Source organism: Bacillus sp. Y3 (assembly GCF_008123875.1).
Taxonomy (GTDB): Bacteria; Bacillota; Bacilli; order Bacillales; family Bacillaceae; genus Bacillus; species Bacillus altitudinis.
Genome location: NZ_VSSC01000003.1, coordinates 344912 through 460254, shown reverse-complemented (window position 1 = coordinate 460254; position 115343 = coordinate 344912). Strand labels below are relative to the sequence as shown.

Genomic DNA, 115343 nt, shown 5'->3' with positions numbered 1-115343 from the left:
TAGGGAAAGATGGTATCACAGTGAATTGTGTGACACCAGGCCTTGTGAATACGGATATTTGGAAGTCACTTCCTATCGATGAAGCCGAAAAAGTAATTGATAATATACCACTTGGCCGACCAGGTGAAACGAAAGAAATCGCAGCCGCCATTACATTTTTGGCTACTAAAGAAGCATCCTACATTACAGGAGAAGAAATCGATATCAATGGTGGTTCACATATGGACTAGTAGAAAGAAATGGAGCAGGCACATGAACATGCCTGACTCTATTTTAAATAAAAAGGAAGTAGAGTCACAGTCAAAATGATTGATGAAATGATATTTTGTAAGCGCTTAATAAAAATGTGTCATGCCATTTAGACATCTTCACGCAGTTGGACAAAGCAACTTGAAGGGGGAATCATGTTGAATCAACAAGCATTAGAAAAGTCGACGACTCGTAAAGTTACACTTCGCCTTATCCCATTTTTATCATTATGTTTTGTTATCGCTATTTTAGATCGTGTGAATATTGGATTTGCTGCTCTTCAAATGAATGAAGATTTGGGATTTTCAAATGCTGTATTTGGACTTGGGGCTGGAATATTCTTTTTAGGGTATTTTTTATTAGAAGTTCCGGGAAGTGCCATTATGGCAAAGATCGGTGCGAGTAAATGGATCAGCCGAATTATGGTGACATGGGCAATTATTGCGATTTTAATGGCTTTTGTTCAAGAACCATGGCAGTTTTATACAGCACGTTTCTTATTGGGTGCGGCAGAAGCTAGCTTTTATCCATGTATGGTGTTTTATTTGAGCGGTTTTTATCAAACCAAACATCATGCCAAAGCCATTGCTGGATTTATGCTGGCGATTCCGGGAGCGAATGCCCTAGGTGCACCACTTTCTACATTTCTATTAGGTGTTGATTGGCTGGATATGTCTGGATGGCAGTGGCTGTTTATTTTAGAAGCGATTCCAGCACTCATTCTTGGAGTAATTGCATTCTTTTATTTGGATGACAAACTTGAAGATGTAAAATGGCTGAATCAAGATGAAAAAGAGTGGCTGATTCATGTCACAACAAAAGAAAAGCTTGAGAAAGAACAGGTCAAGCGATATACATTCACTCAAGCTTTAAAAGATCGAGATGTACTCATTTTATCGGCAGGCTATTTCTGCTGGATGGTTGGGTTTTACGGCATCAATATGTTTTTGCCGACAATCTCTAAAGGATTATCTGACACCATTTCCTTAAGTACGCAGGGAATGGGCTGGCTGTTAGGTTTCATGTATACCGTCGCTATCATTGTAATGGTGCTGGTCGGGAATCATTCTGACAAGAAAAACGAGAGGCGATGGCATGTATCTGCCTGCTTAACTGTCAGTGCGATGGCCATGATCATTAGCAGTTATATAGCAAATTCCAGTGTGATCTTATCCTTTGTGTTTTTAACCATTGCCTTGTGCGGAGCCTTTGGTGCTTATTCTCCATTTTGGGCCATTCCCCCTTCTTTTCTAACAGGAGCAGCCGCCGGTGGAGCGATCGCACTAATCAACAGTATTGGCAATCTTGGCGGTTTCTTTGGGCCATATATAGTCGGGTACATTAAGGATGTCACAGGTTCTTTTCACATCAGTATGATTTTTTTAGGTGTTAGTATGATACTGGCTTCTTTTATTATTGTGTTTTTAGTTAAACAGTCAGGAAAAGCACTAGTTGTAAAAGCAAGTACAGAAAAATCCAGTATAGAAAAGTCTATTTAAACGAGGGTCATAAAAAAACTATGATGGAAGTAGTAAGGGGAAATATTGTGGTGATTTAGCTGTCAGGAGAAGTTCTGAAAGAAAACGAGACAATACATGAGGATAAAACGATTGGAGCTGAAATTTTCATGGAAAAAGAGACAAATGTACCACAAAATACGATCGTTTGCCGGGAATGTGGAGAAATCATTGACATCGCTTATGGCTCTGAAGGGGTTAAAGTCTTATACGGAATATGCGAAGGGTGCCGAGCATCGGAAAATAAATGAACTTAAAAAGACAAAGACGCATAACAGCAAGGCTTCTACTTGTTGTATGCGTCTTATTTTTCGATTAAATAAAAAGAAGCTTCTCATATCGTATTTGGAAGTGGAAGATCCTAGCTTTTCCAATATCGATCATATAGGTTTTGCATGTGGGCAGTCATACGTTTCACAGCTTCTGCTGCGTTCCGTTCTTCGAGTGCTTCTATAATCAGTTTATGCTCCTGAAAGTTGACCTCACGATAGTCAGAACGGGTAACGGTTCGATCACGTATAAACCTCCACATTTCCTGCTGCTTCATAGCGTTCGTAATGGAAGACATAAAGGTAATGAATAAATCATTATGTGACGCTTTTGCAATTCCCATATGTAGCTGCTCGTCAGTTGCCGGGACGTATACACCTGAATGTGTTTCTTCTTCCATTTTTTTGATGGTTTGTTTCAGTTCTAAAATATCTTCGTCAGTCGCTCTCAAAGCCGCAAAATGAATAATTAAAGGCTCGATATGCATTCTAGCTTCCACGATATCCTCAGGTGATGCCGATTTCATAGAGATGGACCCTTCATTGTGTATGGTCGTACTCTTAACGAAGACACCTTCTCCTTGACGTGAATAAATAATACCATTCATTTCTAGTGCACTGAGGGCTTGTCTAACAGGTGCGCGGCTGACACCAAATTGTTCGCATAATTCCCTTTCTGAAGGAAGTTTATCTCCTATTTGAAAAGAGCCTAACTGTATTTCAGAAAGGATCTGATTATAAATTTGTATGTATAATTTTTTATTGGAAACAGGATTGAATGTAATAGAAATCACCCCTCTTTATTTGTCATACAAGTATATTAATTATATACTTTTCAGATTTGAAGGGCAAAAAAATATACCGAAACCATTTTTAAAATTAAAAGATAATTCATAAATGGTAAGAGCCTAAACAAATAAAAACAGACCTTATAAGGCCTGTTCTGTTGCAAAATGTTTTCTATTAAAATTCCCTGCTCAATTCGCCTTCTCTTTCTTTAACTTCAAACCGGACCGGTCATGTAGAGCTGAATGGTATCAGTCACATCTTCATTTTCAGATGGTAAGAAGGCAATTAATGAAATTTCGTTTCCTTCTTTATCCTGACCGATGGGGTCATGCAGAGAGACGTCTTTTTTTGTTTTTTTAAGTGCGCGTAAATGCATCAGGATTTCATTATTAAAGTCAAAAGGGGGGTGCAGAATTTAAAAATCGAATTTAACTTTTGCCCCATCATGCAATAATTCAGGTTCGTCATTTAGATAGACATCACTTAAGTGAAGTGTGATTGAATTCAAATCCGAAACATCATCTACCAGTAAAGGAACTACAACCATACCTTCATTTTCGACTTTACCATACAAAGAACCAACACCTGTATCCGTAGTCAAATTAGTCTTATAGACTTCAATTTGTTTCTTTGTATTAGTGGTAATAATATCAACACCAGAAAACAAAACATCTTTATCGGAAGTGTTTTCAGTCGTATAAGTGATTTGTATTCTATGGTATTTATCTTTTTCAAAATTATTATAAGAAAGAAGCTCTTTATCTTGTTCACCTAAATTACTGTATTCAAATACTTTAACATCGTGTATTTTCATCTTAATAGGACTTAAATCTATTTCTTTTTGTTTGTTATTTATCTTTTTCAAAGTTAGTGTTGAACCATTTTTATCTTTATCCCATTGGCCAATTTCGGTTAGAAGTCCTGATGTTGGTTTATTCTCTTTTTGTGTTGATTCTTTTGAAGCCTCTTTACTCGTTTCTTCTTTTTTTGCCGGCTCAGTTGAGCTGTTAGTGTTACCACAAGCAGTTAGAACTGCCATAAAGCATAAGAATAAAATTAGTTTAGCTTTTTTCATTTGTCTACACCCTTTTATATACATATTTTAGTAATACAGGAAACATTATAATACAAAAAATGTTGAAGTGATGATTTTCGACAAAATTAGACGAAATAATTCATGACTTATAGCACGGGTTTAAAGTCACGAAACGTTCGGTGGTGAATTCGTATGTAACATTAAAAAGTGCTGATATTTCATTTGTGAAATTATTATAAGTCTGAATAGCTATTATTTTTCTAAACATAAAAGTTGAAATACAAAACTTATATGCAAACCGTTTGTCCTTCATTTTCCACAATTCTCTAAACAGTGGGGTGTAATCAGTTGATTTCCTTCATGTCTAAGTGCATGACCCAAAATTCATCACCAAAATCTTGCCATTGTTCTTGAGGGCTAAGGCGGCAGCTATTATCAAAAGAAATGCAGCGAGACAGTAGCTTAGTGCCGAAATAAAAAACAGACCTAATAAGGTCTGTTTTTGTTAGAAGTTAGGGGAAGTTCATTTTCACTTCCCCTTCTCCCGCTTCCGTTTCTCCTTCTCCGCCCGGTAAAACTCATGAAACATCTTCATCAGCGCTCGCTTCTCAATCCGGGACACATAGCTCCGCGATATTCCGAGCTCCTTGGCTATTTCCCGCTGCGTTTTCTCTTTCTTTAAGTCCAAACCGAACCGGCCGACGATGACTTCTTTTTCCCGGCCGTCGAGAATGTCGATATATTCTTTTACTTTTTCAAGCTCCATGTTGAGCTGAATGGTATCAATCACGTCTTCATTTTCTGATTTTAAGACGTCAATTAATGAAATTTCGTTGCCTTCTTTATCTTGACCGATGGGGTCATGCAGAGAGACGTCCTTTTTTGTTTTTTTGAGTGCGCGTAAGTGCATGAGAATTTCATTTTCAATACACCGCGCCGCATAAGTTGCCAGCTTTGTTCCTTTTCCAGAGGAATAGCTTTCGATGGCTTTAATGAGTCCGATCGTCCCGATGGAGATGAGGTCTTCAGCGTCTTCCCCGGTATTTTCAAATTTCTTGACAATATGGGCGACGAGCCGAAGGTTATGTTCAATCAGCATGTTTCTTGCGTGTTCATCGCCCTCTGCCATGAGGGCTAAGTATTTTTTCTCATCATCTCCCGAAAGGGGTTGTGGAAAGGCATTGTTTTTGACATAGGACACTAAAAACACCAATTCTTTGACCATCAATCCCATCGCTGTAAATACTCCTGCCACGATTTTCACCTCCACCATGTTTAGGCCGCTGCCTATATCCTCAAATGTATGTGAAGGAAGGATTGTCTGTGTCTGTACGATGAAAAAATCATCTTATTTGAAAGAAACGTGCTTCTGTGGGTATGTTTTTGCTGCACCTCTCATATGTTTGCGGTTTCTTTGCGGTGCTTGGCGGTCTAAAAGCGTGCTAAAATATGTAATATTAGACCGAAAAGGAAGGGGTTTTTTCGGAACATGGGGAAGGTTCTTTCTTCACATGTCGGTATGAAAATTAATGAATGGTATCGAATGATACGGCAGTTCAGTGTTCCAGATGCGGAAATCTTGAAAGCAGAAGTAGAAGCGGAAATTGAACGTATGGAAGAGGACCAGCATTTACTGATTTATTATCAGCTCATGTGTTTTCGGCACCAAATTATGCTCGACTATATACACCCTTCAAAATATCAACCTTTCTCAGTATCTAACCTTGTCGATAAAATCGAAAATTCCAATCATGAGTTATCTGATATGCTGCATTATTACCATGCATTTTTTCGTGGCATGCATGAGTTTAGTCAAAAAGAATATTTGGAGGCCGTCAAATATTATCGCATGGCAGAAAAACAGCTGTCTATGGTATTTGATGATATTGAGCAGGCCGAGTTTCATTTTAAAGTAGCAGAAGCCTACTATATAATGAAACAAACGCATGTCTCCATGCACCATATTTTAAAAGCGCTTGAAATATACGATCAGCATGATGCGTATTCCATTCGCATTATTCAGTGCCTCTTTGTCATCTCGGGAAATTATCAAGATTTAAAACGTAAAGATCGAGCACTGCCTCACTTGAAAAAGGCGAAACAACTCGCATCCGAAATTGATCACCCGCGCATTTATAGCTCAGCACTCTATAATTTAGGGAAATGTTACGGGGAGTTAGGTTATCGAGAAGAAGCAGAACGATATTTAACCGAATCGGCTGACCTCGCCAAAAAAGAGCTGCTTCCCACGCTGCCTCATACACTTTATACACTGGCCAAGCTGCTTTTTAGACAAAATGAGCAGACTGAAGCAAGGCGTATATTAGAGGATGGGAAATTGGCCGCAAAGAAGCATGAAGACCAGCTGTTCTGTCATATGTTTGAGTATCTGGATGCTTTATATGTTCAGGAAATCAATGAAGAACAACTGCAAAAAACCATTGATTATTTGGAAAAACTTAGCCTATACTCTTATATAGAGGATATCTCACTAGAAATTGCGACAGCCTTAGAAACCTCTCAACAATACCAGAAGTCCAACCAGTATTATCAAAAATTGCTATGGGCTCAAAATCAAATCCAAGAAGGAGAGTGTCTGTATGAATTCTAAGCAACGTTCGACAGTTGAAGAGAGAAACCAAACGTGAGACAAAAAGCGGGCCTGATGGGCCGGCTTTTTTTATGTGAAAAAGAAGCGTAGACGATCACGAAACTTGAATGAATTCATCAGAAAGCGGGCAATTTAATGTGTAATGATGTTCTGTGGAGGCGGTCTGATGAAAGGGTTGCATATCTTGTTATGTATATTGGTAATATGCGCTTTTGTTCCTGATAACATAGAGGCGCGTACATTAAAAAGAATCGACCTAGAAAAAACGGGACGAGCCTTTTGGGACATGAGAGAGGAACGGAAAAAGATTGCGTTAACCTTTGATGATGGGCCTCATCCGGTATACACAAGTCAAATACTAGATGTACTAAGAGAGCATGAAGTGAATGCCAGTTTTTTTGTCATCGGGAGCCGTATTCATGCATATCCCCTGCTCGCAGAGCGGATTGTGAGCGAAGGAAATGAGCTTGGCAATCACACGATGAACCATACGTATTTTGACCTTTTGTCATCGAAAGAAATCAAGCAAGAATTAAAAGAATCAGCGGCTCATATCGCTTCTCTCCAGCCTGGCGGACCCTTATTATTTCGTCCCCCGGGCGGGCGCTTGACGATGAAGTCATTCCGCATTCTTTCTAAGCAAGGATACGATATCGTAATGTGGTCCTTTACGCAAGATCCGAAGGACTGGTCAAGGCCAGGTGCACACAAAATTGCCAGCCGTATTATTGAGAATATTCAGGGCGGTGATATCATCCTTTTACATGATGGCGGAGGAAATCGTAAGCAGACAGTAGAAGCGCTGAAACAAGTCGTACCTGAACTAAAGAAAAGGGGCTATGAGTTTGTGAAAGTGAGCGAACTGCTGCACCATGACAGAGATTATCTGCCGGTTCAATTACAATAAGAAACAGTCATTCATTGAAACCAAAAGTCTTGTCGTTTACTATATGAAGAGGGCTTTTGGAGGTGAATGTTGTGAAGAAATTTGTTTTCCTTTTTATCCTGATATGTGTTGCTGCTGGGTGCTCGAAGCAGGCGCAGGAAAGTGTCATTGCATTTGGTGACAGTAACACAAGAGGATCGAACTGGGATTTTCGAGATTATCCCACATCTGAAAAATGGGTGAATCTCATGAAAAATGTCGAGCGCGGCCAAATCAAGGTACAGAATGCTGGAATTGGCGGGCAGACAACGGAAGATGCGAAGCTGCGCTTTGAGCAGGATATTTTAAAACCAAAACCAACTTACGTCCTCATCATGTTCGGTACAAATGATGCGGCGATTCTAGACGGGAAACATCCCCGTGTGACCAAAAAACGATTTAAAGAAAACTTATCCTACTTCATTTCTGAAAGTAGGAAAGAGGGAATTACCCCGATCCTCATGACGTGCGTGCCTGTGGTGGAAGGAGGCAAAAAGGGCTTGTATTATTATTCTAGATATAAGTCATCTTATTTTGCTGAGAGAGGCGGGGCGAGAGCTTGGCAAAACTCATACAATGACATCACAAGACAAGTAGCTGAAAAACAGCAGGTGCCGCTTGTCGACAATTGGAAAGCGTTCATCCGAGAAGCGGGTGAAGATAGTGACAACGCCTTGATTCAGTCTGGACTCATTGACCCTTCTGGCAATCATATGACACCAAAAGGGGCAAGAATCATTTATAACGAAATCAAAGAGCGTGATGTCATTAAACATTTTTAAAAGCAGGCCATCTGCCTAAACAAGACGATCCATCTCGCATAGTCTAACAGTATATCTTCCTAGAAGGAGGTAACTGATATGTGGGGATGTCCTTATCCTTACCCTGCGTGTTCGCCTTATCCAGCTCAAGGAGCAGGAATCGGTTACGCTTTTCTTGTTGTGTTCCTTGTCGTCATTTTGGTCGTAGGTGGAGGGTTATGGTTTTGGAATGAACAGCCTTGCAAATAAGACACCTCTTCTTTGATCAGAAGGGGTGTTTTTTACGGAAAATAGTAGTAAGCCTATAGCGCAAGTGATATAATATCAGTCACCTGAGTTTAAAAAAGGAGAGTGCTCGGGAGGCATGGTTCCTGGATATATGGAATTAAGAGGAAACAGAGAGCATATGCCCGAGCGAACGTCTTTTCATTTCTGTCTCAATTAATTCAATGAAGTCGCGATTTAAGTTCATTTCATTTGCTTTATAATACGATTCTATAAGTAAATCATCTGACAGCTTTTTCATACTAGAAACCCATATGATGGGAAAAACACCTCCCCTGAAAAAGTTGGCATAAAACTTGAGGAAAAGACATATCATCATAGGTTGATCGAATGTCTTTGAAGTACCTTTAATCTACCATGAATGGGAAACAAGAACAATCGTTCTGTTATCCACATGGTTAAGTGGATAACTTGTGGGTAGAGTGTTTATAATTGAATGAAAGCGTGATGAAATATAGGTGGATAATGTGTGTAAAATTATCCACACCTGTTGAAGGTCCTCATCATATGTCGAAAACTTTTTCATTGTATTCGATAGACAGACAAATTGTGATTTGATTCGACACAATCGCTGAAAAACCAATGGAAGAAAGGGTGCAAATTGTGCTAAAGAAGTATTTCTTACCGGATGAATTTGTGAAAAGTATTTTCCACATTTCGCCGCAAAAACTAAAAGAACGAAATGTAAAAGGAATTATTACGGATTTAGATAACACACTAGTAGAATGGGATCGTCCAAGTGCGACCCCGCGTTTAATTGAATGGTTTCAAGAGATGAAAGATCACGGGATACAGGTGACGATTGTATCGAACAATAATGAAAAAAGGGTCAAGCTTTTTTCTGAGCCGGTTCATATCCCGTTTATTTATAAAGCGAGAAAACCGATGGGAAGAGCCTTTAATAAGGCCGTCGCTGATATGCAATTGAAGAAAGAAGATGTGGTTGTCATTGGCGATCAGCTTATGACAGATGTGCTTGGCGGAAACAGGCATGGCTTCCATACCATTTTGGTTGTACCTGTTGCGGCATCGGACGGATTTTTCACGAAGTTTAACAGGCAGATTGAACGCAGAATTTTAGGAGCCTTAAAGCGTAAGGGCCACATTCAGTGGGAGGAAGAGTAATAATGGAAAAGGTTGTTTGTATTGGCTGCGGTGTAGCCATTCAGACGGAAGATAAAGATCAATTAGGATATGCGCCGGCAGCATCTCTATTGAAAGAAGATGTGATCTGTCAGCGCTGTTTTAGGTTAAAGAACTACAATGAAATTCAGGATGTATCTTTAACAGAAGACGACTTTTTAAATATTTTACACAGCATTGGCGAGACTGATTCTCTGATCGTCAAGGTCGTTGATATTTTTGACTTTAACGGAAGCTGGATTAATGGACTGAGCCGTATTGTTGGTGGTAATCCCATTTTACTGGTTGGCAACAAGGTAGATATTTTACCGAAATCCGTGAAAAAAGACCGTCTTGTTCAATGGATGAAGCGGGAAGCAAAAGAAAATGGGCTCAATCCGATCGATGTGTTTTTAATCAGTGCGAGCAGAGGACAAGGTGTGCCTGAGGTCATGGAGGCCATTGATCATTACCGTGAGGGCAGAAATGTCTATGTTGTCGGCTGTACAAATGTTGGGAAATCAACATTTATTAACCGCATTATCAAAGAGGTGTCTGGAGAAGAGAATGTGATCACCACATCCCAATACCCAGGGACAACACTTGATGCGATTGAAATCCCGCTTGATGACGGGTCTGCTTTATTCGATACACCGGGGATCATCAACCGCCATCAAATGGCGCACTATGTCGGCAAAAATGACTTAAAGATTTTAACGCCGAAAAAAGAATTGAAACCGAGAACGTTCCAGTTAAATGAAGCTCAAACGCTTTACTTTGGCGGACTGGCTCGATTTGATTATGTAAAAGGCGGCAGAACATCCTTTGTCTGCTATATGCCAAATGAACTCAACATTCATAGGACGAAGATGGAGAATGCAGATGACTTATATGAAAAGCATGCAGGTGAACTGCTTTCACCGCCATCAAAAGAGGGAATGGAAGATTTCCCGCCGCTCGTTCCGCACACTTTCACCATCGATCAGCCAAAAATGGACATTGTCTTTTCAGGATTAGGCTGGGTGACTGCAAATGATGCTGGGAAACAAATCAAAGTGTATGCGCCAAAAGGCGTGCACGTGTTTATGAGACGTTCGTTAATTTAAATGTTCAGAGGGGGAGAGACCTTGAAACCTTTATACGGAGTAATCGGTAACCCTGTTGGCCATTCAATGTCTCCGGATATTCATAATGCAGCATTAAAGGATGCTGGAATTGATGGACATTATCATGGCTTTCAAGTAGAAAATGATGACCTGAAAGATGCGATTAGCGGCATGAAAGCGTTAGGAATCAGCGGCATTAACGTCACTGTTCCGCACAAGGTAGAAATCATGAAGTACCTCGACAAAATTGATGTGACAGCTGAACGCCTTGGTGCCGTCAATACGGTGCGTCTCGAAGGAGATCAGCTCGTTGGGTACAATACAGATGGAGAAGGCTTTCTTCATTCATTGCTTGAAGCGTTGGATCAGCCGTTATCAGAGCTGTCATTTCTCCTGCTTGGTGCTGGTGGAGCAGCAAGAGCGATTTACACGACAATTGCTGAGTATGCACCGAAACAATTTGATATCGCCAACCGCACCATTGAAAAAGCTGAGGCTTTAATTGAAAGTGCCGATGGGAAAATCACATCTCGTGCCATTGCATTAAATACAGCAGAAGAGCGGCTTGGGGAATATGATGTCATCATCCATACGACCTCGATTGGTATGTATCCAAATGTTGAAGAAACCCCGATTCCTTTAGCGAACGCAAAAAAAACAGCGGTCGTTTGTGATATTGTGTATAATCCAATAGAAACAAAGCTGCTAAGCGAAGCAGCCGGGTTAGGTTTGAAAACAGTCGATGGCGTCGGCATGTTTGTTGGTCAGGCGGTAAGAGCCTTTGAACTGTGGACGGGCATTACACCTGACGCCCGAAAAATGAAGTCAATTGTCATAGAGAAATTAGGAGGAACACCATGTTAAAAGGTAAGCAAAAACGTTTTTTACGTGCGCAAGCACATCATTTATCACCTATTTTTCAAGTTGGAAAAGGCGGGGTAAATGACAATATGGTCAAGCAAATTTCCGAGGCGCTTGAAGCAAGAGAACTTTTGAAAGTCAGCGTATTGCAAAACTGCGACGAGGACAAAACAGAGGTTGCAAAAGCACTTGTAAAAGGTGCAAAAGCTGAACTCGTTCAAACGATCGGAAATGTGATTGTCCTTTATAAGGAATCAAAGGAAAATAAACAAATTAAGCTGCCGTAAAGGTGGATATGATATGAAAAAAATAGGATTGTTCGGCGGTACGTTTGATCCCCCGCATAATGGGCATTTGCTGATGGCAAGTGAGGTGCGTTTCCAAGTAGGGCTTGATGAAATTTGGTTTATCCCAAATCACAAGCCCCCTCATAAAACGGGCCGAAAACGAGCAGAGAGTCATCACCGCGTAAAAATGGTGGAAAAAGCGATTCAGACAAATCCTCATTTTCGAGTTGAGCTTATTGAAATGGAGCGGGAGGGCCCATCTTATACAGTAGATACGGTTGAGCTGTTAAAGAAGCGCCATCCTGAAGATGAGTTCTTTTTTATGATTGGAGCGGACATGGTCGAGTATTTGCCGAAATGGCACAGAATCGATGATTTGCTTCAGATGATCACCTTTATTGGGATGAAAAGACCAGGTTATGAAGGAAGTACGGCGTATCCTCTTTTGTTTGCAGATGTTCCGGTTTTTGATGTATCATCGACATTGATTAGGCAGCGAATGAAGCAGGGGAAACCTGTTGATTATTTGATTCCGAAAGCGGTTGAGAGTTATATAAAGGAGCATCATTTATATGAATCGTGAAGAAGCTTTAAACTGTGTCAAACAGCAGTTAACAGAGCATAGATATACACATACAATTGGGGTCATGGAGACGGCCATTTCATTAGCTGAACGTTTTGGTGCAGATGTGAAAAAAGCAGAGATCGCGGCTATTTTCCACGATTATGCTAAATTTAGACCGAAAGAAGAAATGAAGGGCATCATCCAGCAAGAACAGATGAACCCTCTATTGCTTAAATATTCACCTGAGCTTTGGCATGCCCCAGTTGGTGCCTATTTGGTCAAAAAAGAAGTTGGAATTGACGACCAAGATATTTTAACAGCCATTGAATTCCATACGTCCGGCAGACCGAACATGACATTGCTTGAAAAAGTTATTTATGTCGCCGACTATATAGAGCCAGGACGCCATTTTCCTGGTGTAGAGGAAGTAAGAGAGTTAGCAGAGCAGGATTTGGACCTTGCCTTGATTCAATCTTTAAAAAACACCGTCAGCTTTTTAATGAAAAAGAATCAGCCAGTTTTCCCAGATACACTTGCTACTTATAACTCACTTGTGCAAAAGAACAACTAAGGAGGAATTTTGATGGATGCATCATCAATTTTAAACATCGCAGCTGGAGCGTGCGATGATAAACGGGCAGAGGATATTATTGCCCTGAATATGCAAGGGATCTCACTTGTTGCAGATTATTTTCTCATTTGTCACGGGAATTCTGACAAACAAGTACAGGCCATTGCAAGAGAAGTGAAACACCTTGCAGAAGAAGGCGGCATCGAAGTCAAAAAGATGGAAGGCTTTGACGAAGCAAGATGGGTCTTGATTGATCTAGGAGATGTCATTGCTCATGTGTTCCACAAAGAGGAAAGAGGATACTATAACTTAGAGAAGCTTTGGGGAGATGCGCCGAGAGAAACGCTTTCGCTTGGCATTAACTCATGATATATCAAGGGTTTGCAGGTGTGTATGATGAGCTCATGACACATGCCCCTTATGATGAATGGGTTCAGTGGATACAGCGGTATATCAAGCCGAATAGTGCGATTATCGATGTAGGTTGTGGAACCGGAGAGATCTCTGTTCGGTTAGCTGCAAAAGGCCACATGGTCACAGGAATTGACCTAAGTGAAGAGATGCTGGCATTTGCGCAGCAAAAAGCACAGGCTCATAAGCAGTCTATTCAATTTTTACATCAAGATATGAGAGAGCTTGAGGGGTTTGAACAAACTTTTCAAGCAGCGGTTATTTGCTGTGATTCTTTGAATTATCTAAAAAACGAAAATGACGTCAAAAAAACCTTTAAAAACATGTTTCAGCTTTTAGAGACAGGTGGGGTTTTATTGTTTGATGTTCATACCCCTTATAAAATGGAAGAGGTATTTCCTGGATCTACTTATGCCGATCAAGATGAAGAAATCAGCTACATTTGGCAGAGTGATCAAGGAGATCATCCATTTTCAGTCATTCATGATTTAAGCTTTTTTGTAAAAGACGGAGACGTGTATGAGCGTTATGATGAAACGCACGAACAGCGTACATTTCCTTTTGAGACATATGCAGCGTTCCTTGAGTCCGCTGGCTTTGAACAGATTGAAGTGACCGCTGATTTTACAAATGAAGCACCTCAAGAATGTGCAGAAAGATATTTTATTTCAGCGAAGAAACCAAAAACCATCGTTTAATGGACGATGGTTTTTTTAAAACCCTTTTTTCGCTTGTTGCGAACATGTTTAATTTCTGAGATCATCAGTAAACACACTCGGCGGGTATTGATGCGCAACCGCTTCTACATCCTCATCGAACTTGTCATGAGTGTTCTGGAAAAGCTGATGGAACATATCTTGAACACCTGCTTCAAGTGCTTTAATACCCTCGCCGGTGACGCCGCCTTTTACACACACCTTCTCTTGCAGTGTAGGCAGGGTATACACCCTTTTTTCAATCAAACGGCCAAGTCCTACAAGCATATCTTCTGATAAGGTGGTGGCTTCTTCTTTTGAAATATCTGTTTCTTCAACAGCGGCTTCAATCATTTTCTGAACAAGAAAGCTAATAAAGGCAGGACCGCAGCTGACAATATCTGAGGCTGCCCGTGTGATTGAATGATGAATTTCGATTGGTGTTGAAATGCGGGAAGCGAGTTGTCTGAGCGCTGCTTTTGTCGTGACATTGCATGATGAACCAAATGATAAAAGTGATGCGCCTGATAATGCGCGGTTGGTGATGCTTGGGATCAGTCTGGCTGTTTGACAAGGAACAATATCTTGAAGCTGTTCAGGATGAACCGGACTTGTAATGATGACAATGGTTTGCTGTTCTTTTAAAAGTGGGCTCAGCTCTTTTAAAAGCGGATAAATATCAAGTGGTTTGACACAAACAAAGATGAAATCTTTATCTGTTACAGCTCCTGAAAGCTGTTTCGTCACTTCGACCTCTGGGTGATTCTTTTTTATATTGAACGCTTTTTCGATGGTCCGATTTGTAATGGTGATAGATGAGGGATTGACTGCTTTTGATTCAATAAATGCCTCAGTAAGTATGGTACCCATGTTTCCTGTACCGATTAACCCTATATTCAAACGTTCTCCCTCCTTAGACGCATAGGATCTGTTATCTTCTAAACAGTATGTGAAGCAGCGTGAAAATATGATTGAAAGAAGCGTGAACAAGTGAAGCAGCTCATTTCGTTGAAAAAATACAGTCTCTATCTGATAGCGGGAATCATCATTCTCCTCATCATCTGTTTCTGCTTTTTAGTAGGAAAAGAGAAAGGCAGCGCCGAGCCAAGTGTATTGAAAGAACAACATGAAACGCAAGTCACATTAGAAGAAAAACAAGAGAGTGCAGAAAAAGAGCCAACATCCATCGTAGTAGAGGTCAAAGGAGCTGTACGGAAGCCGGGCGTTTATGCATTTATAGCTGAGGACAGAGTTGAAGAAGCCATTAAAAAAGCAGGTGGTTTTACGGGCAAGGCAGATACAGTTGACATCAATCAAGCAGCAAAATTAGAGGACAGTATGATGATTTATGTACGAAAGAAGGGAGAGGCTGACAAGCAGGGACAAACAGCAGCGGCTAATACGCCGCCGGGAAATGAACAGAGTCAAGGGGTGAATGTCAATCAAGCTGATGCAGCGGAATTGCAGACCATTAACGGAATAGGCCCAGCCAAAGCGGAAGCCATCATTGCGTATAGAGAAGAACATGGAGAATTTCAGCAAATTGAAGATTTGCGGAATATTTCGGGTTTTGGAGAGAAGACCATTGAACGGCTGAAAAATCAACTGACGGTCAAGTAGAATTGACGGTATAGAAGAAAGGCATGTACACTTAATACCAACCATCATTCTGGAGGGATCAGCTCGTGGAGAGAATTTCATGGAATCAATATTTTATGGCTCAAAGCCATTTGCTTGCCTTGCGAAGCACCTGTGAGCGGCTAGCTGTTGGGGCAACGATCGTAAGAGACAAGCGCATCATCGCAGGTGGATATAATGGATCCATTGCCGGTGACGTGCATTGTGCAGATGTAGGATGCTATGTGATAGATCATCACTGCGTTCGTACAATCCATGCGGAGATGAACGCTATTTTACAATGTGCCAAATTTGGTGCACCAACGGCTGATGCTGAAATATATGTGACGCATTTTCCTTGCTTGCAGTGCTGTAAAGCGATTATTCAAGCAGGTATTCGAACAGTGTATTATGCGAAGGATTATAAAAATCATCCATATGCTGTTGATTTATTCGAACAAGCCGGAGTTCAAACAGAACAGGTTGAACTAGATGAGATGATTATTGACTTAAAAAACCAAGAAAAATTAGCCTTTGTTGCGGATTTAATAGGCAAACTAAGTGAATCAGGACGTAGCGAAACAGAGATTCGTCAAATGCATGAAAAGGCGAATCAATTATTTACTTCCTATGTCTAAGTATTTGCCGTTCGGGGCGATTTCAGCAGCTGCTGGAATTGCTCTGGCCGCATATCATCTTCATTTGTATTTTCTCCTTTTTCTTCTTGTATGTCTTCTTTTCAGTCTGCTGAAAAAAACACCCCAGCTCTTTTTAATGGTCAGTTTGTGTGGAACGATCTATATGCTCATTTTTATGGTGCATCAGTTTTTTGAAACGGATCATCCCATACAAGAAAAAGTATTTTCTCATTCGGTTGTGATTGAAACGATTCCGAAAATAGATGGCAATCGCTTTTCAGCGACTGTTTCATCAGAGAATGGTCGACTAGCGGCATTTTATACGATTCAAACGGAGCGTGAAAAAGAAGCGTTAAAAGATGTTGAGCCAGGTATGAGCTGTCATATGACAGGTGAGGTTCGGTTACCTAAACATGCTACCATACCGAATGGCTTTCAATATGATCAATTTCTAAAAACAAAAGGTATTGATGCTATTTTCTTAACGCAGTCTATGAAAAGCTGCACGAAACATGACAGCCCTTCACATGACCTTTCATCTATTAGGCAGAAGGGGTTGAAATTTCTAGAAGATCACGTTCCGAAGAATTCTGTTGGGATTGTGCAGGCACTTATTTTTGGCGATCGTGATTTAATAGACCCTGATACATTAAGAGATTATCAAATGCTTGGCATCATTCATTTATTAGCCATTTCAGGACTTCATGTTCAAACATTGCTCGCTTGTCTATTTTGGTGTCTACTCCGCGCTGGCGTGACAAGAGAGACAGCACGTATTCTTTTAATATCCTTTTTGCCGGTTTATGCTTGTTTAACAGGTGCTGCACCGTCTGTGTTAAGAGCTTGTCTCATGGCTGGAATTTATTTAGTCATCACAAGCCTGCCAAAAGAAATGAAACAGCCTTCTGCGGTCGTGTTAAGTGCAGCGTTCTTGCTTTTATTAGCTATTCAACCACTTTATATATTTGATGTCGGTTTTCAGCTGTCATTTGTAGTGACATTATTTATTTTGCTATCCACTAGTATTTTATCAAAAGCAAAAAGTTCGGTGATGCAGTTATTCCTCATTTCCTTGATTGCACAGCTTGCTTCGCTTCCTGTTCTTTTATATTATTTTCAGCAATTTTCCTTGCTGAGTGTTCCTTTAAATATGATGTTTGTTCCTTTTTATACAATGGTTGTCATGCCTCTGTCCTTATTCTTTTTTCTTTTATCTATCATTTATCTTCCGCTTGGACAAACACTGTTTCAGCTGCTTGATTGGGTGATCCAGTTTAGTCATCAATTGTCAGCACATATGGCTGCTTACGATGGTCTTACTCTCATTTTTATGAAATCGACATGGTGGCATGTTCTCCTAGAGGTTTCCTCCATTGTTTTTCTATTCATTGTGATGGAATGTAAAACTTCTATCAAATCTTATCTTGTGCCGATTTTGATTCTCATTTGTGTGCTGGCTGTACACTATTTCACGCCGAATTTTCTTCAAAAAGGAGAGGTCACGATGTTAGATATAGGACAAGGGGATAGTTTGTTTATTCAGCTACCTTATCGAACCGGGCATATATTAGTCGATACAGGAGGCAGACTTTCTTTTGAAGAAGAGCCATGGAAAAAAAGACGTAAAGTATCTACAATTGGGGATCAAACGCTTATTCCATTTCTGCATTCTAAAGGCATAGCAAAACTTGATGTCCTCATCCTTACCCATGCAGATCAAGATCATATGGGAGAAGCGATGCGGTTAATAAAGCGAAATAAAGTCAAACGTCTTGCAATCCCAAAAGGCTTTGCTCGAAATCCAGAGGATGCACAGCTTTTAAAGGAAGCGGCTGATCAAAGGATTCCTATAGATGAGTTAGAAAGAGGGGATAAGCTGAGAATTGGAGGACAAAAATTTGACGTTCTGCATCCCGCACGTGACCAGGTGACGAGTAAAAATAATGATTCACTGGTCCTCACCTTTATGCTTGGCGGCAAGCGTTTTATGCTGACTGGGGATCTTGAACAAGAAGGGGAGCGAGACATCATTCAAGCTTACCCCAAGCTGAGAGCGGATGTCTTGAAGGTTGGGCATCACGGGAGTAAAGGATCAACAAGTGAAGAATGGCTTCAGCATTTAAACCCGTCATATGCACTGATTTCAGCAGGTGAACGAAATCGGTATCACCATCCTCATCAAGAAGTTTTGAAAAAATTAAATGATCATCAAACAAAGGTGTATCGTACAGATATCGATGGAAGTGTGACCTATGAATTTCTTGAAGAGGATGGAACATTTTACGCTCATCCTCCATATGATATCTTACAAAATCAATAAAAAAACTGCCAAAACGGCAGTCATCTTGCATTCATGTAGTTAAGATCCAACGAGGTGTATCACTGTTGCCAAAATAAACATTGAGGCGAAAAATCCGAATGTGACGATAAAACCAACAGCTGAGTCGGTCACATCATTCCGCTTGCTTTGAACATTCTTTTCAAATTCATTCATTTTCATCCCTCCTGGCTATTTTTAGTATACTTGAACTCATTTGGAATTGCTAGAAGGTAAAGTAACCGTTTTCCATTTTCATGATCATTTTGTGAATATCGTCTGACTGTAAGCTGACCCGGGAGCTTACGTGAGACGTTTACTATAAATGAGGAGGCGGCACTTTCAGCTTCCTCTTTACTAATGTCTCTACACACTTTAGGATAGAGGAGGAAGTGAAAGAGAGGGATTTAAGCGAATGGTCTTTGAAGTATGGAACAATTTAAAAAAAGGGGATATTCACCCCGTTTATTGCTTATATGGAAAAGAAACGTATTTACTTCAAGAGACAGCTGCAAAATTGAGACAAGCTGTCGTCGACGAAGAAACAAAGGATTTTAATTACTCTGTCTTCGATATGGAAGAGGTGCCGCTTGAGCAGGCTGTGACGGACGCAGAAACATTTCCGTTTATGGGAGAGCGGCGTCTCGTTGTGATCAAGAACCCTTATTTCCTCACTGCAGAAAAGAAAAAAGAAAAGATCGAGCATCAGCTTTCTGTGTTAGAAGCTTATTTAGAAAAGCCAGCACCCTACACGATTCTCGTGTTATTAGCCCCATATGAAAAACTGGACGAACGTAAGAAAATCACCAAATTGTTAAAAAAGAAAGCGGCTGTAGTTGAGGCGAAAGAGTTAAATCCGAAAGAAACAACAGATTTCACCATCACGCTGGTGAAAACAGAAGGAAAAACAATCTCGGCTGAAGCGGCAGAACAGCTTGTCATGTTATGTGGCGGGAGCCTGTCCTCACTTTTTCAAGAGGTTCGAAAGCTAAGTACATATATCGGGCAGCGAGAGGAAATTGAGCTGGCGGATGTCAATCAGCTCGTTGCACGAAGTTTGGAGCAGAATATTTTCGAACTGATTAACCAAATCGTGAACAGGCGCCGGTCTGAAGCGATGCAAATGTTTTATGATCTCCTAAAGCAAAATGAGGAACCCATTAAAATATTAGCACTCATTTCAAATCAATTTCGGTTGATATTGCAGACAAAGTACTTTGCTCAACATGGATACGGGCAAAAACAAATTGCGTCAAACCTGAAAGTCCACCCATTTCGGGTCAAACTCGCGATGGATCAAGCAAGACTGTTTTCAGAAGAAGAGCTAAAGTACATCGTCAAAGAGCTCTCCACGATTGATTATGAAATGAAAACGGGTAAAAAGGACAAGCAGCTATTATTAGAATTGTTCCTGCTTCGGTTATTAGGGGCTTGAACATAAAAAAACGACCTTCTCAAAAGAGGGTCGTTTTTGTTTAGATGTATAATTGCCAGTCTGTCCTTATGGCTGAGCCGTTCAGGACGGACGTACAGTTAAACAGGTGCCTCATCACTGAGGCGTTGCAAACATTATGCAGAAAGTCCGTTTACTTGTTTCGCAAGTCTTGATTTGTAACGCGCAGCTGCGTTTTTGTGTACAAGACCAGTTTTAACGGCTTTGTCAATGCGTTTTGCAGCAGAAGAAAGAGCAGCTTTTGCTTGCTCAGCATCGTTGTTAGCTACAGAAACTTCAACTTGTTTAATCGCAGTACGCATCGCAGACTTGATTGTTGCGTTGTGTGCACGGCGTTCGTTATTCGTTTTTGTACGTTTGATCGCTGATTTAATATTTGGCATGTGTTTCACCTCCTAAGATACAACCTAAACACAATTGTCTTAAGGTTAAATCTTCACAATAGAACAAATTGTATTCTATCAAACACACCTTTAGAATGCAATATAAATGTAAAGTATTTTTCATTGATGAAGCGCTCGAATGTTTCTTGAAAGAGATGGAAAGACTACTGTTAATTACTTGATGGAAGGAGCCTTTTCATGAAGAAACAGAAACTTGATTTAAGCGCTTATCAAATCCGGACCGATTTGGCCGTTGAAACAAAAGAGATACTAGAACAAGAGAACGATCCGAATGTGGTCAAAAAGGACGGTATTCAAGGAATTGTTGAGAAGGAGAAGGAAGAGCACGGCATCCGCATCCGCACTGTGGAGATTACGACAGAAGGAGAAGAGCTGACCGGAAAAAAGGCAGGGACATACTTGACGCTTGAGGCGCAAGGAATTCGGGAGAAAGACTCTGAGATGCAAGAAAAAGTGGTCGAAGTTTTTGCCCATCATTTTGCTCAGTTTTTAAAAGATCACGGCATTCAGGCAGATGCGAGCTGTCTTGTCGTAGGACTCGGAAACTGGAATGTCACGCCTGATGCTTTAGGGCCGCTCACAGTTGAAAATTTGCTGGTGACACGCCATTTATTTGAATTACAGCCTGAGAATGTGCAGGAAGGCTATCGCCCAGTGTCTTCCCTATCGCCTGGGGTCATGGGACTGACTGGTATAGAAACAAGTGACATTATACAAGGTGTCATTGAACGATCTAAACCAGATTTTGTGATCGCCATCGATGCACTGGCTGCACGTGCAGTAGAACGGGTGAATACGACGATTCAAATTTCTGATACAGGTATACATCCAGGATCGGGTGTCGGAAATAAACGAAAAGAATTAAGCAAAGAGACCTTGGGGATTCCAGTCATTGCCATTGGTGTACCAACAGTGGTCGATGCAGTCACGATCGCAAGTGACACGATTGATTACGTGTTAAAGCATTTTGGTAGAGAACTGAAAGATGATAGACCTTCCCGATCTTTAGTACCAGCGGGTCTGACATTTGGGAAGAAAAAAGTGCTGAATGAAGAGGATTTGCCAGATGATGAAACGCGTCAATCCTTTTTAGGAATCGTCGGAACGCTTCCTGAAGAAGAAAAAAGACAGTTGATCCATGAAGTGCTTGCACCGCTTGGACAAAATCTAATGGTCACACCGAAAGAAGTGGATACATTCATTGATGACATGGCGAACGTACTCGCCAATGGGTTAAATACAGCACTTCATCAAAAAATCTCTCAAGACAACATGGGTTCCTATAATCATTAAACAGTTCTACTTTCTCTAGCTCGCTCATAGTGTAATTACTAGAAAGCGTGCTGGAGGGAGTAAATCATGAAAAAAAGACCTCGCCGTCCTCGACAGTTGGTCGTTGCGATTAATGGAACAAAAGTAGTGAAGAGTATTTTTTTGTTTATTGTCTCTCTGGTGGTTGTGTTTGTCATGTCAGGGGCTTTGACGTCTTTAAAACCTGAGCTTAGGCCTCAAGCATCATTGTATGGTGTGGCAGATGAGCTGTCAGGTGCATTCTTTGCAGCTCTAATGGGGATGGAAAATCAATATTTTGCCTCAGCAGTCCCTGAAGATCAAAAAGGATTTCATTTCTCCGGGCTGTCACTCAAACTTGCCACAAGTATCAATTTAGAAGACCCCCGTAGTTTTCTAGGAAGAGAGCTGCCAGGCTTTGAACATTTTGATACAAAAATCATCCTAGCAGGTGAAGGTACAGACTATACGAATATGCCAATGGAATCGCCGCCCCCAAGTGAAGTCATCAAAGATGAAAAAGAAGCAAATCTAGCTGAGCTGGACAAGCTTGATGAAGATGAACCGAAAACGCCTGCAAAAGAGCCGGACCAGTCGACAGGAAAACGAAAAGCTGTGTACATTTATCACACACATAATACGGAATCATATTTACCATTTTTAAAAGGAGAAACAAACCCAAACAATGCGCGCCACTCAAAAGTGAACGTCACCCTTGTCGGGGAGATGTTTGGTAAAGCGCTCGATCAGCAAGGAATCGGCAACACAGTGGATAAAACAGAAATTGAAAAAAGACTGCTGAAAAAAGGCCTGAAGTACCCACAATCGTATAATGAATCCAGATTGGTTGTAAAAGAAGCTCTCGCTAAAAATGATGATCTAGATTACTTAATCGATATTCACCGGGATTCAAGAAGAAAGAAAGATACGACAGTAGAAATCAAAGGCAAGAAATATGCGAGAATCGCGTTTGTTGTAGGGAAGAAGAATCAAAGCTATGAGAAAAATTTAAAGCTGGCGACAGAGTTCCACCATTTGATGGAGAAAAAATATAAAGGACTTAGTGTCGGTGTGTTTGCCAAAGGAGAAATTGGTGATAATGGAATCTATAATCAAGATTTATCTGACAAAGCCCTCCTATTAGAATTTGGCGGTGTGGATAATAATATGGAAGAATTGAAAAACGCATCCAATGCAGCAGCTGATGTGTTCAGTGAAATTTTCTGGGACGCAGAAAAGGTAGACGGCAAAGCAAAGGATGAGAAAAAACGGTCTTAAGGTGGTGGAGGACATGGGCTCATTTATCGGAAAAACCATTATTTTATCGCTCGTATTGCTATTCGGTGTCTTTTTAGGAATGCAGCAAGCCAATAATGGCATGCTGCAAATGAAAGGGTATCATGATCCGCAATTAAAAGGGGCCTTCACTGTCCAAACGAATGATGATCAAGAAAAAGAAGCTTCTATCCTCGGAACAGCTGTCACACAAAAAGACTTAGCAGAAAAGCAAAAGCAGCTAGAAGAAATGGAGAGCTTTAATGCCTTCTCTAAGGCCGGAAAAGCATTATCAGATGGTATGACGCATGCAGCCCGTACGCTTTATGATTGGATGAATGGTAAATAAACTGTTGTAAGCATCATGTTGGATGTTGTTTCATAAGATATCACACCTTTTCGTGAAAGCCGCTAACCGATGAGCGGCTTTTCTTGATTTCGATTGAATCTTTACAGCCCTATTGATATAATCTAACCTAGCGCAACCCGCGTTTTATAGTAGGAGTGATAGATTGTGACAGATAAAGAAAAACGATTAGAACGGCAATCAAGAATTCGAAATTTCTCCATTATCGCCCATATTGACCATGGGAAATCCACATTGGCTGACCGTATTTTGGAAAAAACAGCGGCGATTACGCAACGAGAAATGAAAGAACAATTACTTGATTCCATGGACTTAGAGCGTGAACGCGGCATTACGATCAAATTAAACTCTGTCCAGCTGAAATATCAGGCGAAGGATGGAGAAGAATATATTATGCACCTGATTGATACACCAGGGCATGTCGACTTCACCTATGAGGTATCTCGAAGCCTAGCTGCCTGTGAAGGTGCAATTCTTGTGGTGGATGCAGCACAAGGCATTGAAGCACAGACACTAGCGAACGTTTATTTAGCTCTTGATAACAACTTAGAAATCCTGCCGATCATTAACAAAATTGATCTGCCGAGTGCAGAACCTGAACGTGTAAGACAGGAAATTGAAGATGTCATCGGGTTGGATGCATCTGAAGCTGTTCTTACCTCTGCTAAGGCGGGCATCGGGATCGAGGATATTTTAGAACAAATCGTCGAAAAGGTGCCGGCACCAGCTGGAGATCCAGAAGCACCACTTCAAGCCCTCATTTTTGATTCTCTCTACGATGCGTATCGTGGCGTCATTGCTTACATACGAATTGTCGAAGGAACCGTCAAACCGGGTCAAAAAATCAAGATGATGGCGACAGGCAAAGAATTTGAAGTGCTTGAAGTCGGCGTATTTACACCGAAAGCAATGCCAACAGACGAACTCACTGTTGGAGATGTTGGCTATTTAACAGCTGCTATTAAAAATGTTGGCGATACACGTGTAGGGGATACGATCACAAGTGCGGTAAACCCTGCGAAAGAAGCTCTACCTGGATATAGAAAGCTGAACCCAATGGTGTACTGCGGCCTTTATCCAATTGACACAGCGAAATATAACGACTTGCGTGAAGCGTTAGAAAAGCTTGAATTAAATGATTCTTCACTTCAATATGAGGCAGAGACATCCCAAGCACTGGGCTTCGGCTTCCGCTGCGGCTTCCTTGGCATGCTTCATATGGAAATCATCCAAGAACGGATTGAACGTGAATTTAAAATCGACCTCATTACGACAGCGCCAAGTGTTATTTACGATGTGTATATGACAGACGGAGAAAAAATTGTTGTAGATAACCCATCCAATTTGCCTGATCCGCAAAAGATTGAGCGAATTGAAGAGCCATACGTGAAGGCAACAATGATGGTGCCAAATGATTATGTTGGTTCTGTGATGGAGCTTTGCCAAGGAAAGCGCGGCAATTTCATTGATATGCAATATCTTGATGCAAACCGCGTGAGCATTGTGTACGAAATTCCTCTGGCAGAGATCGTATACGAATTCTTTGATCAATTAAAGTCCAATACAAAAGGATATGCATCCTTTGATTACGAGCTGATCGGCTATCGCCCATCCACTCTAGTGAAAATGGATATCATGCTCAATGGCGAAAAAATCGATGCTCTTTCCTTTATTGTTCACCGCGATTATGCATATGAACGCGGAAAGATCATTGTAGAAAAGCTGAAAGAACTGATTCCGCGCCAGCACTTTGAAGTACCAGTTCAGGCAGCGATCGGTCAAAAGATTGTTGCACGGTCTACCATTAAAGCAATGCGCAAGAACGTACTAGCGAAGTGTTATGGTGGAGATATTTCCCGGAAAAGAAAGCTTCTTGAGAAGCAAAAAGAAGGGAAAAAGCGCATGAAGCAAGTGGGTTCTGTAGAAGTCCCACAAGAAGCATTTATGGCCGTGCTGAAAATGGACGACAGCACACCGAAAAAATAACATCCTCAAGGCAACCTGCTTTACAATGCTCGCCTTGACGTTTATAGTCGAAAACAAACGAAGAGGCCGCAGCGATAAACTGCGGCTCTTTACCTGTAAAGAAGGTGTCAATAATTGAAAGCAGCATACATTCATATTCCATTTTGTGAGCACATTTGTCACTATTGTGATTTCAATAAATTTTTCATTAAAACCCAGCCGGTCGATGAATACTTAGCCGCTCTTGAAAAAGAAATGCAGCACACGATCGATCAAAAAGGGGAGCAAGAATTAAAGACGATCTTTATTGGCGGGGGAACCCCGACATCACTCACAACCAGCCAGTTAGATCAGCTTATGGACAGCATTCACCGCGTATTAAAACCAACCAAAAACTTAATCGAGTTTGCAGTAGAAGCAAACCCAGACGAACTATCGCTTGAGAAATTGAATGTCTTAAAATCAGCTGGCGTTAATCGGCTGAGCTTTGGTGTTCAAACATTTGAAGATGACCTGCTCAAAAAAATTGGACGGGTTCATCAAAAGAAAGATGTTCTCACATCTTTCGAGCGAGCAAGAGCAGTTGGGTTTGACAACATTAGTCTTGATCTGATGTTTGGTTTGCCTCATCAAGAGAAGCATCATGTCATGCATTCACTAGAGACCGCTTTTTCATTAGGTGCAGAACATTATTCGGTTTATTCGCTGATTGTCGAGCCGAAGACGGTTTTTTACAATTTAATGCAAAAAGGGAAACTGCATTTACCACCGCAAGAACGTGAGGCTGAAATGTATGAGCTCGTCATGGATGAAATGGAGCGGCACGGACTCAAACAATATGAGATTAGCAATTACGCCAAACCAGGTTTTGAAAGCCAGCATAACCTCACCTATTGGAGCAACGAAGATTACTTTGGTTTTGGCGCAGGAGCGCACGGGTATGTAGATGGCGTCCGTAATGTGAACGCTGGACCAGTGAAGCATTACTTAGAGCTAATTGATCAAACAGGGTTTCCATATAAGGAAACGCATCAGGTGACAAAAGCAGAACAGATCGAAGAAGAAATGTTCTTAGGTTTGCGGAAAATTGAAGGCGTGAAAAGTGCTCACTTTCAGGCGAAATTTGGAGCATCACCAGAAGCACTCTTTCCCGTCGTTCTTGAAGAATTAGCAGAAAAAGGTCTCATTGAACAGGATGAGATTGGCATTCGCTTGACCAGAAAAGGAAAATTGTTAGGGAATGAAGTATTTCAAGCGTTTCTCGGTGAGTTATAATTGACATTTTAATTTGAGTTTGGTAATTTTGTTTATACAATTAGCACTCGTTGAAAGAGAGTGCTAACAGGGGTGATGATGATGTTAACAAATCGTCAGCTTTTGATTCTACAAGTCATTATTAATGACTTTATTCGTTCGGCGCAGCCAGTTGGATCAAGGACTCTTTCCAAAAAAGAAGACATTACATTCAGCTCTGCGACGATTAGAAACGAAATGGCTGATTTGGAGGAACTCGGTTTTATTGAAAAGACCCATTCTTCATCAGGAAGAATTCCTTCCGAAAAAGGATATCGTTATTATGTAGATCATTTGCTCTCTCCGCGAAAACTGTCATCTAAAGAGCTTGTGCTCATCCAGTCAGTATTTCAGGAGAAAATTTTTGAGCTGGAAAAAACAGTTCAAAAATCGGCGGAAATTTTATCAGATCTCACAAACTACACATCGATTGTCCTTGGTCCAAAGCTAAGTGAAAATCGATTGAAGCAAATTCAGCTTGTCCCTGTCCAGCCTAATAAAGCAGTAGCGATTATGATTACAGACAGCGGGCATGTTGAAAACAAAACCATTACCTTCTCTGAGCATCTTGATGTCTCCGATATTGAGAAGCTAATGAATATTTTAAACAGCCGCTTAGCCGGAGTCCCGATGGATCAGCTGAAGGACAGGATGTATAAAGAAGTAGTGATGCTCCTTCGCACGCATTTAAAAGACTATGATCATATTTTAGATGCACTTGGTAACACATTCACTTCAACACAAAATGAATCAAAACTTTTCTTTGGCGGGAAGATTAATATGTTGAACCAGCCAGAGTTTCATGACATTGACCGCATTCGTTCACTCATGATGCTGATTGAACAAAAGAACGATGTCATGCAGCTGTTTCATCCAAATCAGCAAGGAATCACCATTAAAATCGGTTCAGAAAACAATTTGGAAGCAATGGAGAACTGCAGTTTAATCACAGCAACTTATGCGATTGATCAAAAATCACTCGGCTCCATCGCTGTCATTGGTCCAACCCGTATGGATTACGGGCGAGTCGTTAGTCTTTTGCATCATGTATCAAAAGACTTGTCAAACGCACTTTCCAATTTGTATGATGAGTAGGGTGATAAAAGGTGGGGGCACAGCCCCTTCGTATAATTGAATCTTTTGAGGGAGGTGAACACAATGTCAGAAGAAAAACAGACACCTGAGCAAGCAGCAGAGGTTGAAGCACAAGAAGAAGCAGTTCAAGCAGAAACTGAGGAAGTAAAGCACGATGAACAGTCTGCCTTCCAAGAGAAGATTGATGAATTGCAGCAGCTTCTAGATGAAAAAGAAAACAAAATTCTGCGTGTTCAAGCAGATTTTGAAAACTATAAACGCCGTGCTCGAACTGAAGTGGAGACCGTGCAAAAATATCGTTCTCAACATGTTGTCAGCGACCTTCTCCCAGCTCTCGACAACTTTGAAAGAGCGCTTGGAATCGATCCAGACAATGAGCAGACGAAAAGTTTGTTAGAAGGTATGCAAATGGTTTACCGCCAGCTGGTAGAAGCATTGAAAAATGAAGGCGTTGAACCAATTGAAGCTGTCGGCAAAGAGTTCGATCCAAACCTTCATCAAGCCGTCATGCAAGTTGAAGATGAAAACTACGATTCAAACATCGTTGTAGAAGAATTGCAAAAGGGCTATAAACTCAAAGACCGAGTTATTCGTCCATCAATGGTAAAAGTAAATCAATAACTACATAATGGGAGGTCATCGAATATGAGTAAAATCATTGGTATTGACTTAGGAACAACAAACTCATGTGTTGCAGTACTTGAAGGCGGCGAGCCAAAAGTTATTGCAAACGCTGAAGGAGCACGTACAACACCATCTGTTGTCGCTTTTAAAAATGGAGAGCGCCAAGTAGGTGAAGTAGCGAAACGTCAATCAATTACAAACCCAAACACCATCATGTCTGTTAAAAGACATATGGGTACAGATTATAAAGTAGAAGTTGAAGGCAAGAACTACACGCCGCAGGAAATCTCTGCAATTATTCTTCAACACCTTAAATCTTATGCTGAAGCTTATCTTGGCGAAGAAGTAACAAAAGCGGTTATTACAGTTCCTGCTTACTTCAACGATGCAGAGCGCCAAGCAACAAAAGATGCTGGTAAAATTGCTGGTCTTGAAGTAGAACGTATCATCAACGAACCAACAGCAGCTGCACTTGCTTATGGTTTAGATAAAACAGATGAAGATCAAACGATCCTTGTATATGACCTTGGCGGCGGTACATTTGACGTATCAGTCCTTGAGCTTGGAGACGGCGTCTTTGAAGTACGCTCAACTGCTGGGGACAACCGTCTAGGTGGAGACGATTTTGACCAAGTCATCATCGATCATCTAGTGGCTGAATTCAAAAAAGAAAACGGCATTGATCTTTCAAAAGATAAAATGGCGCTTCAGCGTTTAAAAGATGCTGCTGAAAAAGCGAAAAAAGATCTTTCTGGTGTATCTTCTACACAAATCTCACTGCCATTTATCACAGCTGGAGATGCAGGTCCTCTTCACCTAGAATTAACGCTAACGCGTGCTAAATTCGAAGAGCTTTCTGCAGACCTTGTAGAGCGTACAATGACACCTGTACGTCAATCACTGAAAGATGCTGGTCTATCTGCTAGCGAGATTGATAAAGTTATCCTTGTTGGTGGATCAACTCGTATTCCTGCAGTACAAGAAGCAATCAAAAAAGAAACAGGTAAAGAGCCTCATAAAGGCGTAAACCCTGATGAAGTGGTTGCACTTGGTGCGGCAATTCAAGGTGGAGTTATCACAGGAGATGTCAAAGACGTTGTTCTTCTTGACGTCACACCACTTTCTTTAGGAATTGAAACAATGGGCGGCGTATTCACAAAGCTGATTGAACGTAATACAACCATTCCAACAAGTAAATCTCAAGTATTCTCAACGGCTGCTGACAACCAAACTGCTGTAGACATTCACGTCTTACAAGGTGAGCGTCCAATGGCAGCAGACAACAAAACATTAGGTCGTTTCCAATTGACTGATATCCCGCCAGCACCACGCGGCGTACCACAAATCGAAGTATCTTTTGATATCGATAAAAACGGTATTGTCAACGTACGTGCGAAAGATATGGGTACAGGCAAAGAGCAAAACATCACAATCAAATCTTCTTCAGGTCTTTCTGATGATGAGATCGAAAAAATGGTCAAAGAAGCAGAAGAAAATGCTGAAGCAGATGCAAAGAAAAAAGAAGAAATCGAAGTGCGCAATGAAGCAGATCAATTAGTGTTTACAACAGAAAAAACATTAAAAGATCTTGAAGGCAAAATCGATGAAGAGCAAGTGAAAAAAGCGAATGATGCAAAAGATGCGCTAAAAGCTGCGATCGAAAAAGGCGAGCTTGAAGACATCAAAGCGAAAAAAGATGAGCTACAAACAATCGTTCAAGAATTAACGACAAAGCTCTATGAAGAAGCTGCAAAACAAGCACAAGCTCAGCAAGAAGGCGCTGAAGGTGCTCAAAAAGCAGATGACAATGTAGTGGATGCAGAATACGAAGAAGTAAACGACGATCAAGAGAAAAAATAATCACCTTTACTTTTGAAAAAGACTGCTGAAACGTACTCGTCAGAAAGTCAAAGTCAGGATCTCTTGGCTTTGACTTTTTTCTTTTCAACGATGAAAAGGAATTGAAAAAGATCAATTTAAAATGATACAATCGTATTTATGTGAGAAAATCGGGAGTGTGAAGAGATGAGTAAGCGTGATTACTATGAAGTGCTTGGCGTGAGTAAGAGCGCCTCAAAGGACGAAATCAAAAAGGCATACCGCAAGCTTTCAAAAAAGTATCACCCTGATATTAATAAAGAAGCTGGCTCAGATGATAAATTCAAAGAAGTAAAAGAAGCCTATGAAACCCTTTCTGACGATCAAAAACGTTCACATTATGACCAGTTCGGTCACACCGATCCAAACCAAGGATTTGGTGGCGGCGGATTTGGCGGTGGGGGAGACTTTGGCGGCTTCGGCGGCTTTGATGACATCTTCTCTAGTATTTTTGGCGGCGGAGCTAGAAGAAGAGATCCAAATGCACCACGTCAAGGAGCGGACCTTCAATATACAATGACCCTTTCATTTGAAGAAGCGGCATTTGGGAAAGAAGCAACGATCGAGATTCCCCGCGAGGAATCATGTGAAACGTGTCATGGATCAGGTGCAAAACCTGGAACACAGGCGAAGACATGCTCACATTGCGGCGGATCAGGTCAACTAAATGTCGAGCAATCCACGCCATTTGGTAAAGTAGTCAACCGCAGAGTATGTAACTACTGTAGCGGAACTGGTAAACAAATTGAGCATAAGTGTTCAACATGTGGTGGATCTGGTAAAGTGCGTAAGCGTAAGAAAATCAATGTGACGATCCCAGCAGGTGTGGACGATGGTCAGCAGCTTAGAGTATCTGGTCAAGGTGAACCAGGTGTAAATGGAGGACCTCCAGGCGATCTATTTGTTGTTTTCCATGTGAGGGCGCATGAATTCTTCGAACGAGATGGAGATGACATCTACTGCGAAATGCCGCTTACCTTTGCGCAGGCTGCACTAGGTGATGAAATTGAAGTGCCGACATTACATGGGAAAGTCAAATTAAAAGTTCCTGCGGGCACACAAACGGGTACGAAGTTTAGACTCAAAGGAAAAGGTGTAAAAAATGTACGCGGTTATGGTCAAGGCGATCAGCATATCGTTGTACGCGTCGTAACACCGACGAATTTAACTGAAAATCAAAAAGATATCATTAGAAAATTTGCTGAAGTGAGCGGAAATAAACCGGACGAACAAGAAATGAGCTTTTTCGATAAGGTGAAACGCGCATTTAAAGGCGAGTAAGACGGATAAGGAGTTGGTAGTATTGAAGTGGTCAGAAATTAGCGTCCATACAACAAATGAAGCGGTGGAACCGATCACCAATATTTTGCATGAAGCAGGTGCAAGTGGTGTCGTGATTGAGGACCCGCTTGATTTAGTCAAGGAACGTGAAAATGTATACGGTGAGATCTACCAGCTCGATCCGAATGATTATCCTGAGGAAGGGGTTATCGTCAAAGCCTACCTTCCGATGAATAGCTTTTTGATGGAAACGGTAGATGAGATCAAAGAAGCCATCAACAATCTTCTTCTATATGATATTGACCTTGGACGAAATACACTGTCAATTTGTGAAGTAAACGAAGAAGAATGGGCGACTGCATGGAAGAAATACTATCATCCTGTGAAAATCTCTGAGAAATTTACCATCGTCCCAACATGGGAAGAGTACACACCCGTTCATTCTGATGAATTGATCATCGAAATGGACCCTGGAATGGCATTTGGAACCGGTACACATCCAACAACGGTTCTTTGCATTCAGGCGCTTGAGCGCTATGTGAAGGAAAACGACACGGTGATTGACGTTGGAACAGGATCTGGCATTTTAAGTGTTGCCGCTGCAATGCTCGGTGCAAAAGACATTCATGCATTTGATCTCGACACCGTTGCAGTGGAAAGTGCAAAGCAGAACATCGAATTAAATGGTGTGAGCGAGCAAGTAACGGTAAAACAAAACAATTTACTTGATGGGATTTCAGGTGAACGCGATGTGATTGTGGCCAACATCCTTGCAGAGGTCATCTTGCGCTTTACAGATCAAGCGTATGATCTATTGAAGAAAGACGGTTACTTTATTACATCAGGCATTATCGGACAAAAGAAATTACAAGTCAAAACGGCTTTAGAAGAAGCCGGTTTTGAGATTGTTGAAGTGCTGTCAATGGAAGATTGGGTCAGCATTATAGCGAAAAAATAAAGCGAGTAGGTGTCAGGACACGTATGCAACGATATTTTATCGACCTCACAAAAGAAGAAGTGACGGAAAAGGGACACATCGTCATAAAGGGTGAAGATGTTCATCACCTTGCAAACGTCATGCGGATGAAAGCAGGAGAGGACATTCTTTGCTTAACGACAGACGGCTTTGAAGCGCTCAGTAAAATTGATACAATAACAAAGGAAGAAGTGATTTGTCACTTGGAAGGCTGGACGAATCAGAATCGAGAACTTCCGATCAAGGTGACGATTGCAAGCGGTCTGCCAAAAGGGGATAAGCTTGAATGGATTATTCAAAAAGGCACCGAGCTTGGCGCAAGTGCTTTTATTCCGTTTCAAGCGACTCGTTCGATTACAAAACTTGACCAAAAAAAGTCATTAAAAAAACGAGATCGCTGGGAAAAAATTGCGAAAGAAGCTGCCGAGCAGTCTTACCGGAATATCATTCCGCGCGTTCATCCAGTATCAACATTTAAAGAGCTGATTCAACTGGCCGGTGAATTCGATAAATGTGTCGTTGCATACGAAGAATCATCGAAAGAAGGCGAGCAAAGCTGGTTTCAAACGGTGCTCCAACAGATGAAGGGCGGACAAACCTTATTAGTGGTTTTTGGTCCAGAAGGCGGTTTAGCAGAAAAGGAAATTGAAGAACTTGAAGCGCATGGTGCAGTCATTTGCGGGCTTGGACCACGCATTTTAAGAACAGAAACAGCTCCTCTTTACGCGCTTTCTGCTATATCTTATCAAACAGAGTTATTAAGAGGTGAATCATGATGGGAACAGTAGCGTTCCATACACTTGGCTGTAAGGTCAATCACTACGAAACAGAAGCCATCTGGCAGCTGTTTAAAGAAGCTGGCTATGAAAGAAAAGATTATGAATCAAAAGCAGACGTATATGTCATTAATACATGTACCGTCACCAATACAGGCGATAAAAAAAGCCGCCAAGTCATTAGAAGAGCCATTCGTCATAATCCGGATGGTGTCATTTGTGTAACAGGCTGTTACGCACAAACGTCTCCGGCAGAAATCATGGCGATTCCTGGCGTTGATATTGTGGTTGGCACACAAGACAGACATAAACTGCTTGGTTATATTGAAGAATACAGAAGAGAAAGACAGCCGATCAATGGAGTTGGCAATATCATGAAAGCACGGGTCTTTGAAGAACTAGATGTTCCTGCGTTTACTGACAGAACACGTGCTTCATTAAAAATCCAAGAAGGCTGTAACAATTTCTGTACATTCTGCATTATCCCTTGGGCTCGCGGATTACTGCGTTCTCGCGATCCAGAAGAAGTCATCAATCAAGCGCAGCAGCTTGTCGATGCTGGCTACAAAGAAATTGTATTAACAGGTATTCATACAGGTGGATACGGTGAAGATTTAAAGGATTATAACTTTGCTAAGCTTCTGAAAGAATTAGATGAACGTGTGGCGGGATTAAAACGAATCCGCATTTCATCCATTGAAGCAAGTCAAATTACAGACGAAGTGATTGAAGTGCTCGATCAGTCAGATAAAATTGTGAGACACTTGCACATTCCGCTTCAATCTGGCTCTAATACTGTACTGAAAAGAATGCGCCGTAAATACACAATGGAATTCTTTGCAGAGCGTTTAACGAAGCTCAAAAAAGCATTGCCAGGTCTTGCTGTCACTTCAGATGTGATCGTTGGATTCCCAGGAGAAACAGAAGAAGAATTTATGGAAACATACAATTTTGTCAAAGACCATCAATTCTCTGAGCTCCATGTGTTCCCTTACAGCAAACGGACAGGTACCCCTGCTGCAAGAATGGAAGATCAAGTAGATGAGAATGTGAAAAACGAACGCGTTCACCGTCTAATCGCTCTTTCTGATCAGCTTGCGAAAGAATATGCATCGGCATATGAAGGCGATGTCTTAGAGATTATTCCAGAAGAATCCTTCAAAGAACAAGACGGAACGCACAATCTGTATGTAGGATATACTGATAACTACATGAAGGTCGTATTTGAAGGAACAGAGGACATGATCGGCCGTTTGGTAAAAGTGAAGATTACGAAAGCAGGCTATCCTTATAACGAAGGACAATTCGTCCGTATAAGTGATGACGTGCAGACGGATCAAGTGAGAATGACTTCATAATAGATGAAAAACCGGCAGCCATTAGGCAAGCCGGTTTCTTTTATGTTGACCGATTCGGAAGAAGGAACAAAATCAAGGCGTAAAAAGGGCGGATGAACGGGAAAAAGAGGAGAGAACTTGCAACATTAAACAGCAGACTAAAGTGCGCAATTTGCTGGGCAGGAGAGCTTGCTAAAAGTGCAACAAACTCTGTGATAAAGGTGAGAAAAGGAAGACATAAAAGAACACCTAGAACATTAAACACGACGTGTGCATACGCGGTTTGACGGGCTGCATAACCGCCAGAGATAGCAGCCATCACGGCAGTAATACATGTTCCGATATTGGACCCTAAAACAAAGCTGATGCCTTCTTTTAGAGCGACAGTCCCTTCATTCATAAATCCCATCAAAATACCGATACATACAGAGCTTGAATGAACAATCGCCGTGAGCACTGTACCAGAGAGAAGAGCTGTCCAATCGGAATGCTGCATCATTTCAAGGAAACGCAGTGTCTCTGGCTGACTTGTCATCATCCCTGCAATTTTTGAAAAACCTTGAATACAAAAAAAGATCATGCCAAGCCCAAATAAACTTTTTCCTGCATATCGAAAAGACTTCCTGCCCAAAATGATACATAAAAGACCAGCTGCAATCAGAACCCACATAAACACGTCCATCTTAATGGCAATAAATTCTGTCGTAAATGTTGAGCCGATATTCGTTCCAAGAATCATGGGTATGGATTTTTTAAACGTGAGAATGCCTGTACTCACAAAGCCGATAACGATGACCATAAACGCCGAACTGCTTTGAAGAACCCCTGTAAACACAATACTGACCAAGAATGCTTTGACTGGATGATCTGTAAAGAGAAGAAGTGATTTCTCAATACGAGACGACGTGAGCGCCATTAATCCTTTCCTAAGCAAACCCATTGCCCATAAAAAAATGAAAATAAGTGCACAAAAATAAATGATCGCCATCATAGAAAAGTCCTCCTCTTACCAATGAATATATGGACTTGTCTACCTGCTCATGACGAAAATATATTTCCAAATCACTTAGTTGACCTCAACCTAGGCTTATATTATAATGTCTAGGTACATGTTTTGCATGTATATCTTTTTTTAATGCAGTCGATTGGTGTATTCGGAGGGAGGGAAAGAGAATGTCAAAAACGGTCGTTAGAAAAAACGAATCGCTTGAAGATGCTCTTCGTCGCTTTAAACGCAGTGTATCCAAAACTGGAACATTGCAAGAAGCAAGAAAGCGTGAATTTTATGAAAAGCCTAGCGTAAAGCGTAAGAAAAAGTCTGAAGCTGCTAGAAAACGTAAATTCTAAAGAGGGTGGATTTTATGAGTCTTCTTGAGCAATTAAATTCTGATATGAAGCTTTTTATGAAAAACCGAGAGAAAGACAAGCTTATTGTCATTCGTATGGTAAAGGCTTCACTGCAAAATGAAGCAATAAAGCTTAAGAAAGACAGTTTGACCGGAGATGAGGAACTAACCGTCCTTTCCCGCGAGATTAAGCAACGTAAAGACTCCCTCCATGAATTTTCGAAAGCTAATCGCTTAGATTTAGTAGATAAAGTTCAAAAAGAGATTGACATTTTAGACGTTTATTTACCTGAACAGCTTTCTGAAGAAGAACTGCAGGCGGTTGTGAAAGAAACAATCGCCGAAACCGGTGCTTCATCGAAAGCTGATATGGGTAAAGTGATGAGCGCTATTATGCCAAAAGTAAAAGGTAAAGCTGATGGTGCTGTGATTAACAGACTTGTCAGCGAGCAACTGCCTCAATAAAAAAGTATCCTTCTCATGTTAGAAGGGTACTTTTTTTATGCCTCCATAAACCTGTCATATAAAAATGAAACCTATGATACATTTGTAACGTATGTAAAGGAACGGTAAAATGAAAGAAAGAGAGGGGGGATCACCAAATAGATGAAAAAAATGAAAATTTCTATTGCTCTCTTCAGTTGTTTTATAATATGCTTGTTATTAGGGGTTCAATTGACCGCGAAATCAGCAGATCAGAAAGTTCATGTTATCCCAATTGAAGATACAGTAGAAAAAGGACTTTCTAAATTCATTGAACGATCATTTGAGCAGGCAAAGTCGGAACGGGCGAAGCACATCATTCTCGACATCAATACACCAGGTGGTGCAGTCGATGCGGCGCTTGAAATAGCCGATACCATTCGTGCATCCGATATCCCAGTGACAGCGTTTGTGAATCATAGAGCGCTTTCAGCCGGGGCATTCATTGCCTTAAATGCCGATCAAATTTATATGACCCCAAACGGAAAGATGGGGGCTGCTGCGATTATTGATGGTGAAGGCAACGCTGCCGATCAAAAATCTGAATCTCTATGGCTTGCTGAAATGAGTGACGCTGCTGAAAAGCAGGGGCGTGATCCAAAATATGCTCTTGCGATGGCAGATGTAGATATAGACGCAAAAGAAGCTGGTGCACCAAAAGGAGAATTGCTGACCTTTAACACAGATCGGGCACTTCAGTTCGGTTATGCAGAAGGAGAAGCGAAAAATTTGGATGACTTGCTTCAGAAGCTGAACTTAGCAGATGCTTCTGTTCAATACGATGAAGTGAGCTTTGCTGAAAAGGTTGCGCGTTTTCTCACGCATCCGATCGTCATTCCTATCCTTTTATCCATCGCGAGCTTAGGGTTAATTGTTGAATTATATTCTCCCGGCTTTGGGGTCCCAGGCACCATGGGAGTCACAGCGCTTCTTCTATTCTTTTATGGTCATCTCGTGGCAGGTTTTGCAGGATATGAGACATTGTTCCTGTTTTTGGCAGGGATTGTGTTGATCATTCTGGAATTATTTTTGCCAGGGGGAATCGTGGGTGTCATTGGACTAATCTGTGTCGTTGTCAGCTTATTTTTAGCAGCTGGAAGCTTTACAGAAATGGCGATTTCCATCTTGATTGCCACTGCTGTTTCAATCATAGCAGTTATTTTATTGACAAAGGTGTTGGGGAAACGTATGAAATTTTTTAAAAAGTTCATTTTAACCGATTCAACCAATAAAGAAAGTGGTTATGTCTCAAATGAAACAAGAGATGATCTTGTAGGACAAATCGCAGTGACAGCAACAGCACTTCGTCCATCTGGTACGATTGTATTCGGAGACGAGCGCATTGATGTTGTGTCAGAAGGTGCTTTTATCGATAAGGATGAACAAGTAAAAATTGTGAAAGCGGAAGGCTCACGCATTGTCGTGAGGAAAGTATAGATATACTGATTTTATAGGAGGAATAAAATGGATCCATCTACTTTACTATTATTTGTGATTATCGCAGCAGGTTTGATCGTTCTATCGATCTTCTTCACCTTTGTACCGGTGATGCTGTGGATTTCTGCCCTAGCGGCTGGCGTAAGAGTGAGCATTTTTACACTTGTAGGAATGAGGCTTCGCCGAGTGATTCCAAACCGAGTGGTCAACCCGCTCATCAAAGCGCATAAAGCAGGTCTTGATGCGACGATTAACCAATTAGAAAGCCACTATCTTGCAGGTGGTAACGTAGACCGAGTTGTCAACGCACTGATCGCAGCTCAGCGTGCGAATATCGAATTGAACTTTGCTCGCTGTGCGGCAATCGACCTAGCAGGCCGTGACGTACTTGAAGCTGTCCAAATGAGTGTAAACCCTAAAGTCATTGAAACACCATTTATCTCAGGTGTTGCGATGGACGGGATTGAAGTAAAAGCAAAAGCACGTATTACAGTTCGTGCAAACATTGACAGACTTGTCGGTGGTGCAGGGGAAGAAACGATCATTGCTCGTGTAGGTGAAGGGATTGTTTCGACAATCGGTTCATCAGATAATCATAAAAAGGTTCTTGAAAATCCTGATATGATTTCTCAAACGGTTCTTGGTAAAGGATTAGATTCAGGTACAGCATTTGAAATTCTCTCGATTGATATCGCAGATGTTGATATCGGTAAGAACATCGGGGCAATCCTGCAGACAGACCAAGCAGAAGCTGACAAAAACATTGCACAGGCGAAAGCAGAAGAACGCCGCGCGATGGCTGTTGCACAAGAACAAGAAATGCGTGCGAGAGTTGAAGAAATGCGCGCGAAAGTAGTAGAAGCAGAGGCTGAAGTACCACTTGCAATGGCCGAAGCACTACGTGAAGGTAATATTGGAGTTATGGACTACATGAACATTAAGAATATCGATGCTGATACGGATATGAGAGATTCATTTGGCAAAATGACAAAAGGTCCATCTGATAATGAAAACAAATAAGCATCCTCTCACGCTTTAAGGAGGGAGCCCATTGGACATTCTATTTGAAAATCCGTTACTAATAGCGATTATCATCGGTATTATCTCTGCGGTCTTTGGGAAAATCGGCAAACAAGAGGAGAACGAACAAAAGAACCAGCAAAACAAACCGGCTCCTCAACGTAAACCAGTGCCGCAAAAGCAAACAAAACAAACAAGTCCAGATCCAGTCGTGACGGACCAGCTCGACGATTTTGGCGATGTACATGATCATGGCGGGATGAAGAAACAAGGTTCACAGTCCTTACAGGATCGTTATACAGCTACACTTGCCGAAATGGAAGAAAGAAAAAGCGAGCTGAATAAAGAGTTTCAATCGCTTGAAAGAGAACTTACAAGGCCAAAGGCAGCATCTGTTGGAATGAAGCCGAAAATGATTGAGAAACTCAACCAAGATACGGTCGTTCAAGGGATGATCCTTGGTGAAGTATTTGGAGAGCCTCGTGCGAAAAAGCCGCATCGAACGATGAAACGACCATATAAAAGATAAAGAAGTAAGCCCCCTCATCCTTAAGGGGGCTTTTTTGTTGTGTAATGGAGACTTTTCTTAGTCAAAATGATGAAACGGCTGTTTTACGGGATTCATTAGCATGATATGAACCGCTGAGGAATAGGATGATATAGAGGCTTTCTCATCAGTCTCACCATCTTTCAGTTTGATCTCATACACATGAGGTGGGAAGGGGTTCTTATTGAATGGGAAAAAGAAAAAATCAACTTAAAGCATGGCTGACAAGAACACTTGAAATCCCTCCGGACGTGATGATGGATCTTCCCCGTATTACGATGGTTGGCAGACTCCATATTTACATAGAGAACCATAAAGGGCTTTTACTTTTCAGTGATCAAGAGGTAAGGCTGATGCTCAAGCAAGGACAGTGCATTATTTCAGGGAAAGACTTTGTGATTAAAACGATTTTGCCAGAAGAGATCTTATTAGAGGGGAAAATCGATGAGGTCCGTTATATTGATTCTTAACTGACGGAGGGGAGAAACGTGAAAAACAAATGGTTTGCCTATTTTATTGGCAGAGTGGAAGTGGAGATAAGAGGAAGCGGTATTGAGCGGCTAATCAATGAGTGCACGAGACAGGGGATCACAATTTTTCAAGTGAGCCGCCGTCAAGACAGCGTGCGCTTATTTATTCGCCTCTCAGATGTACATGCCTTTAGAAAAGTGCGCAGACATCATGAGGTGAAATGTTCATTTCATCAAAAGAAAGGGTTCCCGTTTCTTCTTCTATGGTCGAGAAGAAATATTGGATTCACCCTCGGGATGGCTTTTTTCCTAGTGACGATATTGGCTCTTTCAAATATGGTGTGGAAAATTGAGATTAAAGGTGCGAATCCAGAAACAGAACACCAAATGAGAAAGCATCTGGACGAAATAGGGGTACAAAAAGGGCGTTTTCAGTTTCTCATGGGGACCCCTGAAAAAATACAAAAATCATTGACGACCAATATTCAGAGCATTACATGGGTCGGAGTTGAACTGAACGGAACGACGTTTCAAATGAAAGTGGTCGAAAAAAATGAACCTGAAAAGGAGAAATATACGAGTCCTCAGCACATCGTTGCCAAGAAAAAGGCGGTCATCACGAGAATGTATGTAGAAAAGGGGGAACCGCTTGCCCAGGTCGATGAGCATGTGAAAAAAGGGCAGATGCTCGTCTCAGGTTTAATCGGGAGTGAAGATCAGAAAAAAACGGTCGGAGCCAAAGCGAAAATCTATGGTGAAACATGGTACCGATCTGAAGTTTCTGTCCCTCTCCGAACATCTTTTGATGTCTTTACGGGTAAAATGAAGACAAAGCACAAGCTCTCCTTATTTGGAGGCTCCATCCCATTTTGGGGATTTTCCTTTAAAAAAGATGATTTTCAGCAGCCGAAAACAGAAAAAGAAGTTCACCCGCTTCATTTTTTGAATATGCAATTGCCGTTCTCCTATGAAAAGGAAATCACACGAGAAAGTGAAAAAATAAATCGAGAATACACAAATAAAGAAGCGGTTCAAGCAGGGATTAAAATGGGTAAAAAAGAATTAGAAGAAAAGCTAGGTCAAACAGGTGAGGTGAAAAGTGAAAAAGTTTTGCACGAGACAACAGGGAATGGTAAAGTTAAGTTAATCATCCTTTACCAAGTAATAGAAGATATTGTTCAACCAACACCTATTGTTCAGGGAGACTAGAGAATGACAGAACATTTACTTGAGATTCAACAAAAATTGGATAGCCCAAATGAAGCCATTGCTTTATTTGGCAATCAAGATGCTTATCTGAAACTGATGGAAAACGAGCTGAATGTCTCCATTATCACACGTGGAGAGAAAGTGTATGTTTCTGGTCAGGAAGCATCAAGAGATACTGTGAGCCGTTTGATTACATCTCTCTTACATCTCATTCGTAAAGGAATTGAGATTTCTGAGCGGGATGTCGTCTATGCCATTAAAATGGCGCAAAAAGACAAGCTCAATTATTTTGAAAATATGTATGAAGATGAAATTACGAAAAATGCCAAAGGAAAGTCGATCAGAGTCAAAACGATCGGCCAGCGTGAATATGCTGCGGCAATGAAAAAAGATGATCTGGTCTTTGGGATTGGACCTGCTGGTACAGGTAAAACGTATTTAGCAGTGGTCAACGCCGTACATGCCCTGAAAAATGGACATGTCAAACGGATTATCCTGACAAGGCCAGCTGTTGAAGCAGGAGAAAGTCTTGGCTTTTTGCCAGGAGATTTAAAAGAAAAAGTCGATCCTTATTTAAGACCGCTATATGATGCTCTGCACGATGTGCTTGGTAGTGATCATACGGAACGTTTAATTGAGCGCGGAGTGATTGAAATTGCCCCTCTTGCCTATATGAGAGGGCGGACGCTTGATGATGCATTTGTGATTTTAGATGAAGCGCAGAATACAACGCCAGCTCAAATGAAAATGTTTTTGACGAGACTAGGCTTTGGTTCTAAAATGGTCATTACAGGAGATATTACACAAATTGATTTGCCTAAAGGTATGCAGTCAGGCCTTGCGGCTGCAAAGGACATGCTTGCTGAGATCAAGGGTATCTCATTCATTGAATTAGATCAGACAGATGTGGTCAGACACCCGCTTGTGGCGAAGATCATTGGAGCATACGAAAAGCAAAAATGAACTGAGTGACCCGATCGCCTTAATCGGGTCATTTTGTTTCGATCGTGGTTTAAAGTAAAAAAGGAGGTACTTTCCTTGAGAAAGAATCAGAAAGGCAGTAAGCGCAAAAGGCTGCTGTCTAAAAAAGAACCTCAGAAAATGGAGCGCTCACGCTATTTAAACGTACTGCTATACGCTGGTTTAGCGGCCATCCTGTTTGTGGTGCTCTTCTTCCATGTAAAGCCTGAATCGCTCGACCTAGATTTGTTTTCAGTGAGCGAACAGACCATCTATTCTCCGTCTACCGTTGATGACCAAGAAGCAACAGAAGAAAAGAAACAAGAAGCAACGGATCAAGTGGAAGACCAATATACACTCAAAAAAGCGTATTCTGATAATCGTGTTGACCTCATTTCATCCCTCTTTGAAGCCATTAAAGAAGAGAAGAAAGCAGCAGCTGATGACAAAGAGAACCCGCCAACAGATCAAGAGATGGTGAAGCATGTAAAAGAGAAACTCACAACCGATATGCAGGAAGCTGTTTCGGATCAATCGATTAAAGCACTGCTCCAAGCAAGCGACGAAAACCTTTCTTTTACAAAGGACTCCATCATCACAGTGGTCAATTCTCTCATGAGTAAAGAAATCACAGCTTCTAAGCTGCAAGATGAAAAGAAACAAGTGAAAGCAGAGCTTGAAAACAATTCGATTCCGTCAAAATATTTAAATGCAGCGAAAGAAATTGGTGAATTTGCGATTATTCCAAACTATGTATTTGACCCGGTCGCAACAGAGAAGAAAAGACAAGAAGCAGCTGATAATATCCAGCCGGTTCAAATTAAGCAAGGGCAAATTTTAGTGGAAGAAGGAGAGCTCATTGACCGCGAAGTGTATCGCAAATTAGAACTGACCGGCCTTTTAAACAGCTCCAATTTGTTTAAGCCTGTAAGCGGTCTTATCATCTTAATTGGTCTCTTCTTAGCGGCGATTGTCCACTCACTGGAATCGAGGAAAAAGTCGCTCGTCCATAAGAATAAATCGTTACTGCTGTACTCGCTTATTTTCACCATTATTTTAATCATCATGGAAGTATTCAGTCTCTTCCAGGAAACCAAATATACAACCATCGGCTACGTCGTGCCTGTGGCACTTGGCACGATGCTGATTAAGCTGCTGATCAATGAGCGGCTGGCGATCTTCTCCGGCCTTGTATTTGCCCTTTGCGGCAGTATGATGTTTAATCAAGGAGTAACAGGCGTCTTTAACTATGTCATCTGTGCTTATTATTTAATAAGCGGGATGGCGGGGATTTTATTTTTGAGAAAACATAATGCGAGATCAAAAATTTTGCAGGCGGGGCTTTGGGTAGCTTTGGTGAATGTACTTGTTGTGCTGTCCATTATGCTGATTCAAAATTCTTCTCCATCAGGGCTTGAAATAGGTGTGAACCTCATCATGGCGATTGTGTCAGGGTTTGCATCGGCTATTTTGGTTATTGGGTTAATGCCAGTCTTTGAGAGCATGTTTGGCATTCTTTCGACCATGAAGCTTATTGAATTATCGAACCCGAATCATCCGCTGCTGAAAAAGATCTTAACAGAGACGCCAGGTACATATCATCATAGTGTCATGGTGGCGAATTTAGCGGATGCTGCATGTGAAGCAGTCGGTGCAAATGGATTGTTAGCAAGGGTTGGAGCTTATTATCATGACATTGGAAAAACGAAAAGACCCCAATACTTTATTGAAAACCAAATGAACATTGATAATCCGCACGACAAGCTTTCTCCTCAGCTGAGCAAGAATATTATTATTGCCCATACGACAGATGGTGCTGAAATGCTGAGAGAAAAGAAGTTTCCAGAGGAACTTGTGGACATTGCAGAACAGCATCACGGAAAGTCCCTGCTGAAGTTCTTTTACTATAAGGCAAAAGAACGGGATGATCAGGTGACAGAAGAAGAATTTCGTTATCCTGGTCCAAAACCGCAATCGAAAGAAGCGGCCATTATTTCTGTAGCTGACAGCGTGGAAGCGGCGGTTCGTTCGATGCATAATCCAAACCCTGAGCGGATTGAAAAGCTTGTCAAAGGCATTATTTCAGATAAGATGCAGGATGGACAATTTAGTGAATGTGATCTGACATTTAAAGAATTAAATATTATTAGCCAAACGATTTGTACAACATTAAAGGGGATTTTCCATTCTCGGATTGAATATCCAGATGCCCCGAAGCAGAAGGTGAAGTAAATGACATTGTTAATCGATTTAATAGATGAAACAGGACAAGTATCGAAAGAGCAGCTTGAAGAAGTGGAAAAGCTTCTTCAATTTGCTGCGGATGCCCTTGAGGTAAAAGATCAAGCGGAAGTATCAGTATCGATCGTTTCAAATGAAGAAATTCATCAAATTAATAAAGAATACCGAGGAAAAGATGCACCAACAGATGTAATTTCATTTGCCCTTGAGGAAGAAGGCGAAGGGGAAATTGAAATCATTGGAGCTGATGACATTCCGCCTGTACTTGGTGACATTATCATTAGTGTTGATCGTACGAAAGAGCAAGCAGAGGAATATGGACATTCCTTCATGAGAGAGCTAGGATTTTTAACGATTCATGGTTTTCTTCATTTGCTTGGCTATGATCATATGACAGAAGAAGATGAAAAAGAAATGTTCGCCAAACAGACAAAAATCTTGGATGATTATGGCCTTTCGAGATCATCGTAAGAAGCGAACGCCGCTTGTCCGTTTTTTTCGGAGTTTTTATTATGCATTTAGAGGAATATGGCGAACTTTCTTGAATGAACGGAATTTTCGGTTTCACACAGTCGCAGCCATCATCGTGGTGATTTGCGGCTTTTGGTTTCACATTCATCCGGTTGAATGGATGATCATTCTGCTTTTATGTGGCGGGATGTTTGCGTTAGAACTTGTGAATACAGCGATTGAACATACAGTAGATCTTTTCACAGAAGAGAAGCATCCTCTTGCTGAGAGAGCGAAGGACGCGGCAGCAGGCGCTGTTTGCGTTTACGCCGCCATTTCGGTTATGATTGGGTTGATCATCTTCTTACCGAAGATCATGCAATAGAACAATATTACTATTTATTAACATTTTTAGAAATGGGCGTGAAAATGTCACGTGAATTATGTAAAATATAAATGTGACAGTGGTACCATTTCTTCTGAAAGTGGGAACTAGAATGAACAAACAAGAGTTGATTTCAGAAGCAGTCAAAGCAAGAGATTTTGCATATGTACCCTATTCTAAATTCAAAGTCGGTGCAGCATTATTATCGCATGACGGAAAAGTGTATGGCGGCTGCAATATTGAAAATGCAGCATATGGTATGTGTAATTGTGCGGAAAGAACAGCACTTTTTAAAGCGTACTCAGAGGGCATCACATCTTTTCAAATGCTTGCAGTAGTGGCTGATACAGATCGGCCTGTTTCACCATGCGGCGCATGCAGACAGGTCATTTCAGAGCTATGTGCACCTGATATGCCAGTGATTCTAACGAACTTAAAAGGTCATATATACGAAACGACAGTAAACGAACTATTGCCAGGCGCATTTTCACCGGAGGATTTAAATGACTAACGAAAGCTTCAAATCAGGATTTGTATCAATTATTGGAAGACCAAATGTAGGGAAATCGACCTTTCTTAATCGTGTAATTGGACAAAAGATTGCGATTATGAGTGATAAGCCCCAAACGACTCGAAACAAAGTGCAAGGTGTTCTGACAACGAACACGTCACAAACGATTTTTATCGATACACCAGGAATTCATAAACCGAAGCACAAACTTGGCGATTTTATGATGAGGGTGGCTCAAAATACACTCAAGGAAGTCGACCTGATCTTGTTTATGATCAACGCACAGGAAGGCTATGGAAAAGGTGATGAATTCATCATTGAACGACTAAAGCAAACATCGACACCGGTGTTCCTTGTCGTCAATAAAATTGACCAAATTCATCCGGATGAACTGTTCCTTTTAATTGATGAATACCGTACACGTTACCCATTTAAGGAAATTGTGCCAATTTCAGCACTTGAAGGCAACAACATTGATACGATTCTTCAGCAAATTGAAGGTTATCTTCCAGAAGGCCCTCAATTTTATCCGGCAGATCAAGTAACAGATCACCCAGAGCGATTTATTATTTCTGAATTAATTCGTGAAAAAGTGCTGCATTTAACGAGAGAAGAGATCCCTCACAGTATTGCGGTTGCGATTGAATCGATCAAGCCAGATGAAAACGGCAAGATTCATGTTGCAGCGACCATCGTCGTAGAACGTGATTCACAAAAAGGGATTGTGATTGGTAAGCGCGGCAGCTTATTAAAAGAAGTGGGACAAAAAGCGCGCAGAGACATTGAAGCACTTTTAGGCTCAAAGGTGTATTTAGAGCTTTGGGTAAAAGTGCAGAAGGACTGGCGTAATAAATCCACACATCTTCGTGATTTCGGATTTAGAGAAGACGAATATTAAAAACCGATACAGTTGTTAGTAGATCTGACAATGGTGCGGTTCGATTAGTAAAAATTGTTTATCATGAAATGGAGGTAGCCTGGTCAAGATAAAATTAATATGTTGGATGTAGCGTTGCTGCTTCTAATAAAGAAAGGTGGGGTTTTTATGTTGAATTTTACATGGAACGTATTTTCACAAACAGGAAGCGTTGACACGTATCTGCTTTTCAAAGAGTTAGAAAAGGAGAACCTGGAAAGACCCGATGTACTTGAAGAAGAAATAGCACGACTTGATTTTCCAATCTTATAATTCTTGACCCCCTCCAATGCTCGGAGTGTAGACAAATGCTCATTAAAAGTGAAGGAATCGTCCTTAGAACAACAGATTATGGCGAAACAAACAAAATTGTCACGCTGCTCACTAGAGAACATGGGAAAATTGGTGTGATGGCAAGAGGCGCTAAGAAATCGAACAGCCGCCTGTCAGCCATAAGCCAGCCGTTTTTATACGGAACCTTCCTGATCCAATCATCAACAGGACTTGGAACGCTCCAGCAAGGTGAAATGATGGAAAGCATGCGAACCATTCGGGAAGATTTATTTCTGACCGCATATGCCGCATATATGACAGAATTACTTGATAAAGGAACAGAAGAAAAGAAGCCAAACCCTTACTTGTTTGAACTTCTTCTTCAATCTTTACGCCATCTCAATGAAGGCACAGATGCTGATATTATTTTATTTATCGTAGAGGTTAAAATGCTGTCAGTGATGGGGTTGAAGCCTGAACTGGACCAATGTGTACACTGCGGTCAAAAAGAAGGGCAGTTCCATTTCTCAATTAGAGATAACGGATTCATCTGTAAGCAATGCTTTTCTAAAGATCCATATAAACTGCCCTTATCCCCAGCAGCAGCAAGACTGCTCCGTTTGTTTCATTATTTTGATTTATCAAGGCTTGGTCAGGTTGACGTGAAACCACAGACGAAACAAGAAATTCGTCAAGTGCTCGATCATTATTATGAAGAGTATTCAGGTCTTTATTTAAAATCAAAAAAATTCATGAATCAAATGGAATCCATGAAAAAGCTAATGGACGGTGAAAACAAAAGTTGACATCTCTCGTGACTTTTTGTAAGATCATCTAAGATCAAATATGTTGCATTGACAGAAAGAAGTACTTACGTATCAGCCATAAAAGCGACCTTAGGGCGGTGTGAGCTAAGGATGGACACGTAACGAAAGGCATTCTTGAGCAACGTAAAACAAAGCGGCTGGGTGCTACGACACCAGCAAATAGGGTGGAACCGCGGGAAAAACTCTCGTCCCTATGTTTGCAAGGAACCTTGTGAGCATAGAGACGGGAGTTTTTGTGTTTTGCAAAAAGGTTCTAGGCCCCACCGCCATACATAGCGGATGGTGTAAAAAAGATGGAGGTGCGATCATTGAATATTCAAGACATGATTTTGACACTGCAAAAGCATTGGTCAAATGAAGGCTGCGTATTAATGCAGGCATATGACACAGAAAAAGGTGCCGGAACGATGAGTCCATACACGTTCCTCAGAAGCATTGGACCAGAGCCATGGAAGGTAGCCTATGTAGAACCTTCAAGACGCCCGGCTGACGGCAGATATGGAGAAAACCCAAACAGATTGTATCAACATCATCAATTTCAAGTGATCATTAAGCCATCACCTGACAATATTCAAGAACTGTATCTAGAATCATTGAAGGCGCTTGGCATTGACCCGCTGAAACATGATATTCGTTTTGTTGAAGACAACTGGGAAAACCCATCTCTTGGCTGCGCAGGACTTGGCTGGGAAGTTTGGCTTGATGGAATGGAAATTACACAATTTACGTATTTCCAGCAAGTCGGTGGTTTAGAATGTAAGCCAGTTTCTGTTGAAATCACATACGGAATTGAGCGTCTTGCTTCTTACATCCAAGACAAAGAAAATGTGTTTGACCTTGAATGGACAGATGGCTTTACTGTAAGAGATTTATTCTTAATGGCTGAATACGAGCATTCTGTGTATACGTTTGAAACATCTAATACGGATATGCTGTTCGATTTATTTACAACATATGAAAAAGAAGCACATAGCCAAATGGACAAAGGGCTTGTTCACCCGGCATATGATTATGTACTCAAATGTTCTCACACATTTAACCTGCTTGATGCCAAAGGCGCGATTTCTGTGACTGAGCGAACAGGTTATATCGGAAGAGTACGTCAGCTAGCGAGAAAAGTAGCCAAAACATATTACGAAGAACGAGAAAAACTAGGATTCCCTATGCTAAAAGAGGAGGCGGCTTCTCATGAATAAACAAGATGTATTACTTGAAATCGGCTTAGAAGAGATGCCGGCTCGTTTCATGCCAGAAAGCACAAAGCAGCTAGGTGACAAAGTAAAAGCTTGGTTCGTAGCGCAAAATATTTCATTCGAAGACGTTGCTTTATTTAATTCACCAAGACGTCTAGCTGTACTCGTCAAAGGTGTTGCAGAAAAACAAGAGGACATCAAAGAAGAAGCAAAAGGACCGGCTAAAAAGATTGCTCAAGATGCTGAAGGCAATTGGACAAAAGCTGCCGAAGGTTTTGCCCGCGGACAAGGCGCTTCAACAGAAGATCTTTATTTCAAAGACATCAAAGGTGTGGATTATGTCCATGTCCAAAAGTTTCAAGAAGGTAAGCAAGTCAAAGACCTTCTTCCAGCATTGGGTGACATTGCCGCTTCATTGAGTTTTCCAAAGAACATGAGATGGGGAAGCGAGGATTTACGCTATATCCGTCCAATTAAATGGATTGTTTGTTTATTTGGTCAAGAGATCATTCCTGTCGAAATTGCAGGAGTGAAAAGCGGACGGGAGACTAGAGGACATCGTTTCCTAGGAACGACAGCCAGCATTGACACACCAGCTTCTTATGAGCAAACATTAAGAGATCAATTTGTCATTGTAGATTCAGATAAAAGAAAACAATTAATTACTGAGCAATTACATGCGCTTTCTTCCGAAAAAGGCTGGGTCATTCCAGTTGATCCTGAGCTTCTAGAAGAAGTGAACGATCTCGTTGAATATCCAACCGTTCTATTTGGTTCTTTTGAAGAAGAATTTCTTGCGCTGCCGGAAGAAGTGCTTGTCACGACAATGAAAGAGCATCAGCGTTATTTCCCTGTGAAAAATGAACAAGGGGAATTACTGCCGCACTTTATTACGGTCAGAAATGGAAACAGTGAGGCACTTGAAAATGTGGCAAGAGGGAACGAAAAGGTCCTTCGTGCACGTTTATCAGATGCGGCATTTTTCTATAAAGAAGACGAAAAACTCGTCATTGAAGACAACATTCAAAAGCTTGATAAAGTCGTATTCCATGAGAAACTTGGCACGATTGGCGACAAGCTGAAAAGAGTAACAGACATTGCCGTCCGCCTAGCAGATCATGTGGGTGCAGATGAAGAAACGTCTAAACGCGCTGCAAGAGCAGCCAGTATTTCTAAATTTGACCTTGTGACTCAGATGGTCTATGAATTCCCAGAACTGCAAGGAATCATGGGTGAAAAATATGCTAGAGCACTTGGCGAGCATGAAGAAGTGGCAAAGAGTATCAACGAGCACTATATGCCGCGTTTTGCCGGTGACGATGCGCCGTCAACACTTATTGGGGCGATTGTTGCAGTGGCGGATAAGCTAGATTCTATTTGTTCATTCTTCTCAATTGATGTCATTCCAACAGGCTCTCAAGATCCTTATGGATTAAGAAGACAAGCGAGCGGTATCGTTCAAATCCTGCTCGACCGCCAATGGAATCTTTCATTTAAAGAGCTTTTAGCACTAGCTCAAGTAGAGACTAAACATGAAGCTGCTCTCATTGAATTTTTAACACACCGTTTGAAATATGTTCTCCAAGCAGAACATATCCGTCATGACGTGGTGGAAGCAGTCCTTGATGTTGAAAATATTGAACCATATGCGGTTGTGAAAAAAGCGGCTGTTCTTGAAGAGAGCGTGAAACAGGAGAGTTTCAAAGAAACGGCTGAGGCACTAGGCCGCGTCATTTCAATCAGTAAAAAAGGGGAAGACGCACAGATTCAGCCTGAACTGTTTGAAAATGAACACGAACAAAAGCTATTTGAAGCGTATCAGCAAGCGGAAAAAGCCGTCAACGAGCATATGGCAAGTGGACAGTACCATTCAGCACTTGAAGCGTTAGATACGTTAAAGGCACCAATTGTTCATTATTTCGACCATACCATGGTTCATGCCGATGATGAAAAACTGAAACAAAATCGTTTGGCACAAATGGTCAAACTTGCAAAAGTCATTCAATCATTTGCGAATATGAACAATTTAATTGTAAAATAAATACCTAAGAACGGTTGCCTTTTTCGAAGGGCAATCGTTTTTTACTCATTTAATTCACGGTTTTTGAGTGGATTTTTGTTTCATTCGGACGAAGATGCGCTATAATATGATGAGTTATGAAATTGATATACATAAAGTAAGGATTCGCTCTCTCTATTTAAAGGTGGTGAGTACAATCGAGTTAAATAAACGGCAAGAGCAGATTTTACAGATTGTCAAAGAGAATGGTCCGATCACTGGAGAGCATATCGCCGATCGGCTGAACTTAACAAGGGCTACCCTCAGACCGGATTTAGCCATTTTAACGATGTCTGGCTTTTTAGAAGCAAGACCAAGGGTCGGCTACTTTTTTACAGGCAAAACAGGCACGCAGCTTCTGGCAGATAAGCTGAAAAAACTTCAAGTGAAAGATTTTCAGTCCATTCCGGTCGTGATACACGAGAATGTTTCGGTTTATGATGCGATTTGTACGATGTTTTTAGAGGATGTGGGCACATTATTCGTTGTGGACGATCACTCTATTTTAACAGGCGTGTTATCAAGAAAAGACCTCCTTCGAGCAAGTATTGGGAAACAAGAGCTTCCATCTATACCTGTCCATATTATTATGACAAGAATGCCGAACATTACCGTTTGCCGCAAAGAAGATTTTATTATGGATGTGGCCAAGCACTTGATTGAAAAGCAAATAGATGCACTTCCTGTTATAAAAGATACGGATAAAGGCTTTGAAGTGGTCGGCAGAATTACGAAAACAAACATGACGAAAATACTTGTTAGCTTATCAGAGAACGAAATTATCTAATTACAGAAGACTGCGAGGGGATGTTATGAGTAATCGCGTAATTTTTGTTGTATCAGATTCAGTAGGAGAAACGGCAGAGCTCGTGGTCAAAGCGGCACTTAGCCAATTTGATGGCGGCTCATCCGACCATTCAAATATTAGAAGAATCCCATATGTAGAGGATGTCGGTACGATTAAAGAAGTGATTTCATTGGCGAAAGCAGATAATGGGATCGTTTGCTTTACTCTTGTTGTGCCAGAAATGCGCCAATTCTTAATAGAAGAAGCAGAAGCGAATGGCGTCGTGTACTATGACATTATCGGTCCACTTATTGATAAAATGGAGACGGCATATGGAAATGAAGCGAAACATGAGCCAGGTCGTGTACGTCAATTAGATGAGGACTATTTTAAAAAGGTAGAAGCCATTGAGTTCGCTGTGAAATATGATGATGGCCGGGACCCAAGAGGTATTCTAAAGGCTGATATTGTGCTGATTGGTGTATCGCGTACGTCTAAGACACCACTTTCTCAATACTTAGCACATAAACGCTTGAAGGTAGCAAACGTTCCGATAGTTCCTGAAGTTGATCCGCCAGAGGAGTTATTCTCAGTTGATCCAAAAAAATGCATCGGCCTGAAAATTAGTCCAGACAAACTAAATCATATCCGTAAAGAACGTTTAAAGTCACTCGGTTTAAATGACCGTGCCATTTATGCGAATATCGAGCGGATTAAAGAGGAACTAGAATATTTTGAAAAAGTGGTTGACCGCATTAACTGTCAAGTTGTTGATGTATCGAATAAAGCAGTTGAGGAGACAGCAAATGTCATTCATCAAATGCTGACCAAAAGAGGTTCCGAATAAACTCAGGATGCTCCTCCTGGGTTTTTCCTATGGTGGGAAACGGGTAAACAAAAACAATAGCATATTTGCTGCATTTGTATTATAATAAAAAATTGTGATAAAATGATTGATTTTAGGTTTAAGTTAAGTCAAGAACGAATAAACTAATATTGGCAGAAGTCAAGTGATTCTGAACATAACTTTTCGACAAAATGAGTTTTACTGTTGATTGCTTTATGGGGGAAAAGTATGGTCTTTTTGCTTCTCTAAAGCAGGAATAAGGTGGAGGGATGGAGAATTAGTCACCTGAATGAACGTAAAAAAGAAAGGACGATTTATGTCGATGCAGATGCTTGTCCTGTAAAAGACGAAATCCTTTCTGTCGCATCTCAATTTCAAGTACCTGTGACTTTCATTGCTTCATATGAGCATTTTCAAACCAAACGATCACCACTTGAAGATTGGCGGTTTGTTGATACACATAAGGAAGCAGCAGATTTAGTCATTGCGAACTTAGCTGTCAAGCACGATGTTGTCGTCACCCAGGATATTGGTCTGGCCTCCTTACTGCTTCCAAGACAAGTCATTGTTCTGTCTGAAAGAGGACGAATGTACACAAACGAAACAATTGATTTTGATTTGGAACGCAGGCATGTTTCCAGTAAACAGCGAAGAAAAGGTGTATACGGAAAAGGTCCCAAAAAGCTTTTAGAAGAGGATAAAAAGCGATTTATTGCCCAACTACAAAAAATCCTGTCGAATCATGAAGGATTTTTGAATTAAAAGGCGAATAATGTACGACGGAGTGTTATTAGGATGAGCAAACGTATACCAGATGAACTTTTGGAGCAAATCCAAAAAAACGCAGACATTGTCGAAGTGATTGGAGAATACGTACAGCTTAGAAAACAAGGGCGGAATTACTTCGGTCTTTGTCCATTCCATGGTGAAAATACTCCTTCATTCTCTGTTTCAGCAGATAAGCAAATCTTCCATTGTTTTGGCTGTGGTGCAGGAGGTAATGTATTTTCGTTCCTCAGACAAATGGAAGGCTACTCATTTATTGAAGCCGTTTCACATGTTGCTGATAAGTACCATATTGATTTGCCGGATCATGTAGCGAATGCGCAGATCAGTTCCTCACAGCAAGAGGATACAGCAGATCATAAAATGATTGAGGCGCATGAGCTTCTTAAGAAATTTTACCACCATTTGCTGGTAAATACAAAGGAAGGTCAAAACGCACTCGATTATTTAAGGTCCAGGGGCTTTACGGATGAAACAATTGCCAAGTTTGAGATCGGGTATGCTCTCGACTCGTGGGATTTCGTGACCAAGTTTTTAGAAAAACGAGGGTTTGATCCTGCGATGATGGAGAAGGCTGGTCTTTTGATTCAACGAGAAAACGGCACAGGTTTTTTTGACCGCTTTAGAGATCGTGTCATGTTTCCAATTCATGATCATCACGGGACGGTTGTCGCTTTTTCTGGAAGATCACTTGGTGATCAGCAGCCAAAGTATATGAATAGTCCTGAAACGCCACTTTTTCATAAAAGTAAGCTGCTTTATCACTTTCATGACGCGCGTATGCATATTAGAAAACGCGAACGTGCAGTCCTTTTCGAAGGATTTGCTGACGTCATCTCGGCTGTCACAAGTGGTGTTGGCGAAAGTGTTGCAACAATGGGTACGTCTTTAACAGAAGAGCACGTAAAGCTTCTTAGGCGGAACGTAGAAGAGATCATTTTATGTTATGACTCTGACACGGCCGGGTATGAAGCGACCATGAAAGCATCAGATTTGCTTGGAAAAAGAGGATGTAAAGTTCGCGTTGCCATGATACCAGATGGACTTGATCCAGATGATTACATTCGTAAATATGGCGGCGAGAAATTTAGGAATGACATCATAGATGCAAGTGTGACATTAATGACATTTAAGATGAATTTTTTCCGAAGAGGAAAGAATTTGTCTGACGAAGGAGACCGCCTGACTTACATGAAGCAGGTTCTCCGAGAAATCAGCCGATTAAACGGTTCCTTGGAACAAGAGATTTACATGAAGCAGCTGGCCGGGGAGTTCTCCATTTCACTTGACTCATTAAAGGAGCAATTGGAGCTTTTTGAAAAGCAGCAGCGACAAGAGGCAAAGAGCTCGCAAGAAGAAAATGGGCTTGAAAAGCGGCGTGCACATCTGTCAACACAGGTAAGACGAAAACGTCTAAGGCCGGCATATGAAAACGCAGAGCGAATGCTCCTTGCACATATGTTGAAAAATGATGACGTGATCCGAAAAGTGCTTGATAGGATAGGGTTTGAATTTAATATAGATTCGCACAGAGCGCTGGCAACATACATTTATGCATTGTATGAAGAAGGCAAGGAGCCGACCCCGCAGCATCTGATGAACCGTATAGAAGATGATGTGATCAATCAGCTCCTGACGGATATATTCATGATTCAAGTTGGAGACGAACTAAGTGAAGCTGAATTAAGTGATTATGTAAAAAAAGTGTTGAATCATCGGAATTTGTCAATGATAAAGGAAAAAGAACTAGAACGTGCAGAGGCGGAGAGGCAAAAAGATTTCTTCAAAGCGGCAACACTTGCAAAAGAAATTATTCAGTTGAACCGTTCGCTGAAGTAATACGTCTACTATTTATGACAAGACTTACGGCTGGCAATGAATCCTTTAATGGGAGGAGCATAAGACCGCAAGCATCTTGCCTTCATCATTATTTATTTTATTCCTATTTGCTCATTCTGTTTGATAGAGAGAGAAAGGCAGAGCAGAAGCAAATCGCAAGTTACTTTAGAATTCGTTGCAAGCTTTGGAAGGAGGGATCCATAATGGCTGATAAACAAGCCCACGAAACTGAAACTGAATTAACCTTTGAACAGGTGAGAGATAAGCTCACTGAAACGGGTAAAAAACGGGGCGTTTTAACATACGAAGAAATTGCAGAGCGTATGTCTAGCTTTGAAATTGAATCAGACCAGATGGATGAATACTATGAATACTTAGGCGAACAGGGTGTAGAACTCATCAGTGAAAATGAAGAGACTGAAGACCCAAATGTTCAGCAGCTGGCTAAGGCAGAAGAGGAATTTGACCTGAATGATTTAAGCGTACCACCAGGCGTCAAAATTAATGATCCTGTTCGTATGTATTTAAAAGAGATCGGGCGCGTCAATTTGCTATCTGCTAAAGAAGAGATTACGTATGCTCAAAAGATTGAAGAAGGCGATGAGGAATCAAAAAGAAGATTAGCGGAAGCGAACCTTCGTCTCGTTGTCAGCATTGCGAAACGTTATGTTGGTCGTGGTATGCTGTTCCTTGACTTGATTCAAGAAGGAAACATGGGGCTCATGAAGGCGGTTGAGAAGTTTGATTACCGCAAAGGATACAAATTCTCAACATATGCGACATGGTGGATTAGACAGGCGATCACACGTGCGATTGCCGATCAGGCGAGAACAATCCGGATCCCGGTTCATATGGTGGAAACCATTAATAAATTAATCCGTGTTCAAAGACAGCTTCTACAAGATCTAGGTAGAGAACCAACGCCAGAAGAAATTGCGGAAGACATGGATTTAACACCAGAGAAAGTAAGAGAAATTCTTAAAATTGCGCAAGAGCCAGTATCTTTAGAAACACCTATTGGTGAGGAAGATGACTCGCATCTTGGTGATTTTATCGAAGACCAAGAGGCGACTTCTCCATCAGACCATGCTGCCTATGAGCTCTTAAAAGAGCAGCTTGAAGATGTATTAGATACGCTAACGGACCGTGAAGAAAATGTGCTGAGACTGCGTTTCGGACTAGATGACGGAAGAACACGCACATTAGAAGAGGTAGGAAAGGTGTTTGGCGTAACAAGAGAGCGTATTCGCCAAATTGAAGCGAAAGCTCTTCGTAAATTAAGACACCCAAGCAGAAGTAAACGATTAAAAGACTTCTTAGAATAGAAACCGGACGGATCTTGAGAGAGATCCGTTCTTTCTTCATCAAAATGAAAACGCTTTTTTGACCTGATTATATTTTACTGAATAACAAATGAATTTGCAACGTTCTTAGAGAAAAGATGTATAAAAAATACATCTAAATGTGCTGAAGGCTTCTTTTCTCATTTTGAATCATTTTTGTCTAATCTGTGAACTTGACCAAAGTTTTGTATCATAATTCGTTTACTTTTTGTAAAATTAAAGTAGAATTAGAATTGTTTGCATAGTCTCAAAGGGGTTTTTCACAAAGGGGAGGATGAAAGAAATGAAACGGAATCCACTTATACCATTCTTATTGATTGCCATTTTAGGTATTGGACTCACTTTTTTCTTATCAATGAAGGGGCTGAAAGATGAAGACAAAATTGCCTCTGGGGGCAAAGAGCAAAAGCAAGAAGAGACCGCAAATGCGACGCCGGAAGAATTGTATAAGCAGAACTGTATTAGCTGTCATGGGGAAAACTACGAAGGTGGCGCTGGTCCTGCATTAAAAGGTGTTGGCGACAAGCTTGAAGTAGCAGACATCAAGAAAAAAATTCAAGAAGGCGGAAATGGGATGCCGGGCGGGCTAATTCCGAATGAAAAGCTCGATGAAATGTCAGAATGGGTATCCAAAATTAAATAATAAAGCGCAAAAAGCTCTTTTTCATCAGAAGAGCTTTTTTCATTTGAAAACGACTTTTAAAAAGTCCATAATTTATATAAGATAGACAAGTATGAACATTAAAGAAAAGTAGTGATATGGATGAATGAAATGAATTTGTCAAAACGATTAAAAAGAGTCGCAGACTTTTTACCAAAAGAGGCGGTCTTTGCTGATATTGGCTCAGATCATGCCTATTTGCCATGTTATGCGATATTACATCATAAAGCATTGAAAGCCATTGCTGGTGAAATTACTGATGGACCGCTTCAATCTGCGAAGCAGCAAGTACATAGGCTTGAATTAGATGAGCAGATTTCAGTCAGAAAAGGAAATGGCCTTGAAGTGATTGAAAAAGGCGAGGTGAATGCTGTCACGATTGCAGGAATGGGCGGAGCACTCATTGCAAGCATTCTAAATGAAGGTAAACACAAGCTCACAGGGCAGGAGCGGCTTATTCTTCAGCCTAATATTCATGCTCACCATATTCGTTTATGGCTCTATCAAGAGGGGTATGAACTGATGGATGAAGTGATTTTAGAAGAGGATGGCAAGATATACGAAATCATCATTGCCGAAACTGGCGACAAAGATAAAGCTTATAAAGGCATGTCGATTGAAACAGGCATGCTCGTTGGTCCGTTTCTTGCCAAAGAACATAATGATGTCTTCCGGCGCAAATGGATGAATGAGCTTCAGCACATGGAGCATATAGAAGGCCAGATTCAACAAGCAGCGCCGACGGAAGAGAACAAAGAACGTCTCAAAGAGCTGAATGCGAAAATAAAAATGCTAAAGGAGGTTTTGACTGTTGGCTAAAACAGTGAACGGGCATGAAATCATCCAATTATTTGAGCAATTCTCACCAAAGGCATATGCGGTGGAAGGTGATAAAATTGGGCTCCAGATTGGAACGCTGAATAAAAAAGTGACCAATGTCATGATCACCTTAGATGTATTAGAAAATGTGGTAGATGAGGCAATTGAGCGGAAGGTGGATCTCATTATTGCCCACCATCCGCCAATTTTCCGTCCATTAAAACATGTGGCGACAGATCAGCCGGCAGGACGGATCATTGAGAAATGCATCAAACATGATATTGCGGTGTATGTAGCACATACAAACCTGGACGTGGCTGATGGAGGAGTCAATGACTTGCTTGCAGACGCTTTAGAGCTCGGGGAAACAAAAGTGCTAGTTCCAACATACGAAGATCCAATTAAGCAGCTAGCCTTGTATGTCCCAGTGGAATTTGAAGAGGCCATCAGGACGGCTTTAGGAAATGCGGGAGCTGGCCATATTGGCAACTACAGTCATTGCGCTTTTTCAAATGAAGGGACAGGCAGTTTTCTGCCATCAGAAGAAGCTGTGCCATTTATTGGTGAGACGGGTAAATTGGAATTTGTGAAAGAAGTACGAATCGAAACCATTTTCCCAGCGAGTATTGAAAAACAAGTGATTCGTGAAATGATCAAAGCACACCCTTATGAAGAAGTGGCTTACAGTGTACACACGACAGATCTTCCTCCTATTCAAAAAGGCCTTGGGCGTATTGGAGAATTAAAAGAACCTATGACACTTAAAGACTTCACTCAATTTGTGAAAACGAAGTTAGATGTGAATGGAGCGCGTTTTGTAGGAGATCAGGAAGCGGTCGTGAAAAAAGTAGCTGTGCTTGGAGGAGACGGAAATAAATATATCCATCAAGCGAAAAGAATGGGTGCAGATGTGTACGTGACTGGCGACCTTTATTTCCATGTCGCTCACGATGCCATGATGCTCGGACTGAATGTAGTGGACCCAGGTCATTACGCAGAAAAGATCATGAAAGAGGGCGTGAAGACAAAGCTAGAATCGCTATGTACAGATAAAAAATATGATGTGCAATTCTTTGTATCAGAATCAAACACAAATCCGTTTCAATTTGTGTAAATAAAAACGTCAGAGCATAGCAGCTCTGACGTTTTTTTATTTCTTTGTTTTCACGCGAGGTAATATCTTAGAAAGAGGAACCGTCCGTTCAATTTTCCATGTCGATTCATCATCAGGTTCATAGTTTTCTAAGAAACGAATGACTTCTTTTGTAATAGGTGTTGGTGTGGAAGCACCTGCAGTAACGGCAACTGTTTTTACACCTTGGAGCCATTCAAGCTTTAACTCACTGAGATCACCAATTCGGTAAGCCTGCGTTCCTGCAATCTCCATTGACACTTGCGCCAGACGATTTGAGTTATTGCTTTTTGGATCGCCGACCACAATGGTCAGATCGGCTTGGCCTGCTTGCTGTGACACAGCTTCCTGACGTACCTGTGTCGCAAGGCAGATTTCTTGATGGTACTCGACGTGAGGATATTTTTCTTTAATGAGCTCCATCAGATCATGAACATCCCACTGAGACATTGTCGTCTGATTGGTGATGAGTAGTTTATCTGACGTTAAATCGAGCGCTTTAATATCAGCTTCTGTTTCGACAAGGTGCACTTTGTCAGGTGCAACACCGACGGCTCCTTCTGGCTCAGGGTGCCCCTTTTTCCCGATATAAATAATGTCATATCCATCAGCTGTTTTTTCTGAAATGAGTTCATGTGTTTTCGTGACATCTGGACACGTCGCATCAATGGCGACAAGGCCTTTTTCTTCTGCAATTTGACGGACTTCAGGAGATACGCCGTGAGCGGTGAAAATCACTGTGCCACTTTCAACCTGTTTTAAAATATCTAGACGGTTTGGTCCGTCCAGTGTGTAAATTCCATCTTCTTCGAAGGCATCTGTGACATGTTTGTTGTGCACAATCATACCTAATATATAAATTGGGCGTGGCAAGTTTTTATCAAGTGCGGCATTTTTAGCAATGACCATTGCATCTACAACGCCATAGCAATAGCCACGCGGCGAAATTTTAATTACATTCATTTATTCGTCCTCCTGTAGGGAAGTGCTGCTAGAGAAGAACAATATAAAAAGCCGTGAAAAACGGCTTTTGATCATTCTCTTCCTTCATTATAGCCAAAGTAAGCGCATATATCAAAGATTGTTATACATGGGAAACACTTCGCCTATAAAAGATCACTAGACATATAGTTTCGGAATTGAACTGCCCGATCTTTTTTTCGGTTTTGCTTCAGGAGCAGCTGATGTGTGTACAGTCCCTTTTTTGACAAGGATGTCCTCTGGTTCTTCTTCTTTTCCTTCTTCTATTTCATCATCAACCGGTGCTGCTTGTTCGTGCGGAACGTCTGTTTCTGCAGTGATTTCTTTTGGTTCTTCGTCTGCATCATTCGTATTTGTTTCATCATCATCCGCACTGCCAAGCTGGCTATAGAGTTTAATCATGGCAGGCAAATTTCTGACTAAAGGACCGTATTGCTGAATCATAGGCGTGAATTGCTGCGCCATTCCGAGTACTTTTTGAACATTTCCTAACATGCTTGAAAGGTTCGCAGGGTTTGCGAAGCTCTGGATTCCTTGTAATCCGGCACCACCTCCAGCTCCAGAGATCCCTGCTCCTCCAGCTCCAGGAAGAAATTTTGCCAGCATGCCCTTAATTCCGGCGCCGCCGCCTAGTGCACGGCTTTCGCCTCCAGGAATGCCACCCATCCCGCGTAGACCGCCGCCTTGTACAGACGGAGAGCGAGGCATCATTTGTTGAAATTGGTTGCCTTGCCCTTGAAAAGGCTGTTCGATCGGAGCCTGCTGTCTCCGTTGAAAAATCCCGGGCTGTCCGCCATTTCCAAGGTGCCGGCGTGAGGGGCGATGCGGCTGAAAATCGCCCATAGGCCTTTGCCCTAACATACTTGTACCTCCCTTACTGCATTCTCTTTCTCTTCATAGGTTATGCAGGGAAGTATCATTTGGTTTCCTGTGAGAAAAGCGGACATGGTTTTTTTGCTGAAAATCAGCTATAATGAGGAGATGAGCAAAAAGGCATTGCCTTAAGGAGTGAAAACATGAAAGAAACGAAATTTACGACATATGAATTAAAGTCTTTTATTATAGATGCTATTCATGAACTGGGCTTTTATGAGCCGACTGATATTCAAAAAAGAATCATCCCTGCTGTTTTAAAAGGTGAAAGCGTGATTGGACAGTCTCAAACAGGAACAGGGAAAACCCATGCGTATTTATTGCCGCTTATTCATTCAATTGATCCAAGCAAAGAGCAAGTACAAGTGGTCATTACTGCACCAACACGAGAATTAGCGAATCAAATTTTTAAAGAAGCACAAACGATCTTAAAAAATACGACTCCAGAAGAAGAAATCAAGGCAAAGCTTTACATTGGCGGAACGGACAAGCAGAAATCCATTCAAAAGCTAAAGAATCAGCCGCACTTAGTGGTCGGCACTCCTGGACGTATTGCTGATCTTATTCATGAGCAAGCGCTGAATGTGTACAAAGCAACATCTCTTGTCATTGATGAAGCAGACCTTATGCTAGATATGGGCTTTTTAGAAGATGTGGATCGTATTGGTTCACAAATGCCAGAACAGCTGCAAATGCTCGTGTTCTCAGCAACTATTCCAGAAAAATTAAAACCTTTCCTCAAAAAATATATGGATAATCCGAAATATGCACATGTTGAACCGAAACGAATTACGGCTGAAAACATTCAGCATATTTTAGTTCCATCTAAACAGCGTGATAAATTAAAATTACTTCATGAAATGGTGACGAATGTACAGCCTTATTTAGGGATCATCTTTGCCAATACGAAATCAACTGTTGATGAGATTGCCTCATTCCTACAAGAAAAAGGAATGAAAATTGGGGTACTTCATGGTGGTTTAACGCCTCGTGAACGTAAAAAAGTGATGAAACAAATTGAAGATTTGGAGTTCACATATATTGTGGCATCTGATCTTGCTGCCCGCGGGATTGATATTAAGGGCGTCAGCCACGTGATTAACTATGAGCTCCCATCCGATCTTGATTTTTATGTTCACCGTGTGGGAAGAACGGCTCGCGCTGGTTCATCTGGCATTGCAATGACCATTTATGATCTCGCTGATGAGGATGCACTCGTTCAAATTGAAAAAATGGGTGTTGTGTTTGAAAACAAAACGATTGTTCATGGCGAATGGCGAGATGCAGATGATCGTTTGAAGCGTCAAAGACGTAAAAAAGCACCAAATGAAATTGAAGAAAAAGCAAAACGCCTTGTCAGAAAACCGAAAGCCGTCAAACCTGGATATAAAAAGAAAATGACACGTGAGATGGATAAGATCAAAAGACAAGAACGTAGAAAGTCAAAGCGTAACGGAAAGTAGGGGGACACATTGTTGAAGATTGGATCACATGTATCCATGAGCGGAAAACATATGCTTCTTGCAGCGAGTGAGGAAGCTGCCTCTTATGGTTCAAATACTTTTATGATTTATACAGGTGCACCGCAAAATACGCGCCGTAAAAAAATTGAAGATCTCAATATTGAAGCTGGACAAGCGCATATGAAAGAGCATGGTATGACAGATATCGTCGTTCATGCACCGTATATTATCAATATTGGGAACACAGTGAATCCAGCGACATTTGAGCTTGGAGTGGACTTCCTTCGCTCTGAGATAGAGCGTACAGAAGCGCTAGGTGCAAGACAAATTGTTCTTCATCCAGGTGCGCATGTCGGAGCAGGTGCAGATGCTGGAATTCAAAAAATCATTGAAGGTCTCAATGAAGTCATTGTGAAGGGGCAGGAGGTTCAAATTGCGCTGGAAACAATGGCGGGAAAAGGATCAGAGTGCGGAAGAAGCTTTGAAGAGCTTGCCCAAATTATTGACGGTGTGACACATAACGAAGCACTTTCTGTTTGCTTTGATACGTGTCACGCGCACGATGCTGGTTATCCCATTGTGAGTGATTTTGATGGAGTATTAGAAGAATTTGATCGAATTGTCGGGATCGACCGAATCAAAGTTCTTCATATTAATGATAGTAAAAATGTACAAGGCGCAAGAAAAGACCGACATGAAAATATCGGTTTCGGAGAAATTGGTTTTGATGCCCTGAGCTATATCGTTCATCATCCACAGCTTCAAGATGTGCCGAAGATTCTAGAAACGCCTTATGTAGGTGAAGATAAAAAGAACAAGAAACCACCTTATAAATTCGAAATTGCGATGCTGAAAGAAAAGCAATTTGATGAAGGTTTACTAGATAAGATTACGGGTCAATAAAAGTGCATGCAATGTGATGAGGTGCCGCTAAATGCGGCCCTTTTTTGCCTAATTTGTGAACTGATTAAACAGATCGTTGACGGTCTGTGCAGTTTGTTTAGACGTAATCGCTTCCACTTGCTTAAGCAGCCGGTTGCGCTCTGCATCGTTAAAAATATTGACGTTTTTCCCATTCATGAGTTTGGCGACCTCAGCAGCCTGATTGGATGTTAAACTGACCCCATACTGTTTCGCATACCTTAACAAGTCATTTGCTGTGATCTGATTCAGACGCTGCAACACAATTTTTTGAATTAAAATCAATTCCATTCCTCCCCTCTGTATCAATGTATGGGCGAAAACGGAAAATGTGCAAAAAATTTTATTTTACTCTGTGAAATGATAAAATAGTAAAGTGAATAAAATGTTCATTGAAAACTAAACATGTGTAGAAGGGAGAACGTATGGCAAATAGTAAACAGCATAAAAAGGAATCAGTGCCTCATTTTATTTTGAGAATTTTTCTGATTCTAGTAGGAGCTGCATGTGCAGCAGTCAGCATTGAATTATTTTTAGTGCCAAACAATATTATTGATGGAGGCATCATCGGTATTTCGCTTATTCTGGATTATCTTTTTACGGATAACCCATTCATTAATTTTGCGACGATTGTTGTCATTTTAAATATTCCATTTATGATATCAGGATACAAACATATTGGGAAAACCTTCTTGATTTCCACTGTGATTGGGATTGTCAGCTTGGCCGTGATTGAATCTTCACTCCATCATGTAGAAGCATTTACGACGCAGCCGATTTTAGCTACTGTATTTGGAGGGCTATTACTCGGGTTTGGCGTTGGGCTTGTGATACGGAATGGAGGCTCAATGGACGGAACGGAAATCTTAGGAATTCTTCTGACGAAAAAAATTCCTTTCTCCGTCGGTGAGTTTGTCATGATCGTCAATGTGTTCATTTTTATTTGGGCGGGCTTTGTCTTCGGACCGGAGCAAGCTATGTATTCTGTCATGACATATTATTTGGCAATGAAAACAATTGATGCTGTCATTCAAGGACTAGATGAAACAAAAGCTGTCATTATCGTTTCGGATTATTATGATGAAATTTCAGATGCGATTCTTCATCGTCTCGGCAGGGGAACGACCAAGCTTAGAGGAAAAGGCGGTTATACCGATGAAGAAAAAGATGTCATTTACGCCGTCGTGACAAGACTTGAAATTACGAAGCTGAAATCTATTGTGTTTGAAATTGATGGTCAAGCCTTTATTACGATTATGGATACGCATGAAACAAAAGGCGGTAAATTCAAAACAGCCATTCATTAGCTTTTATTTTACTTTTTTATCTTTCTTTTATATAATGAAATATATGTATGGACAAAGAAAATGGCTTTTGCCATTTTCTTTTTGTTGTATAAATCGTAATCATTCTTTTTATATTGGATTAAAGGTGGAAAGATTTATGGCAAAGCCAATTATTGAAATGAAGGACATTTCGTATTCATATGGACAGCGAAATGTCATCGATCACATTCATTTAACGGTAGAGGAAGGAAACTTTCTAGCACTTGTTGGACCGAATGGATCTGGTAAAACAACCTTATTAAAATGCCTGCTTGGCTTGATTAAACCCCAGCAGGGAGAATTGAAGCTGTTTGGCACACCTGCTCAAAAATTTAAAGACTGGGATCAAATTGGATTTGTTTCTCAAAAGGCGAATAGCTTTAATACAGGGTTTCCTGCTTCTGTATACGAGGTCGTGGCAAGCGGTTTAACGGCGAAGATTGGTTTATTCAAACGCATGAGTAAGCAAGATAAGCTTCAAGTAGATGAGGCCATACGCTCAGTTGGCATACAAGACTTAAAACACCAAAACATTGGTGAGCTTTCAGGCGGTCAGCAGCAGCGTACATTTATTGCCCGTGCGCTCGTCAGTCAGCCGAAGCTGCTTATTTTAGATGAGCCGACAGTTGGGGTAGACCAAAGAACAGTAGAGGGCTTTTATCAGCTGTTAGAAACATTGAACAAAGAAAAAGGAATGTCTTTAATTCTCGTTACACATGACGTAGGAACCGTTTCTGACAAAGTCACGCATGTGGCTTGTTTAAATCAGACACTTCATTTTCATGGAGATGCGGAAACGTTTGATTCGATGGATGATCAGGCGCTTTCTCAGTTTTACGGGCATGACATTCAAGTGATTCATCACGATCATCACCATCATGGGGGACATGAATAATGCTATTTCCATTTTTTCATTATGAATTTTTACAAAATGCGTTTATCGCAGGGATGCTGATCGGCTTTATTGCGCCCTTACTTGGTGTATTTATTGTCGTGAGAAGGCTCTCTCTCATCGCAGATGCGCTTAGTCACGTGTCACTTGCTGGGATAGCGGCAAGTTTATTCCTTGATAAAAAATTTGGACTTTTGACAGGGGTTAGCCCGCTTTACTTAGGAATGGCTTTTTCTGTGGCTGGCTCGTTGTTTATTGAACGTCTGCGCTCTGTGTATAAACATTATCAGGAGCTGGCGATTCCCATTATTTTATCAGGTGGTATTGGGATCTCTGTTATTTTCATTTCACTTGCAAATGGTTTTAATACAGATTTGTTCAGCTATTTGTTCGGAAGTGTCAGTGCGGTTTCAAGGCTCGATCTTTGGATCATTGTTGGGATCTCACTTGTCGTTGTATTAGTGGTTGTGCTCTTGTATAAAGAATTGTTTTTGCTTTCTTTTGATGAAGAACATGCGAAGGCTTCTGGTATTTCAGCTAAGTGGATTCATTTTATTTTTATTTTAGTTGTTGCACTTGTCATCGCAGCATCGATGCGTATTGTCGGTACACTCCTAGTGTCCGCACTCATGACACTGCCAGTTGCGGCAAGTATTCGGATTGCCAAAGGGTTTAAACAGGCGATTTTCCTTTCCATCTTATTTGGGGAATTGTCTGTCATGGTCGGCTTGATTTTAAGTTATTATCTTGATTTAGCGCCGGGTGGAACCATTGTGATGCTGTCTATTTTGATTTTAATCGGGTGTATTAGTATTGGGAAATTCAGAAGGGGGAATCATCATGAACGTACAAGAAGCGCTTGATTTATTAAAGGAAAAAGGCTATAAATATACAAGCAAACGTGAAGATATGCTTCAATTGTTTTCTGATTCTGATAAATACTTGACCGCTAAAAATGTATTAACAGCTTTAAGTGAAGATTACCCAGGGCTTAGTTTTGATACGATTTATCGAAACCTGTCTTTATATGAAGATCTTGGGATATTAGAGACAACGGAATTATCAGGGGAGAAACTGTTTCGTTTTAAATGTTCGTTTTCCCATCATCATCACCACTTTATTTGTTTGACATGCGGTAAAACAAAGGAAATCGACGCTTGCCCTATGGACAAGCTTGATGCTGATCTAGAGGATTATCACATTAGCGGACATAAATTTGAAATTTACGGAACGTGTCCTTCTTGCGAACCGAAGGAAGTTCATTCATGAAAGAAGCCAGCCGATGGGCTGGCTTTTTGTTTTGTCATGTTGAAAACGTTTTACAAAGGATAGCTGTTTCATTAAAATGAGAACAACAGATCATCTATAGAAGCAGATTTGAGTCTTTAGAAATAGGGGGAGGGGTCAAAAGTGGCGTATTATATCGTATTCGATGTAGGCGGGACAAAAACAAAGCATGGGGTCATGGATCGAAATGGTGAGCTGATCACGAGCGGCGACTACGAAACAAACTGCCGGCAGCTTGAGCCGTTTTTAGAGGACATGGAGAACGTGGTGAAAGAGTATCAAAGGACTTGGGATATCAAAGGGATTGCGATGAGTCTTCCGGGGTTTGTTGACAGTCAAACGGGTTATACGGAATTTGCAGGAGCGATTATTGCTTTAAATGGCCAAAATGTCAAAACGCTTTTGGAAGAAAAAACATCACTTCGTGTAGAAGTAGAAAATGATGCGAACTGTGCAGCTCTGGCTGAAAAATTTAGTGGTCATGCGAAAGAGTGTGACAGCTTTATATGTATGACGCTTGGGACTGGTGTCGGCGGTGGTATTTTTGCTGGCGGAGAGCTTGTGCGCGGTGCCTCTTTTCGCGGCGGTGAATTTGGCATGATGCTGACAGAAACAGAAAACGGTCAGTTTACGACACTCAACAGCAGTGCTTCGACAGCTGGATTGATACGAAGCTACAAAGAGCAGCAGGGAATTCCACAAAGTCAGCAAATTGACGGTCAAGAAATCTTTGAAAAAGCCAAGCAAGATCCGGCCATTGAGAAGATGATCGATCAGTGGTACAAGCGAATCGCAATTGGCATTTACAATGTGGCAACAGTTCTCAATCCAGAGAAAATCCTCATTGGCGGGGGTGTGAGTGCAAGGCCCGATTTGATTCCAAACATTGAGAAACATTTACATACTTTGCATGCATGGAAAAACATACAGGTGACACTGGAAACGTGCTATTACTTCAATCAGGCAGGTATGATGGGTGCACTTTATCATTTTTTAATAAAAGAAGGACATTATCGTACAATCAAAAAGCCGATACATTAAACGTATCGGCTTCAGCGCGCAGACAAACCCTCGCATTCTTTGTCAGTCCTGCGTTCCGGTGCTCACGAATGTCAAATTCGCTCCGCTCCAGTACTCGTCCTTCCTAGGGCTGCAAAGGTTTTCTATCACGCTGAAACGAAGACAAAGGGCTAAAATAAAGTTCATTTTAGCCCTTTGTCAACAATCTGAAGCCGATACATTAAAAAAGTATCGGCTTTTGATCTGTTTTAGTAAGCAGTTTGCAGACGCTTTTCATACTGTTTGATCCATTGGGATGCTTCTTGCCAGTTATTCACGCGAATGATCCGTTCATCAATTGGCATTTGATTATACGGTGAGTTAAACAGAATCACTGGAATGTCAGCTTCTTTTGCAATCATTGTGGCATTGCCATGGTGATCTTCAAAAAACACATCGATCTTATGTTTTTGAACAGCTTCCACCTTATGATGTCCGCCAACAAGCTCGATATCGTCATAATGGACATGATTCTCCTCAAACCATTTGTAGGTGATGTCTGAGTGATGCTGCCTTCTGGCTGTGATATAAATCAATTGATGATGATGTTTCATTTGATTGAGGATTTCTTTTGCACCCTCGGCAGGCTTTGCCTGTTTATAAATAAGAGGCTCATACTCATTCATCCAGCCCCAAAATTCTTCATTTGAAATCTTTAAAAGCTTCGTCAAATCATATTCCGTCATATCATCTAGTGTGATGTCACATTGAAACGACTCATTTAAGTAGGGGACAAAGGTGTCCTGCGCCGTGACTGTGCCATCTATATCAATTCCTAAACGTAACATGCCCACACTCCTCATATTTATCCTCTTAAAGTGTAACATAATCAATTCACAATTCCAGCAAGTTTTAGCAAACATGAAACAGACATTTTTGCTCATACTAAAAAAGCTCCTTTCTATTAACCAAAAGGGGGAATTGATCATGGAAAGAGACGAAGATTTCAGAAGAAATGATCGTGAAATCGACACACACTTTAGTAATGATGATGGCTATTTAGAGGAAACAGCTGCTGAAATAGCAGAGCCATATCAAGCATCAAGAGATCGTGAAGACAGAAGAGAACGTGACCATGTAGGTGACGATTCAGGCAGTAAGGGGATAGGCTATACAGCACTCGCGATTGCGATTATCTCATTATTTGTCTTGCCGGTGCTATTAGGCGTAGCGGCAATCGTCGTTGGTTATATTGCAAGAAGAAAAGGAGCACATGCGCTTGGCGCGTGGTCAATCGGGATCGGAATCGTTTCCGTCATCCTCGGCATCTTTATCACCCCGTTCTTTTAACAGGACAGGAACAGAAAAACGCCTGACAGTGATGTCAGGCGTTCTTTGTTATGCGTTCGCTTGTTTTGCTTTTTCAGCTTCCATTTTTGCATAATGTTCTTCAGCGATTTTATCGATTTCTTTTTTCAGTTCTTCGACCATTGTTTCTTCTGGCACTTTCCGAACGATTTCACCTTTGCGGAATAAAAGGCCTTCACCTCTAGCGCCAGCGATGCCGATATCAGCTTCACGCGCTTCACCCGGACCGTTTACAGCACATCCGAGAACAGCTACTTTAATTGGTGCTTTAATTTTAGAAATATATTCTTCGACTTCATTTGCAATGCTAATGAGGTCAATTTCAATTCGTCCACAAGTTGGACAAGAGATGAGTGTTGCTGCATTTGATGCAAGGCCAAATGATTTTAATAATTCACGTGCCACTTTGACCTCTTCGACCGGGTCAGCACTTAATGAAATACGGAGTGTGTTACCAATCCCCATATTCAAGATTGCGCCAAGACCAGCTGCACTTTTGACCGTACCTGCAAATAACGTACCTGATTCTGTAATCCCAAGATGAAGAGGGTAATCAAAGGCTTTTGCTGCTTTTTCGTATGCCTCGATCGCAAGGTTTACATCAGATGCTTTCATACTGACAATGATGTCATGAAAATCTAGGTCTTCTAAAATTTTAATGTGATGCAGTGCACTTTCAACCATACCATCTGCTGTTGGATAGCCGTATTTATCAAGAATCTTTTTCTCGAGTGAACCGGCGTTTACCCCAATACGAATTGGAATGCCTTTTTCTTTTGCCGCTTTCACAACAGCTTCGACTTTTTCTCGTCTTCCGATGTTTCCTGGGTTGATACGAATTTTGTCTGCACCTGCTTCAATCGCTTTCAGTGCAAGCTTGTAGTCAAAATGAATGTCGACAACAAGGGGAATGTTGATTTGTTTTTTAATGTCCGCAATCGCATTTGCTGCACGCTCATCTGGGCATGCGACACGCACGATTTGACAGCCAGCTTCTTCTAAACGTTTAATTTCAGCTACTGTCGCTTCGACATCATGTGTTTTGGTTGTCGCCATACTTTGAATGACGACTTCATTGTTTCCACCTATAGTTAAAGGTCCCACTTTGACGGGACGCGTTTTTGTACGATGTGTGACTTCACTCACTTGTCAATCGCTCCTTAGTGTACATGCAATTCGTTTGCAGTGTACGACGTGTTTTACATCTCATATTGTAACAGTCTCTTCGTATGAATGACAAGGAATTAACGTTTTATCTCTTATAGACCGGAAACTTGTATGTGCTGCCTGCCCGAATTTCGTTCGCTTTGGCGCCTTGATTCAGTGCTTCAAAGTCTTCGATCACTTCATCTAATGGCTTACTTGTATGTACGATAGAGACGACGGTTTGTCCTTGTTTAACAGTGACAGTTTTATATGCCTGTTTTTCAGCTGTTTGAAAGGCGCTGGCGGGAACAGCAGGGCCTTCCTGAACGGGGATCGTTCCATTTTTCAAATCAAAAAAGATAATAAAGAGGACAAACAAACTGACTAGTAAAAAAATAATTCGCCGCATTTTACTCACCGCTTTTAAGAGTTTACTTCAGTGTATGTTTGTCCCTGAGTTGATAGAACAAAAAGAGTGAAAAAGCTAGGAAGGGTGGTTCTAGTGAGTTCTATTATGACTTGTAATCGGAAAAATCTTTGATAAGCCTAAGCCCTTTCTTTATTATGATAAAATAAAAAAGGGGGAGAGTATATGAAGAAAATCAGTCAGAATATATATGTAAGAACACTAACAGAAAGTGATGCAGAAGCTCTATTAACACTTGAACGAGAGAATCGCACTTATTTTCAGCAATTTACACCTTTGGTTCAGGATGATTTTTTTACTGTACCTCGTCAAAAGGAACGGATTAACCGCAGTATGCAAAGGCGTGCAAAAGATGAAGCCTATATGCACGGTATTTTCTTAAATGAAACAGATGCATTAATTGGAACGATCTCACTCCATTCTGTTGAAAGAGGACCGATTCAAGGGGCTTTGCTTGGATATGTGCTTGATGAAATGCAAGGCGGGAAGGGGTATATGACAGAGGCGATTCGTTTGATTATCGATTATGCCTTTTATGAATTGTACCTTCACCGCATTGAGGCTGGCGTAAAACCATCTAACATTGGTTCCATTCGTGTGCTTGAGAAGACAGGGTTTGAAAATGAGGGACTTCATCGTAAAAAAGTAAAGATCAATGATAAGTGGGAGGATCACTATATGTTTGCGATCATCCATCCAGATGAGTCATAGGGTCAAGACAAATAAAAAAGCTCCCCAAAATGAGGGAGCTTATTTTTTTGCAGGTATTTCTTTAACGACAAGATATAAGAAAATAAAGTTAATCACCCAATTTAATAAAAATGAGTTCGCAACCGGCGTGTTTAATGCACTCATGATGGCGAAAAAGACGGTTGTTAATGTGAGTGAATAGGCAGAGAGCTTCCAAAGCATTTGAAAGGACAGCTCTTTTTGCTGCATTCGTTTAATAAATGTGCCAAGCATGGCTAGGAATGTTGCGCTGATGAACATGAGAGCAGCAGTAGATAGGTACAGCAGGACACAAATGACAGGGATAATGATCGCTTGATTCTGGTTTGTGACGCTGGCAAGTTCATCTTTTGTGAGTGTTCCGCCAAGCAGCTGGTATGGAATATCTGTCATTTGTCCGTCAATGGCAATCACTGCTTTTTCTTTCAATAACGCAATGGCTGTTTGTTTTGATTCAAGCTCACTTGATTTTATTTTTTCAGCGGGATCAAAGATAATCGTGATGCCGTTTTCTTCTTTTTCGATCGGCGTGCTTTGATCCGCTAGAAGCGTTCCTTTTTCAATGGAAAAGTCGGGTAAATCTTTTTTTATCACATGCTGAAATCCTGACATCGCATTTGAAATCTCTTTGCTCATATGATAGCCCTGGGGGACAGCTGCGATGATCGAAAGGATAAAGATGAATAAAATGGCCTTTCCAATCCCAGTAAAACGTGCTCTGGCAATATCTTTTGGTGAATAAATTCCTTTTAACAATAAACTAAATACGTTCAACCGATTCACTTCCTACATTCTTTTCTATTTCTCACATTGTATCAATGTCTATCCATCCAGTACAAGTACGGCCTTCATTGCTGGTTAAGATAGAAGGAATGAGGCATAATGTATACAGCATATAAAAAGGAGGCGGCTGCGGATTGGACGTGCTGTATTGGATTTTGATCGGCTGTGCATTTATCATTGCGTTTGTGGGGCTTGTCTATCCAATCATTCCTAGTGTGGTTTTCATGGTTCTTGGGTTTATTTTATATGGGCTTTTTTTTAGCTTTGAGAAATTGACGCTCACCTTTTGGCTCATTCAAGCTATGTTTACAGCTGTGTTATTTGCCGCAGATTATGTCTCCAACCTGATTGGAGTGAAACGCTTTGGTGGCAGCCGGGCGGCCATTTGGGGAAGTACCATTGGGCTTTTAGCCGGTCCTTTTGTGATTCCGATTGCTGGAATTATCATTGGTCCATTTATCGGCAGTGTCATCGCAGAGCTGCTCGTTCATCAAAAAGATCTGAAGACAAGTGTGAAAGTGGGGCTTGGCTCATTAATTGGTTTTGTGTCAGGCGTATTTGCAAAAGGGTTGATTCAAGCACTGATGCTGGGAATCTTTTTGTTTTATGTGCTTCGCTAAATGGAAAATCGGTGTTTAACACTCTTTCAGAAGGGTTAAATACAAAATAAACACTGAAATGTTTCAGATCATGAGCAATAACGTTGAAACAAGCCGTTTCTTTTGATACTCTTTGATTAGGGTGAATTGCTTGCTTACTAAGGAAGCATTTCAGTACATACATTTCTAAGGAGGAATTTAACCATGGCTTTTAAACTTCCAGAATTACCATATGCTTACGATGCATTAGAACCACATATCGACAAGGAAACAATGACGATTCACCACACAAAACACCATAACACTTATGTAACAAACTTAAACAAAGCAATCGAAGGTGTATCAGCTCTTGAAGATCAATCAATTGAAGAGCTAGTGGCTAACTTGAACTCTGTGCCTGAAAACATTCGTACAGCTGTACGTAACAATGGCGGAGGACATGCGAACCACTCATTATTCTGGACGCTTCTTTCACCAAACGGTGGCGGCGCACCAACTGGTGAACTTGCAGATGCGATCGAAAAAGAATTAGGCGGATTTGAAAAATTCAAATCTGATTTCGCTGCAGCAGCTGCAGGACGCTTTGGTTCTGGTTGGGCATGGCTTGTTGTGAACAATGGCAAACTTGAAATCACAAGCACACCAAACCAAGATTCTCCTTTAACTGAAGGAAAAACACCAATCCTAGGACTAGACGTTTGGGAGCATGCTTACTACCTAAACTACCAAAACCGTCGTCCTGATTACATTTCAGCATTCTGGAATGTTGTGAACTGGGATGAAGTGGCTCGCCTTTACAGCGAAGCTAAATAAATGATTTGATTTGAAAAGACCTGCTTCTCTCTGAGAGCGGGTCTTTTTATATTTTCCCTCCTTTTTTTACATATCTGCCTTTTGATGAGACAGACTATTGTGTAGAAAAGGAGAATGAATGATATGAGCAGATTAAAGAAAATGTTCGGGGACATGGATGTCACAAGAGATTTATTGCTCCTCCTCACGATTGGCGGATTATACGCACTTGCGATTGCGCTTTCGAATACGTTTGTGAACGTGTATTTATGGAAACAGTCTGGGCGATTTACAGACCTTGCGATTTATAACTTGGCGATTGTTGTCCTTCAGCCCATTACCTTTTTATTTGCTGGACGGCTCGCTAAAAAAATAGATCGTGCATTTGTTCTTCGTTTCGGTGTCATCTTCTTAGCCGCTTTTTACTTAATTGTTCTCATGGCAGGAGAGCAAGCGGCAGCTCGGCTCGTGTTATTAGGCAGTGTGCTTGGAATCGGCTATGGTTTTTACTGGCTTGCCTTTAACGTGCTCACTTTTGAGATTACTGAACCTGAAACAAGGGATTTCTTTAATGGATTTTTAGGAGTGCTTACCTCTACAGCCGGTATGATCGGGCCGCTCATTGCAGGAATTGTGATTTCTCAATTAACGGATGATACAGGCTATACAGTGATTTTCACTTTATCGCTTTTTTTGTTTTCACTAGCGGTTGTGATGAGTTTTTTCCTCAAGAGGAGACAATCAAAAGGAAAATTTATCATTAAGCAAATTTGGAAAGAGCGCCATGCGGACGAGAATTGGCGTAAGATCACAACTGCTCACTTTTTTCAGGGGCTCCGTGAAGGCGTGTTTGTCTTTTTAATCAGTGTCTTTGTGTTTATTGCAACAAACAGTGAGCTTGCTTTAGGCACATTTGGTCTAGTCAATTCAGGTGTTGCCTTTTTTGCCTATTTTTTTGCTACTCGTTTGATTAAGAAAAAATGGCGCAAAAAAGCGATTATGTTTGGCGGGCTTATTTTATACGGCGCTTTATTTTTAATCGTCTTTCACTTGTCCTATGTATCACTGCTTATGTACGCTGTAGCCATTGCGATCGGCTACCCGCTTCTGCTTGTTCCGTATGTCTCTTTAACTTACGATGTCATCGGTCATGCCAGATATGCAAGAAAAGCCCGAATTGAATATATTGTCGTCAGAGAACTATTTTTAAATGCAGGGCGTATTTGTTCGATTGTCTTTTTTCTTTTATCTGTCACCTTACTGGGCGATCGGCTTGGGATTCCTGCTTCACTTGTCGTACTGGGAGCGGGGCACACCCTTATTTATTATTTTGTAAAGGACATTCATTTAAAAGAGAAAACAGCTGATATAGAAGAGGCTGACGGTCAAAAGCCCGTTTCTCAAACGAACCTTATGAAGGGAGAAAGGTAAAATTTCTTACCAATGGAACATCAAATTTCTAGATAAATGATAGAAAAACCGCTAAAATGATGATGGCACCTTTTATACACAAAAAGGGGTGCCATTTCTTTCTTGATAGAAAAGGTGATGTGATGAGAAACAAGAAAAACAAAAAAGACGCGAAGGAAGGGCGCAAAACACTTCCGATCCGGCTGAATTTATTATTTTTAGCTGCGTTCATTATTTTTACCGGTGTTGTGGTCAGACTCGGTTTTGTGCAAATTGTGAATGGAGAAGATTATAAAAAGCAGGCAGAAAAACAAGAAGACGTGAATGTCAGCTCATCTGCTCCGCGCGGAAAAATTTATGATCGAAACTATAACACGATTGTCAGCAATAAAGCGCTAAATGCCATTACATATACGAGAACCTCGACGACTTCACAAGAAGAGCGGCTCAAAGTGGCAACAAAATTAGCGGATATGATTCACGTAAGTACGAAGAAAATCACAGATCGTGATAAAAAAGATTTCTGGATCTTAACCCATCCGAATGAAGCGAAAAAGCTTGTTCAAAAGGAAGCCGATTTAAAGGGTGACGATAAGGTCTCTGATGATAAACTATACGAGCTCCAGCTGAAACGCATCACAGACAAAGAATTAAATCAACTGACGAAAAAAGATTTGCAAGTGCTTGCGATTAAAAGACAAATGGATGCAGGCTATGCACTTACGCCTCAATTCATTAAAAATGAAGATGTAAAACCAAGTGAAATTGCTTACGTCTCTGAGCATTTGGACGAGCTGCCAGGTGTAGATGTCACAACAGACTGGTCACGCAGCTATCCTTATAAAGGACTGCTCCGCAGTATGCTCGGCAGTGTGTCTTCAAGTGATGAAGGTCTTCCGTCGTCACTGCTTGAACATTATCTATCACTCGGCTACAGCCGAAATGATCGTGTAGGAAAAAGCTATCTTGAATATCAATATGAAGATGTCCTGCAAGGTCAAAAAGAAAAAGAACAAAGTACAACAGATAAAGAAGGCAATGTCACAAGCTCTAAAGTGTTAACAGAAGGAAAGAGCGGGAAAGACCTTGTGCTGACGATTGATATTCAGCTGCAAAAAGCGGTGGAAAAAATCATCGAAAAGAACTTGAAAAGTGCGAAGCAAAGAGGCGGAACAGAACTTCTTGATCGTGCGTTTGTTGTCATGATGGACCCGAGAAATGGGGAAGTACTCTCGATTGCGGGTAAACAGATTACCAATAAGAATGGGTCATACAAATTTGATGACTATGCACTAGGAACGATGACATCATCATATGCGATGGGATCAGCAGTAAAAGGGGCAACTGTGCTCACAGGTTATAAAACAGGCGTCCTTCATATTGGAAGCACCCAATACGATGAACCGCTCTATATCGCTCAGTCACCGCCGAAAAAATCCTATCAAAATATGGGACTCATTAATGATTTAACCGCACTAGAGCGTTCATCAAACGTGTATATGTTTAAAACAGCGATTGCAATTGGGAAAGGGGAATATCGTAAGAATCAGCCGCTCCCAATTGATACAAAGGCGTTTGATACGTTCCGTTACAATTTTAGTAAATTTGGTCTTGGAGTAGAGACAGGTATTGACCTGCCAAACGAAGCAACTGGCTATCGTGGAACATCTACACAATCTGGTCTGTTACTTGACTATGCGATTGGACAATATGACACGTTTACACCGCTGCAAATGGCGCAATACGTTTCAACGATTGCCAATGGCGGCTATCGTTTACGTCCTCAGCTCGTAAAAGAAGTGAGAGAGCCAGATCCGCAAAGAGGCATTGGGGCTGTAACGGAGTCCGTCAAGCCGGATGTACTGAATAAGCTCGATATGACAAGTGATGAGATCAAACGCGTACAGCAAGGATTCAAGCTTGTGATGCAGAACCCAAGAGGGACAGCATATTCGAACTTTGGCAACAAAAAATACAATCCAGCTGGCAAAACAGGGACCGCTCAATCATTCTATGACGGCCCGATTAAAAGCAAACGCGGCACACCAACATATAACACAACACTTGTTGCGTATGCGCCTGCTGATAATCCAGAAGTAGCGATTTCAGTTGTCGTGCCTTGGGTGTATCAAGATTACAACCAGCGCTATCCGATTACAAATGATATTGGTGAACAAGTATTAGACAAGTACTTTGAACTGAAATCGAAACAGGAAAGCAATGATACACAAGCGAAGAACAAAAACAAAATTGAAAATGAAGCAGAAACAAATAACTAGACCTATTCTAGGTAAAAACGCTCACTTTTTGTGGGCGTTTTTTTATATTTTCTTCAAACTTTTCGATATAAATTGACAAAAATCATAAAAAACCCCGCAATTTCTCTACAAATCTCCGACATTTACAAAACCTTAACATTCCATTTAAACGAAATTAATAAAGAACCTTTAATGTATTACTCGTAGGACAAATTATTCAGGGGGTATTCTTGAAATGAAAAAGAACAAATTATGGCTGCTTACTTTCCTTACTATCGCATTGTTAGCATTCGTCACAGCATGCGGAAACAGCAGCTCAAGCGGAGATTCAAAAGACAGTAAAGGAAATGCTTCAAACAAAGATGAGGCATCAGGTTCCATTACCATCTCAGGATCATCTGCGATGCAGCCTTTAGTTCTTGCGGCAGCAGAAAAATTCATGGATAAACATCCAAAAGCCGATATTCAAGTACAAGCCGGCGGTTCAGGAACAGGACTTTCTCAAGTATCAGAAGGATCTGTACAAATTGGGAACTCAGATGTATTCGCAGAAGAGAAAGACGGAATCGACGCAAAAGCTTTAAAAGACCACAAAGTAGCAGTTGTTGGAATGGCCGCAGCTGTTAACCCTGAAGTTGGTGTCAAAGACATCACAAAGGACGAATTGAAAAAAATCTTCACTGGTAAAATCAAAAACTGGAAAGAGCTTGGCGGGAAAGACCAAAAAATCACACTTGTGAACAGACCAGACTCATCAGGAACTCGTGCAACATTTGTGAAATATGCACTTGACGGCGCGACACCTGCAGAAGGAATCACAGAGGATTCTTCAAACACAGTGAAAAAGTTGATTGCAGAAACACCAGGTGCGATTGGGTATCTAGCATTCTCTTATTTAACAGATGACAAAATTACACCGCTTAGCATTGATGGTGTGAAACCAGAAGAAAGCAATGTAGAAAGCGGTAAATATACAATTTGGGCATACGAGCACTCTTATACAAAAGGTGAGCCAGACGGTTTAGCAAAACAATTTTTAGATTACTTGATGAGTGACGAAGTACAAAAAGAAATCGTTAAAGACCAAGGCTACATCTCAGTCTCTAATATGAAAGTAGAAAGAGACGCAACAGGCAAACAAACAGATAAGTAAAAGGTCTTGAATTGATGATGAAGGAAAAGTGGAGCTTTTCACTTTTCCTTTTATGACATTCATAGGAGTGTAGAAAAAGATGAAACAGATAGAACATACAGAAGCGAGCGATCGACTGATCAGCTCGAAAAAAAATAGGCAAATGGATGAAGTAAGAGGAAGTATTTTGGTGAAATTTTGCGCATTCTTAATGATTGCTGTATCAATTGCCATCACAATCTTCCTTGGCATTAAGGGTTTACAATCTTTCATCGTAAATGGTGTAAGCCCAATTGAGTTCTTAACCAGTATCAATTGGAACCCTACAGCAGAAAATCCGCAATACGGCGCATTTCCGTTTATCTTTGGTTCAATCGCTGTCACGCTTCTATCAGCACTTATAGCAGCACCGCTAGGCATCGCAGGAGCGATCTTCATGACAGAAATTGCACCTGCATGGGGACGGAAAATTCTCCAGCCAGTGATTGAACTGCTTGTAGGGATTCCATCCGTTGTTTACGGATTCATAGGTCTTACAGTATTGGTGCCGTTTATTGGACACTTTAAGTCAAGCGGTTCAGGGCACAGTGTTTTAGCAGGAACGATTGTCCTTTCTATTATGATTCTGCCAACTGTTACATCCATTGCAACTGACGCAATGGCTTCACTTCCGAAAAGTTTACGTGAGGGATCGTATGCATTAGGCGCAACAAGATGGCAAACGATCAGACGTGTTCTTGTACCGGCAGCGCTTCCGACATTAATGACAGCGGTCGTGCTTGGAATGGCAAGAGCATTTGGAGAAGCCCTTGCCGTTCAGATGGTCATTGGAAACACGCGTAATCTACCAGAAAGTATTATGGACACAGCTGGTACATTAACAACCATTATTACGTTAAACATGGGACATACAACGTATGGAAGTGTTGAAAACAATACACTTTGGTCAATGGGACTTGTCCTTCTAGTTGTATCATTTATGTTCATACTCATTATCAGATACTTGTCATCTAGGAGGAAGATTTAATGAATAGCAAAATGACCGATCGTTTTGCCACAATCGTTTTTGGATTATGTGCCGCCATTATTACGGCGATACTTGTTGGCTTGTTTTCTTATATCATCTTCAACGGTGCCAAAGAATTAAATTTTGACTTTTTGACTACACGCTCAAGTGCGATTGGTTCTGGCGGCGGTATCAGGGATCAGCTGTTTAACTCGTTTTACATTCTATTTATTACGATGCTGTTTACCGTGCCTCTTGGCGTGGGTGGCGGGGTGTACATGGCAGAATATGCACCTCAAAACAAAGTGACTGATTTTATTCGTACATGTATTGAAGTGTTATCGTCTCTGCCATCGATCGTCATCGGTATGTTTGGTTTGCTGATGTTTGTTAATTTAACAGGATGGGGCTATACGATCATCGGAGGAGCCCTTGCGTTGACTGTCTTTAACCTGCCAGTGATGGTCAGGGTGACAGAAGATGCACTTCGATCTGTACCGAAGGATCAAAAGGAAGCATCGCTTGCGCTCGGTGTGACAAAGTGGCATACAGTGAAGACGGTTCTGATCCCAGGTGCGATTCCATCCATTATTACCGGAGCGATTTTAGCATCGGGAAGAGTTTTCGGTGAGGCGGCTGCTCTTCTTTTCACAGCAGGTCTTTCAACACCGCGTCTTGATTTTACAAACTGGAGTCCTTTCTCCGATACGTCACCACTGAATATTTTTAGACCGGCAGAAACATTAGCCGTTCATATATGGAACGTCAATACACAGGGGATTATTCCAGATGCAGAGGCCATTGCAAATGGTGCATCAGCCGTACTTGTGCTCTCTGTATTAGTATTCAACTTAGCAGCTAGATGGCTTGGTTCATTTATTCATAAGAAGCTTACGTCAAAATAAATAGTGAGAGGTGTGAAGGGGAAATGGTTCAAATGCTAGCAGAAAAAAAAGAGATTGCAGCAAAAAAGGCTCCACTTCAAGCGGAACAGATTCTACAGGTGCAGGATTTAAGTATTTATTATGGTGAAAAAAGAGCAGTCAATCAAATTTCATTTGAAATTGAAAAAAATGCAATCACTGCATTAATCGGCCCATCAGGGTGCGGAAAATCGACTTTTTTACGCAGCATTAACCGCATGAACGACCTAATTCCAGGTGCACGAAGTGAAGGGGCGATCATGTACGAAGGGCTAAATATTTTGGATGACCGTATTAATGTGGTGAATTTAAGAAGAGAAATCGGGATGGTCTTCCAAAAGCCAAATCCATTTCCTAAATCTATCTACAACAACATTACGCATGCGCTAAAATATGCGGGTGAAAAAAGGAAATCAGTGCTTGATGATGCGGTAGAAGAAAGTTTAACAAAGGCAGCGCTATGGGATGAGGTCAAGGATCGTTTGCACCGCTCTGCCTTATCATTATCAGGCGGCCAGCAGCAGCGTCTCTGTATTGCACGTACCCTTGCGATGAAACCTAGCGTGCTTTTATTAGATGAACCGGCTTCTGCCTTAGACCCGATCTCAAATGCAAAAATTGAAGAGCTATTATCGGAATTGAAACATGATTATTCGATTGTCATTGTCACGCACAATATGCAGCAAGCGTTACGTGTATCTGATCATACAGCCTTCTTCCTGAACGGTGATCTAGTGGAATACGATGCGACTGAACGTATCTTTACACGTCCTGCGCAGCAAAAAACAGAAGACTATATTAATGGTCGATTCGGATAAGGCGGGTGGATTTTGATGAATGCAGTAGCAACTGAAACAGCCAAAAAAGAAGTGTTTCGTGTGAATGATATGAACCTTTGGTACGGACAGCATCACGCACTGAAGCATATTGATTTAGACATTAAAGAGCATGAGGTCACAGCGATTATCGGTCCGTCCGGCTGCGGAAAGTCAACATTTATAAAGACTTTAAATCTCATGGTCAAAACAGTGCCAGGTGTGAAAATCACCGGGGATATGATGTATAACGGTGACAATATTTTAAAAGGCCGTGTCGATCTAGTGGAACTGCGTAAAAACGTCGGGATGGTCTTTCAAAAAGGAAACCCATTCCCTCAATCTATCTTTGATAATGTCGTCTACGGGCCAAGAATTCACGGGGTGAAGAGCAAGCAGCAATTAAAAGAAATCGCTGAAAAAGCGCTTCGTGATGTTGCCCTTTGGGATGAAGTGAAAGATCGATTAAGTGCGCCTGCATTAGGTCTTTCCGGCGGTCAGCAGCAGCGTCTTTGTATCGCAAGAGCCATTGCCACAAGCCCGGATATTCTATTAATGGATGAACCAACATCTGCGCTTGATCCTGTTTCAACATTAAAGATTGAAGAATTAATCATGAAATTGAAAGAGAAATATACGATTGCCATTGTGACGCATAATATGCAGCAAGCGGCAAGGGTATCAGACCGAACAGCGTTCTTTTTGATGGGCGAGCTTGTTGAGGTCAATGATACGAATGTGATGTTCTCAGAGCCAAATGATCAAAGAACAAATGATTATATATCAGGACGATTTGGATAATCAAAAACCCCCTGGAGGTCAATGCCGCCAGGGGGTTTTTTGATGTTATTTTGTTAAGGCTTTGACGATTTGTTTGAATGTCATACCTGTTTTTAAATTGAATTTGCCGGCACGAATTTCTTTATGGTAGCCTGCGTCTATCACATAATCATTAAAATCTTTAGACGAGTTGATGATTCCGTCCTTTTCAAGCATGTCTGAAACATCACTTGTGCTCATACCGTTTTTAATCACGAATTTAACCGTTTTGCCTTTTGGCTTGTCCGTTGTTTGTTTATCGTTCTGAGAATCGCCGTCTTCACTTGCTTTCAGCGCTTTTTCTTTATAATCAAGAAGTTGTTGATATGTTTCACGGCTGACGGAGACTTCTTTTTTAGAGTCTAAGTAATTTTTCACGTCAGTGTCTGTCACTTTCGCTGCGAGGGTTTCTTTTGTTGTAGAATCAGCTGCCGCTTCATCTTTTCCAGTAAGGAAAAAGACGATCGCCAGAACACCAGTTGCAAGAATCATACCTGCTGCAAACGTTTGGATGCTTTTTTTCGTCATACAAGCACCCTCTCGTTGTCTTTAATGATCATGTTCACATCTTCTACAGATACATGCTCAGCGCGCGCAATCGCCTCAGGAGACATGCCATTTTGATGCTTTGAAATGATTTGTCTTGCAATAGATGGATCAATTTCTGAATGCTTGCGGACAACGATGTTTGTTTCAAGCAATTCTTCTTCAAGAACCTTCATTTTCTTTTTCAGTTTATAGATTTCTTGCATTGCAGATAGTTGAAGTGTTTCAAGTTCCTGTTCGACTTCTTTAATCGGCTCTCTTTGAAAATATGAGAATGCGATCAGTACAATACTGACAACAAGCAATCCGATAATTGCAATTTCCATGTTTCATCACCTTTTATTCATATTTTAATGCTGAAAGCCAAAAAAGGCTCTCATGATTGTTTCAGACAGTTTTCGACCCTTCTTTTTTATACCATAAAAAAGCTAGTTTCAAAAGGAATTGCTGAAAAAATCACCTTTTTTTCATCATTTTTCTTTTTATAGGGAAACCAAGTATGAAAACCTTGCCCGCTGTTAAAATAAAAGAAGACGGATCAGATGAAAAAAAGCTGTGGAACAAAGAGGGGTTCTCATGTATACAGTACGACAAAGAACGTGTTTTTATAGGGGAGAAGGCGATTTTTCATCACATGACCAGACAATATGGATCAGGATGCGGGTGGAATGCATTGAAAAATGAAATTGGTGAAAAAACATTCTAGCATTCCTTAGCTAGAAGTGGTATTATAGTTAGGTCTGAATGTGAATTGATTTTAGTTTGGAGGGAAAAACATGCGCGTAAATATTACTCTAGCTTGCACTGAATGCGGTGAGCGTAACTATATTACTAAAAAGAATAAGCGAAACAATCCAGATCGCGTTGAATTCAAAAAGTATTGCTCACGTGATAAAAAACAAACTTTACATCGTGAAACAAAGTAAGCAGCAGGGAATTTTCCTGCTGTTTTTTTATGATGGGAGATGATCTGTGTGAAAAAAGAGCTTCGTCTTCAAACATTAGCTAAGCTTGATCAGATGAGTGCTAAGGAATTCGAGCGAAGCACCGCTTTCCTTCATGAGCACTTGTTTCAGCTGCCAGCATGGAAACATGCAAATACGATTGCGCTCACTATGTCTAGAGGAAAAGAGATACCGACAATGCCTCTGATTGAAAAAGCATGGCAGGAGGGGAAAACAGTATGTGTACCGACCTGTTTCCCGGAAACAAAAGAGATGACGTTTTATGAATATACACCGGAAACGAAGATGATATCCCGCTACTTTGGGCTAACAGAGCCAGACCCTCAGGTGTCGGCTGCTGTACATAAAGAAGAAATCGATTTGATCATTGTTCCTGGGGTATGCTTCGATCAACAAGGCTACCGTATTGGATTTGGGGGCGGCTATTATGACCGCTACTTAGCGGACTATCACGGTGTAACCATTGCCCTTTGTCTGTCATTACAGCAAATCGAGTATGTGCCGGCTGAAGCGCATGACATATCGGTGTCTATGATTGTCAGTGAAAAAGGTCTGTTATATCAAAAGTAAAAGTCCGCTGCTTGCCCATTGAACGGGCTTTTTGGCGTTTCATTAGAGTCATGGCATTTTAGCTGATAGGAGGTTCGTTTTGAAAAAATTTCGTGGAAAGAAAAGATACTTCCGCAATGTGTGGGAGGAAGTGAATACTTGTGACCTAATACTCGATCATGATTCATGGTTTTATTTTTGGCATACGCACCTTGATTTTTCTGGAGTTGGGGAAAATAGCTTAAAAATAAGAAGAGAGCATATAAAAGCTCATATCGCTTTATACAATAGGCTGCTAAAGCAGCTTGAAGCATTTAAAAAGCCATACCAAACATGGATTTGTATTCACGAACATGACCCTGGTTTAGACGCCGTATATGTTCATACGCCAAATCCGAACGACAATTACTTCCCTCATAAGATGGAAAAGTTAGAGGCGAATTGTAAGCTACCTCATACGTTCAAGGATTTAGTGGATCTTCATCAATTTGATGTTTCCTGTTATCAATCAGAGGGTGAAGAGGTTTTTTATATTCAATCAAAAGAACAGGGGATTAGATTGTGAAGGCTGGCTAATGAAAGGAACCATTCAAAGTGATAAAAACGATGGTTCATGCATAAACAAATCCTATTTAAGCCACGATACGAACATAGGAGGGAATATGATGAATAAAATGATTTGGAGCATTGTGTTCACACTGTTTGCATTCGTACTCGTGCAAAACCGTTATCGGCTGATGAATTTGATTTTAGGTCAAAATCAAGTGCGTCACCTTTTTATTAAATGGCTGATGAAAATCCCATATTTTCGGACGAAATTTATTCGCCAAGCATTCTAATCCCGCAAACGCCGGGATTTTTTTTGTTTAGAAATGCGGATAAGTACGATTCTTGCTATAATAATGTAAAAAATGGAGCGCGAATGAATGAATGTCATAGATAGTCTATTTTGGCGAGTTGTTGATGAACTAAGACAAAAAGGATACGAGATGATTCAAAGTCCGTATCCAGAAGATGAAATATTTTTTGAAGCACCACGAAACTCAGGGTACGATCTCATCCGTCTATATAGAAGAGATGTGAATTTTAGGCAGGAGATCGTTCGAGATATTGAGGAGCAAACGTATCGGATCAATCAGCTGAGAGAAGCTATGCGTAAACGATCTCTTCATCTCTTACAGCTACAATTTACAGCTGATGTTCCAGTAGATGATTGGGAAGACCTAAGCGGCCAGCCGCAAAAAGAGAAAAAGGTGACAGTTACGCCTGTATTACTAAGCGCAGATACTCTTCAAAACGATGTAAACGAACTGCAAAAATGGCTGAATACATCGCTTGCAGTTGATGTAGAAGAAGCGAAGAGAGATACATTTGAGGATGCAATGCAGCTTAAAATGAACGTGCTTCAGGCATTTGATGATCAGGAAAAGCAGCGTGAACGAGAACGGGCCGTTTTTCAAAATGGCAGACCGATTTTTACCTATATGTTAATCGCAGTTCAAGTGGTGATGTTTCTTTTACTTGAATTATCTGGTGGAAGTACCAATACAGTCACTTTAACAGCATTTGGTGCGAAAAATAATATGCTGATTTTAGAGGGTGAATGGTGGCGTTTTGTGACACCTATGTTTTTACACATTGGTTTGACGCATTTACTCTTTAATACATTTGCTCTTTGGTCCGTTGGAGCGGCTGTTGAGAGAATTTATGGTTCAGGGAGATTTTTGCTGATTTATTTAGTTTCCGGCATCTTTGGCTCCATAGCGAGCTTTGTGTTTAATACAGCCATCGCAGCAGGAGCATCAGGTGCGATCTTTGGCTGTTTAGGCGCATTGTTATATTTAGCGATCTCTAACCGGAAGCTCTTCTTTCGTACGATGGGGACAAATATTATCGTGATTATCCTCATCAACTTAGGGATAGGTTTCACTGTATCAGGGATTGATAATGCAGGGCATCTTGGGGGGCTCGCTGGGGGCTTTTTAGCCGCTTTAGCGGTCCGTCTTCCTAAACAGTTTCAGCCTGTCAAAATGCTTCTTGCTAGTCTTCTTCTCCTCCTTATTGGCGGCATTGGATTGTATACAGGGTTTCATTCAGACGATCAAAAAGAAGCGGTGGCAACTAGCGAGGCAGCGAGTTTATTTGATGAAAAGAACTATAGCGAAGCAAGTCAGCGTCTAGAGGAATTTGTAAAGCAAAAGGATGCCTCAGCTGAAGCACTTCATATATATGCGCTTTCCGAAGCGCAGCTTGGACATCTTGACAAGGCCATTGAGTATTTGCAAAAGTCGCTTGAAAAAGATCCAAATGAGCCGAATAAATTGTATCACTTATCGTTGTTGTATGTAGAAAAAGGCGAGACAGCGGAAGCAGACGACTTCATCGAAAAAGCATTAAAACAAGATCCGCAAAATGACCAATTTTTAAAGTTGAAACAATATATTGAAAACACTCAAACACGTTGAATGACTTGACTGAAAGCGCATTTATGAATACGCTTATCCTATCTGTTGATTTAGAGAAATGGTGAAAATAATGAAAACGTTATATGATGTACAGCAGCTGCTCATGAGATTTGGAAATTACGTGTATTTCGGAGATCGTGAAGTGGAATTAGAATTTATGGCAGATGAATTGAAGGAAATGTACACATCGGGCATCATCGATCGAACTGAATGGTCAAACGCAATGACCATCCTTCAAATGGAACTAGCCAAATTAAATCGAAAAACAATGTGAAGGTGGAGGACATATGACAGGGGATTGGTTTGTAGGAGTTGATCTTGGCGGTACGACAATTAAGCTTGCGTTTATTAATCTTTATGGTGAAATTCAGCATAAGTGGGAGATTCCTACGGATAAATCTGGGCAGACAATTACAGTCGACATTGCCAAGTCAATTGACCATAAACTAGTTGAGATCAGCATGCCGAAATCAGCCCTAATTGGGATCGGTATGGGAGCACCTGGACCAGTGGATAAAGTATCCGGAATTGTCTATAAAACAACGAATCTGGGCTGGACAAACTATCCCTTGAAAGACCATTTAGAGGCAGAGACAGGACTTCCATCTGTCATCGAAAATGATGCGAATATTGCTGCACTCGGTGAAATGTGGAAGGGTGCAGGTGATGGCGCCAAAAACATCCTGATGGTTACACTGGGCACAGGGGTTGGCGGCGGTATTATTGTCAATGGAGAAGTGGTTCAAGGCGAAACAGGTGCTGGTGGAGAAATTGGTCATATTTGTGCCGTTCCATTTCAAGGAGCACCATGTAACTGCGGGAGAACAGGCTGTATTGAAACCATTGCGTCTGCCACAGGGATCGTCCGAATCGCAAAGGATACATTACAAACAAAGAGCCATACATCATCACTTGGCTCACTTACTTCGCTGTCTGCAAAGGATGTATTTGAGGCAGCAGAAAACGGAGACGAACTGGGGATGCGTGTCGTAGATGAAGTGACAACCCATCTTGGTCTTGTCCTTGCGAATCTAGCCAGTGCTTTAAACCCAACAAAAATCGTCATTGGCGGGGGTGTATCTAAAGCGGGCGAGCTTCTTCGCAGTAAAGTAGAGCGTGTCGTCAAGCATCATGCCTTTCCTCCATGTGCTGAGGATGTTGAAGTGGTGATTGCCTCACTAGGAAACGATGCAGGCGTGATCGGCGGTGCATGGATGGCAAAAAACAAGTGGCTGTCTTGAACAAAAATGTCATAATGATGTCATTTTTATTAAAATCAGCGATAGATAGGCATGAAATTGAATGTTTAGCATATTCATAAGTTTGTCATGGGGAAAAAGACATTGATTTTCCAGCATAGACAGGATAAGATATACTTTAGTTATTTTTGAAGAAGCACCAATAATTGGGGATATCCCTAACCTGAGTGCGTTTTTAGCATAAGGAGGTTACAATGCGAAAGAAAAGATTAAAGGCGATGTCATTTTTACTGATTGCGACTTTGTTAATGTGGGTGAAAACCTATGTTATCTATAAATCTAGCTTTAATATCAAAATTGAAAATTTCATGCAGGAATTTATCCTGTTTATTAATCCGCTTAGCTTTCTCTTGTTTATCTTCGGTATCGGTTTATTCTTTAAAGAAAAAAATCGAAATCGATATATCATCGTGACGAGTTTTGTTCTGACATTTATTTTGTTAGCTAACATTGTATTTTATCGATTCTACAGTGATTTTCTAACCATCCCCGTCCTATTTCAAACAAACAATATGGGTGACCTCGGGTCAAGTATTACCTCTTTAATTGAACCAGTTGATTTTCTGATGTTTGTTGATATCATCATTTTAATTTGGCTCTATAAAAAACAGCCTTCCTTTAGAACAGATGTAACGATTTCACGTAAGGGACGTGCAGCTTATTACTTATTTGTGGCAGCCACTTTCTTTTTTAACCTTGGTTTGGCTGAAACAGAAAGACCAGAGCTGTTAACTCGTTCATTTGACCGTGAGATGCTAGTGAAAAACATCAGCTTATATAACTTCCATATTTATGATGGGGTTCTGCAATCGAAGCAATCCGCTCAGCGAGCACTTGCCGACAGCAATAGCTTAACGGAAATTGAAAACTATGTAAGCGCAAATCAAACAGACCGTAATGAAAAGACGTTTGGTCAAGCAAAAGGACGAAATGTCATTCTAGTATCGCTTGAGTCTACCCAGAGCTTTGTGATCAATGAAAAATTGAATGGGAAAGAGATCACGCCGTTCTTAAACAAATTGATCAAGAAAAGCTATAATTTCAGTAATTTCTATCATCAAACGGGTCAAGGGAAAACATCCGACTCCGAGTTTATTGTTGATAATTCACTCTATCCGCTTGGAAGAGGAGCTGTATTTTTCACAAATCCAAGCAACGAGTTCAAAGCCGCACCTGAGTTGTTAAAAGAGGAAGGCTATCATTCTTCTGTTATTCATGCGAATAACAAAAGTTTCTGGAACCGTGACCTGATCTATGACAGCTTTGGCTACGACAAATTTTTTGATATTAAATCATTCGATGTAAATGAAGAAAATTCAGTTGGCTGGGGACTAAAAGATGGTCCGTTTTTTGAGCAGTCAGTGGATTTAATGAAAACGATCCCGCAGCCGTTCTATACGAGATTGATTACATTAACGAACCATTTTCCATTCGACTTAGATGAAGAAGATAAGCTCATTGATGAATATGACTCAAAGAGCAAAACGTTGAACAAATACTTCCCTACAGTGCGTTATCAAGATGAGGCACTCAAGCTTTTCTTTAAAAAAATGAAGGAAGCAGGGTTATACGATAACTCCATTTTTGTGTTATATGGGGATCACTACGGGATTTCTGAAAACCATAACGAAGCAATGGGACAATTCTTAAACAAAGACATTACACCTTTTGAAGAAGTTCAGCTTCAAAAAGTACCATTTGTTGTACACATTCCTGGTATCACGGATAAACATCCAAAAGAGATTGATACAGTTGGCGGCCAAGTGGATATCCGTCCAACAGTCATGAACCTTCTAGGAATCGATACAAGTAAGCAAATTCAATTTGGTCATGACCTATTATCAAAAGATACAAATGACTTCACAGTGCTTCGAGATGGAAGTTTTATTACGAAGGACAGTGTTTTCACAGCTGGTGTGTGCTACAACAAAGAAACGGGTGAGCCGAGAGAAGATGAGTCTGGTTGTCAGTCTTATGAAGAAAAGGCAAAGCAGGAGCTTCAATTCTCTGATCAAATTATCTATGGAGATCTCCTTAGATTTTATGACCGAAACAACTCGGACCATTCACCATCTAAAAAAGAAGATGACACTGAGCTAAAAAAGGCGTCTTAATTTAAAAGAAAACCTCTGCTATTTACATGCAGAGGTTTTCTTTTTTTACTTACTGGTTCATATAGTGTGAGAGGGGAGGGATGTAAATGAAAAAGTCGTTTGGCACAATTGAATGGCATCTGGGTGAAGCAAGGAAGGAGGATGTGGCAAAGCAGCTTGGTATAGGGAAAGAAGCTTTCAGTTTATCCAATCAATCAAATACGGATCACCTCCTTTTACCGGGGTATAGACTTCCAGAAGGGACCCATTCATTTCAATCGGTAGGTGATGTGCAAAGCTTCATAGCGCCTTACCGGTTCCAGCAATCAGATGATTGGATCAGCGGAATATTTGAATATGATAGCGCTCACTTAGAAGGAGAGCTTCAATATTTGAAAGCTGTTTTTCCTTTTCTTCAAATGAGTGTGATTGGTCAATCAGTGCTTGATACGCCCATTTATGAAATCCGTACGGAGCCTGTACAACATTTACATTCCATACATGTTAATGCCTCTTTTCATGCAAATGAATGGATCACGACCTCTGTTTTATTAAAATGGCTTAAATCACTTTGTTTAGCGGCCTCTGACCCAGTGCAAGCAAGACATCATGAAGCGGTTCGTATATTGCAGACTACTGCTTTGTCTATTGTCCCGATGGTAAATCCAGACGGTGTTGATTTGGTTCGCAATGGTCCAGAATCTTTAGGGCTGTGCGGTGAGGAGTTCGCGCCGCTAAATGGTGGATTTTCCGATTATCGAGAATGGAAGGCGAATATTCGAGGAATTGATTTAAACAATCAATTTCCTGCTTATTGGGAAATCGAATATTATCGTAATAAGCCGAAAGCTCCGTCTTATAGGGATTTCCCAGGGCATCAGCCGTTAACAGAACCAGAAGCGAAAGCAATGGCACATCTCGCCTTACGAAAACGCTTTGACCGGCTAATTGCCCTTCATACACAAGGAGAAGAGATATACTGGGGTTTTCTTGGCCACGAACCGGCCATTTCAAAAGAGACGGTCGAACGGTTAGAACGGGTGAGTGGTTACAAAGCGATTCAATATCTTGATAGCTATGCAGGTTATCGAGATTGGTTTATTTATCAATGTAAAAGTGAGGGCTATACGGTGGAACTTGGGCGAGGTAAGAACCCGCTTTCTATGAGTCAATTTGATTCGATCTATGAAAAAACAAAGCGGTTATTGTGGGAAGCATGTAAGTATTAAAAGCACCTAATTGGTGCTTTCAGCGTGTAGACAAACCCTCGCATTCTTTGTCAGTCCTGCGTGCCAGTGCTCACGAAGGTGAAATTCGCTCCGCACCAGTACTCGTCCTTCCTAGGGCTGCAAAGGTTTTTTATCACGCTGAAAAGAAGACAAAGGGCTAAAATCAAGTTCATTTTCGCCCTTTGTCAACAATCATTTAATCCGTTCAAACCAATCAATTTCTTATGGTCAATAAAAACCGTGCTGATGTGATTGACGAGAGCATCCCTGTAAGCTATTGTGAAAGAGTGGTTGTAAAAAAAAGGATATGAATTAGGGAGATGTCGATGATTGAATGCTCAAAGCCTGTGGAAACGAAATTTTACTTATCTATTTGTTTCTAAAATGTGTAAAATTACTGCTGATAGTTTATCTTTTAATACCATTTTGTGGCTTTTAGTGCTAGGGGGAAAGGGAGCAATTGGAACAGCATTTTTTATTGCCGTTAGTTTTGTCCCTCAAGCCATTATTGGGCCGTTTATTACCCCAATGATGAAGCCGCATCAATTGAAATTTTGGATGTGCTTTGCTGATTTAACTCGGGCGGCGATTATACTTGTGATTGTGGTGAGTTACTTTTATGATTTTTCTCCTTTGGCACTCATCATTGGCGGTATGTTGCTGCATTCAGCGACTGGTGGTTCCTATGAACCAGCTTCGGTGTCCATTATTCCAAAGCTTGTGCATGAAGATGTGATACAAAAGGCGAATGCAACCATTCAATCAGCCAGTCATGTGGTCAGGCTTGTGACTGTGACGATTTGTGGTGTCATGATTGCATTTGTAGGGGTAGGATATACAATGGTTGTGATTATTCCTCTTTACCTCATGTCCGCTTTACTGGTTTTGCTGATTACATATAAAACGGAAGCGATCATGGATAAAGGAAAAAAAGGATTATCATACGGAAAACGATTAATAAGGGGATTTTCACTTGTAAAAAGTCATCATATTTTGTTTCCATTAGCCATTTTTTGTGTCTGCTCCAATTTTGCTGCGGCACCGTGGGAGGCATTGTCGGTTATTTATTTAACAGAAGATTTACATAGTGGACCAGTAGTATATTCATTCATCAAAGTGACCACGGCATTAGGTGCATTTTTGATGGGATTCGTTTTAACAAAGGTGAAAGTGAATCGATACGGTCTGTTGTTTATCGGGGCAGGGATCGTTGATGGAATTGCATTTTTCATTACAGGGATGAATGCCTTATTACCACTTGTGTTTATATCTGCATTTGCCTTAGGTGCAGCCATCAGTGCAGTCAATGTACCTGAACATACGATGATTCAATTGTCAGTAAAAGCAGAGGATCAGCCGCAAGTGTATGCGATTATTAACATGATCTCGTATTTAATGATACCGTTAGGCGCTCTCATTGGTGGTTATATGGCGACGTTATTCGGTTCAGGTTATGTCATTGCAGCAGGAGGACTGATAGAGGCTATTTCAGGTATATGCTTGCTCCTTTTCACGAATATTGGGAAGGTAGAGAGAGCAGATTTGACGATAGAACGGGACAAACCAAGCTTAAACGCCACATGATCATGGCATTTTTGAATCACGATGGGTTACAATGAGAACGAGAAAGAAATAGGATGTCATTGAAAGGAGCAAGAACCATGGCGATAGCAGATGTCACCATCATTCCAATAGGCACTGATACACCAAGCGTGAGTGCATATGTAGCAGACGTACAAAGACTGTTAGAGGGCTTTCAACAAGAAGGGAAAATCAAATATCAGCTCACACCAATGAATACTTTAATTGAAGGGGAGCTATCCGTTTTATTTGAGGTCATTCAGCGTATTCATGAAGCTCCGTTTGAAAAGGGTTTACACCGAGTAGCAACCAATATCCGCATAGATGACAGAAGAGATCAAACGACCACCCTTTCAAGCAAATTAGAAAGCGTGAATAAACATTTGAATCAATAGAAAAAGCCTGCTTATTGCAGGCTTTTAGCGTGTAGACAAACCCTCGCATTCTTTGTCAGTCCTGCGTGCTGGTGCTCACGAATGTCAAATTCGCTCCGCGCCAGTACTCGTCCTTCCTAGACTGCAAAGGTTTTCTATCACGCTGAAATGAAGACAAAGGGATAAAATCAAGTTCATTTTAGCCCTTTGTCAACAATCTGAAAGCCTGCTGATTGCAGGCTTTTAATGTGCAGTTGGATAACCGCTATAGATGATGGTCATGACGGTAAACCATCCAAAAACCAAAAATGTGGCGCCAGCGAAAGCAATGGCCAGTACGTTCACTTTTTTGAGTGAGCGATAGATGCCGAGAGCGGCTAAAATCGTGACTAGACCAAAAATAATGACGAGCATCATATGAAAGTCCCCCTTTGTCATCAATCCCCTTGATTTCCTTTCTTTTCATTTTAACCGTTTTCATAAAGCTTGTCGAGTACATTCAAGTTGACGATTGTTTGAATTTTTATTGAATAGCCTTCATAATAAAAAAGAATGAAAAAAGTAGTAGGTGATGAAAATGAATTGGAGAAGAATGCCGCTAGGTTATGTGCAAGCGAACGCATATATTTGGAAAAATGAACAGGGAGAATGTTTAATTTTTGATCCAGGCGGCGAAGCGCAAAAGCTAATTTCTTATGTGAAAGAAAAACAGCTGAAACCTCTTGCTGTCTTATTGACACATGCCCATTTTGATCATATTGGTGCAGCAGATGAGGTGCGTCAAGAATGGGGAATTCCGCTTTATGTCCATGAAAAGGAAAAAGAATGGCTGACAAATGCTCAGCTAAACGGTTCAGCTCGACTAATTGGTAACGGAATTACGGTCAAAGAAGCTGAACAATTGATTACGTCAGAAGGACCTCTTCAAATTGGATCGTTTACATTAGAAATGTTCCACACACCAGGTCATTCACCTGGCAGTGTGTCTTACTATTCAGCGGAAGAGGGATTTGTGATTTCTGGTGATACTTTATTCCAAGGCGGTATCGGGAGAACTGATTTAACGGGTGGTAATCAAGACGTGCTACTTCAATCGATACATGACAAATTGTTGTCATTGCCAGAATCAACTCTTGTGTTAAGTGGACATGGCGAGGAAACAACTGTGCTTACAGAACAGGAGCAAAATCCGTTTATCAATGGGTTTTCTTTATAATCGCACGCACGAAAAAAGCATCTCTTTCAAAGGAGATGCTTTTTTCTATTAATGTCCGGTACCGGGAACCATGATGAAAATCGAATAATATGTAAATCCGGCAAAGAAAATCGTCAAGTACGCTCCGAAAATGTAAATATACATTCTTTCGGATAAATTCAAGTAGGATAAAAATACAAAAAGAACGGTTTGACCGAAGAACAGCAAGGATGCATCTTTCATATGTCCTAAATAGAACATGACAGCAAAAATACCCGTCCAAAACCCAAGAACGCGGAACATGCGATTCATTTCTTTCCCTCCCCTTAAAAAACCCCTTTGATTCATATTATAGCTGATGATCACTTGTTATGTAAACATTTACATTTTTGACAACGTGTGAACATTCATTCTTTCGTTAGAAAAAATTTTTTTGAAAAAGTGATGAAAAAGTGTTTATGCCTAAATTTATGAGGGTACTTAGTCCATAAGAGAAAAGGTTAACGACCTAAGGAGGAAGACTAATGAGTGACATTACTTTTTATTCATACCCAAGCTGCACGTCTTGCCGCAAAACAAAACATTGGTTAAAGGCGAATCAAATTGATTTTAAAGAGCGTCACCTTTTCAGAGAAACGCCAACACTAGACGAATTGAAAAAAATCCTTTCCTTAACAACAGAAGGAATGGATGAAATTTTAGCTACTCGAAGCCAAGCTTTTAAAAGCTTAAATTTAAATATTAATGATCTAAAAGTAAATGAGGTACTTCAGCTTCTCATTGAAAAACCAAAGCTGCTCCGGAGACCTATTATCATTGATGGAAATAAATTAGTGGTCGGCTATAATCCAGGAGAACTCATGAAAATTTCAAAAAAGAAAGCGATTCATCAATCGGTTTCCTAATCAAAAACGAAGATCAGCTGAATGATGTTTCAGCCGTCTTCGTTTTTGTGCTGAACTGGGCTAGCTGGGTTCGAACCAACGATCACGGAGTCAAAGTCCATTGCCTTACCACTTGGCTATAGCCCAATATGAAACGTGTAATGCTATTGTTCACCATCTGCGGTCATTTATACATAAAAAGTTGGTTGTCACTAGTTGTAAGTGAAAAAGGAGCGAACGACAGAAATGAAAAATAAAAAATCTGAGCAATTATATGAATTTATTCTTAAAGAAGCCCCTGTCATGACCGAAGAATGGCTGAAAACAAGAACAGAAGAAGGCTCATTATATTCCAAACATGCTTCAGAGGAGACAGAAAAGAAGCTGAAAGAACAAAACACAGCATTTATCCAAACGATTGCAGCAACGTTAGTCACGCTATCAGATAAAGTAGAAGACCATCTAAAAAAGTGGTCAGTTGATATTGCCCGCGATCGAGCTGTTCATGAAGTACCTTTATATGAAATCATCGGACAATTTAAGGTGTTCCGCCACATTTTTTGTTCCAGAATTGAGACCTTTACACAACAAACAGAGCTTGAAGTGACACTCAAAGATGTGTGCGATTGGAATCAGCATTTTCACGCCACGTTTGATGACATGATTGCGCGTTTATCAGAAGAGTATGACCGCGTGACGATCAATCAGCTTAATGCACAAAGAGAAATGATTCAAGAGCTTAGTGCGCCTGTTATTCCAGTTTCAAAAGAGATCGGTATTTTGCCGCTGATTGGTGAAATTGATACGTACAGGGCGAAAATCATTTTGGAATCAGTACTAGAACAGGCATCTAGACTGCGTCTAACCCATTTATTTATTGATATATCTGGCGTTCCTGTTGTTGATACGATGGTTGCTTATCAGCTGTTTAAAGTGGTTGATAGTGCGAAGTTGCTAGGAATTGAGACGATTATATCAGGCATTCGACCAGAAATCGCTCAAACTGTAGTGAAACTCGGCATTGATTTCTCAAAAGTAAATACTGAACACAGCCTTGCAAAAGCTTTAGAAAAAAGAGGCTTTCGTATCTTTGAAGAGCAGCAAGAAGCAACGTGAACCAAAAAATGTTACTAGTAAAAGTAACGGGTACGTTGACAAGGAGAAACAATATAATGAGCATATGAATGAGATGACCAATTCGCATACAGATTTGGTCTCTTTTTTTATCCATAAATCAGACACGAAAGGATATTCTTTATCTTCAAATCAGTAACCTATTAAGGAGGATTAAATTTGGAGACACCTCCTTGTAACAGATCATCCATAATGAAAGAACAAAATGAAATAATGATGATCATCAAAAAAGAGGTGCCAGTAGCACTTCTTTTTTATTTTCTCCTCTGAACGGAACCCGTTGTTGTAAAAGTCAAATTTTTTGATATGTCTTTCTGTTATTTATAGATGAAATACACCTCAAATTGAACATTTTTAACCCTCTTCAGTCATGAAAATCATGAAATACGTTTTTGTCAGGCACGTTCCGCCATCATACAATATGGTCACTGAAAGGAGTGAATCACTTGTATGGTATTGAATATTTGGGGCAAGAGCTGCTAGAAGAGGCGTGCCGCATGAGAGCATCTGATGTGCATATTGTTCCGAGAGAAAAGGAAGCTTCAGTCTCTTTTCGTGTAGACGCTGACCTCATTCAGCAGCGGATCATTGACAAAAAGAGCGGAGAGCGGCTCATTGCTCATTTCAAATTTTTATCTTCTATGGATATTGGTGAAAGAAGGAGACCACAAAATGGATCATTGGCTGTGATGCTAAGACGCGGTCAAGTGTTTGTTCGGCTCTCTACACTACCAACTGTAAATGATGAAAGTCTAGTGATTCGGATTTTACCGCAGGATCATGTGCCGAAAACAAAGTATTTGTCACTGTTCCCGAAGGCTTCAGCGAGATTATTATCGTTTCTGAATCATTCGCATGGGCTCATTTTATTTACAGGACCAACAAATTCAGGGAAAACGACAACACTTTATTCATTGATTCAGTTTGCCAAAAAACATTTTAATCGGAATATTATTACCCTTGAAGATCCTGTGGAAACAAGAAATGAAGAAGTGCTGCAGGTTCAAGTAAATGAAAAAGCTGGTATCACGTATGCGGCAGGTTTACGCGCTATTTTAAGACATGATCCAGATATGATTGTGCTTGGAGAAATAAGAGATGCGGAAACAGCGAGAACAGCTATTAGAGCAGCTTTGACAGGTCATTTAGTCATGAGCACATTGCACGCAAAGAATGCAAAAGGAGCTCTTTATCGAATGCTCGAATTTGGTGTGACGGTGAATGAACTCGAACAAACAATGGTTGCTATTGCTGCTCAGCGGTTAATCGAACTTGCATGTCCATTTTGCGGCGAAACGTGTGAGCTTTATTGCAAACTAAATCGGCCAGTCAGACGAACAAATGTATTTGAATTGCTTTACGGAAAGGAGCTTGGTGAGTGTATCAAAGAGGCAAAAGGAGAATACGCTCATTCGTCATACGAAACACTGCAAAGATTAATTCGGAAAGGAGTGGCACTCGGCTATTTATCAAAAAGCACATATCATCGATGGGTTTATGAAGAAGCGAGCCTCTAAAGCCTGGTCTAAAAAAGAACAAGCTGAATTCTTATCGAAACTGGCTCAGTTGATTCAAGCTGGATATACATTGGTTGATGCACTAACGATGGTGAATATTCAGTTATCAAAAAAACAGCAGCAGCGATTAACGCCAGGCATTCAGTGGCTGCTTGAAGGGGAGCCTTTTTACGTTGTACTTGAGCGACTTCATTTTCAGCGGGAAGCCGTCGCTATTCTTTGTTTTTCAGAGAAACACGGCAGCCTAGCGCGAGCTCTTGAACAAAGCGCCCGTTTTCTAGAGAAAAAAATCATGCAGGTAGACACATTCAAGCGTATGTTACGATATCCGATTTTTCTTATGTTTACGGTTTTTGTTGTGCTCATCATTGTTCAGCAAATGATCGTCCCTCAATTTTCTTTATTATATTCATCTATGAATACAAGCATGTCATGGCTCATTCAAGGAATGTTTGGCCTCTTCCAATTCCTACACGCTTTGCTGCTTATGATCGGTTGTATATGTATCTGTCTTTTTGGATATTATGAGCTCTTTTTTAAGAAAAAATCGACCCTTGAGAAACTGAAAGTCATCAGCAGGCTGCCGGTGGTATTTAAAGGGGTGCAGCTGATGCATACGTATCTTTTTTCCCTTCAGCTAAGCGGACTTCTTCAAGCTGGGTTATCGATTTACGAAAGTTTGCAAGCTTTTAAACAGCAGACCTATTTACCCTTCCTTCAAGAAATGTCTGAACAAATGATAGGGGAGTTAAGAAAAGGTGAGAGTATGGAACATCAAATAAGCCGGTCTCCTTTTTTCGAAAGGCATTTTGCGGCTGTCATTAAGCATGGGGAAGCAAGTGGGATGCTAGCAAGAGAAATGTACACATATAGTCAATTTCTTTTAGAGAATGCAGAATTGAAAATTGAAAAATGGGTTTCATGGCTGCAGCCTGTCATCTATGGCTTAACAGCATTTCTTATACTCATTGTGTATTTATCTATTCTTTTACCAATGTATCAACTAATGGAACAAGTGTGAAAAGGAGGACTAAGGCATGAATGATAAAGGATTTACCCTGTTAGAAATGTTAATTGTCATGCTTGTGATCTCCATTCTTTTATTAATTACCATTCCAAATATCACTCGGCATCATCAAAGCATTCAAGCAAAGGGCTGTGAAGGGCTGAAATCAATGGTGAGTACACAGGTAATGGCATATGAATTAGAGCATGATGGCAAGACGCCATCTTTAGCTGAATTAGAAAAAGAAGGCTATGTCAAAAAGGGATTAACTTGTCCGAATGGAAAGGCAATTTTCATTCAAAATGGGGATGTGAAAAATGAATAAATCGCTTTTCCAGGAGAAAGGATTTACACTCATTGAGCAGCTCTTGATCGTCATGATTTTCTCTATCTTATTATCGATAATAGGTGGAAAAGTGCCCAATATATTAGAAAGTGCTGAAGCAAAAAAGCAAGTGAACTTGCTAAAACAAGATCTTCAATTGGCATCTTATACTGCATTTATTAAAAAAACACGAGTAACTGTTGAGTTTCACCCGCCCAATGTATCTTATCAAGTCATCGAGCAGAATAGTGAGCAGATCATTGCTTCTAATCCACATAAAAAAGGCACCATCAAGCAATCCACATTTCAAAAAGGCCTTCACTTTAATAAAAACGGACATCCAAATAGCGGCGGTTCTCTCATTGTTCAATTTGGCAGTCAAATATATAAACTCACGATTTACTTAGGGAGCGGGCGGATTCATGTTCAGAAACAATAAAGGATTTAGTACGTTTGAGATGCTCTTTTCTTGCCACCTCTTTCTATTTGCTGCTCTTGTGCTCGTGCCATCCTTTGAAAAACTGACAATTGGGAAAGAAGAATTAAGGGCTAAACTGGAAGCTTATCAAATCTTACATGAGTATATGAATAAAGCTATTATAGAAGGTCAAAATGAATCAAGTACAAAGAAACGAGGCGAGATCACATATGAATTCATTTGGGGTCAGGAGAAGGGATGTGTTTCATACAAAGTACAAAAAAAGAAGACGATTTGCTTTCGACATTTGGAGCGATGAACAAGGATTTACACTCGCTCAAGCAATATGGCAATTGCAGCTATTTTTGCTGCTTTCTTTTGGCTGCATGCTGCTTTTATCAATTGTTGAAAAAGCTCATCCGTTTGCAGAAATCAACAAATTTTCGCAAATGGAGTGGAAACAAACGGTCCTGCAATTAGAGGAGGATCTAAATTGTGCTGTCGCTGTAAGAGCGGTGAAAAATGGAACAGCTCTGGAGTATATTTCAAGTCAAGGGCGAGTGGTGACGATTGAGCCGTATCAACAGATGCTTCGTAAACGAACGGATCAGGCAGGTCATCTTCCTTTATTACAAAAGGTGAAACAATTCCATGTAAGAACAAAAGAGCAAACCACCACTCTCCAAGTCACAGATGTATTTGGTCAAGTACATGAAGCTGTTTTTTTCACTTACAAAGGAGTGATTCCTAAAACGTGAAAAGAGAAGACGGGTTTATTTATCCTCACGTATTTGCTGTCATTCTTTTATTTTTATTGATTCTAGGCTCAATGACCATTGGGTTTCAAAAAGAGTTGAAAAGTGCAGAGCTCACGATTTCTTTTTATCAAAAACAGCAGTTATTTCGAATGGGACTAAATGAAGCTGCAAACAAATTAAATCGTATTTGTAATCAGCCATTGAGCCCAATTGTCACAGAAGAAGGTCGAGTGACGTTGAAGCGAATTGGGTGCGATGACAGAAAAAAGCTAGTCCGCCTCTTGGTTAACATCGAGACAAAGGGTGGTGTAACTGACGAGCGGGAACTAGAGCTGAATAAAGAGACAGGAGAAATCAATCAATGGATCAGCACTCATTAGAGAGTGTATAAAACGATACTCTTCTTGGTAACACTTTAAGGAAGAAGAGGTGAGTGTTCGATGAAGACAAATGATTATGTAAAATATATGACGCAGGAAATCATTAAATATATGAATACACCACGTGACGAGCGGAAAGAACATAAACAGGAAAAAATGGAGACAAAACCACCATTTTCTCAGCGTTTATTCGGTGTTCTGCCTTTTGGCTTCTCAATGATGCTAAAAAAACGTCAACGTCATCGACAAAAGTAAAAAGCCGCCAGAAGGCGGTTTTTTTAATGCCATTTTAGCTGTATTCTTCGACAACAATGACTTTATTGACCTTGTTCGAGTAAGGGTTATAGGAAATGGTGACATATACCCCAAATTCTTTGGCCTGATCTTTCAACGTAATATGATATTGCTTCACGGATTCTTTCTCCCGGTGTCGATCCCACACTTTTTGTTTGAATAAAACATGTGCTAACGGATACCGTTTTTTTGCTTCTTTGACTGCCCTTGTTTCCCATTGATCTGAGGCAGCAGTGATTCCTTTTGCCTCCGCTAGATGGGCGCTTTGGATCAAAGGGCTTAACAGTAAACTGAGCATGATCATGAATCTTCCATATTTCAACTAACATCACCTCACCAATTATTATCCTGACCAAATCCTGCACTTTTATGTAAATTTTTAAGAAGTACAAATGTCACAGAAAAAAATATTGAATATGGCGAAAGAATGAGAAAATGGAAGAATTTTCTCGGTAATGTTCTTGTTTAAGAACAAAATGGACTAATTTGACGTTTTGGATTTTATAGGTAATTCCTTATACTGAGTGTAATCGTTCTTTTTAAAGAACAATTGTTCAAGGAGTTGAAAGATTCAATGAAACAGCCGCTCTTTGTACTATTTTGTGCTATTTGTTTGATTTTCACTTCTTTTTTTATTACGTCTACTAATGCTTCTTTTAACGATGTTGAGCATTCGAATTTTGTCATGAAAACATGTGAAAATTTCGAAGAGACAGATCAGCATTGCCAGCCGAAGAAATGGGATAGAAGCCATTTGAAACTGATCGATCAAACGATCATTGAGGGGACAGTCTGTGCGCCTCAAAAGCTGAGCATGTCACTAAAAAATATTGGACAACCCATCGCGCACTCTGAATGGAAGTGGGAACTACATAAAGTAGAGAGTGTTCAGATGCCATTACAAGATGGCCATGTTATTGAAAAAGGTGCTATACAGTCCCTCTCATCAGAAGAAACGACGACTGTCACGTCAGGTAAAGCAAAAACAAATGGAATCTATGTGTTTAAAATCTATTATCCTAAAGGGTTTGGTGGTTCTGAAAAGCCATTCTTTACGTCTCAACATATGCAGCTTTCGAATTGTCAAGAAAAGGCGTCCTAAAGGGGACTAGTCTTTTGAATGAAACATGATATGTAAAGGGGAGAAAGGTATGAAAAAGTGGATGAAAATGTCTGGGAGTATTCTTTACGCGCTGGTCTTCACGATGATGATTGTGTGTATTATTGTCGTGTTGTCATCAAGGACAACAGGCGGAGATCCTCAGATCTTTGGTTATGAGTTCAAGCAAGTATTATCTGGATCAATGGAACCGGAATTTTCGACTGGTTCATTGATTGTCGTGAAACATGTCACCTCACCTGAAACACTCAAAAAAGGGGATATTATTACGTTTCAAACTCAGCAAGACCAATCCTTTGTGACTCACCGCATTGTTGGGGTGAAAGGAAAAGGAGTAAATACAGCCTTTGAGACAAAAGGAGACCACAATATGTATCAAGACGGCACGCTCGTCAAAGCGAATCAAGTGACTGCGCAGTATACGGGCGTGAACATTCCTTATGCAGGAAAGCTTCTTTCGTATGCAGGAACTTCTGCTGGCACGGCTCTTTTGCTCATTATTCCAGGGGTGATGCTGCTTGTTTATTCAACCATTCATTTTGTTGGTGCTGCCAAACATCGAAGACATACGGCTGAGTTACATATGTCAGAGGAACAAGCATAAATTTTCGTTTGTAACCTAAATCAGGTTTCAATAAAACAATTTATTAGGGGGTTCAATCATGGCAATGAAAAAATCAATTCGTTTAGGTGTTTTATCAGGAGCATTAGGTCTTGCTTTAATTGGAGGGGGAACGTGGGCTGCATTTAATGATGTTGAGACGGCAAACGCGGTCTACTCTACAGGAGAGCTGAATCTATCTGCAAAAGAGAATTCCGGCGCCATCAACCTTGCGAACATAAAACCCGGTGACCGTATAAAGAAGGAATTTAATTTTGAAAATAAAGGGTCTCTTGCAATTAATCAAGTCCTGATGAGTCTTGATTACAGCCAATTTCAAGATGGAACATCAGCGAAAAATGGCGGGAAGAATACAGCTGAAGAATTCCTCAGCCAATTTCAGGTGAGTGTTCTAACGGTTGGAGCCGAAGGTGGGAATGGATACCCGAAAAATATTATTTTAGACCATGCAAACCTGCTTGACCTGCATTTATTAACGTCAAAGCAGGATCAGACCGCATTTGAAAAGCTTCGTCATGCCGTCGATGAGAAGTTTTTACATGAAAGTGGTAAAATTAATGTTGCCACCGTTGATGGGTCAACAGCTCCAGAGTATGACGGCATTCCAAAGAATCCGTTTGATTACGATAAAATGGAAATGATCATTGAATTTGTCAATGACCAGACGAAGGATAAAGCGGGTAACTATATCCAAAATAAATACCAAGGCGATGCGATTCAAGTTGATCTTTCCTTCGAAGCGACTCAGTGGAATGGTTTAACGATCAATCCAAAAAAGCATACGGATGAAAAAGGCTACGTGAAAGAAAACGAAAAAGCACACAGCGAAGATAAAAAATAAAGTCAGTCTTTAGACTGATAACAAGATCTGCATAGCAATTGGAGGAGTATGCGCTAAAATATGCGCATTACTCCTCTTCTTGCTTTTTTTTCCAGATTTGATAATCTAAAAATTCACGAAATTGCTTTTTCGAAACCCCTGATGTCATTGCATCTCGAACTAGTTTTTCCCATTCACTATCTAATTGACCATCGTATTCGGTTTCATCATTTTCGTTTAACAGTGTATGAACCGAGACGTCCAGAACAGCGGAGACTTTTTCAAGAAATTGAATGGAGGGGTTTGTTTGCAAGTTTCTTTCTATTGAACTTAAATAAGACTTCGCTACCCCAGCCTTTTCGGCCAGTTCTGATAGTGAGTAGCCTTTTTCATTGCGGTATTGTTTAATACGCTGGCCAATCAATGTCATCACCTTCCTTTCGATATTATAGCACATTCAGAAAGGTTTGATAGAATGACTTCTTGCCATAGGGGGAGACTCAGAGGACTTTTCGCGTGATTTGAGAAAATGACGGACTTCTTCTACTGTTAGTCCTGCTTTGCGCGCTTCGCGTAATAATTGAACCCATTCACTGTCTAATAACTTCGTTTTCTTTTCCATACAAATACCCTCCTAAAATACTGAATCGTGTATTTCAGGCACTTAACGCATGAAATGGAAAAACACAGGTGATAAGACCTCATAGATTGCTTGCGTCATGTTTCCGCCCAATACAAACAGACAAACGTTGCTTTTGATTGATCGAAAATTTGATATCACATGAAAGGGGGGGAGACATGCTAAGTCAGCCCCCTCTTTTTTGCTGTAAGTAAAAAAGTCCGCCATTTTCAATCGTAAGACTGATTTTTGGTTCGTATAAAGTTTTAAGTGCTTGTCTTTCTATTTCATATTCTACAGATGTGTCTGAAGTCCCTTCATAAAATTGGTTTAAAAGTTCCGAGTCTTCTTTCCACTTTTGAACAGCTCTTACCGCCCAATCATCCGGCTCTTCATTGGCATAACGTTCCATCAGGCTGTAAAGCCGTTTGACGCCGCTCTCTGGCTTAATCATCGTACTCATTGTGAAGCAATAATCAGGAATTTGAGACGATAGCTCACGCGCTTCCAGCTTCTCTTGAAATTGTTCGATGACTTCTCCGCGTATTAGATGAAGTCCAAGAGACAGCAGTTTGTCTTTTTTACGGTCTGCCAGATAGGATATTTTGACATTGAGACCAAGCCACGGCTCCAGTGCGATCTGGCTGTTTGTGAGCGGTCTGACTTTTTCGTACAGCCGAATAAAACGGCCTTGCTGTTTCACAACCTCGAATATTTGGAATAAACGAGGGGAGCCGAAGTGGACAAATTCTCCTTCGACCGAGTCATCAGCTTTTTTTTGATCTGTGATCAAAGTCAATTGCCGCGGCTCAGGTACGCCTCCCGTTTTTTCGAGCCAATGCCAATAAAAAGGGCGGTTCATGATCAATTTATCCATTTCGATTGTCAGTTGTACGGTCAGGTGCCCTGCACTTTCTTCAAGTATGTCGCATTGATTTGCCTGAAAGAAACGGAGAAGAAATGTGTGAATCTCGCGCTGCTCCATTGGTCAACTCTCCTTTATGAACCTTGCTGTCTTTCTTCTAAAAGCGGTGTTTGTGTTTCTGTTAAATAGGAAGCAAATTGGGTTAATTTCTTTTTCATGTCTACGTCAGACTCGTGCTGGAAGAGAATTTGATGTAATTCTGTTTCAGCATCTTGGATATCAATTCGGGTTAAAATATCATCTAGATCGCCAATGACGTTTTCAAACAGCTGAATTTTTTCATATAAAAGTTTTAAAATATGTTCTTCGACTGTCCCGCTGGTTGCCATATTGTAAATGTGAACATCCCGCTCCTGACCGAGCCGGTGAATACGTCCAATTCTTTGTTCCAAGCGCATTGGGTTCCACGGAAGGTCGTAGTTGATGATTTGGTTGCAAAACTGAAGGTTGATCCCCTCGCCGCCTGCTTCTGTCGCGATGAGCACTTGCGCCCGCTCTCTAAATAAATCTTTCATCCAGTCTTTTTTACTCCGTTTAAACCCGCCTCGAAAAGGGACCGAACTGATGCCGTTTTGCTGGAGAAACCATTGCAAATAAATTTGTGTCGCGCGGTATTCAGTGAAGATAATGACTTTTTCATTTAATTGCTGAATGAGTTTAACGACTTCAAGTGCTTTAGAATTTTGTTCTACCTGGTTGATTTTCTCCATGATGTGCATCATCGCAGAAGCACCTAGAATGTGTTTTTCCTCTTCTTGCATTTTTTTAATGGTCATATAGACGGCCTCACGACTTGAACAGCATTCTCGTTCTAAGGTCATAATTGAAAACATGTGCTTCGTATAGGAAGGGTTTTCTTTTAACTGACAAATTTCATCATATAGTGCTTGTTCTGTCGGGGAGAAATCAATAGAAATCGTCTTTACATGCCGCTTCGACCATTCGATGCCAGTGTCTTGTCTTCGGTTTCGAATCATCACTTTATTGACTAACTGTTTTAGCCGGTCATGGTCCTCAAGTTGAAGGTCTTTTTTGGCAAAGAGGTCTTTAAACTGTGTTTCATTACCTAAATGGCCTGGCTTCAACAGAGAGACGAGATTAAAAATTTCTCCTATCCGATTTTGGATAGGTGTGGCTGTGAGCAGAAGGCAGAACTTTTTATTCAAATTTCTCACAAACTCATAGTTTTTCGTTTTATTGTTTTTCAGTTTGTGTGCTTCATCAATAATGACCATATCGTAGGAGATGGATAAGATCGTGTCTCGATGCGGCTGTCTTTTGGCTGTATCAATTGAGGAAACCACAACATCGCACTGCTCCCACACATAGCTCTTTTTTTGCTCGACAGCATCTATGTAAAATTTCGTCCGCAGTTCTTGTACCCATTGAGACACAAGGGATGCGGGTACGAGAATGAGAATCTTCTTGGCAAGTCCGCGAATCATGTATTCTTTGATAATCAGTCCTGCTTCAACGGTTTTTCCAAGACCCACTTCATCTGCTAAAATGGCTTTCCCATTCATCTCTTCTACGACTCTTCTAGCGACTTCGAGCTGGTGTTTTAAAGGAGTAAATGCAGGCAGGTGCGCAGGTGCTTGCAGTCCTTCAAATGAATCAATGGCTGTCACTTTTTGTACCTGTGCTGCTAAACGGTACATATCCCAATTCGCCCAGGGACCGTCTGCTGTAAGCCGCTTTTGAAATTCACTTGCCCATTTTTGATCAAAGATCGTTTGAATATTCAATGTGACCGCCTGCCTTTCTGGTAGAGTGATGATAAAATCGTTCTGTTTTTAAACGCTTCATTTTTTGATAGCGATTTAAAAGATGTTATATATCAATAAAAGCGAACGATAATGAATGATTATTTTAAAAATGTTAATGATTTTTCTGTTGCTCTTCATCCATTTCTAATGGTAGGATGTTGGTAAGTGATCTAGAGAATAAGTCACCCATTTTGATAGTATGTCCAATAAAGGTGAAGAATATGAGCGGATGATGGTATGGGGAGAGACCTAGCGGTTATTTTGCACTGACAGGCGCCGAAGGAGCAAGCTGAATTGGTTCAGTGAATCTCTCAGGCAAAAGTACTCTTACCGGACGCAACTCTGGAGAGTGTTTGCGCAGCGATTTTTAGCAAACCACCAAAGGGGAAAACGCACAATGATGTTGTGCTGTAAACTTTCAGGTGCAAGGACAGAGACTTCTTTTTGATAAAAGGGAGCGCTCTGTCCTTTTTTGCTGTGATTTTTTTCTGAAAATTCAGCTTGTGATGTGCACTGTAAGAAAAAAGGGGGAAACGATTGATGTTGAAACGAACACCGCTTTTTCATGCGTATGAAACGTTTTGCGCAAAAACCATTGACTTCGGGGGCTGGGAATTACCTGTCCAATTTTCTTCCATTAAAGAAGAACATGAAGCTGTTCGAACAAAAGCAGGGCTGTTTGACGTGTCTCACATGGGTGAGGTGGAAGTCACAGGTCAGGGAGCCCTTCCTTTTTTACAAAGGTTATTAACCAATGATCTGTCAAAGCTGACAGACGGTAAGGCACTATATACAGCCATGTGTTATGAGGATGGCGGAACGGTGGATGATCTGCTTGTCTACCAAAAAGAAAAGAACAACTATTTGCTTGTGATCAATGCTTCAAATATTGAAAAAGATGTGGATTGGCTGTTGAAACATCAAGGTGAGGAAGACGTTTCGATTAAAAATGTCTCTGATCAAACTGCCTTGTTAGCCCTTCAAGGACCTCTTGCTGCTGACATCATCAAAGATGTTGCGGATGAAGAGGTAACATCACTGAAGCCATTTACGTTTTTATCAAAAGCAATCATTGCGCAAAAAGAGGTGCTTGTCTCAAGAACCGGCTACACAGGAGAAGATGGCTTTGAAATCTACTGCCAGTCAGAAGATGCTGTTCACCTTTGGACCGCTTTATTAGAAGCCGGACAGCCGAAAGGATTGATTCCATGTGGGCTCGGTGCACGTGACACCTTAAGATTTGAAGCAAGACTTCCGCTTTATGGCCAAGAGCTCACGAAGGATATTTCTCCTTTAGAAGGCGGCATTGGTTTTGCTGTTAAAACGGATAAAGAAGCAGATTTTATCGGAAAAGATGCACTTAAAAAACAAAAAGAAGAAGGACCGAAGCGAAAGCTTGTCGGGATTGAAATGATAGATAAGGGGATTCCGCGGACAGACTATCCAGTCTTCTCAGGAGATAAGCAGATTGGTGTAGTCACAACCGGTACACAATCTCCAACATTAAAGAAAAATATTGGGCTTGCCTTGATTGAAACATCAGAGGCGCAGCTTGGGACAGAAGTGGAAGTGCAAGTTCGTAAAAAACGTCTAAAAGCCAAAATCGTCGCCACACCATTTTATAAAAGAGCCAAATAACGAGGAGGAATAGAGGATGAAGCACAGGTATTTGCCGCAAACAGAGCAAGATCAAAAAGAAATGCTGGATGTCATCGGTGTTCAGTCAATTGATGAGCTTTTCTCAGATATCCCAGAGAAAGTCAGATTCAAAGGTGCGTACAACATTAAAGAAGCCGCATCAGAAACAGAGCTAGTGCGGGAATTGTCTCGTCTTGCTGCAAAAAATAAAGATACAGTGGCTTATGCCTCGTTTTTAGGTGCTGGTGTGTATGATCATTACCAGCCTGTGATTGTCGATCATGTGATTTCACGTTCTGAATTTTATACAGCGTACACACCTTATCAGCCTGAAATTTCTCAAGGTGAATTGCAAGCAATCTTTGAATTTCAAACAATGATTGCTGAGCTGACCGGTATGGATCTTGCCAACTCCTCGATGTATGATGGCGGAACGGCATTAGCTGAAGCGGCGATGCTGGCTGCAGGACATACAAAAAAGAAAAAGATTGTGGTATCTGAGACGGTTCATCCTGAATCAAGAGCGGTGCTGAAAACATATGCGAAAGGACAGCATATTGAAGTCGTCGAGGTACCTGCGCGAAAAGGTCAGACCGATCTAGCTGCATTAGAAGAAGCCGTCTGCGACGAAACAGCAGCGGTCCTTGTACAATACCCAAACTTCTTCGGTGTTGTCGAACCGTTAAAAGACATTGAACCGATTGCACATAAAGGGAAAAGTCTGTTCATCGTCTCAAGTAACCCACTTGCACTTGGTTTACTGACACCACCAGGAAAGCTTGGGGCAGATATTGTCGTTGGTGATGCGCAGCCGTTTGGCATTCCAGCTGCATTTGGCGGACCTCATTGTGGATATTTCGCTGTGACGAAAAAATTAATGCGGAAAGTGCCGGGGCGTTTAGTCGGGCAAACAGAAGACGAGAACGGTGTGCGAGGATTTGTGCTGACCCTTCAAGCGCGCGAGCAGCATATCCGAAGAGACAAAGCGACTTCAAATATTTGTTCGAACCAAGCATTAAATGCGTTAGCCGCTTCTGTTGCGATGACGGCGCTTGGGAAAACAGGTATCAAAGACATTGCCTATCAAAATGTACAAAAGGCCCATTATGCTAAGACGCAGGCAGAAAAACATGGGTTACAGGCTGAAATAGAGGGCGCTCATTTTAATGAATTTGTGTTGAAACTGAATGAACCTGTGAAAGAAGCGAATGAGCGATTGCTTGAAAAAGGAATCATCGGTGGATATGACTTGGGACGTGATTATCCAGAGCTTCAGCAGCATATGCTCGTCGCTGTGACAGAACTAAGAACAAAAGAAGAAATTGATACGTTCATCAAGGAATTGGGGGATCGTCATGAATAAACAAGATCAGCCGCTTATTTTTGAATTATCCAAAGAAGGAAGAATTGGTTACAGCCTGCCTGATTTAGACGTACCTGAGGAGAAGCTCCCAGATTTATTTGATGAAGCGTATATCCGCCATGAAGATGCGGAGCTGCCAGAGGTTTCTGAACTGGATATTATGCGTCACTACACAGCATTATCTAGGCGTAATCACGGGGTCGATTCTGGCTTTTATCCTCTAGGCTCTTGTACGATGAAATATAATCCAAAGATTAACGAAAAGGTGGCACGTCTTGCAGGTTTCTCGAACGTGCATCCACTTCAAGAGGCAGACACTGTGCAAGGTGCATTAGAGTTACTTTATGATTTAGGTGACCATTTAGAAGAAATTACAGGAATGGACGCTGTGACATTACAGCCTGCGGCAGGAGCACATGGCGAATGGACGGGGCTCATGATGATTCGTGCATACCATGAAGCAAGAGGAGATCATAAACGAACAAAAGTCATCGTGCCTGATTCTGCTCATGGAACAAATCCCGCATCTGCAACAGTAGCTGGATTTGAAACGATTACGGTGGCATCTAATGAACATGGGCTTGTCGATTTAGACGACCTGCGCCGTGTGGTCAATGAAGAAACGGCGGCGCTCATGCTCACAAATCCAAATACACTCGGCCTTTTTGAAGAAAATATTTTAGAAATGGCTGAAATCGTCCACGGAGCAGGCGGGAAGCTTTATTATGATGGAGCGAACTTAAATGCTGTATTAAGTAGAGCAAGACCGGGGGATATGGGATTTGATGTGGTTCACTTAAATCTTCATAAAACCTTTACAGGTCCACACGGAGGAGGAGGCCCTGGTTCAGGTCCTGTGGGTGTGAAAAAGGATTTGATTCCATATTTGCCAAAGCCAGTGCTTGTGAAGAAAGAAGATGGTTATTTCTTTGATTACGATCGTCCAGATTCCATCGGCCGTGTGAAACCGTTCTATGGGAACTTTGGTATCAATGTCAGAGCGTATGCGTATATCCGCTCTATGGGACCAGACGGCTTAAAGGCTGTAACTGATCATGCGGTGTTGAATGCAAACTATATGATGCGCCGCTTATGTGCTCATTATGATTTGCCATTTGACCGCCACTGTAAGCATGAATTTGTCCTTTCAGGTAAACGCCAAAAGAAACTAGGTGTGCGGACACTGGATATTGCCAAACGATTACTTGATTTTGGCTATCATCCGCCAACGATTTACTTCCCGCTAAATGTAGAGGAATGTATCATGATTGAACCAACTGAAACAGAATCAAAAGAAACCCTTGATGCATTTATTGAAGCGATGATTCAAATTGCAAAAGAAGCGGAAGAGAACCCAGAAATCGTACAGGAAGCACCACATACAACCGTTGTGAAACGAATGGATGAAACAAAGGCTGCACGGAATCCAGTGCTGGTTTTTGAAAGAAAATAAAAAGACTCATGGGGGCAATAGCTCCCAGAGTCTTTTTTGTTAGTTCTTTGTTTTAATGCGGCCGCCCCATTTTTTAAAGCCGCCCTTTAAATTATAAATCTCACGACAGCCATTTTTACGTAACGTTTGAGCAGCCTTTCCGCTTCTCAAATTATTTTGGCAATAGAGATAAACAGGCTTGTCAGGGCGTATTTCATTTTTGCGCTGCTTTAATTGTGAAAGGGGAATGTTTCTTGCGCCTAAAATATGTCCGCCTTCAAACTCATTTGGTTCTCTCACATCAATGAGTTGGGCTTTGCGGTAACCTTTGATAAATTCTGCTTCCGTCAGCGTTTTCATTATGCGCTGCTGATAAATGTAACTGCCGATGGAATAAAGAACGAAAAGTCCACAAAGTGAGAGGACGATATAGTTGAATATTGGCAATACGACTCGACTCCTTCTTGAGCATCAGCACAGTCACCTGTCTGATGGTACGTTTTAGACAAATACTATTATAGTAAAGCAAAAGAAACTTGTCATCATAAATGGTAAGAATTATTTTCAATTCCTTCCCTATTTGATAGACTGATGAAGAGAGAAAATCGGTGGTCACCACCATTATCTAACATTGACTACGTAAAAGAGAAGGGATTTTATATGCAAAAAGAGAAATGGTGTTTCATTGATACAGGAAACCAAGACCCTGCCTTTAACATGGCAATGGACGAAGCCTTGCTTTATTGGCATAGCGAGAAGCTGATCCCGCCTGTGATCCGTTTTTATGGTTGGAATCCAGCGACATTATCTGTTGGATATTTTCAACATGTTGAAAAAGAAATCAACATGGAAGCGGTTGAGCGCTATGGTCTTGGATTTGTCCGCAGGCCTACAGGAGGCCGCGGCGTTCTTCATGATCAGGAATTGACCTACAGTGTCATCGTGTCAGAAGAGCACCCAGAGATGCCGGCGACGGTGACAGAGGCATACCGCGTCATTTCAGAAGGGATTTTAGAGGGCTTTAAAGAACTGGGACTCGATGCGTATTTTGCCATTCCTCGTACAGAAAAAGAAAAAGAAAGCTTAAAAAATCCAAGATCGTCTGTCTGTTTTGATGCGCCTTCATGGTACGAGCTTGTTGTAGAAGGCAGAAAAGTAGCAGGCAGTGCGCAAACAAGGCAAAAAGGTGTGATCCTCCAGCATGGCTCGATTTTAATTGATCTTGATGAGGACAAATTGTTTGATTTATTTCTGTATCCAAACGACCGGGTGAGAGAGCGGATGCAGCGCAGCTTTAAAAACAAAGCGGTGGCGATCAATGAAATTTCAGATCGAACATGTACGATAGACGATGCGCGTGTTGCATTTAAACGAGGGTTTGAAAAAGGATTAAATATCGAGCTTGTGCCTTATGAGCTGACAGATGAAGAGTTGGCATTTGTTCATCACCTCGCCAAAACGAAATACGCCACAGATGATTGGAATTACAAGCGTTAAGACGAAGGACTCTTCTTGTTTTTTAATGGGCGATGGTGTAGAATTGTTATGATTATTAAGTAAAGGTGCATTTTGGAGGGGTTTTATGACTACACCTAGTATGGAAGATTATATTGAACAAATTTATATGCTGATAGAAGAAAAAGGATATGCAAGAGTATCTGATATTGCAGAAGCCCTCGCTGTCCATCCCTCCTCTGTAACAAAAATGGTTCAGAAGCTAGATAAAGATGAATACCTCATTTATGAGAAATATCGTGGTCTAATTTTAACCCCGAAAGGCAAAAAAATTGGAAAACGTCTCGTATACAGACATGAACTGCTAGAGCAATTTTTAAGAATCATTGGTGTAGATGAAGAGAAAATTTATGATGATGTAGAAGGTATTGAGCATCATCTCAGCTGGAACAGCATTGACCGCATCGGCGACCTCGTCCAATTCTTTGAAGAAAACGATGAGCGATCCGTTCAGCTGAAAGCGATTCAAAAGAAAAACGAACAAACAAATCAAGAATCTTAAGAAAAAGGACACCTGGCGAAGGGTGTCCTTTTAAATTGTTGACAAAGGGGTAAAATGTACTTTATTTTAGCTCTTTGTCTTCTTTTCAGCGTGAAAGAAAACCTTTGCAGTCTAGGAAGGACGAGCATCGGAGCGGAGCGAATTTGACATTCGTGAGCACCGGAGCGCAGGACTGACACCGAATGCGAGGGTTTGTCTACACGCTGAAAGGACACCTGGCGAAGGGTGTCCTTTTTGAATATAGTTCTAATGAAAGGCAAATGCTCCTACACTATTAATAGTGTGACAGAAAAGGGGGCTCCTTGATGAAGATAGATGGTGTGTTCTCAGGTGGAGGCATTAAGGGTGCAGCACTTGCAGGCGCCTATGAAGCGCTTGAAGCAAGAGGATTTCAATTTGTCCGTCTCGCTGGAACGAGTGCGGGAGCGATCATTGCTTCACTCATCGCAGCGGGTTTTACGAGTCAGGAGATTCGGGAGCTGTTAGACAAAATGGATGAGCATCAATTGCTTGATCGAAGGTGTCAATTCATCCCGTTTAAAATGCTCAGGTGGGTGTCTATTTATTGGCGTCTTGGCCTTTACAAAGGTGACCGTCTAGAAAAATGGCTGACAGACGTGTTAAAACGAAAAGGCGTCACCGTATTCGGGGATCTGAAAAAAGATACGCTCAAAATCGTCGCTTCTGATTTAACAAATGGCAAAATCCTTGTCCTTCCAGATGACCTTCCTTCCTATGGATTAAATCCAGAACGGTTTTCTGTTGCCAGAGCCATTCGGATGAGCTGCAGTCTGCCGTATTTTTTCGAACCTGTCAAACTGAGGTCTTCAAAAGGAATTTGTACCATAGTGGATGGCGGCGTGCTCAGCAACTTTCCGATTTGGCTTTTTGCTGAAGAGAAAAAAAGACCGTTTGTCGGTGTCACATTAACCCCAAACGAAAAAGAACGCCCTCAACATTCCATCCGCAATGCGTTTGAACTGTTTGGCGCTCTATTTGAAACGATGCGTGGTGCTCATGACGAAAGACATATTGCCACAAAACACGAACGTCATATTATTTTTATTCCTGTAGAACACGTCATTGCCACTGATTTTCAGCTGATGACAGAAAAGAAAAGGGCGCTCGTCGATCTAGGCAGACAGAAGGCCGAGCAATTTTTAAAGAGCTGGACATTTTAAAATAAGGCGCGATTTTTCTTTTTGTTTTTCTTGCCTTCAATGACTGTCAAATGTGTTTGGCTTTTCTTTTTGAGAAGGACGGGCTTCGACTTGTGGTCAGTCGGCACGCTTCGCAAATGAGTGACCCGGTTTTTCATCTGGCTTTTCGTTTTTGGTTTAGGCTGCTGGTAGCGACGTTTTGATTGTTTGACTGCTTTACGATAAAGATTTCCTTCTGTTCCAGTTCTTCGATTCATCAGCCATCTAAATAAGAAAAATAGAACCGCTCCAACGATCACAACTGATAGCAGCATTGTAAAGAGTCTGCTTGGATTCGTTGTGAGTAAATACACAAATCCCAAAACACCTAAAGCGAAAATAATGGTAAAAGCAGGATGTACTCGGCGATTCATAACTGTCCACCTCCGAAAGAATTTACCGGATTTATAAACTAGATCACTTGATGAGCAGAATCTGATGCTTGTTTCGCAGATGCTTCCTCTAAACGAAGAAGTTCATTAAAACTTGCAATGGCTACCTCGACTTGATCATCAGAGGGTTCTTTTGTTGTGAGCAATTGCAGCCAAAGGCCAGGATAGCCAAGCACTTTAAGCACTGGCACGTCACGGAGTTTGTTTGTGAGCTGAAGCACTTCAAATGAAATGCCCAGAACAACCGGAATAAGCGCCAAGCGATTCAGAACTCTCACCCATAAAGGATCTGTCGGTACGAGTAAATAGACGAACATGCCGAC

General features: G+C 41.0%; 132 protein-coding genes, 1 tRNA gene, 1 pseudogene and 2 riboswitches (2 of these 136 running past the window's edge). Of the genes and pseudogenes, 105 read left to right on the top strand and 29 right to left on the bottom strand.

The window, feature by feature from the left end; all coding sequences use genetic code 11:
* The 3 genes from FXF70_RS07445 to FXF70_RS07435 form a co-directional block, all read left to right on the top strand.
* A protein-coding gene (locus tag FXF70_RS07445) for an SDR family NAD(P)-dependent oxidoreductase (RefSeq protein WP_017358039.1) crosses the window boundary here: on the top strand, positions 1–230 show its final stretch. 529 nt of this gene lie to the left of the window's left edge; 230 of the gene's 759 nt are visible here — the last part of the coding sequence; its start codon lies beyond the left edge, outside the window; its stop codon occupies positions 228–230.
* A gap of 177 nt (positions 231–407) precedes the next feature.
* On the top strand, positions 408–1748 hold the full coding sequence (locus tag FXF70_RS07440) for an MFS transporter (RefSeq protein ID WP_017358038.1): 1341 nt from the start codon (positions 408–410) through the stop codon (positions 1746–1748).
* A 128-nt stretch (positions 1749–1876) separates the two neighbouring features.
* Positions 1877–2017, top strand: coding sequence for a GapA-binding peptide SR1P (locus FXF70_RS07435; protein WP_017358037.1), 141 nt, complete (start codon positions 1877–1879; stop codon positions 2015–2017).
* 110 nt (positions 2018–2127) lie between these two features.
* On the opposite strand, the gene FXF70_RS07430 is transcribed toward FXF70_RS07435, so the two are convergent.
* The 4 genes and pseudogenes from FXF70_RS07430 to sigK all read right to left on the bottom strand — a co-directional run bounded on the left by FXF70_RS07430 (position 2128) and on the right by sigK (position 5118).
* Entirely contained in the window at positions 2128–2829 is a 702-nt protein-coding gene (locus FXF70_RS07430) for a FadR/GntR family transcriptional regulator (protein WP_008342522.1), read from the bottom strand.
* Positions 2830–3053: 224 nt separating this feature from the next.
* Positions 3054–3212 (bottom strand): annotated as a pseudogene (locus tag FXF70_RS19435) (RNA polymerase subunit sigma-70); the annotation flags it as partial.
* 27 nt (positions 3213–3239) lie between these two features.
* Entirely contained in the window at positions 3240–3899 is a 660-nt protein-coding gene (locus tag FXF70_RS07420) for a hypothetical protein (RefSeq protein ID WP_065460726.1), read from the bottom strand.
* Positions 3900–4389: 490 nt separating this feature from the next.
* Positions 4390–5118 carry an RNA polymerase sporulation sigma factor SigK gene (sigK, locus tag FXF70_RS07415; RefSeq protein ID WP_058014952.1) on the bottom strand — a complete coding sequence of 243 codons (729 nt, stop codon included), beginning with the start codon at positions 5116–5118 and terminating at the stop codon, positions 4390–4392.
* A 231-nt stretch (positions 5119–5349) separates the two neighbouring features.
* On the opposite strand from sigK, the gene FXF70_RS07410 reads away from it, so the two are divergent.
* From FXF70_RS07410 to FXF70_RS19025, 4 genes are all read left to right on the top strand, one after another.
* Positions 5350–6471: a response regulator aspartate phosphatase gene (locus FXF70_RS07410; RefSeq protein ID WP_007501361.1), complete on the top strand. Its 1122-nt coding sequence runs from the start codon at positions 5350–5352 to the stop codon at positions 6469–6471.
* Positions 6472–6637: 166 nt separating this feature from the next.
* Positions 6638–7378, top strand: a complete 741-nt coding sequence (locus tag FXF70_RS07405; RefSeq protein ID WP_074041956.1) for a polysaccharide deacetylase family protein — start codon at positions 6638–6640, stop codon at positions 7376–7378.
* Between the two features lie 71 nt (positions 7379–7449).
* On the top strand, positions 7450–8178 hold the full coding sequence (locus tag FXF70_RS07400) for an SGNH/GDSL hydrolase family protein (RefSeq protein ID WP_025207653.1): 729 nt from the start codon (positions 7450–7452) through the stop codon (positions 8176–8178).
* A 78-nt stretch (positions 8179–8256) separates the two neighbouring features.
* Positions 8257–8406 (top strand): hypothetical protein, encoded by a 150-nt coding sequence (locus FXF70_RS19025; RefSeq protein WP_003217499.1) that lies wholly within the window; start codon positions 8257–8259, stop codon positions 8404–8406.
* A gap of 136 nt (positions 8407–8542) precedes the next feature.
* On the opposite strand, the gene FXF70_RS07395 is transcribed toward FXF70_RS19025, so the two are convergent.
* Complete coding sequence (locus FXF70_RS07395) at positions 8543–8683, bottom strand: sporulation histidine kinase inhibitor Sda (RefSeq protein ID WP_003217327.1); 141 nt, start codon at positions 8681–8683, stop codon at positions 8543–8545.
* Between the two features lie 362 nt (positions 8684–9045).
* Here FXF70_RS07395 and FXF70_RS07390 point away from each other — a divergent pair, with 362 nt between their 5' ends.
* Genes FXF70_RS07390 through FXF70_RS07355 form a run of 8 tightly spaced genes read left to right on the top strand, consistent with a single transcriptional unit; the run spans position 9046 to position 14063 of the window.
* Positions 9046–9567 (top strand): YqeG family HAD IIIA-type phosphatase, encoded by a 522-nt coding sequence (locus FXF70_RS07390; protein WP_008356191.1) that lies wholly within the window; start codon positions 9046–9048, stop codon positions 9565–9567.
* 2 nt (positions 9568–9569) lie between these two features.
* Positions 9570–10670, top strand: a complete 1101-nt coding sequence (gene yqeH, locus FXF70_RS07385; RefSeq protein ID WP_007501357.1) for a ribosome biogenesis GTPase YqeH — start codon at positions 9570–9572, stop codon at positions 10668–10670.
* Positions 10671–10691: 21 nt separating this feature from the next.
* Positions 10692–11534, top strand: coding sequence for a shikimate dehydrogenase (aroE, locus tag FXF70_RS07380; RefSeq protein ID WP_017358031.1), 843 nt, complete (start codon positions 10692–10694; stop codon positions 11532–11534).
* A complete protein-coding gene (gene yhbY / locus FXF70_RS07375) occupies positions 11528–11818 on the top strand; it encodes a ribosome assembly RNA-binding protein YhbY (RefSeq protein WP_008342507.1) in 291 nt (96 codons plus the stop codon). Before aroE ends, yhbY begins: the two co-directional genes overlap by 7 nt.
* Positions 11819–11831: 13 nt before the next feature.
* Positions 11832–12401, top strand: coding sequence for a nicotinate-nucleotide adenylyltransferase (locus tag FXF70_RS07370; RefSeq protein WP_148780057.1), 570 nt, complete (start codon positions 11832–11834; stop codon positions 12399–12401).
* Complete coding sequence (gene yqeK / locus FXF70_RS07365; RefSeq protein WP_035390865.1) at positions 12391–12954, top strand: bis(5'-nucleosyl)-tetraphosphatase (symmetrical) YqeK; 564 nt, start codon at positions 12391–12393, stop codon at positions 12952–12954. The genes FXF70_RS07370 and yqeK overlap by 11 nt, the downstream gene beginning before the upstream one ends.
* 12 nt (positions 12955–12966) lie before the next feature.
* Positions 12967–13323 carry a ribosome silencing factor gene (gene rsfS / locus FXF70_RS07360; protein ID WP_008342502.1) on the top strand — a complete coding sequence of 119 codons (357 nt, stop codon included), beginning with the start codon at positions 12967–12969 and terminating at the stop codon, positions 13321–13323.
* The gene (locus FXF70_RS07355) at positions 13320–14063 is read left to right on the top strand and encodes a class I SAM-dependent DNA methyltransferase (protein WP_148780056.1); all 744 of its coding nucleotides are present in this window, start codon (positions 13320–13322) and stop codon (positions 14061–14063) included. The genes rsfS and FXF70_RS07355 overlap by 4 nt, the downstream gene beginning before the upstream one ends.
* 48 nt (positions 14064–14111) lie before the next feature.
* On the opposite strand, the gene comER is transcribed toward FXF70_RS07355, so the two are convergent.
* Positions 14112–14960, bottom strand: coding sequence for a late competence protein ComER (gene comER / locus FXF70_RS07350; protein WP_148780055.1), 849 nt, complete (start codon positions 14958–14960; stop codon positions 14112–14114).
* Positions 14961–15050: 90 nt separating this feature from the next.
* On the opposite strand from comER, the gene FXF70_RS07345 reads away from it, so the two are divergent.
* From FXF70_RS07345 to FXF70_RS07335, 3 genes are all read left to right on the top strand, one after another.
* The gene (locus FXF70_RS07345) at positions 15051–15680 is read left to right on the top strand and encodes a helix-hairpin-helix domain-containing protein (protein WP_148780054.1); all 630 of its coding nucleotides are present in this window, start codon (positions 15051–15053) and stop codon (positions 15678–15680) included.
* A 65-nt stretch (positions 15681–15745) separates the two neighbouring features.
* Positions 15746–16315 (top strand): ComE operon protein 2, encoded by a 570-nt coding sequence (locus tag FXF70_RS07340; RefSeq protein WP_008342495.1) that lies wholly within the window; start codon positions 15746–15748, stop codon positions 16313–16315.
* A complete protein-coding gene (locus tag FXF70_RS07335; RefSeq protein ID WP_148780158.1) occupies positions 16308–18635 on the top strand; it encodes a DNA internalization-related competence protein ComEC/Rec2 in 2328 nt (775 codons plus the stop codon). The genes FXF70_RS07340 and FXF70_RS07335 overlap by 8 nt, the downstream gene beginning before the upstream one ends.
* A gap of 39 nt (positions 18636–18674) precedes the next feature.
* Here FXF70_RS07335 and FXF70_RS07330 read toward each other — a convergent pair whose 3' ends face one another.
* On the bottom strand, positions 18675–18809 hold the full coding sequence (locus FXF70_RS07330; RefSeq protein WP_008342491.1) for a YqzM family protein: 135 nt from the start codon (positions 18807–18809) through the stop codon (positions 18675–18677).
* A 238-nt stretch (positions 18810–19047) separates the two neighbouring features.
* Between FXF70_RS07330 and holA the strand changes: the two genes are divergently transcribed.
* Positions 19048–20067 (top strand): DNA polymerase III subunit delta, encoded by a 1020-nt coding sequence (gene holA, locus FXF70_RS07325; protein ID WP_148780053.1) that lies wholly within the window; start codon positions 19048–19050, stop codon positions 20065–20067.
* Between the two features lie 134 nt (positions 20068–20201).
* Here holA and rpsT read toward each other — a convergent pair whose 3' ends face one another.
* On the bottom strand, positions 20202–20468 hold the full coding sequence (gene rpsT, locus FXF70_RS07320; protein ID WP_008342485.1) for a 30S ribosomal protein S20: 267 nt from the start codon (positions 20466–20468) through the stop codon (positions 20202–20204).
* A 198-nt stretch (positions 20469–20666) separates the two neighbouring features.
* Between rpsT and gpr the strand changes: the two genes are divergently transcribed.
* The 12 genes from gpr (at position 20667) to mtaB (ending at position 34667) form a co-directional block, all read left to right on the top strand.
* Complete coding sequence (gene gpr, locus FXF70_RS07315) at positions 20667–21782, top strand: GPR endopeptidase (RefSeq protein ID WP_008342483.1); 1116 nt, start codon at positions 20667–20669, stop codon at positions 21780–21782.
* Between the two features lie 66 nt (positions 21783–21848).
* Positions 21849–23057 (top strand): stage II sporulation protein P, encoded by a 1209-nt coding sequence (locus FXF70_RS07310; protein WP_148780052.1) that lies wholly within the window; start codon positions 21849–21851, stop codon positions 23055–23057.
* A gap of 13 nt (positions 23058–23070) precedes the next feature.
* Positions 23071–23403 carry a YqxA family protein gene (locus FXF70_RS07305; protein ID WP_008342478.1) on the top strand — a complete coding sequence of 111 codons (333 nt, stop codon included), beginning with the start codon at positions 23071–23073 and terminating at the stop codon, positions 23401–23403.
* A 165-nt stretch (positions 23404–23568) separates the two neighbouring features.
* The gene (gene lepA / locus FXF70_RS07300) at positions 23569–25407 is read left to right on the top strand and encodes a translation elongation factor 4 (protein WP_008342476.1); all 1839 of its coding nucleotides are present in this window, start codon (positions 23569–23571) and stop codon (positions 25405–25407) included.
* 114 nt (positions 25408–25521) lie between these two features.
* Entirely contained in the window at positions 25522–26661 is a 1140-nt protein-coding gene (hemW, locus tag FXF70_RS07295; RefSeq protein ID WP_148780051.1) for a radical SAM family heme chaperone HemW, read from the top strand.
* 81 nt (positions 26662–26742) lie between these two features.
* Positions 26743–27774: a heat-inducible transcriptional repressor HrcA gene (gene hrcA / locus FXF70_RS07290; RefSeq protein ID WP_008342473.1), complete on the top strand. Its 1032-nt coding sequence runs from the start codon at positions 26743–26745 to the stop codon at positions 27772–27774.
* A gap of 63 nt (positions 27775–27837) precedes the next feature.
* Complete coding sequence (gene grpE, locus FXF70_RS07285; RefSeq protein ID WP_008342471.1) at positions 27838–28395, top strand: nucleotide exchange factor GrpE; 558 nt, start codon at positions 27838–27840, stop codon at positions 28393–28395.
* A gap of 24 nt (positions 28396–28419) precedes the next feature.
* Positions 28420–30258 (top strand): molecular chaperone DnaK, encoded by a 1839-nt coding sequence (gene dnaK, locus FXF70_RS07280; protein WP_008342469.1) that lies wholly within the window; start codon positions 28420–28422, stop codon positions 30256–30258.
* A gap of 165 nt (positions 30259–30423) precedes the next feature.
* Positions 30424–31557, top strand: coding sequence for a molecular chaperone DnaJ (dnaJ, locus tag FXF70_RS07275; protein ID WP_008342467.1), 1134 nt, complete (start codon positions 30424–30426; stop codon positions 31555–31557).
* Positions 31558–31579: 22 nt separating this feature from the next.
* The gene (gene prmA / locus FXF70_RS07270) at positions 31580–32515 is read left to right on the top strand and encodes a 50S ribosomal protein L11 methyltransferase (RefSeq protein ID WP_035390850.1); all 936 of its coding nucleotides are present in this window, start codon (positions 31580–31582) and stop codon (positions 32513–32515) included.
* A 23-nt stretch (positions 32516–32538) separates the two neighbouring features.
* Entirely contained in the window at positions 32539–33309 is a 771-nt protein-coding gene (locus tag FXF70_RS07265; protein ID WP_148780050.1) for a 16S rRNA (uracil(1498)-N(3))-methyltransferase, read from the top strand.
* Positions 33309–34667 (top strand): tRNA (N(6)-L-threonylcarbamoyladenosine(37)-C(2))-methylthiotransferase MtaB, encoded by a 1359-nt coding sequence (gene mtaB / locus FXF70_RS07260; RefSeq protein ID WP_017367626.1) that lies wholly within the window; start codon positions 33309–33311, stop codon positions 34665–34667. The genes FXF70_RS07265 and mtaB overlap by 1 nt, the downstream gene beginning before the upstream one ends.
* Before the next feature lie 40 nt (positions 34668–34707).
* On the opposite strand, the gene FXF70_RS07255 is transcribed toward mtaB, so the two are convergent.
* Positions 34708–35637: a Na/Pi symporter gene (locus FXF70_RS07255; protein ID WP_148780049.1), complete on the bottom strand. Its 930-nt coding sequence runs from the start codon at positions 35635–35637 to the stop codon at positions 34708–34710.
* Between the two features lie 182 nt (positions 35638–35819).
* Between FXF70_RS07255 and rpsU the strand changes: the two genes are divergently transcribed.
* The 25 genes from rpsU to FXF70_RS07130 all read left to right on the top strand — a co-directional run bounded on the left by rpsU (position 35820) and on the right by FXF70_RS07130 (position 59169).
* The gene (rpsU, locus tag FXF70_RS07250; protein ID WP_003152957.1) at positions 35820–35993 is read left to right on the top strand and encodes a 30S ribosomal protein S21; all 174 of its coding nucleotides are present in this window, start codon (positions 35820–35822) and stop codon (positions 35991–35993) included.
* Positions 35994–36007: 14 nt separating this feature from the next.
* Positions 36008–36457, top strand: a complete 450-nt coding sequence (locus FXF70_RS07245; RefSeq protein ID WP_148780048.1) for a GatB/YqeY domain-containing protein — start codon at positions 36008–36010, stop codon at positions 36455–36457.
* Positions 36458–36598: 141 nt separating this feature from the next.
* Positions 36599–37912, top strand: coding sequence for an NfeD family protein (locus tag FXF70_RS07240; RefSeq protein WP_017358017.1), 1314 nt, complete (start codon positions 36599–36601; stop codon positions 37910–37912).
* 27 nt (positions 37913–37939) lie between these two features.
* Positions 37940–38932, top strand: a complete 993-nt coding sequence (gene floA / locus FXF70_RS07235; protein ID WP_007501317.1) for a flotillin-like protein FloA — start codon at positions 37940–37942, stop codon at positions 38930–38932.
* A 31-nt stretch (positions 38933–38963) separates the two neighbouring features.
* Complete coding sequence (locus FXF70_RS07230; RefSeq protein WP_125590951.1) at positions 38964–39461, top strand: hypothetical protein; 498 nt, start codon at positions 38964–38966, stop codon at positions 39459–39461.
* Between the two features lie 206 nt (positions 39462–39667).
* Positions 39668–39949: a sporulation protein YqfC gene (gene yqfC, locus FXF70_RS07225; protein WP_003217398.1), complete on the top strand. Its 282-nt coding sequence runs from the start codon at positions 39668–39670 to the stop codon at positions 39947–39949.
* A gap of 18 nt (positions 39950–39967) precedes the next feature.
* A complete protein-coding gene (gene yqfD / locus FXF70_RS07220) occupies positions 39968–41158 on the top strand; it encodes a sporulation protein YqfD (RefSeq protein WP_041506935.1) in 1191 nt (396 codons plus the stop codon).
* Between the two features lie 3 nt (positions 41159–41161).
* A complete protein-coding gene (locus tag FXF70_RS07215; RefSeq protein WP_008342419.1) occupies positions 41162–42121 on the top strand; it encodes a PhoH family protein in 960 nt (319 codons plus the stop codon).
* A gap of 114 nt (positions 42122–42235) precedes the next feature.
* Positions 42236–44350, top strand: coding sequence for an HD family phosphohydrolase (locus FXF70_RS07210; protein ID WP_395947860.1), 2115 nt, complete (start codon positions 42236–42238; stop codon positions 44348–44350).
* Positions 44351–44830: an rRNA maturation RNase YbeY gene (gene ybeY / locus FXF70_RS07205; RefSeq protein ID WP_007501310.1), complete on the top strand. Its 480-nt coding sequence runs from the start codon at positions 44351–44353 to the stop codon at positions 44828–44830.
* Complete coding sequence (locus FXF70_RS07200) at positions 44808–45194, top strand: diacylglycerol kinase family protein (protein ID WP_008342413.1); 387 nt, start codon at positions 44808–44810, stop codon at positions 45192–45194. Before ybeY ends, FXF70_RS07200 begins: the two co-directional genes overlap by 23 nt.
* Before the next feature lie 112 nt (positions 45195–45306).
* Positions 45307–45705, top strand: coding sequence for a cytidine deaminase (locus tag FXF70_RS07195; RefSeq protein WP_008342410.1), 399 nt, complete (start codon positions 45307–45309; stop codon positions 45703–45705).
* Positions 45698–46603, top strand: coding sequence for a GTPase Era (gene era / locus FXF70_RS07190; protein ID WP_148780046.1), 906 nt, complete (start codon positions 45698–45700; stop codon positions 46601–46603). Before FXF70_RS07195 ends, era begins: the two co-directional genes overlap by 8 nt.
* A gap of 147 nt (positions 46604–46750) precedes the next feature.
* On the top strand, positions 46751–46894 hold the full coding sequence (locus FXF70_RS07185) for a YqzL family protein (RefSeq protein ID WP_008342408.1): 144 nt from the start codon (positions 46751–46753) through the stop codon (positions 46892–46894).
* Between the two features lie 35 nt (positions 46895–46929).
* Positions 46930–47700 (top strand): DNA repair protein RecO, encoded by a 771-nt coding sequence (gene recO, locus FXF70_RS07180; protein WP_008342406.1) that lies wholly within the window; start codon positions 46930–46932, stop codon positions 47698–47700.
* Between the two features lie 329 nt (positions 47701–48029).
* Positions 48030–48917, top strand: a complete 888-nt coding sequence (gene glyQ, locus FXF70_RS07175; RefSeq protein ID WP_003217487.1) for a glycine--tRNA ligase subunit alpha — start codon at positions 48030–48032, stop codon at positions 48915–48917.
* The gene (gene glyS / locus FXF70_RS07170) at positions 48910–50955 is read left to right on the top strand and encodes a glycine--tRNA ligase subunit beta (protein WP_148780045.1); all 2046 of its coding nucleotides are present in this window, start codon (positions 48910–48912) and stop codon (positions 50953–50955) included. Before glyQ ends, glyS begins: the two co-directional genes overlap by 8 nt.
* 166 nt (positions 50956–51121) lie before the next feature.
* Entirely contained in the window at positions 51122–51760 is a 639-nt protein-coding gene (ccpN, locus tag FXF70_RS07165) for a transcriptional regulator CcpN (protein WP_024423017.1), read from the top strand.
* Between the two features lie 25 nt (positions 51761–51785).
* Positions 51786–52607 carry a pyruvate, water dikinase regulatory protein gene (locus tag FXF70_RS07160; RefSeq protein WP_008342399.1) on the top strand — a complete coding sequence of 274 codons (822 nt, stop codon included), beginning with the start codon at positions 51786–51788 and terminating at the stop codon, positions 52605–52607.
* A gap of 261 nt (positions 52608–52868) precedes the next feature.
* Complete coding sequence (locus FXF70_RS07155) at positions 52869–53369, top strand: YaiI/YqxD family protein (RefSeq protein ID WP_035702740.1); 501 nt, start codon at positions 52869–52871, stop codon at positions 53367–53369.
* A gap of 33 nt (positions 53370–53402) precedes the next feature.
* On the top strand, positions 53403–55232 hold the full coding sequence (dnaG, locus tag FXF70_RS07150) for a DNA primase (RefSeq protein ID WP_008342393.1): 1830 nt from the start codon (positions 53403–53405) through the stop codon (positions 55230–55232).
* A gap of 203 nt (positions 55233–55435) precedes the next feature.
* Positions 55436–56557: an RNA polymerase sigma factor RpoD gene (gene rpoD / locus FXF70_RS07145; RefSeq protein ID WP_008342392.1), complete on the top strand. Its 1122-nt coding sequence runs from the start codon at positions 55436–55438 to the stop codon at positions 56555–56557.
* Positions 56558–56858: 301 nt separating this feature from the next.
* Positions 56859–57218: a cytochrome c550 gene (cccA, locus tag FXF70_RS07140; RefSeq protein WP_008342390.1), complete on the top strand. Its 360-nt coding sequence runs from the start codon at positions 56859–56861 to the stop codon at positions 57216–57218.
* Positions 57219–57338: 120 nt separating this feature from the next.
* Positions 57339–58055: a tRNA (adenine(22)-N(1))-methyltransferase gene (locus FXF70_RS07135; RefSeq protein ID WP_148780044.1), complete on the top strand. Its 717-nt coding sequence runs from the start codon at positions 57339–57341 to the stop codon at positions 58053–58055.
* Positions 58048–59169: a Nif3-like dinuclear metal center hexameric protein gene (locus FXF70_RS07130; protein ID WP_017367619.1), complete on the top strand. Its 1122-nt coding sequence runs from the start codon at positions 58048–58050 to the stop codon at positions 59167–59169. Before FXF70_RS07135 ends, FXF70_RS07130 begins: the two co-directional genes overlap by 8 nt.
* 36 nt (positions 59170–59205) lie before the next feature.
* Here the strand turns inward: FXF70_RS07130 and FXF70_RS07125 are convergent, their stop codons facing one another.
* Together FXF70_RS07125 and vrrA are read right to left on the bottom strand one after the other, a co-directional pair.
* On the bottom strand, positions 59206–60150 hold the full coding sequence (locus tag FXF70_RS07125; RefSeq protein ID WP_007501283.1) for a 4-hydroxy-3-methylbut-2-enyl diphosphate reductase: 945 nt from the start codon (positions 60148–60150) through the stop codon (positions 59206–59208).
* 156 nt (positions 60151–60306) lie between these two features.
* Positions 60307–61029, bottom strand: a complete 723-nt coding sequence (gene vrrA, locus FXF70_RS07120) for a VrrA/YqfQ family protein (protein WP_017367618.1) — start codon at positions 61027–61029, stop codon at positions 60307–60309.
* A 155-nt stretch (positions 61030–61184) separates the two neighbouring features.
* Here vrrA and FXF70_RS07115 point away from each other — a divergent pair, with 155 nt between their 5' ends.
* Together FXF70_RS07115 and FXF70_RS07110 are read left to right on the top strand one after the other, a co-directional pair.
* A complete protein-coding gene (locus FXF70_RS07115) occupies positions 61185–62504 on the top strand; it encodes a DEAD/DEAH box helicase (protein WP_007501280.1) in 1320 nt (439 codons plus the stop codon).
* 9 nt (positions 62505–62513) lie between these two features.
* Positions 62514–63407, top strand: coding sequence for a deoxyribonuclease IV (locus FXF70_RS07110; protein ID WP_148780043.1), 894 nt, complete (start codon positions 62514–62516; stop codon positions 63405–63407).
* 48 nt (positions 63408–63455) lie between these two features.
* Here FXF70_RS07110 and FXF70_RS07105 read toward each other — a convergent pair whose 3' ends face one another.
* A complete protein-coding gene (locus FXF70_RS07105) occupies positions 63456–63710 on the bottom strand; it encodes a DUF2624 domain-containing protein (protein ID WP_008342377.1) in 255 nt (84 codons plus the stop codon).
* Between the two features lie 140 nt (positions 63711–63850).
* Between FXF70_RS07105 and FXF70_RS07100 the strand changes: the two genes are divergently transcribed.
* From FXF70_RS07100 to FXF70_RS07080, 5 genes are all read left to right on the top strand, one after another.
* On the top strand, positions 63851–64732 hold the full coding sequence (locus FXF70_RS07100; protein WP_007501276.1) for a YitT family protein: 882 nt from the start codon (positions 63851–63853) through the stop codon (positions 64730–64732).
* 136 nt (positions 64733–64868) lie between these two features.
* Positions 64869–65645: a metal ABC transporter ATP-binding protein gene (locus FXF70_RS07095; RefSeq protein ID WP_008342368.1), complete on the top strand. Its 777-nt coding sequence runs from the start codon at positions 64869–64871 to the stop codon at positions 65643–65645.
* Positions 65645–66505 carry a metal ABC transporter permease gene (locus FXF70_RS07090; protein ID WP_007501274.1) on the top strand — a complete coding sequence of 287 codons (861 nt, stop codon included), beginning with the start codon at positions 65645–65647 and terminating at the stop codon, positions 66503–66505. The genes FXF70_RS07095 and FXF70_RS07090 overlap by 1 nt, the downstream gene beginning before the upstream one ends.
* Entirely contained in the window at positions 66483–66911 is a 429-nt protein-coding gene (zur, locus tag FXF70_RS07085; RefSeq protein WP_003217433.1) for a zinc uptake transcriptional repressor Zur, read from the top strand. The genes FXF70_RS07090 and zur overlap by 23 nt, the downstream gene beginning before the upstream one ends.
* 141 nt (positions 66912–67052) lie before the next feature.
* Positions 67053–67970, top strand: coding sequence for an ROK family protein (locus tag FXF70_RS07080; RefSeq protein ID WP_148780042.1), 918 nt, complete (start codon positions 67053–67055; stop codon positions 67968–67970).
* Positions 67971–68197: 227 nt separating this feature from the next.
* Here FXF70_RS07080 and FXF70_RS07075 read toward each other — a convergent pair whose 3' ends face one another.
* The gene (locus FXF70_RS07075) at positions 68198–68776 is read right to left on the bottom strand and encodes a 5' nucleotidase, NT5C type (RefSeq protein ID WP_008342361.1); all 579 of its coding nucleotides are present in this window, start codon (positions 68774–68776) and stop codon (positions 68198–68200) included.
* 139 nt (positions 68777–68915) lie between these two features.
* On the opposite strand from FXF70_RS07075, the gene FXF70_RS07070 reads away from it, so the two are divergent.
* Complete coding sequence (locus FXF70_RS07070) at positions 68916–69278, top strand: DUF308 domain-containing protein (RefSeq protein WP_008342359.1); 363 nt, start codon at positions 68916–68918, stop codon at positions 69276–69278.
* A gap of 48 nt (positions 69279–69326) precedes the next feature.
* On the opposite strand, the gene ispG is transcribed toward FXF70_RS07070, so the two are convergent.
* Both ispG and FXF70_RS07060 read right to left on the bottom strand, forming a co-directional pair.
* Entirely contained in the window at positions 69327–70442 is a 1116-nt protein-coding gene (gene ispG, locus FXF70_RS07065) for a flavodoxin-dependent (E)-4-hydroxy-3-methylbut-2-enyl-diphosphate synthase (RefSeq protein ID WP_008342357.1), read from the bottom strand.
* Between the two features lie 106 nt (positions 70443–70548).
* Positions 70549–70851: a hypothetical protein gene (locus tag FXF70_RS07060; protein WP_148780041.1), complete on the bottom strand. Its 303-nt coding sequence runs from the start codon at positions 70849–70851 to the stop codon at positions 70549–70551.
* Positions 70852–71034: 183 nt separating this feature from the next.
* Between FXF70_RS07060 and FXF70_RS07055 the strand changes: the two genes are divergently transcribed.
* Entirely contained in the window at positions 71035–71580 is a 546-nt protein-coding gene (locus tag FXF70_RS07055) for a GNAT family N-acetyltransferase (RefSeq protein ID WP_148780040.1), read from the top strand.
* 39 nt (positions 71581–71619) lie between these two features.
* Here FXF70_RS07055 and FXF70_RS07050 read toward each other — a convergent pair whose 3' ends face one another.
* A complete protein-coding gene (locus FXF70_RS07050; protein ID WP_148780039.1) occupies positions 71620–72372 on the bottom strand; it encodes a DUF1189 domain-containing protein in 753 nt (250 codons plus the stop codon).
* 143 nt (positions 72373–72515) lie between these two features.
* Between FXF70_RS07050 and FXF70_RS07045 the strand changes: the two genes are divergently transcribed.
* The 9 genes from FXF70_RS07045 to pstB (FXF70_RS07005) all read left to right on the top strand — a co-directional run bounded on the left by FXF70_RS07045 (position 72516) and on the right by pstB (FXF70_RS07005) (position 82117).
* Positions 72516–73001: a DUF456 domain-containing protein gene (locus FXF70_RS07045; RefSeq protein ID WP_007501265.1), complete on the top strand. Its 486-nt coding sequence runs from the start codon at positions 72516–72518 to the stop codon at positions 72999–73001.
* A 183-nt stretch (positions 73002–73184) separates the two neighbouring features.
* On the top strand, positions 73185–73793 hold the full coding sequence (gene sodA / locus FXF70_RS07040) for a superoxide dismutase SodA (protein WP_007501264.1): 609 nt from the start codon (positions 73185–73187) through the stop codon (positions 73791–73793).
* A 123-nt stretch (positions 73794–73916) separates the two neighbouring features.
* On the top strand, positions 73917–75203 hold the full coding sequence (locus tag FXF70_RS07035) for an MFS transporter (protein WP_008342348.1): 1287 nt from the start codon (positions 73917–73919) through the stop codon (positions 75201–75203).
* 122 nt (positions 75204–75325) lie between these two features.
* Positions 75326–77461, top strand: coding sequence for a peptidoglycan D,D-transpeptidase FtsI family protein (locus FXF70_RS07030; RefSeq protein ID WP_039964027.1), 2136 nt, complete (start codon positions 75326–75328; stop codon positions 77459–77461).
* Between the two features lie 214 nt (positions 77462–77675).
* Positions 77676–78593, top strand: a complete 918-nt coding sequence (locus FXF70_RS07025) for a phosphate ABC transporter substrate-binding protein (protein ID WP_007501261.1) — start codon at positions 77676–77678, stop codon at positions 78591–78593.
* Positions 78594–78672: 79 nt separating this feature from the next.
* Entirely contained in the window at positions 78673–79599 is a 927-nt protein-coding gene (pstC, locus tag FXF70_RS07020; RefSeq protein WP_017357999.1) for a phosphate ABC transporter permease subunit PstC, read from the top strand.
* Positions 79599–80483, top strand: coding sequence for a phosphate ABC transporter permease PstA (pstA, locus tag FXF70_RS07015; RefSeq protein ID WP_007501259.1), 885 nt, complete (start codon positions 79599–79601; stop codon positions 80481–80483). Before pstC ends, pstA begins: the two co-directional genes overlap by 1 nt.
* 23 nt (positions 80484–80506) lie before the next feature.
* Positions 80507–81319, top strand: a complete 813-nt coding sequence (gene pstB, locus FXF70_RS07010) for a phosphate ABC transporter ATP-binding protein PstB (RefSeq protein WP_007501258.1) — start codon at positions 80507–80509, stop codon at positions 81317–81319.
* A gap of 15 nt (positions 81320–81334) precedes the next feature.
* On the top strand, positions 81335–82117 hold the full coding sequence (pstB, locus tag FXF70_RS07005) for a phosphate ABC transporter ATP-binding protein PstB (protein ID WP_017367606.1): 783 nt from the start codon (positions 81335–81337) through the stop codon (positions 82115–82117).
* A gap of 45 nt (positions 82118–82162) precedes the next feature.
* On the opposite strand, the gene FXF70_RS07000 is transcribed toward pstB (FXF70_RS07005), so the two are convergent.
* Together FXF70_RS07000 and FXF70_RS06995 are read right to left on the bottom strand one after the other, a co-directional pair.
* Positions 82163–82663, bottom strand: a complete 501-nt coding sequence (locus tag FXF70_RS07000) for an endolytic transglycosylase MltG (protein ID WP_007501254.1) — start codon at positions 82661–82663, stop codon at positions 82163–82165.
* Positions 82660–83007 carry a hypothetical protein gene (locus FXF70_RS06995; protein WP_003217285.1) on the bottom strand — a complete coding sequence of 116 codons (348 nt, stop codon included), beginning with the start codon at positions 83005–83007 and terminating at the stop codon, positions 82660–82662. The genes FXF70_RS07000 and FXF70_RS06995 overlap by 4 nt, the downstream gene beginning before the upstream one ends.
* 450 nt (positions 83008–83457) lie before the next feature.
* On the opposite strand from FXF70_RS06995, the gene rpmG reads away from it, so the two are divergent.
* The 11 genes from rpmG (at position 83458) to FXF70_RS06935 (ending at position 93217) form a co-directional block, all read left to right on the top strand.
* Complete coding sequence (gene rpmG, locus FXF70_RS06985) at positions 83458–83607, top strand: 50S ribosomal protein L33 (protein ID WP_008360061.1); 150 nt, start codon at positions 83458–83460, stop codon at positions 83605–83607.
* Positions 83608–83655: 48 nt separating this feature from the next.
* Complete coding sequence (locus tag FXF70_RS06980; RefSeq protein ID WP_035702759.1) at positions 83656–84216, top strand: 5-formyltetrahydrofolate cyclo-ligase; 561 nt, start codon at positions 83656–83658, stop codon at positions 84214–84216.
* 79 nt (positions 84217–84295) lie between these two features.
* Positions 84296–84760 (top strand): hypothetical protein, encoded by a 465-nt coding sequence (locus tag FXF70_RS06975; RefSeq protein ID WP_007501250.1) that lies wholly within the window; start codon positions 84296–84298, stop codon positions 84758–84760.
* A 100-nt stretch (positions 84761–84860) separates the two neighbouring features.
* Positions 84861–85034 carry a hypothetical protein gene (locus tag FXF70_RS19020; RefSeq protein WP_165378921.1) on the top strand — a complete coding sequence of 58 codons (174 nt, stop codon included), beginning with the start codon at positions 84861–84863 and terminating at the stop codon, positions 85032–85034.
* 87 nt (positions 85035–85121) lie between these two features.
* The gene (locus tag FXF70_RS06970; RefSeq protein WP_148780038.1) at positions 85122–86660 is read left to right on the top strand and encodes a rhomboid family protein; all 1539 of its coding nucleotides are present in this window, start codon (positions 85122–85124) and stop codon (positions 86658–86660) included.
* 70 nt (positions 86661–86730) lie between these two features.
* The gene (locus tag FXF70_RS06965; protein ID WP_008342322.1) at positions 86731–86934 is read left to right on the top strand and encodes a YqgQ family protein; all 204 of its coding nucleotides are present in this window, start codon (positions 86731–86733) and stop codon (positions 86932–86934) included.
* Between the two features lie 13 nt (positions 86935–86947).
* Complete coding sequence (locus tag FXF70_RS06960; protein ID WP_007501244.1) at positions 86948–87901, top strand: ROK family glucokinase; 954 nt, start codon at positions 86948–86950, stop codon at positions 87899–87901.
* Positions 87902–88113: 212 nt separating this feature from the next.
* On the top strand, positions 88114–90033 hold the full coding sequence (locus tag FXF70_RS06955; RefSeq protein ID WP_007501242.1) for an LTA synthase family protein: 1920 nt from the start codon (positions 88114–88116) through the stop codon (positions 90031–90033).
* Between the two features lie 86 nt (positions 90034–90119).
* Positions 90120–91241, top strand: a complete 1122-nt coding sequence (locus tag FXF70_RS06950; protein WP_148780037.1) for a M14 family metallopeptidase — start codon at positions 90120–90122, stop codon at positions 91239–91241.
* Between the two features lie 330 nt (positions 91242–91571).
* Positions 91572–92825 (top strand): MFS transporter, encoded by a 1254-nt coding sequence (locus tag FXF70_RS06940; protein ID WP_007501238.1) that lies wholly within the window; start codon positions 91572–91574, stop codon positions 92823–92825.
* Positions 92826–92902: 77 nt separating this feature from the next.
* Entirely contained in the window at positions 92903–93217 is a 315-nt protein-coding gene (locus FXF70_RS06935; protein ID WP_008342314.1) for an MTH1187 family thiamine-binding protein, read from the top strand.
* A 222-nt stretch (positions 93218–93439) separates the two neighbouring features.
* On the opposite strand, the gene FXF70_RS06930 is transcribed toward FXF70_RS06935, so the two are convergent.
* A complete protein-coding gene (locus FXF70_RS06930; RefSeq protein WP_003217333.1) occupies positions 93440–93613 on the bottom strand; it encodes a DUF2759 domain-containing protein in 174 nt (57 codons plus the stop codon).
* Positions 93614–93773: 160 nt separating this feature from the next.
* On the opposite strand from FXF70_RS06930, the gene FXF70_RS06925 reads away from it, so the two are divergent.
* Entirely contained in the window at positions 93774–94412 is a 639-nt protein-coding gene (locus FXF70_RS06925) for an MBL fold metallo-hydrolase (RefSeq protein ID WP_017357989.1), read from the top strand.
* Positions 94413–94460: 48 nt separating this feature from the next.
* On the opposite strand, the gene FXF70_RS06920 is transcribed toward FXF70_RS06925, so the two are convergent.
* Positions 94461–94703, bottom strand: coding sequence for a DUF2626 domain-containing protein (locus FXF70_RS06920; RefSeq protein ID WP_003217440.1), 243 nt, complete (start codon positions 94701–94703; stop codon positions 94461–94463).
* 212 nt (positions 94704–94915) lie between these two features.
* Between FXF70_RS06920 and FXF70_RS06915 the strand changes: the two genes are divergently transcribed.
* Positions 94916–95296, top strand: coding sequence for a Spx/MgsR family RNA polymerase-binding regulatory protein (locus FXF70_RS06915; protein WP_007501232.1), 381 nt, complete (start codon positions 94916–94918; stop codon positions 95294–95296).
* A gap of 55 nt (positions 95297–95351) precedes the next feature.
* Here FXF70_RS06915 and FXF70_RS06910 read toward each other — a convergent pair.
* A tRNA-Gln gene (locus FXF70_RS06910) sits at positions 95352–95422 on the bottom strand.
* 99 nt (positions 95423–95521) lie between these two features.
* Between FXF70_RS06910 and FXF70_RS06905 the strand changes: the two genes are divergently transcribed.
* The 9 genes from FXF70_RS06905 to FXF70_RS06865 all read left to right on the top strand — a co-directional run bounded on the left by FXF70_RS06905 (position 95522) and on the right by FXF70_RS06865 (position 101068).
* Entirely contained in the window at positions 95522–96391 is an 870-nt protein-coding gene (locus tag FXF70_RS06905; protein ID WP_017367596.1) for an STAS domain-containing protein, read from the top strand.
* A gap of 464 nt (positions 96392–96855) precedes the next feature.
* Positions 96856–97926, top strand: a complete 1071-nt coding sequence (gene comGA / locus FXF70_RS06900; protein WP_148780036.1) for a competence type IV pilus ATPase ComGA — start codon at positions 96856–96858, stop codon at positions 97924–97926.
* The gene (gene comGB, locus FXF70_RS06895) at positions 97907–98947 is read left to right on the top strand and encodes a competence type IV pilus assembly protein ComGB (RefSeq protein WP_148780035.1); all 1041 of its coding nucleotides are present in this window, start codon (positions 97907–97909) and stop codon (positions 98945–98947) included. Before comGA ends, comGB begins: the two co-directional genes overlap by 20 nt.
* A gap of 16 nt (positions 98948–98963) precedes the next feature.
* Positions 98964–99257: a competence type IV pilus major pilin ComGC gene (gene comGC / locus FXF70_RS06890; RefSeq protein ID WP_008342186.1), complete on the top strand. Its 294-nt coding sequence runs from the start codon at positions 98964–98966 to the stop codon at positions 99255–99257.
* Entirely contained in the window at positions 99250–99696 is a 447-nt protein-coding gene (gene comGD, locus FXF70_RS06885; RefSeq protein ID WP_047945463.1) for a competence type IV pilus minor pilin ComGD, read from the top strand. Before comGC ends, comGD begins: the two co-directional genes overlap by 8 nt.
* The gene (comGE, locus tag FXF70_RS19195; protein ID WP_148780034.1) at positions 99680–99994 is read left to right on the top strand and encodes a competence type IV pilus minor pilin ComGE; all 315 of its coding nucleotides are present in this window, start codon (positions 99680–99682) and stop codon (positions 99992–99994) included. Before comGD ends, comGE begins: the two co-directional genes overlap by 17 nt.
* Positions 99936–100433, top strand: a complete 498-nt coding sequence (comGF, locus tag FXF70_RS06875) for a competence type IV pilus minor pilin ComGF (protein ID WP_148780033.1) — start codon at positions 99936–99938, stop codon at positions 100431–100433. The genes comGE and comGF overlap by 59 nt, the downstream gene beginning before the upstream one ends.
* Complete coding sequence (locus FXF70_RS06870; RefSeq protein WP_148780032.1) at positions 100430–100813, top strand: competence type IV pilus minor pilin ComGG; 384 nt, start codon at positions 100430–100432, stop codon at positions 100811–100813. The genes comGF and FXF70_RS06870 overlap by 4 nt, the downstream gene beginning before the upstream one ends.
* Positions 100814–100873: 60 nt before the next feature.
* A complete protein-coding gene (locus FXF70_RS06865; RefSeq protein WP_008342191.1) occupies positions 100874–101068 on the top strand; it encodes a YqzE family protein in 195 nt (64 codons plus the stop codon).
* Between the two features lie 34 nt (positions 101069–101102).
* Here the strand turns inward: FXF70_RS06865 and FXF70_RS06860 are convergent, their stop codons facing one another.
* On the bottom strand, positions 101103–101411 hold the full coding sequence (locus FXF70_RS06860; RefSeq protein WP_072367824.1) for a DUF3889 domain-containing protein: 309 nt from the start codon (positions 101409–101411) through the stop codon (positions 101103–101105).
* A 270-nt stretch (positions 101412–101681) separates the two neighbouring features.
* On the opposite strand from FXF70_RS06860, the gene tapA reads away from it, so the two are divergent.
* From tapA to tasA, 3 genes are read left to right on the top strand one after another with little or no spacing between them, the layout of a single operon-like run.
* The gene (gene tapA / locus FXF70_RS06855) at positions 101682–102209 is read left to right on the top strand and encodes an amyloid fiber anchoring/assembly protein TapA (protein WP_148780030.1); all 528 of its coding nucleotides are present in this window, start codon (positions 101682–101684) and stop codon (positions 102207–102209) included.
* A gap of 49 nt (positions 102210–102258) precedes the next feature.
* Positions 102259–102831, top strand: coding sequence for a signal peptidase I SipW (gene sipW, locus FXF70_RS06850; RefSeq protein ID WP_072367816.1), 573 nt, complete (start codon positions 102259–102261; stop codon positions 102829–102831).
* A gap of 58 nt (positions 102832–102889) precedes the next feature.
* Positions 102890–103690, top strand: a complete 801-nt coding sequence (gene tasA, locus FXF70_RS06845; protein WP_008342195.1) for a biofilm matrix protein TasA — start codon at positions 102890–102892, stop codon at positions 103688–103690.
* Between the two features lie 67 nt (positions 103691–103757).
* Here tasA and sinR read toward each other — a convergent pair whose 3' ends face one another.
* From sinR to FXF70_RS06825, 4 genes are all read right to left on the bottom strand, one after another.
* Complete coding sequence (gene sinR, locus FXF70_RS06840) at positions 103758–104093, bottom strand: transcriptional regulator SinR (RefSeq protein ID WP_017357978.1); 336 nt, start codon at positions 104091–104093, stop codon at positions 103758–103760.
* Between the two features lie 33 nt (positions 104094–104126).
* A complete protein-coding gene (locus FXF70_RS06835) occupies positions 104127–104291 on the bottom strand; it encodes an anti-repressor SinI family protein (protein WP_008342197.1) in 165 nt (54 codons plus the stop codon).
* Between the two features lie 184 nt (positions 104292–104475).
* Positions 104476–105273, bottom strand: a complete 798-nt coding sequence (locus FXF70_RS06830) for a YqhG family protein (RefSeq protein ID WP_007501215.1) — start codon at positions 105271–105273, stop codon at positions 104476–104478.
* 14 nt (positions 105274–105287) lie between these two features.
* Positions 105288–106958 carry a DEAD/DEAH box helicase gene (locus FXF70_RS06825; RefSeq protein WP_007501213.1) on the bottom strand — a complete coding sequence of 557 codons (1671 nt, stop codon included), beginning with the start codon at positions 106956–106958 and terminating at the stop codon, positions 105288–105290.
* A gap of 250 nt (positions 106959–107208) precedes the next feature.
* Positions 107209–107316, top strand: a riboswitch (glycine riboswitch).
* A 3-nt stretch (positions 107317–107319) separates the two neighbouring features.
* A riboswitch (glycine riboswitch) is annotated at positions 107320–107415 on the top strand.
* A gap of 104 nt (positions 107416–107519) precedes the next feature.
* On the opposite strand from FXF70_RS06825, the gene gcvT reads away from it, so the two are divergent.
* From gcvT to gcvPB, 3 genes are read left to right on the top strand one after another with little or no spacing between them, the layout of a single operon-like run.
* Entirely contained in the window at positions 107520–108617 is a 1098-nt protein-coding gene (gcvT, locus tag FXF70_RS06820) for a glycine cleavage system aminomethyltransferase GcvT (RefSeq protein ID WP_148780029.1), read from the top strand.
* 16 nt (positions 108618–108633) lie between these two features.
* Entirely contained in the window at positions 108634–109980 is a 1347-nt protein-coding gene (gene gcvPA / locus FXF70_RS06815; RefSeq protein WP_035702787.1) for an aminomethyl-transferring glycine dehydrogenase subunit GcvPA, read from the top strand.
* A complete protein-coding gene (gene gcvPB, locus FXF70_RS06810; protein ID WP_148780028.1) occupies positions 109973–111433 on the top strand; it encodes an aminomethyl-transferring glycine dehydrogenase subunit GcvPB in 1461 nt (486 codons plus the stop codon). The genes gcvPA and gcvPB overlap by 8 nt, the downstream gene beginning before the upstream one ends.
* Before the next feature lie 39 nt (positions 111434–111472).
* Here gcvPB and FXF70_RS06805 read toward each other — a convergent pair whose 3' ends face one another.
* Positions 111473–111853 (bottom strand): rhodanese-like domain-containing protein, encoded by a 381-nt coding sequence (locus tag FXF70_RS06805; RefSeq protein WP_024718853.1) that lies wholly within the window; start codon positions 111851–111853, stop codon positions 111473–111475.
* 219 nt (positions 111854–112072) lie between these two features.
* Between FXF70_RS06805 and FXF70_RS06800 the strand changes: the two genes are divergently transcribed.
* From FXF70_RS06800 to FXF70_RS06790, 3 genes are all read left to right on the top strand, one after another.
* Positions 112073–112909, top strand: a complete 837-nt coding sequence (locus FXF70_RS06800; protein ID WP_017357972.1) for a lipoate--protein ligase family protein — start codon at positions 112073–112075, stop codon at positions 112907–112909.
* Positions 112910–112994: 85 nt separating this feature from the next.
* Positions 112995–113429: a transcriptional regulator MntR gene (mntR, locus tag FXF70_RS06795; protein WP_003215946.1), complete on the top strand. Its 435-nt coding sequence runs from the start codon at positions 112995–112997 to the stop codon at positions 113427–113429.
* A gap of 305 nt (positions 113430–113734) precedes the next feature.
* On the top strand, positions 113735–114610 hold the full coding sequence (locus FXF70_RS06790; protein WP_148780027.1) for a patatin-like phospholipase family protein: 876 nt from the start codon (positions 113735–113737) through the stop codon (positions 114608–114610).
* Here FXF70_RS06790 and FXF70_RS06785 read toward each other — a convergent pair.
* Complete coding sequence (locus FXF70_RS06785; protein WP_007501201.1) at positions 114607–115002, bottom strand: SA1362 family protein; 396 nt, start codon at positions 115000–115002, stop codon at positions 114607–114609. The genes FXF70_RS06790 and FXF70_RS06785 overlap by 4 nt on opposite strands.
* Before the next feature lie 38 nt (positions 115003–115040).
* Positions 115041–115343: the 3' end of a DUF1385 domain-containing protein gene (locus tag FXF70_RS06780; RefSeq protein WP_017357970.1), read on the bottom strand. 654 nt of this gene lie beyond the right edge of the window; only the last 303 of its 957 coding nucleotides appear in the window; its start codon lies off the right edge, out of view — the gene reads right to left on this strand; it ends in the stop codon at positions 115041–115043.

Coding starts and splice junctions, on each gene's coding strand:
- FXF70_RS07215 (WP_008342419.1), top strand. CDS start 41,162: ATGACAGAACATTTACTTGAGATTCAACAAAAATTGGATAGCCCAAAT.
- FXF70_RS06785 (WP_007501201.1), bottom strand. CDS start 115,002: ATGAATCGCCGAGTACATCCTGCTTTTACCATTATTTTCGCTTTAGGT.
- FXF70_RS07030 (WP_039964027.1), top strand. CDS start 75,326: ATGAGAAACAAGAAAAACAAAAAAGACGCGAAGGAAGGGCGCAAAACA.
- FXF70_RS06960 (WP_007501244.1), top strand. CDS start 86,948: ATGACAGGGGATTGGTTTGTAGGAGTTGATCTTGGCGGTACGACAATT.
- FXF70_RS07000 (WP_007501254.1), bottom strand. CDS start 82,663: ATGACGAAAAAAAGCATCCAAACGTTTGCAGCAGGTATGATTCTTGCA.
- dnaG (WP_008342393.1), top strand. CDS start 53,403: ATGAGCAAACGTATACCAGATGAACTTTTGGAGCAAATCCAAAAAAAC.
- FXF70_RS06970 (WP_148780038.1), top strand. CDS start 85,122: ATGAATGTCATAGATAGTCTATTTTGGCGAGTTGTTGATGAACTAAGA.
- floA (WP_007501317.1), top strand. CDS start 37,940: ATGGATCCATCTACTTTACTATTATTTGTGATTATCGCAGCAGGTTTG.
- FXF70_RS07355 (WP_148780056.1), top strand. CDS start 13,320: ATGATATATCAAGGGTTTGCAGGTGTGTATGATGAGCTCATGACACAT.
- FXF70_RS07240 (WP_017358017.1), top strand. CDS start 36,599: ATGAAAAAAATGAAAATTTCTATTGCTCTCTTCAGTTGTTTTATAATA.
- gcvPB (WP_148780028.1), top strand. CDS start 109,973: ATGAATAAACAAGATCAGCCGCTTATTTTTGAATTATCCAAAGAAGGA.
- FXF70_RS07420 (WP_065460726.1), bottom strand. CDS start 3,899: ATGAAAAAAGCTAAACTAATTTTATTCTTATGCTTTATGGCAGTTCTA.
- dnaJ (WP_008342467.1), top strand. CDS start 30,424: ATGAGTAAGCGTGATTACTATGAAGTGCTTGGCGTGAGTAAGAGCGCC.
- rpsT (WP_008342485.1), bottom strand. CDS start 20,468: ATGCCAAATATTAAATCAGCGATCAAACGTACAAAAACGAATAACGAA.
- FXF70_RS19025 (WP_003217499.1), top strand. CDS start 8,257: ATGTGGGGATGTCCTTATCCTTACCCTGCGTGTTCGCCTTATCCAGCT.
- FXF70_RS07160 (WP_008342399.1), top strand. CDS start 51,786: ATGAGTAATCGCGTAATTTTTGTTGTATCAGATTCAGTAGGAGAAACG.
- FXF70_RS06995 (WP_003217285.1), bottom strand. CDS start 83,007: ATGGAAATTGCAATTATCGGATTGCTTGTTGTCAGTATTGTACTGATC.
- tapA (WP_148780030.1), top strand. CDS start 101,682: ATGAAACAGCCGCTCTTTGTACTATTTTGTGCTATTTGTTTGATTTTC.
- yhbY (WP_008342507.1), top strand. CDS start 11,528: ATGTTAAAAGGTAAGCAAAAACGTTTTTTACGTGCGCAAGCACATCAT.
- FXF70_RS07200 (WP_008342413.1), top strand. CDS start 44,808: ATGGCCTTTCGAGATCATCGTAAGAAGCGAACGCCGCTTGTCCGTTTT.
- mntR (WP_003215946.1), top strand. CDS start 112,995: ATGACTACACCTAGTATGGAAGATTATATTGAACAAATTTATATGCTG.
- FXF70_RS06865 (WP_008342191.1), top strand. CDS start 100,874: ATGAAGACAAATGATTATGTAAAATATATGACGCAGGAAATCATTAAA.
- sipW (WP_072367816.1), top strand. CDS start 102,259: ATGAAAAAGTGGATGAAAATGTCTGGGAGTATTCTTTACGCGCTGGTC.
- pstB (WP_007501258.1), top strand. CDS start 80,507: ATGGTTCAAATGCTAGCAGAAAAAAAAGAGATTGCAGCAAAAAAGGCT.
- FXF70_RS07025 (WP_007501261.1), top strand. CDS start 77,676: ATGAAAAAGAACAAATTATGGCTGCTTACTTTCCTTACTATCGCATTG.
- FXF70_RS07060 (WP_148780041.1), bottom strand. CDS start 70,851: ATGCGGCGAATTATTTTTTTACTAGTCAGTTTGTTTGTCCTCTTTATT.
- rpmG (WP_008360061.1), top strand. CDS start 83,458: ATGCGCGTAAATATTACTCTAGCTTGCACTGAATGCGGTGAGCGTAAC.
- FXF70_RS07370 (WP_148780057.1), top strand. CDS start 11,832: ATGAAAAAAATAGGATTGTTCGGCGGTACGTTTGATCCCCCGCATAAT.
- FXF70_RS07405 (WP_074041956.1), top strand. CDS start 6,638: ATGAAAGGGTTGCATATCTTGTTATGTATATTGGTAATATGCGCTTTT.
- FXF70_RS06915 (WP_007501232.1), top strand. CDS start 94,916: ATGAGTGACATTACTTTTTATTCATACCCAAGCTGCACGTCTTGCCGC.
- FXF70_RS07125 (WP_007501283.1), bottom strand. CDS start 60,150: ATGAATGTAATTAAAATTTCGCCGCGTGGCTATTGCTATGGCGTTGTA.
- recO (WP_008342406.1), top strand. CDS start 46,930: ATGCTCATTAAAAGTGAAGGAATCGTCCTTAGAACAACAGATTATGGC.
- FXF70_RS06955 (WP_007501242.1), top strand. CDS start 88,114: ATGCGAAAGAAAAGATTAAAGGCGATGTCATTTTTACTGATTGCGACT.
- zur (WP_003217433.1), top strand. CDS start 66,483: ATGAACGTACAAGAAGCGCTTGATTTATTAAAGGAAAAAGGCTATAAA.
- holA (WP_148780053.1), top strand. CDS start 19,048: ATGGTCTTTGAAGTATGGAACAATTTAAAAAAAGGGGATATTCACCCC.
- mtaB (WP_017367626.1), top strand. CDS start 33,309: ATGGGAACAGTAGCGTTCCATACACTTGGCTGTAAGGTCAATCACTAC.
- pstC (WP_017357999.1), top strand. CDS start 78,673: ATGAAACAGATAGAACATACAGAAGCGAGCGATCGACTGATCAGCTCG.
- FXF70_RS06790 (WP_148780027.1), top strand. CDS start 113,735: ATGAAGATAGATGGTGTGTTCTCAGGTGGAGGCATTAAGGGTGCAGCA.
- gcvT (WP_148780029.1), top strand. CDS start 107,520: ATGTTGAAACGAACACCGCTTTTTCATGCGTATGAAACGTTTTGCGCA.
- FXF70_RS07305 (WP_008342478.1), top strand. CDS start 23,071: ATGGGCTCATTTATCGGAAAAACCATTATTTTATCGCTCGTATTGCTA.
- FXF70_RS07395 (WP_003217327.1), bottom strand. CDS start 8,683: ATGAAAAAGCTGTCAGATGATTTACTTATAGAATCGTATTATAAAGCA.
- FXF70_RS07115 (WP_007501280.1), top strand. CDS start 61,185: ATGAAAGAAACGAAATTTACGACATATGAATTAAAGTCTTTTATTATA.
- ybeY (WP_007501310.1), top strand. CDS start 44,351: ATGACATTGTTAATCGATTTAATAGATGAAACAGGACAAGTATCGAAA.
- FXF70_RS07070 (WP_008342359.1), top strand. CDS start 68,916: ATGGAAAGAGACGAAGATTTCAGAAGAAATGATCGTGAAATCGACACA.
- FXF70_RS07195 (WP_008342410.1), top strand. CDS start 45,307: ATGAACAAACAAGAGTTGATTTCAGAAGCAGTCAAAGCAAGAGATTTT.
- gcvPA (WP_035702787.1), top strand. CDS start 108,634: ATGAAGCACAGGTATTTGCCGCAAACAGAGCAAGATCAAAAAGAAATG.
- era (WP_148780046.1), top strand. CDS start 45,698: ATGACTAACGAAAGCTTCAAATCAGGATTTGTATCAATTATTGGAAGA.
- hrcA (WP_008342473.1), top strand. CDS start 26,743: ATGTTAACAAATCGTCAGCTTTTGATTCTACAAGTCATTATTAATGAC.
- FXF70_RS06835 (WP_008342197.1), bottom strand. CDS start 104,291: ATGGAAAAGAAAACGAAGTTATTAGACAGTGAATGGGTTCAATTATTA.
- pstB (WP_017367606.1), top strand. CDS start 81,335: ATGAATGCAGTAGCAACTGAAACAGCCAAAAAAGAAGTGTTTCGTGTG.
- FXF70_RS19020 (WP_165378921.1), top strand. CDS start 84,861: ATGAATAAAATGATTTGGAGCATTGTGTTCACACTGTTTGCATTCGTA.
- FXF70_RS07135 (WP_148780044.1), top strand. CDS start 57,339: ATGAATGAAATGAATTTGTCAAAACGATTAAAAAGAGTCGCAGACTTT.
- yqeH (WP_007501357.1), top strand. CDS start 9,570: ATGGAAAAGGTTGTTTGTATTGGCTGCGGTGTAGCCATTCAGACGGAA.
- FXF70_RS06905 (WP_017367596.1), top strand. CDS start 95,522: ATGAAAAATAAAAAATCTGAGCAATTATATGAATTTATTCTTAAAGAA.
- FXF70_RS07095 (WP_008342368.1), top strand. CDS start 64,869: ATGGCAAAGCCAATTATTGAAATGAAGGACATTTCGTATTCATATGGA.
- vrrA (WP_017367618.1), bottom strand. CDS start 61,029: ATGTTAGGGCAAAGGCCTATGGGCGATTTTCAGCCGCATCGCCCCTCA.
- rsfS (WP_008342502.1), top strand. CDS start 12,967: ATGGATGCATCATCAATTTTAAACATCGCAGCTGGAGCGTGCGATGAT.
- rpoD (WP_008342392.1), top strand. CDS start 55,436: ATGGCTGATAAACAAGCCCACGAAACTGAAACTGAATTAACCTTTGAA.
- FXF70_RS07090 (WP_007501274.1), top strand. CDS start 65,645: ATGCTATTTCCATTTTTTCATTATGAATTTTTACAAAATGCGTTTATC.
- cccA (WP_008342390.1), top strand. CDS start 56,859: ATGAAACGGAATCCACTTATACCATTCTTATTGATTGCCATTTTAGGT.
- grpE (WP_008342471.1), top strand. CDS start 27,838: ATGTCAGAAGAAAAACAGACACCTGAGCAAGCAGCAGAGGTTGAAGCA.
- FXF70_RS07330 (WP_008342491.1), bottom strand. CDS start 18,809: ATGAATGAATTTGAAAAGAATGTTCAAAGCAAGCGGAATGATGTGACC.
- pstA (WP_007501259.1), top strand. CDS start 79,599: ATGAATAGCAAAATGACCGATCGTTTTGCCACAATCGTTTTTGGATTA.
- comGE (WP_148780034.1), top strand. CDS start 99,680: ATGTTCAGAAACAATAAAGGATTTAGTACGTTTGAGATGCTCTTTTCT.
- FXF70_RS07185 (WP_008342408.1), top strand. CDS start 46,751: ATGTTGAATTTTACATGGAACGTATTTTCACAAACAGGAAGCGTTGAC.
- FXF70_RS06830 (WP_007501215.1), bottom strand. CDS start 105,273: ATGGAGCAGCGCGAGATTCACACATTTCTTCTCCGTTTCTTTCAGGCA.
- comGB (WP_148780035.1), top strand. CDS start 97,907: ATGAAGAAGCGAGCCTCTAAAGCCTGGTCTAAAAAAGAACAAGCTGAA.
- comGD (WP_047945463.1), top strand. CDS start 99,250: ATGAATAAATCGCTTTTCCAGGAGAAAGGATTTACACTCATTGAGCAG.
- rpsU (WP_003152957.1), top strand. CDS start 35,820: ATGTCAAAAACGGTCGTTAGAAAAAACGAATCGCTTGAAGATGCTCTT.
- FXF70_RS06965 (WP_008342322.1), top strand. CDS start 86,731: ATGAAAACGTTATATGATGTACAGCAGCTGCTCATGAGATTTGGAAAT.
- tasA (WP_008342195.1), top strand. CDS start 102,890: ATGGCAATGAAAAAATCAATTCGTTTAGGTGTTTTATCAGGAGCATTA.
- FXF70_RS07410 (WP_007501361.1), top strand. CDS start 5,350: ATGGGGAAGGTTCTTTCTTCACATGTCGGTATGAAAATTAATGAATGG.
- FXF70_RS06925 (WP_017357989.1), top strand. CDS start 93,774: ATGAATTGGAGAAGAATGCCGCTAGGTTATGTGCAAGCGAACGCATAT.
- FXF70_RS06930 (WP_003217333.1), bottom strand. CDS start 93,613: ATGATGCTCGTCATTATTTTTGGTCTAGTCACGATTTTAGCCGCTCTC.
- yqfC (WP_003217398.1), top strand. CDS start 39,668: ATGGGAAAAAGAAAAAATCAACTTAAAGCATGGCTGACAAGAACACTT.
- FXF70_RS07435 (WP_017358037.1), top strand. CDS start 1,877: ATGGAAAAAGAGACAAATGTACCACAAAATACGATCGTTTGCCGGGAA.
- FXF70_RS06935 (WP_008342314.1), top strand. CDS start 92,903: ATGGCGATAGCAGATGTCACCATCATTCCAATAGGCACTGATACACCA.
- FXF70_RS06950 (WP_148780037.1), top strand. CDS start 90,120: ATGAAAAAGTCGTTTGGCACAATTGAATGGCATCTGGGTGAAGCAAGG.
- yqeK (WP_035390865.1), top strand. CDS start 12,391: ATGAATCGTGAAGAAGCTTTAAACTGTGTCAAACAGCAGTTAACAGAG.
- FXF70_RS07255 (WP_148780049.1), bottom strand. CDS start 35,637: ATGATGGCGATCATTTATTTTTGTGCACTTATTTTCATTTTTTTATGG.
- FXF70_RS06800 (WP_017357972.1), top strand. CDS start 112,073: ATGCAAAAAGAGAAATGGTGTTTCATTGATACAGGAAACCAAGACCCT.
- FXF70_RS07035 (WP_008342348.1), top strand. CDS start 73,917: ATGAGCAGATTAAAGAAAATGTTCGGGGACATGGATGTCACAAGAGAT.
- FXF70_RS07310 (WP_148780052.1), top strand. CDS start 21,849: ATGAAAAAAAGACCTCGCCGTCCTCGACAGTTGGTCGTTGCGATTAAT.
- gpr (WP_008342483.1), top strand. CDS start 20,667: ATGAAGAAACAGAAACTTGATTTAAGCGCTTATCAAATCCGGACCGAT.
- FXF70_RS07245 (WP_148780048.1), top strand. CDS start 36,008: ATGAGTCTTCTTGAGCAATTAAATTCTGATATGAAGCTTTTTATGAAA.
- FXF70_RS07100 (WP_007501276.1), top strand. CDS start 63,851: ATGGCAAATAGTAAACAGCATAAAAAGGAATCAGTGCCTCATTTTATT.
- sodA (WP_007501264.1), top strand. CDS start 73,185: ATGGCTTTTAAACTTCCAGAATTACCATATGCTTACGATGCATTAGAA.
- FXF70_RS06920 (WP_003217440.1), bottom strand. CDS start 94,703: ATGAATCGCATGTTCCGCGTTCTTGGGTTTTGGACGGGTATTTTTGCT.
- FXF70_RS07335 (WP_148780158.1), top strand. CDS start 16,308: ATGTCTAAGTATTTGCCGTTCGGGGCGATTTCAGCAGCTGCTGGAATT.
- glyS (WP_148780045.1), top strand. CDS start 48,910: ATGAATAAACAAGATGTATTACTTGAAATCGGCTTAGAAGAGATGCCG.
- FXF70_RS07055 (WP_148780040.1), top strand. CDS start 71,035: ATGAAGAAAATCAGTCAGAATATATATGTAAGAACACTAACAGAAAGT.
- FXF70_RS06860 (WP_072367824.1), bottom strand. CDS start 101,411: ATGATCATGCTCAGTTTACTGTTAAGCCCTTTGATCCAAAGCGCCCAT.
- dnaK (WP_008342469.1), top strand. CDS start 28,420: ATGAGTAAAATCATTGGTATTGACTTAGGAACAACAAACTCATGTGTT.
- FXF70_RS07075 (WP_008342361.1), bottom strand. CDS start 68,776: ATGTTACGTTTAGGAATTGATATAGATGGCACAGTCACGGCGCAGGAC.
- FXF70_RS07265 (WP_148780050.1), top strand. CDS start 32,539: ATGCAACGATATTTTATCGACCTCACAAAAGAAGAAGTGACGGAAAAG.
- comGC (WP_008342186.1), top strand. CDS start 98,964: ATGAATGATAAAGGATTTACCCTGTTAGAAATGTTAATTGTCATGCTT.